The sequence below is a fragment of the Ochrobactrum soli genome, assembly GCF_003664555.1.
Lineage (GTDB): Bacteria > Pseudomonadota > Alphaproteobacteria > Rhizobiales > Rhizobiaceae > Brucella > Brucella teleogrylli.
Genome location: NZ_RCHH01000004.1, coordinates 115,343 through 230,685, shown reverse-complemented (window position 1 = coordinate 230,685; position 115,343 = coordinate 115,343). Strand labels below are relative to the sequence as shown.

Below are 115,343 nucleotides of genomic sequence, written 5' to 3'. Positions count from 1 at the left end.
GTCTTTTCCGTCAACCCGATAGATCCGGAACTAATGACGCTGAAAGCAATACGCGGATTGCAAACCGCCGATGTGGTTTTTTTTGATAAAGGCATTGCGCCGGAAATACTGCAATTTGGGCGGCGCGAAGCAATACGCATTCAAGTTGAGGATAGGTCCCAGCAGGGCTCGTGGCCCCAAAACTGCCGTGTTGTATATCTGGTGTCAGATGGCGATGGGTCTACCAAAACGAACATAAGCCACTAAAGCAAAAGCTGACAAAGTGAGCATCATCATTGGACGAATAAGACCTTTCGCCGACGATGAAACCATCCAGCCTGAAGTTACAATGGCACTGCTCCAAAGCCATCCAAAGTCAGAGACAGAAAGCGCCATTGCGGTGATGCAAACGGGGCTTGCCGTCATAATCAATGTCAGTTCGCTATTTTCATCGTCACGGTGTGACGAAAAGAACGAAGTAAATGTACTCCAGCTAAAGCCAACTGACATACTGAGCAGGGCTGGCATCAAGATCGAATAAAACATGCGTGGCACCCCATAGAGCGATACCTTACACATGCAGTTTTTATGCCACTTTTGGGGGAATAATCGTTTTGAAGTATATAATAATAGTAGGAGCGCGGCTAAGCAAAATTGAAGCGTATCGTGGCCTTAAAATAATCGAATAATCAAGCCAAGCCACATAACTTTTCTTTCAGGCAAAGCGAGCCTGATCAAAAACTAGCCAGATGACAAATTTTCGAGCCCACCCTGTGCACTCTGATCTTAAAACGACCAGAGCGCATCAGGTACTGACCTGCTTAATTGTTACCGATCGGTGCATCGGCAGAAAGGACGCCTTTGTCCTTCAGGCGAGCCCAGAAGGTGGCGGGAATTTCCTGCTCGAACCAATCGACATTTGCCTTCATCTGCTCGCCATTGCGGGCACCCGAAACAACCGTGACCACAGCTGGATGCAGTGTCGGGAAGGCTAACGCCGCGGCTTGCATGGTAACACCCTCGGATTCGCATGCCGCCTGGATTGCATCGACACGCGTCAGAAGATCGGTCGGCGCCTCGGCGTAGTTGAACTTCCGATTGCCCGCCAGAAGGCCGGAATTGAAAGCACCGGCCACGACGATACCAACGCCGTCGCGGTGGCAACGGTCGAGAAGCGCAAGGCTGTCCTGCTCCAGCAAGGTGTAGCGGCCAGCAAGCATCGAAACGTCGATGTCGAATTCCTGCATCGCGTCGGAAACGACCTGCCATTCGTTGACGCCCAGACCAACGGCCTTTACCAAGCCCGCAGAACGCAGTTCTCCAAGCGCCTTGAACCCGCCGCCCTTGGTCAGCTGGTTCCAATAGTGCTGATGACGATCGCCGTGGGTGGCGCGGCCAATATCGTGAATATACAGCACGTCAGGAGCGAACACGCCAATGCGCTGGCGGCTTGCTTCGAAGGAACGCATGATTGCATCGTAGCTGTAATCATAATTCGGTCGGAAAGGCAGCGGCTCGACGTAAGCGTCTTCTTCCAGCCCGACCGTCTCATCCGGCACCATGATGCGCCCAACTTTGGTGCTAAGCACATACTCGTTGCGCTTGTGCTCCGTCACCATCGTGCCAAGGCGGCGCTCTGAACGCGTATAGCCATAAAAGGGCGCCGTATCGAAATAACGGATACCAGCATTCCAAGCTGCATCGAAAGCACTCAGAGATTCCTGATAACTCGTCACCCGATAGAGATTGCCCATCTGGGCACAGCCGAGACCCATTAGCGTGAACGAGACGTCACGATTGCGCAATTTGCGTCTGTCTGAAACCTTCATGATGTGCTGAATTCCCAATCTGACCGATAAAGAGCGCGCGGATATGCTCCGCGCGCTGGCTTTGACTTAGTAAAGAACGTTCTTCGCTTCCGGCTTGTCGACATTGTCCTTTGTGACAACAACGACGCCAGTATCTATCGTCTTTTCGACCTTTTCCTTGTTGAGCAGCTTTAGCAGCGTTGCAACGCCGATATCACCCATCTGGTAGGAACCCTGGACAACGGTTGCCGCCAGCGTGCCGTCCTTGACGAATTCCTGCAAATCCTGGTTTCCGTCGAAACCGATTGCAGTAACCTTGCCCGCCTTGCCGGCCTGCTTGATCGCCCGGCCCATGCCGATTGCGGTCGGCTCGTTTGCGCCAAAAATACCCTTCAGGTCACTGTTGGCAGCAAGAACATCGGTCGTCTGATTAAGCGCGGTAGCCATCTGCGACTGCGAATAGTATGGGCCGACGATTTCCAGCTTCGAATTGGCCTTGATGTAGTCGGTAAAGCCGCCCACACGGTTGATTTCCGATCCGGCGCCAGCAACATAGGACATGACGGCGATCTTGCCCGTCGTTCCGACCTTATCGATCAGAGCCTTCGCGGCGAGTTCGCCAGCCTTCTTATTATCCGTCGCCAAGAAGGACTGATAGTATTTCTCGGCACCGCTGGCGAGCTGGCTGTCGATGATGACAACCGGGATACGCGCTTCCCAAGCCTTCTTCACGGCTGGTACGAGCGCATCGGGATCAGACGGTGCAAGGAGAATGGCGTCGACTTTGCGGTTGACGGCATTTTCGACCATGTTGACCTGATCAGCAATAGCGGATTCCGATGCAGGTCCCTGGAACGTCATTGTGTGCTCGCCCTTTGCCTCGGCAATGGCGGCATCGGCGCCCTTCTGAACGTTCTGCCAGAAGGTCGAATTGACCGTTTTGACGATAACCGCAATTTCACCGGCTGAAGCAGTGGACAAACCGCCGAAGACCATGACCGAAGCGAGAAGCGCAGTTTTAAATTTACCCATAATTTCCTCCAACTAACCGAACCCGACCGGAGTTCGAAACGGGGGAAGGCCCTACCCTTCCCGTCCTCCTCTTCAGCGACGATTGCGCAATTGGTCGATCCAGACGGTGACCAGAATGACAAGGCCGATGATGATCTGCTGCGTGAAGGCGGAGACGCCATTCATGTTCAAACCGTTACGCAAAATGCCGATGACGAAGGCGCCGATGAAGGTTCCGGAGATCGTACCGACCCCGCCGATCAATGATGTCCCGCCAATAACTGCGCTGGCGATGGCGTCAAGTTCGTACATGACGCCTTCATTCGGCTGCGCGGTGACAAGTCTCGACATCAGTACACAACCGGTCAGCCCGGCCAATGTGCCGGAAATCAGGTAGGTGTAGATCGTGATCCGGGAAACGTTGACGCCCGACAGACGCGCTGCAACGGCATTGGACCCAATGGCATAGATATGACGGCCAAAGACGGTCCGATTGAGAACAAACGCGGCGATGATGGCGATCACAATCATCAGGACAACGGGATACGGGATGCCCGGAAAAGTGACGACCGGAAACCCCTGTTCATCGATCGACTCCATCCGAAACAGCGAACCGTTACCCAGAACACCGAAGCTTTCTCCCAGTCCCGACACGGCGCGGGCGCCTGTGATCTGCAAGGCAACACCACGGGCAATCAACATCATGCCAAGAGTGGCAATAAAGGGAGGCAGTCGCAACTTGGTGACAGCGAGACCATTGATCAGGCCGCAAAGCGACCCGGTCAAAATGCCGAGCAGCATCGAAATCCAGATGGGAAGCTGGAGTTCCTTGACGGCAAGTGCAGCCACAACGCCAGCGAGCGCGAGCACCGAGCCAACGGAAAGATCGATACCCCCCGTAATGATCACATAGGTCGCACCAATACCGAGCAAAGCAATCGACGTGACCTGAAGCGCAATTGTCATGCCATTGCCGACGGAGAAAAAGGCGCTGCTCGTCGCGGAGAAGATTGCGGCAAGCACGACAAGACTGCCAAGTGCTGCAAATTTCTGGATGATATCCTTCTGCCGCTCGCTAAGGCGTCGTCCCTTATCTGCCGAAACTTGGCCCTGCTCTACCGGTTTACCGTTGGTTACTTCCGTCATGCTGATTATCCTTATTCGCCGCGTCGACCACTGCCGGACGCGTAATGCATGATCTCTTCCTGATTGGTGTCGCGTGTTTTGAGAGTCGCAGCGATACGCCCGCCATGGAAGACAGCGATGCGATCAGACATCCCAAGCACTTCCGGCAATTCGGAACTTATCAAAACGACAGCGATACCGCGCGCCGCAAGCTCATCCATGATCTGATAGATCGCAAATTTCGCTCCAACGTCGATGCCACGTGTCGGCTCGTCGAAAAACATGACCCGCGGCTCACGAAACAGCCATTTGCCAATGATGATTTTCTGCTGATTGCCACCCGACAAAAGACGAACCGGCTGATGGAGGCTCGGTGTCTTGATGCTCAGGAGATCGACGTAATGCTGGCTCGCATCCCGCTCTTGCTTGCGGTCGATGACACCGAGACTGTTACTAACCGCCTGCATGCGTGCCATGACCAGATTGGCATCGACAGGCATCGCGATGGCCAAACCTTGAGCTTTGCGATCTTCAGACAGGTAAGCGATGCCGGCATCGATACCACTGCGTGGATCTGTGATTTTCAATTCACTGCCGTCGAGCATGATGGTGCCCGCATCAAGCGGATCCGCGCCGAAAATTGCGCGCGCCACTTCGGTTCGCCCTGCGCCCATCAACCCTGCAAAGCCGAGAATCTCGCCACGACGAATATCAAAGCTGATATCCTCAAAAACATCGCGTCTTGTGAGGCCTTTTACGGAGAATATGACTTCATCAGCGGGCTGACGGGTCGGCTCCGGAAACTTGTCCTCCAGCGAGCGCCCAACCATGCGCGCAACGATTTCGTCGACGGTGAGGTCGGCAAAATCGTCCGTTGAAACATATCGCCCATCGCGCAAAACTGTAACGCGATCAACGATCTCCTGCATCTCATCCAGCCGGTGAGAGATATAGATAATGCCGGTGCCCTGGCTTTTCAGGTCACGGATCACCTTGAAGAGAAGCTGCGCTTCCTGTTCGGTCAAAGACGAGGTGGGTTCGTCCATAATCAGTACATTCGCGTCGAGCGAAAGCGCTTTCGCGATTTCGACCATCTGACACTGGGCAACCGACAGCGTCCGCACCTGCACGTTCGGATCGATATTAACCCCAAGCCGATCCAGACAGCGCTTGGCATCTGCGATCAACTTCTTTCGATCAACCAGGAAGCCCCGCCGGGGTTCACGTGCGAGATAGATATTCTCCGCAACGCTCAAATGCGGCACGAGGTTGAGTTCCTGATGGATGATAGCGATGCCAGCTGCTTCCGACTCCAGCGTCGAAGCGAACTGAACCGGCGATCCCTTATAGGTGATCGAACCTGAATTTGGTTGGTATACGCCGCTGATGATTTTCATCAGCGTCGATTTGCCAGCGCCATTTTCACCGCAGACAGCGTGAACCTCTCCGGCGCGCAGATCGAAGCTAACGCCCGAAAGAGCCTTTACGCCTGGAAATTCTTTCGACACATCTTCGAGCGTGAGCAGCACGCGAGCCGTTTCAGATGGCTTCTTTGCAGAATGACCTCTCATCGCGCTCCTCCTCCTGGTGCTCTGAAAAAGTTGTCATTTGATAGGGGGAAAAGAGAAATCTGGTCAAGCCACTTTATCGAAATTTCTTGAGAATAGCGCTAAAATAAGGAAAATAGTGGTGAAACTATCCGTTCATAACAAATTTGGTCTTACCGCATGCTTGAAACGAGACGTGTCTATCAACAGATCGCCGACCAAATCCGCGCGCTTATCGACGACGGCTCACTCACGGCGGGATCAAGGCTACCGGCTGAGCGGGAACTTGCGCAGCAATTGGGAATCTCACGCCCGTCGCTTCGCGAAGCGCTTATTGCGCTCGAAATCGAGGGGGTCATCGACATTCGATCAGGATCAGGCATCTATGTCCTGAACCCCACCGGGTCGGAACTGAATGAACAATCGTTGGGCGAAAGCCCTGCTGAATTGATGCAGGCGCGCGTTTTGATAGAATGTGGCTTGATCGCGCAATGTGCGGCACGCATCAGCGAGCCGGCATTGTCGGAATTGGAGAGTATCCTTGAAGCCATGTTGCGGGATATCGATATCAATCGAAAGCCTTTGGAACATGATCGAAGGTTTCACATCAGCCTTGCATCGGCAGTGGGAAACAGCGTTCTGACCAATCTGGTGATCAAGCTCTTCGATGAGAGACACAGCCCAATCTCTGAACGCATGCAAAGGCATACGGAGACGCCAAATACCTGGCGGTTGGCGGTTGAAGAACATCGCGCGATTTTGACTGCCCTCAGGGCAAAAGACCCGTTTGCAGCGCAAGCCGCCATGCATGCCCATCTCGCGGCATCCGAACGCCGGTGGGTCGAAGATTAACGGCGCGCAACATTGAACAATTCTGCTGACCAGGCAACGCGCGAGCGACAGGATTGCCCTCGCGCCGATAGATTTCACGCAGAAGCCGCCACCAGCAAGGCCGCGTTCAGCCGTTGACTACCCCTTAGCAGAAATCCGACCGCTGTTTTTGCGCGCGGCCTTGCATTATTTGCTGCCCGCACGCACGGCTAACGGACGGCTTATCGACCCGGTCGCCCGCTTACACCTTGGCAATGGCGCCCGACTGGAGCGCCTCAATTATATGGAGATGTTTCCGCCAAAACTATGCCAGAATCCCATGGATTGATGGTCAATTATCTTTAAAAGTTTGATTACATCGAGCGCAATTACGAAGCTCATGCCGAAAGAGGAGAGGTCGGCACCTCTGCGAACATCCACAAATCACCATCGGTACAGCCTCCTCTAAAAGCATCCAAAAATTTCCCGGGAACAACATATGCCTAATCACCTGTTTGATGCCATTCGCAGCGCAATTTCCACCACCGACGCGACCTTCATAGAAACACAAGCGGGAAAGATCTGGACATATGGGGATATGCTGGCGCTATCCGCACGTCTTGCCAATGTGCTGGTCGAGCAAGGCGTTAAACCCGGCGACCGTATCGCCGTTCAGGTTGAAAAAAGTGCCGAAGCCTTAATGCTTTATCTGGCCTGCTTGCGGTGTGGCGCTGTCTATCTGCCGCTAAACACGGGCTATACGGTCGCCGAACTTGATTACTTTTTTAACGACGCCAAGCCAGCCGTTGTGGTCGTCTCACCGCAAAATGCGGAAAAGCTTGCCGAAACGGTCCGCGCCTGCGGCGCAGTTCTTGAAACGCTGGACGAAACGGGCAGTGGTTCTTTGATGGGCCAAGCACAAGACGCCGAGCCACAATTTAACGATGTCGATCGCGGACCGGACGATCTTGCCGCCATTCTTTACACGTCAGGCACGACTGGGCGCTCAAAGGGCGCGATGCTCAGTCATGGCAATCTGCTCTCCAACGCATTGACGCTGCGCGATAGCTGGCACTTTACCTCGGCAGACCGGCTCATCCACGCGTTGCCGATTTTTCACACGCACGGCCTGTTTGTCGCAAGCAATGTAACCTTGATCTCAGGCGCATCAATGTTTCTGTTGCCAAAATTCGACCCGGACCAAATCGTCGCTCGCCTACCCAAAACAACCGTGTTGATGGGGGTTCCGACGTTCTATGTGCGCTTGTCGCAGGATGCGCGCATAAACCGTGAAAGCACCGCACGTATGCGGCTCTTCATCTCGGGGTCCGCTCCTCTTCTGAACGAGACCCACCAGACTTTTTTCGAAAATACAGGGCATGCCATTCTCGAACGCTATGGCATGACGGAAACCAACATGAACACCTCCAATCCCTATCGCGGAGATCGAGTAGCAGGAACCGTGGGCCTTCCCCTGCCCGGTGTGAATATTCGCGTGGTAGACATGGAAAGTGGCACGGCACTCCCGGACGGAGAGACCGGGATGCTGGAGATCAAAGGGCCGAATGTATTCAAAGGCTATTGGAATATGCCGGAAAAGACCAAGGCGGAATTCCGTGACGATGGCTTCTTCATCACAGGCGATCTCGGTCTTATCGATGAGAGAGGATATATTCACATTGTGGGTCGAGGCAAGGACCTCGTGATATCGGGTGGCTATAATATCTATCCAAAAGAAATCGAGAGCGAAATCGATCTGTTGGATGGCGTGTTTGAGAGCGCAGTTATTGGCCTGCCACATAAGGATTTTGGCGAAGGCACCACAGCTGTTGTTGTTAAAAAAACTGGCTCTTCGTTAGAGGAAAACCAAGTGCTGGCGGCTTTGAGCGAACGACTGGCGCGCTACAAACTGCCGAAGCGAATTCTGTTTGTAGACGAGCTGCCTCGAAACACTATGGGTAAGGTGCAAAAGAATATCCTGCGGGAGCGCTACCGCCAGCTCTATGAATAAGCGCGCGCCTTCTCGCGGCGCTAAGAGCCTGAATCAAAAAAGCGGCATGTGTGTGCGAAAATGGTGATTTTCGAGTACCGGAGCGGAGCGTACTCAAGGTACGTGAGCACCGGAACGCAGAAAATTGCCATTTGCAGCTACACAGGGCGACTTTTGGAACAGGCTCTAAGGTCGAACGTTTTCAACATAGCAAATCCGTTCTTGTTTGATTGACGACAAGAACAGAAATAATTTTGCGCGCGGGGGCGTTCATCCAAAGCTTCGGGCATGCTCCCGTTAGAGGCCTTCGCCTCCCTTACAGGAAGCTGCATAGTGAAATACCTGGGCAGGCGCGATGCACTCCGGGGGTGCTTCCCCGATCAACGCGTTAAAGATAGTCTGAATCCAAGACAGGCTACTTATTATATAAAAACGATTGCTGTTATTTTTTAAATGTAGTTATACTTTAATTATCCATAGCAGAATGGAGGGTCACAGATGTATGCATTTGCTTCTGTATCGAAAGCCGCAATCCTTCTGGCAGCGTTATCTACGTTTTTTTTCTCCATTGACGCGAACGCGCGTCCTATTCCCAGAAGCGTCGTTGTCGGTACGGAGTTGAACAACGGGCGATCTTTGACTTGCAGAGAAGCTACCCGGCGTCTTGCAATGCGTGGCCTTACCAATGTCCGGGAAATCGATTGCCGGAGACCAAACTACGTTATCCGGGGCGTGCGTAATCAACAGGCCTTGCGGGTTGAGGTTCGGGCGCGTGATGGACGCGTTGTGCGCGTTGATCGGTGGCACAGACCCCACCGCAGATAGTATTTTCGTCGCCTGCCCCAGATTCAAAAGCAGAATTTGGATCTCTGAAATTAAGCATGGTGGGTTAATTAGCCGTGGGTTTTGGCCCGTTGCTCATCGCTTTCGTTTTCTGACTTTGTCTTGCTTAACTTGCAATTATTTCTGACGCTTACTGCTTCAGATGGAGGATATCATGAACCGATATATGTTCAGCTTGTTGGTTGTTACCGCTGTCAGCTTGGGAACGAGCGCTTGTACGTCGTCTGAACAGAGAACTGCCGGATATGGTGTCGGCGGCGCTGCAGTCGGTGGGCTCGCCGGTGCTGCGATTGGCGGCAATACGCGCGGACCGCTCACCGGCGCTGCAATCGGTGCTGCGGCCGGAACCTTGGTTGGTGTCGCCCAGACCCGAAACGGCGTTCAATATTGTCGCTATCGCGATCAGCACGGTCGCGTCTTTGAAGCGCCTTGTCGATGAGGCTTGCATCAATAGCGAGTTGAGAACGTCTCAATAAAGGCTTCGGAAGGAAAAGACATGTTTCGATCCATTGCCGCTATCCTTGCATTGCTAGCCTTAACCATCGTGGGTTCTATTGCCGAGCCGGTTCCGGCATTCAGCCAGAACCAATCCGCTCTGGTCGGCACCAGAATAAATAACGGCCACAGAATCCGCTGTTCGGAGGGCGCCAGGCTCTTGAGAATACGGGGCTTCCGAAATGTTCGCGCAATAGACTGCAGGGGAAGTCATTTCCTCTATCGTGGAGATCGTTTCAGACGAACTTACGATGTAACGGTGCGCGCGCGTGATGGACGCATAACCAACGTCCGCACTGTGAGATGGCGTCGCTGATAACACAGTCATAGCCGGGGATGCGCTTGGAATTACTTCGTGAAGAGAAAGGCTTACGCATGAAAGTTCACGAATTAAGTCATCTGGAGCGCAAAGCAATTGAACAGAAGAAATGGAAGGGGTTTCTTGGCATTGGCATCCTCCTGTTAGCTGGAGGCGCGCTCTGTCTGTTTCTACCGGTTTTTTCGGAATTTGCGGCAAGCACCGTCTTCGGTGTGGTCCTTATGGCAATTGGTCTCGTGAAGATCATCCAGTCGCTTAGGGTAAAAAGCTGGGCGGGGTTTGTCTGGCAAGAATTGACGGGTGTGGTGGAACTGGTCGGCGGAATTATGATCTATCTCAATCCACTCAAAGGCGCGCTTGCGATAACGCTGTTGATCGCGATTGTGGTTTTTGTGCATGGATTTCTGCAGATTGCCTTGTCGTTCAAAATCCATCCAACAAAAGGCTGGTACTGGTTCGCAGTCTCCGGGTTCATCGCCTGGATAGCCAGCGCCGCACTCTTCCTGAAATGGCCTTTGACGCGTGAACTCGCATCGGGATCAATCGCTGGAATTGCCCTGCTGATTGCCGGTTTTGCCTATGTCGCAATAGCTCTGAGTACTCGAAATGCATGAATGACAGGTCATTGCATGACCGCAGGGAGGACCCGACATTGATTAAGACCCTCGGTTATTACTCCGCGAATGTCGCCCTTTCCGGGTTGCTTTTGCTGTCGTTCATGCCTCCTGCCGCCGCCCAACAAAGCACAACAACCCAGCCCGCGCCATCGGTGGTCGTCAGAAAGGCGGGCTCGGCGCCTTCCACGGCCCCGCTCCAATTCAACGGACAAGTCGAAGCAATAGAAGCCGTTGACATTCAGGCCCGGATTACAGGTTTTCTCAAAGTGAAGAGCTTTGAACAGGGAAGCGCAGTCAAGACAGGCGATCTCCTCTTTGAGATCGAACCAGACCAAATGCGGGCGGCGGAGACTTCAGCAGAAGCGCAGGTCGCTCGCGCACAGGCGGCCCAGAATGCTGCCCGACAGACCCTGACGCGAACACGCACACTGGCGAACCGGAACACCGCTTCACAAGCCTCTCTGGATGATGCTCAGGCAGCGTTCGATATCGCTTCGGCAGACGTTCAAAGTGCAGAGGCTGCGCTGAATACAGCCCGACTGAACCTTTCTTACACGCAGATCCGTTCACCGATCAACGGCACAATCGGCCGGTCTTTGTTTACGGTTGGAAATCTGGTCGGCCCCAGCGCCGGGTCCCTGGCGCGTATTGTTCAGCTCGATCCTGTCCGCGTTGTTTTTTCCATTACCGATCGAACGCTCATCGCCATTCGCCAGAAAGAGGCGCGCGGTGGAACCGTTGATCTGAACAGATTCCAACTAACGCTTACCCTCGCCAACGGCAAGCAGTATGGCTCCAAAGGTAACATCCAGTTCATCGACAACGAGGTCAATCCGCAAACGGGCACAATTGCTGTACGCGCGCTGTTTGCAAACCCGGACCATATTCTGGTTCCGGGCCAGACCGTCGCTGTCAGCCTGCTGGATGAAACGGCAAAAACATTGCCGATTGTTCCAATGGCGTCTGTTCTGCAGGACCGCGAGGGCAAGTTTGTTTTTGTGTTGAACGACAATAACACTGTCACTCGGCGGCAGATTGTGACCGGCATACGCATCGGCAACGATTGGTCCGTCAAAGACGGGATCAGCGCGGGAGAAACGATCGTCATCGAAGGCTTGCAAAGAATTGCGGATGGGCAGTCCGTATCACCTCAGGAATCGTCACCGGATGAACCGGGGGCTGCTCAATGATTTCAGAAACCTTCATCCGACGAACGCGCCTCGCAATCGTTATCTCGCTTCTCATCTCCATTGCTGGCGCCATCGCCGTTTTCTCATTGCCCATCCAGCAATATCCGCAGATCACCCCTCCAACGGTTTCTGTTTCGGCGATATATCCCGGCGCGAGTGCGGAAGTGATTGCCGACGTTGTGGGTGGTCCACTGGAAACAGCCATCAATGGCGTGGATGATATGATGTATATGTCATCCACGAGCTCGAATGCCGGTCAATATTCATTATCAGTCACCTTTGAAGTGGGGACTGATCCGGAACTTGCGCAGATCAATGTGCAAAACCGTGCGCAGCTGGCAATCTCGCGACTGCCTGCCGCTGTCGCGCAACAGGGCGTTTCTGTTCGGTCACGCTCACCCGATTTTGTGCTGGGCATCGCTTTCTATTCTCCCGATGACAGTTTGAGCGCGCTTGAGATCACCAACTTCACCACGACGACCATTGTCGACGCGATTTCACGCGTGGCAGGTGTCGGTGAGGCTAGTGTCACCGGCGCGTCTGAATATTCGATGCGCGTCTGGCTCAATCCTCAAAGAATGGATGCGCTCGGAATAACCATTGATGAGGTTTCCGCGGCAATCCAACGCCAGAATATCCAGGCTACCCTCGGGCAGTCTGGTGCACCGCCCATGCGGGTTGGAACGGAACTGCAATATACGCTGGTTGCACAGGGGAGGTTGCGAGATGCCGACGAATTTGGAGCTATCGTCATTCGCACCGGCGCCGACGGAGCCAAGGTATTTCTCCGCGACATAGCCCGTCTTGAACTTGGTGCACGCAATTATGCTTCAAGAGCCAGTTTTGCTGGTCATGAATCGGCGATGCTGCAGATTAATCAGTCGCCCGGCGCCAATGCGATACAGACTGCGACAGCCGTTCAGGCCGAACTGAAGCGGCTCTCCGCCAGATTTCCGGCAGGCCTGCAATATCACGTGGTTTATGACGCAACGCGGTTTGTGGACGCTAGCTTGCAATTGACGACGCGCACATTGTTTGAAGCCTTTGCAATCGTGCTCGCGGTGACATTTATCTTCCTGCAAGACTGGCGCGCGACACTGATCTCGGCCCTTGCCATACCGGTTTCCATGCTTGGTGCGGTCGCGGTTCTATTGGCGGTAGGCTATTCGTTGAATATGATTTCGTTGCTGGCCTTGGTTCTCGCTATCGGGCTTGTCGTCGATGACGCTATTCTCGTCGTGGAAAACGTCAAACACGTTCTGGACGACACGCCCGACATCACCGTTGTCGATGCGACGCGCAAGGCGATGTCTCAGATCACCGGACCGATCATCTCAACGACGCTCGTGCTTCTCGCCGTGGTCACACCCACAGCGTTTCTCGCGGGTATTGGCGGACAGCTCTACCGCCAGTTCGCAGTGACAATCTCATCGGCGCTGGTCATTTCGTCGTTCGTTGGCCTCACGCTAAGTCCGGCATTGGCGGCGTTGCTGCTCAAGCGCGGGCAAAGCGGTTTCAAGAGAGGACCACTGGCGTGGTTTACTAACTTCATGGAACGAAGCCGTGATGCTTACGGCAGGGGCGTGGGCATTCTCGTCAAATATTGGTATGTGCCACTTGCAGCCATTGTGGCCTGCTTTGCCGGTGCCTATCTCATTTTTGTCAATCTACCCGCCACTTTCCTGCCTGACGAGGATCAGGGAGCTTTGTTCGTTGATATCCAGCTGCCAAGTGCGGCTTCGCTCGACCGCACCAATCGCATCGTTGAGAATGTCAGAAAGGTGCTAAACGAGACCGCCGGGGTTCAGGATGTGATCACGGTTGCGGGCTTCAGTATTCTGCAATCGACGAGCACGCCCAATGGCGCCATGGCGGTTGCCGCATTGCTACCCTGGGAAGACCGGGAAAAAGAAGAGCTGCGGCTTAATAATATTATCGGCACTCTCCGGTCTCAATTCGCGCAGATTCCCGGTGCCATTGTCTCAGTTTTTGCGCCACCGGCGATAGCCGGTATTGGGTCCGTTGGCGGGCTCGATTTCCGCCTCCAGGCATTGCAAGGACAGTCTACGGAGGAAATGGCACAGGTTACAAATGCATTGCTTGGCTACTTTAACCAGAACGGCGAGATCGGCGGGGCAGCAACGACTTTCAATGCGAATGTACCGCAAATCTATGTCGACGTTGACCGTTCCCGTGCGGAAGCGCTGGGGCTCAGTGTGTCTGATATTTACGCGGTGATCGGCGCCAATTTTGGCTCACGCTATGTCAATGACTTTACGCTTAATGGGCGTGTCTTTCAGGTGAATCTGCAAGCGGATTCCGATTTTCGCGCGCATAGCGAAGACATTTTGAAGCTCCACGTGAGAAACCGAAACGGAACAATGGTCCCGTTGAGCAGTGTCGTGTCCTTGACCACCGTTCTGGCCCCTTTCGTCATTACGCGTTATAACCTTTCGGTCTCAGCACAGGTCAATGCGGTTCCGGCTCCCGGTGCGAGCAGTGGCCAGGCGATGGCGGCAATGGAGACCGTGGCATCCCAAAAACTACCTGATGGCTATGGTTATGAGTGGTCGGGCCTATCCTTTCAGGAAAGCAGAAGCAGCGGTCAGGAAGGCATCGTCTTTGTCCTTGCTTTTCTTTTCGCCTATCTCTTTCTGGTCGCTCAGTATGAAAGTTGGGCCTTGCCTGCGGTGGTGATTGTTTCATTGGGCGCAGCATTGCTTGGAGCAGTCACAGCCCTGAAAATCTTCGGGCTGCAAAATAGCCTCTATGTGCAGATTGCGATGGTGTTGTTGATCGGCCTTGCCGCCAAGAATGCAATTCTGATTGTGGAGTTTGCAAAAGAAAAGCGGGAAGCAGGTCTGTCGGCGAGTGAAGCGGCACGGACGGGAGCTGAGCAACGCTTCCGTGCCGTGATGATGACAGCTGTATCTTTCATTCTGGGCATCATCCCTTTGATCGTTTCTTCCGGCGCGGGTGCGGGCGCTCGTCAGGCCGTGGGTGTGACAATCTTTGGAGGGATGGTCGCAGCAACGACGATTGGTCTGTTACTTACACCGGGTTTGTATTTCATTGTGCAACGAATAACCGAGCGTTTGGGAAACCGCCGTGATCAATGACGGAACTGTATCGCAAGCGTCACGGCGCAGCAGTTGTTTTCATTCCGGCAAGCATACGGTGAAAAGCTCGATCATCGCCATGAGGAGGTTGAACCCATGAACTCTGTAAAACAGCGCTTTCATCAGTTGGCACTCTTATTGAGCCTTTTCTTGTTAGGCTCTGGCAGCGTTTCATACGCTCAGTTTCTGGATTCCGTCAAAGCCGGTAATGGAATAACCGCCAGTGTTGTAAGCAGAACTCCCATCGGAACTCGCGTTGTGCTCACCGGTTCGATCAAGGGCAATATGAGAAGAGCTCATTATATTTTTCAAGATCAAACTGGAACGACAAGAGTCCGCATCGAACGAGAAATTTGGCGAGGCAGAAAAATAGGTCGAAAAGATCAAATCGAAATCCGAGGACGTGTCGATAACGATGTGAGAGGAAGGTTCATAGACGTCTACTATTTTAAAATACTCAAGTAGAATTAGAAAACTTAGACCCGTCGAATTTTTAAGAATTCGATATAAGCATTATTTTCTTGATATATTCCGTCTAAAGTAGTTTCATTCAATAATTCCGAATGCATTCTCTCCAACATCGGCTGAGGGGTCAGATAGCATGGGGTTGCTTGGAATACTGCTGGGACTAGCGCTACTCATGTGGTTTGCCTATCGCGGCTGGAGTGTGCTTCTGCTTTCTCCTGTAGCTGCTCTTCTCGCCGCGCTCATTTCCGGGGAGCCTCTTCTGGCAAACTGGACATCGACCTTCATGGGCGGGACTGCCAGTTTCGTGGGACGGTGGTTTCCACTTTTTCTCCTGGGTGGTATTTTTGGAAAGCTGATGGATGATAGCGGCTCCATCACCTCGATTGCACGATATCTGACGGAAAAACTCGGCGTAAAACGCACGATGCTATCCGTCGTGCTGGCATCGGCAGTCGTCACCTATGGCGGCGTCAGCGTATTCGTTGCCTTCTTCGTTCTCGTGCCCATGGCGCGGGAAATGTTCAAGGCAGCCAATATACCAGCCCGTCTGATGCCTGCGGCCATTGGGCTTGGTGCCTTTACCTTCACCATGTCGGCAATGCCGGGCACGCCTTCCACAAACAATGCCATTCCGATGCCCTATTTCGAAACCACGACCTTTGCAGCGCCGGGACTGGGGATCATTGCATCAATCATAACACTGGTCTTCGGCATGTGGTGGCTGCAACGCGCGGAAGCCAAGGCGCGGGCTGCAGGTGAAAATTATGTCGATGACACCGGCGAACTGGAGATAACGGAAAAGGTCAGGGAACAATCGACGCTTTCAGGTGATTTCGACCCCGCAGAACTCGAACACGGCGCACGCGCCGACAACCAGCCGCCTTTTTTCTTCGCGGTCCTGCCCCTGCTTGTCGTCATCGTCGTCAATTTCCTGATGGCGCTCATCATCCTGCCCCGTATTGATTTCTCATTTCTGGAGCAGGAGCCTTGGGGAATCGATGTCGGATCATCAATAGGTTTGTGGGCGGTGCTTATTGCACTAGCGGCCGCCATTTTGACCCTTATAGCGGTCAATTTTCGCCGCCTTCGGGCGATCCGCGAAAGCCTCGACGCAGGCGCCAACTCCTCTGTTCTGCCCATTCTCACCATAGCGAGCCTCGTCGGGTTCGGTGCAGTTGTGGCAGCGATGCCTGCTTTTGCCGTGGTTCGCGATGCGGTGCTTGAGGTGCCGGGCGGTCCGCTTGTCTCTCTGGTTGTCGCCATGAATGCGCTGGCGGCCCTCACCGGAACAGCATCCGGCGGCATGGCCATCGCACTCAATGCGCTGGGCGACGAATATATGCGATTGGCGATCCAGTACGGGATCAATCCTGATCTCATGCACCGTTTGACGGTCATCAGCGCTGGTACACTGGATGCGCTGCCGCACAATGGTACGGTGCTTCTGCTCCTTCAGATCAGCAAACAAACCCATGCATCAAGCTATTTTGACATGGTCATGACTGTGATTGTCGGCGTGATTATCTCGCTCGCGGCGGTTTTCGTGCTGGGTTCAATGTTTGGCTCCTTCTGAGCATGGCCATTGTTGTTGAAAGGAAGTTGAAATGAAAAGGACATCTCTCCTGATTGCCGTCCTGCTCTCCTTGATGGCGAGCCCCGCATTCGCACATCTCAACCCAGCCGAGCATGGTTCTTTCGCCGCTGGGTTTTCTCACCCTCTTTCGGGCGCCGACCACATCCTTGCAATGGTTGCCGTTGGCCTTTGGGCTTCGATGCTCGGTGGGCGCGCGCTTGTCGTCGTTCCGCTAAGCTTTGTCGGCGTCATGCTGCTGGGATTTATGACGGCACTCAGTGGGATAACTCTTCCCTATGTCGAACCAGTCATCCTTACATCGGTAATTGTGCTTGGCCTCATTGTCGCCATGGCGTTCCACGCATCGACCCTGACTGCAGCGCTCGTCGTCGGCTTCTTCGCATTCTTCCATGGCTATGCCCATGGTGGGGAAATCGGCATCGCGGCGTTTCTTTCCTATGGTGTTGGGTTTGCGCTTGCAACGGCATTGCTCCACGCAGCAGGTATTGGTGCGGGCCTTGCAGCAGGACGCATCCTGCAAGGTCGGACGGGGCAGATGATAATGCGGGCGGCGGGCGGCTTTGCCGCGCTCAGCGGGCTTTACCTGATGGCTGGATGATGTGAGCCGCATCTTGCTGGATCATTCGAAGAGACACGCTGAAGTTGATGGTAATAATGCTGGACCGGAACCGGACTTGCCCGTGCACTCTCCGGCTCTGCCTATGCTGCACCTCATGCGACTTGTCAGTCCCAGCCAGCCGGTTGGCGCTTTTTCCTATTCGCGTGGTCTTGAATGGGCTGTCCACACTGGCACCGTCACGAATGAAGAAAACTGTGCAGCGTGGGTTTTTGGTCTTCTGGAACACAGCTACGCTGCGCTTGACGGGGCAATTTTCTGGCGAATGTTTTCGGCACTGACGCGAAGCGACGATGCCGAATTCTGCCGCTTGAACGACTGGCTTGGGGCAAGTCGAGAAAGCAGCGAACTCGAGCTTGAGGATCGCCGCATGGGCGAAAGCTTGCTTACTCTGCTATCGGAACTCGGTGTCGAGCGGGCGCGTAACTTCGCTTCGGAACAACGTGCCACCTACCCCGCAGCCTTCGCCATCGCAGCGCTTAACTGGAATATAGAGCCGGTCGATGCGCTGCGCGGCCTTATGTGGAGCGTGGTGGAAAGCCAGATCATGGCGGCAATCCGGCTCGTTCCGCTCGGCCACATGGCAGGCCAGAGGATACTTATTGCTGGAGCAGCAAGAATTGAGCGGGCCGTCGAGAAAGCATGCACGCTCGAAGACGACAAAATCGGCAATACAGCGCCCGCACTGGCTATGGCCAGTGCCTGGCACGAGACGCAATACAGCCGACTATTCCGGTCGTAAGCGTTGCGTTTCACGATATCGCTCGAGATTTTCCTCTGCCGAACTTGCATCAGCCGGAGCGACGGGCACCAATGCCTTGAAAGCATACTGACCGATCAGCATAACCCAGGTGACGAGGACGAATGTCGAAGTCAGCACCGGCATTCCAATCGGTTTCAGGAAGATGGCTACCGAAGCCCAAAGCCATGTGGCCACGACAGCGCCGAAGATCGCGTAAAGAAAACTGCTCCAGCTGAAAACAAGGAAGAAGCCGCCAAGCGCAATTGCCGTTAACGCGGCATTGTAACCGAAAAGCCCATCGCGAATGGCCCCTTCCGGTCCGCCGAATGCGGCAGCTATCAAAGCTCCGGTTATCGCTCCCAAAAGGCCCATCAGGGCGCTTATCCGGGAATGGATCGCGATAGCAGCAAGGATAATGTAGCCTGTGATCCAATTATCCTGAAAGAATATCTGTCCGATGGCGGTGCCGATCCCCATATACCAGGTTGGGAGTACATAAGGGACAGCGTAGGAAAACTGTTCCGGTGACACCGGTTTCGCCATTGGCCCCGCATCGATGGCATCAAATTTGAGAATTGCGTACAGAAACAGCCAACCGACAAGCACGAATGGCATTGTTAGAGGCGCAACCTTGTGCGGGCCCAGAAGCGCTCCGATACTCGCGAAAGCCATTGTGGAAAAAGCTGCGCCAAAGATGAGATAGATCGTCATGGCCGGTGACGGCAGCGCGCCGCTGCGAAAATCGGCACTGGTAAATGCGATCAGCGCAAGCGCGACCAAAGCTCCATTGAATCCGAACAGGCCATCACGAATAAGCCCCCTGTCGGCCTTCAGTATGATTGCCGTCAGTGTGCTGGCGACCACACCCACCACACAAATAAGGGCATAAATCCAGGAATTGACCAGAATGGCGAACAAAATGACCAGCCCGGAAAGCGGGTTGTTCTGGAACACCACTTGTCCGATACCGCGCAGCGTCCAATCGATAAACCCCAGAGAAGGATGATCCCGCATCGCATTGAACTGCATATTTTGTTCCTTCATGTACCGGTAAACATCCCCGTTTCTAAAGAATGAGGAAATGCTCTATCGCTTTGGTTTCGCTAACCCCCGTCAGTCGCTTAAAACAGGAAATAGCGTTGCGCCATCGGCAGAACATCGGCTGGTTCACAGGTGATCAATTCGCCATCCACCCGCACCTGATAGGTTTGCGGATCGACCTCCAATTTGGGCGTAAGACCGTTGTGGATCATGTCCTTCTTGCGGACCGTTCTAATCCCTTTGACCGCAACCAATTGCTTGCTGAGTTTCAGCTTTTCGCCGATACCATCATCAAGCGCTGATTTGGAAACAAATGTGACGCCTGTGGAGCCAAGCGCCCGCCCCAACACACCATACATTGGACGGTAATGGACCGGTTGGGGCGTCGAGATCGATGCGTTGGGATCGCCCATCGGCGCAATCGCAATCATACCGCCGATCATCACAAGGCTGGGTTTCACGCCGAAGAATTCCGGCTTCCACAATACAAGATCAGCCCGCTTTCCAACTTCGACAGACCCAATCTCATGAGCGAATCCATGCGTAATCGCCGGGTTAATCGTATACTTCGCGACGTACCGCTTGGCGCGGAAATTATCGTTCCGGCCGCTATCCTGACTCAGGGGGCCGCGCTGCACCTTCATTTTATGGGCGGTTTGCCAACAGCGAAGCGTTGTCTCTCCAATGCGACCCATGGCTTGAGAATCCGATGACATCATCGAAAACACACCCAGATCATGGAGTATGTCTTCTGCTGCAATCGTTTCGCGCCGAATGCGGGATTCCGCAAATGCCACATCCTCCGGAATTTTCGGGCTGAGATGGTGGCAGACCATCAGCATATCGAGGTGCTCATCGACCGTATTGATGGTGTAGGGACGGGTCGGATTGGTGGAGGACGGCAGGATATTTTCTTCGCCCGCCGCCGTAATGATGTCGGGAGCATGCCCGCCGCCGGCACCTTCCGTATGGAAACTGTGAATGGTCCTGCCCTTCATGGCAGCAAAAGTATCCTTGACGAACCCGCTCTCGTTCAGCGTGTCTGTATGAATGGCCACCTGAATATCTTCTTCGTCGGCGACGTTAAGACAATTATCGATGGCGGCCGGGGTGGTTCCCCAATCCTCGTGCAGCTTCAGGCCAACAGCACCGGCTCTGATCTGTTCACGCAGAGGTTCAGGCTTGCTTGCATTGCCTTTGCCCAATAAACCCACATTGATCGGAAGCGCTTCCACAGCCTCCAGCATACGATGGATAGCCCATGGACCAGGCGTAACCGTGGTTGCAAGCGTGCCAACCGTTGGTCCCGTTCCACCGCCAACCAAAGTGGTGGTGCCGCTGGCCAGCGCTTCTTCCGCCTGCTGTGGCGCAATGAAGTGAATATGTGTATCGATGCCGCCTGCGGTGAGAATCTTGCCCTCGCCCGCAATTACGTCGGTTGCAGGTCCAACGATGATGTTGACACCGGGTTGGATATCGGGATTACCTGCCTTACCGATCCCTGAGATACGACCATTCTTGATACCTACATCGGCTTTGATGATGCCCCAATAGTCGAGAATAATGACATTGGTGATCACCAAATCGGCGGTTTCGGCTGAAGGCCGCTGGCCCTGCCCCATGCCATCGCGAATAACCTTGCCGCCGCCGAAGGTTACTTCCTCGCCATAGATACAACGGTCATCCTCGACCTCGATGATGAGTTCGGTATCTGCCAGACGCACACGGTCGCCCTTTGTCGGGCCATAGAGTTCGGCATAGGCCTGCCTTGATATCCTCCCCATCTGTCCCTCCTAAAGTTTCCCGTTGATTTTTGCGTTGAAGCCATAGACTTCCCGGTCGCCATCAAGCGCAACCAGTTCGACTTCACGATCCTGTCCCGGCTCAAACCGCACGGCAGTCCCGGCGGGAATATTGAGCCTGAAACCTCTCGTTCGCTCCCTATCAAAGACGAGCGCCTCATTGGTCTCATAGAAATGATAATGCGAGCCAACCTGTATCGGCCTGTCGCCGGTGTTCTCGACAGCAATGGTGCAGGTTTCGCGACCGTCGTTGAGGTCGATCGACCCGTCTTCGATGAAATATTCACCCGGTATCATGATCGTCTCCTGAAGCGCGTACCGAAAAGCGCCAAGCGTTTTCGGTACAAGATGCGGGCAGAACCAAAAGCAAGAGCAATTTCGGTCATTCAGAAACGCACTAAGGAATCGGGTTGTGAACGGTCACAAGTTTGGTGCCGTCTGGAAAAGTGGCTTCCACCTGAATGTCGTGGATCATTTCAGGCACGCCCTCCATCACCTCATCCCGGCTGAGAAGCGTGGCCCCGTAGGACATGAGTTCCGCGACCGTTTTACCGTCGCGGGCACCCTCCAGAATTTCAGCGGAGATGTAAGCCACAACCTCTGGATAGTTCAGTTTCAACCCTCTGGCTCGGCGTCGCTCCGCAACCAATGCTGCAGTGAAAATCAGAAGTTTGTCCTTTTCACGTGGCAATAGTTCCATCGGTAGACCCTCTCCAAAGTCAGTTATGTGGCCCAGATGCGCGGTGCAGTGGCCGGTTTTCCTAATCCCATTTCGCGTAGAACCTCCCACGCCCTGCGAAATAGCGCCTTGGCTTCCGACATCCGCCCGCCGAGATAGCGGCAGACAATCACCCTTTCGAGCCGCGACGCCGAAAACAGATTTCTGGCTGTGTCACCCACCGCTTCGCGAATGGCCTGAAGTGCGTTTTCCGCAGCCGGACCGGCATAAACCATCGTGGCAACAATTGGTTTGGCGCAAAATGCATAGGCCGCATTCACCGCTGGTGCAGCACCACGAAGGCGAAATTGTTCGAACCAGATTGGCTTTCCGTCCCTGAATATTTCGACCCGTTGCCGGACTTCGCCCCTGTCGAAGCTTTCCTGACAGGCAGGACGCCCCAGACTGAAAATGTCCCACCCCAGATAGACTGCATCACCGCTCAGGGAGACATGCGTGCTTATGGATGCTCTGGCGCCGTCAAAAACGATTGTTTCCTGCGGGAGATACTCGCATATGCCACCTTCACTCACATCGATCCTAGTCGTCTGTGCGCTCTGGCCTCGCTCACTGCGATAGAATTTCGTGGCGCCCGGTGTTGTCAGAACAGCTCTGGCCTTGCGACCCAAAAAGCACGAAATATCAAGAATATCATCCCCTGCAACTCCACCCGGCGGATGAAGGAGATAGACATGCGCGCTGCCGTCTTTCTCAGGATAAAAAGGCTGTTGAACCGCAAGGGGACCCACATGGCGCCGCCGCATCAGCCGCGTCACTTCACAATTATGCTCAAACCGAAGTTCAAGCTCTGCATGCCAACCCTTGTTCATCTACAAAAGCCACCTCTGTGCTATTGGAGAACTTAATTGCGCTGTTGACGCATGAGGTAAAAACTGGGCAAGGCAGTAAAGTAAGTCGATAATAACAAGGCGCCATGACTGCTACAAGTTTAAAGTTATCGACACTCATGGCGACCGCCAATTTAAATATCAGTGTGTGAAAATTGAGTTCGCAGCTGCAATTCATATCAATTTCAAGAGCGTATAAAAGCTCTGGCGGCGTCCCTCGAAATTCTTCTATCGATTGGCGAGGCGCTTGATCATCCTGGCTGGCAGATAAAGCACCAGCGAAGCTTGTTCCAGTGTGCCCTGCCCCGCCACGGCAAATGCATCGTCCATACTTGCATATTCATCAGTCAAGAACTGACGCAAGAAGTTACCCGATCCCAGAAGCTTGATCAGTGTGTCAGAACTGGCGAACAGGGTGTGCCCACCACGATCCACCTGCGAGACATCAAGAACCTGAATGTCCTTGTTTTGCAGGAACGCTATATCAGCGCCGCTCCCAACACGAGGCTCGCCTCCAGTCAATCGGCGCGAAATATCGAGGGCGCGGTCCCGACGCGAAACAACGATAGTGAAAGGTCGCGGCAAATGACTAATATCATTCACCTGGCTTCTGAAGAGATCGGGGTCGAGGTCTGGCGCAGCAAGAAGCACCCCCTTGATCCGCTCAAGCACCTTTCTCTGATCGCGGATGGAAAGGGTTCTCAGCGCTTCCATCACGACAACCGCCCCCATTGAATGACCGACGACAATGATCCCGGTCGCCTTTGAGCGCGCCACAAGTTGAAGCGTCTCAGCCAGTCCATCTCTGGCAATGAGCGCGCTGTCACGATCATACAGATAACGTGTCAGTGCACCGGCTGAAGCCCATGAAAAATAAACGGGTAAAGACCCAACGTCATAGTCATGCACGATCTGAGCGTTGCGAAAAAGCCCCTCTGCGAAATTGTTATTATAGCCGTGAACGAAGATAAACACTTCGCGCTGCGATGCAGGCCGCTCGGATAATCGCCGGTTGATTTCACGAACCATGGCCTCTCCATTTGGAAGGCTCAAATAGTTGGTTGCGCTGAACTGCCGTCGGGGATCTGGCCTGGACGCAGACGTTTCCACCGATCCGGGCCGGTGATTGTGTGGAATGCGAACATCTATGGTGGAGAACTTCAGCGCATCCGAACGCGCGCGTGTATAGGCGATTTCTGGGTCGTCTGAACGATCCCGAACCGTAGCAACCATGAGAGGAACCACATCGCCTGACCGCGAATAAGACTGCTCAGCCGTACCCAATCCAGTGACAGCGCGAGGCCCGGCACATCCCACAACCACCGAAAATACCAGTACAACTGCGCGAAACGGCCTCATAAAACTCCCCCGCAACGCTGCATTCAATGATGAAGTAAAAGCTTTTCAATAGTTTAGTCCGCTGGCCATTTGACAAATGCTTTTCAGCGTTTGGCTTAGGCGTTCCTACTCATCTAACAAAGAAGTTTTTCAGAACGCGGCTGGCTCACTCGATAGTAACTTACGAAAGGGATTTAACAAAGCCAGCTTATTCCACGATACAATCATCGTCCGCCAGCGGATTAAACTATTATCAACTCCGCGACAGCCAAATGAACAGAGCGATGTTTCGGACCGCCAGCATCGCGCCAAAACCTTCTTTCAATTAGTGCATATTCTGGTTGCGGCTACGCTCCTGCGTCAGTTCTGCGGTGGTCTGGCCGAGCCGCTTCGCCAATTCCCGCATGATCGTGATGGCCATTTCCGGATAGTCACCGAGGATTTTCGTAAAATGCTCCTTGCTGATGCGCAAGGTCTCCAAAGGCGTCGCTGCTCTCACCGTCGCGGTGCGCCCCATATCGCACAAAATGCCAATTTCTCCGACGATGGAATTGGGCTGTGCATCGGCAACCTTAATGGGGCCGCCCGGTGAATCGACCAGAATATCCGCACCACCCAGAAGGATCACATAGGCGGCATCGGATATGTCGCCCTGATGGAACAGCGTCTCACCGGGCTTGAAAGTCACGCGCTCAGAGGTGAAGGCGAGAAGCTTTAGCTTCGCCGGTTCTATACCAGCAAAGAACGGCATGCGCCGCAGCATTTCGACTTCATCCTTCAACAACATCGATCTTCCCTTTCATCCCGCCTTACGACAGCAAATCCTTAAGCGGTCCATCCTCCTGCATCAGCGCCTCATAGGTGCCATCCTGAACCACCCGTCCATGATCAAACACGATAACGCGGTCGAAATCTCTGGCGAGAGAAAAATTACTCAATGCCCATATTATTGCGGGTTTATGACCTTCTTTATGCAGCGTATGCATAATATTTCCAGCGATCTGATACTGGATACGCTGATCCAGTGATGGCAGCGGCCGGTTGAACACGACATAATCAGCATGTTTAAGCAGCGCTCGCGCCATATTGATTTTCTGGCGCTGCACACTGGTCAGTCGCTTGCCGCCCGAGCCGACATCAAAATCAAGCCCGATGATCAGGATTGTGCGCTGCTGGCCCGTTTCCTCGAAGAGATCGATGAGGATCGACCGGATTTTGTCCGACGCATTCATCTGTCCATAGCTGGTCTTGCCAAACAGCAGATTGTCGAGCAGCGTGGCGTGCTTGATGAAGCGGTCCGGTTCGTAAGGCTCGATCACGGCGCGCAGGTCGTCCGGCGTATCGCGCAGAAAACGTGTTCTTGCCTTGAGAATCTTGGCCTTCAACGCGTCGGTCAGAAGGCCGAAACGATGCCGTGGCTCAATATAGGAGAAGCTGAGACGTACGATGTTGACGCGGTCTTCGTCCGAAACCGCATCAACACTGAGCCCCTTCACCCGCTGCAAAAGCGTCTCATATTCGGGAATGTCTTCCGGACGCATGAATGTCAGTTGCTGGAAGAACGGGTGGTCGGGCGGCAGATCGCGGAAAAGCTCGATAGCGTTTTCAGCGATTTCGAGGCTCATGGCGTAAAGATCGGCGAGAAGATCGTCCTCGCCGATTACCTCGCGGAAAAACGGATGCGCCGCCAGTTGCCGGATGGTCATGGAGGAGCGGTCGAGCACGCCGAACAGCAGATTTTCACCCACCGTCGCCTGCGCGTTATAGACATCCGGCTCAAAGGGAATGACCAACGCCGCCATATCACCGCCGTCAAGCCGCTTACGTAACGCCTGCCGGAGTTCCACGATGCGGGAGATGAATTCCGGATGCGCAACCGTATCGACCTTCGACAGAAGCGCTATATCGAAAATGTCATGGGTGACCATCACTGCGTCGAGGATGGGGCGCACGACGGCGTAGAGCCCGTCCCGTCCCGAAATGCCCATCGCCGCGTAATCCACCCAGTCGCTATTAAGATCGAAATCGGGATTTCGCGCCCGGCGCGCCTCGGCAATTTGCCATTGCCGTTTTTTCGCGTCATCGCCTTCATAGGCAACCTTGGTCAGGGGCGCATGTCTGAGCCCGTAAAGCAGATTGTCGCGTAGGGAACCGCTGAAGAAATAGCCATCACCCGACGCATAGGCGATGCGCCGCCCGGTGACCGATTCAGGCATTTCGAGTAGATCATGACCGTCGATGGCGACCCGCCCGTTTGCAGGCCAGACGAGTCGGCCCAACAGTTCGGCAAATACATCGCTGCCACTGCCCGCAGGCCCGATCAGCGCGACGGTCTCGGTCGGCTTCAGCTCCAGGCTGACATGTTCCAGAATCGGCGCGCCGCTGTCGTCTTGCACCGTGACATTGCTGATGACGACCGGCTGATCGAGCGCAGGAACAGTGTCATAGTGGACCGATTGCACCTTCGGGGCGATGAGATTATCGACGCTGAACTGCTCGACCACTTGTGCATACTTGACCTGCACATCCTGGCGGTTCTGGTCCCAGTCGATCAGTTCCTTGAGTGGACCCGGTAGGTCCTTATAGGCATTGATGACGGCAACAAGCTGGCCGATATCGAGCCTACCCTGAAGCGCCAGAATACCGCCGATCATGTAGAACAGAAACGGTGTGACCTGAGCCAGAAAATTGTTGATGAACTTGACCAGAAATTTCCACTGATAAAGATCATAGCGGATAGAGAAGATGTGCCCCAGCCGGTTGGCGATATCGGCCCGCTCGAAATTCGACGTATCGTTGCTGTGAATGGCGCTGATGCCGTCAACGATCTCGCCGACGCGGCCCGAAAGTTCCCGCGCCGACAATTGACGCTGGCGCCCCAGTTCCAGAAGCCGCTTTCGCATCCGCGGAATGATAATGCCCTGCGCGGCAACAATGATCGCCGCGATCATGCCGAGCCAGAAATTCTGCATCAGAATGAAGACGAGCGCCGTGAGGGCCTGCCCGCCGAGAAGCGCTGGCTGCACAAAGGCGTCGCCGGTAAAGCCTCCAAGCGGCTCGACTTCGTCCTTGATCATGGTGGCGATTTCCGCCGAGCGGACGCGTTTGAAATGGAATGGCGGGAAACGCAGCACCCGGTCCACCAGCTCGAAACGGATGCGGCGTAGCATCCGTTCGCCAAGCCTGCCCTTATAGGTATTGATATAGAGCTTAAAGAGCCCGTTGATTACGACCAGCAGCAGGAAAACCATGCTGAGGCCGATCAGCATCTGGATGCGGGTAAGCTGCAGCCCGTTGAAGAACACCACCTCGCCCAGGATCGGGAAATCATAGGTGATGCGCATGAAAGTCTGTGTGGCGCCAGGCTTCTCGAACCCTATGCCCTGAATGGGGCCGTTGATGATCTGCTTAGGCAGATCGAACGAGAGAAAATAGGGGATCATCGACACGGCGACGACAAAGAGGATCCAGGCTTGCTGGGCGCGTGTCGTGGACCAGATATAGCGAGCGAGGTTCTTTTCCATGAAGTCCCGTTTTGAGATCGATGGCCCGCCGGGCCGTGCTGCTATCGCGCCAACGCGGTCAATCGCTCTGTCTATACCTATGCATTCGCGAAACCTCCTCCGCTTTTGCCAGTATATTTGTAGTGCGTTCGCAGCAAAATGGAAGTATCTCGCCTCACTTAAAAGCGGGATAACAATGGTTGAGAGAACTTAGTGCCGCAAACTGCACAGCTTTAATGTTGCTAACGACGGCGATAAAGAAAATAGCGGTTCGCGGCGACGCTCTGCGGTAGAGGCATGGGCGTCAATTCAGGATGTTCGAGCGGCAATCCGCAGGCGGCTATGCCGCCACGTTTCAGGAGCGAGGCCACAGCGTCGGGGAGCCATGTAAGTGTCAGTGCATCCAGATCTTCATGGCCAGTGCCGATATCCGCATGCACGAGCGCTGCCTCGATGCCGAGATAATCGCCAATCGTGTCCTTGATCTCACCGACGACCAGATTGTCGCCCTGAGGTGTCGAACTTTCGAAAGAACGGGCCACGCGATCGAAAGCGATAATCCGGCGATCCGGAAACAGCTCCCTGATATGATCATATGTGCGGCCATTGCCGAGACCAAGCTCCATGATCGTTCCGGGAATTGCGCGGACATCGTCCGCAATGCTGTTCAGGATATCACGCTGGGCGCAAAGACGGCGGATGAAACTGTCGAGACGACTCATGATCTGTTCTTCAATCTGCAAATGTCCGAGACGTCCGCTTATACAACGGCGGACATAAAGTCGACCGCGACCGATGATGCACGGTTGCGACCCGACCTGAGGGTGACTATGCCTTGACGATATTATCGCCGCTGATGGCGCGGCGTCCGAACGCATTTCTGGTATCAACGATCAACGGCGCCCATTTGGCCAGCGCCTGATAGTCGATCTGATCGTGATCGGTGGCGATCAGCACAGCGTCAAAATTTCTGACAACCTCTTCGGTCAGCTCGACCGAGGCGCGACCGCGAAGTTCGATATAGTCGCGCGTGGGCGGGATCGTTGAGACGAAGGGATCGTGATAATCGGTCGTTCCGCCACGGGCCTCAATCAGTTCGATCAGTTTAAGCGACGGGCTTTCGCGGATATCGGGAACATTTTTCTTGTAGGCGAGGCCGATTATCAACACGCTCGAGCGGCTGACGGCTTTTCCGTGGCGGCGATCAAGCGCTTCGGCAAGACGGTCGACGACATGACGCGGCATAGCCGAATTGATCTCACCGGCAAGTTCGATGAAACGCGTCGGCAATTCATATTCGCGCGATTTCCAGGTCAGGTAGAACGGATCGATGGGAATGCAATGACCGCCAAGTCCCGGCCCCGGATAAAACGGCATGTAGCCAAACGGCTTAGTCTTTGCGGCTTCGATCACTTCCCAAATATCGATGCCCATGGCCTCGTAGACGACCTTCAATTCGTTGACGAGAGCGATATTGACTGCCCGGAAGATATTTTCCGTCAGCTTTACCGCCTCGGCGGTGGCATTGGATGAGACCGGAACGACAGTCTTGACCGCAGCTCCGTAAAAGGCGGTCATAAGTTGCGAGGCCTCTGGGCCATCACCGGCGACAATCTTCGGGATACTTGAGGTCTCGAAATCGCGGTTGCCGGGATCCTCGCGTTCTGGCGAAAAGCCGAGGAAGAAATCCACGCCGGAACGCAGGCCCGTGTTTTCCAGAACAGGCCGTACCACCTCATTGGTGGTGCCGGGATAGGTGGTGGATTCCAGCACGATCAGCTGACCGGCTTTCAACGTTCTGGCAATCGCGTCACAGGTTTTGACGACGAATGACAGATCGGGGTCCCGCTGTTTGGTCAGCGGCGTCGGAACACAAATGATGATGACATTGCAATCGCCGAGACTTGAAAAGTCAGTCGTCGCACTGAAACGGCCTTCACCAACATGACGCCCCAGCACCGTATCGGACACGGCTTCGATATAGGATTTGCCATCGTCTATCATGACGATCTTGCCGGGGTCGATATCGAACCCTATGACGCTGAAACCGCTGTTGGCGATGGTCATCGCCAGAGGCAAGCCAACATAGCCGAGGCCGATAACCCCCACGCGCGCCGAGCGATTGGCGATAGCTGAAAACAGGTTCCCATGAAGCGGGGCAGAGTCGGTCAAGATCATAGCTCTCCGGCAATTGATATCCTTCAGTGGCGGATTTACGGGCCAGCTGTCAAGGACGCCGCCGAGGGGTAACTATATGTTCACCGGAAACCGAGCGATTTTACTTTAGTGAAACTGGCTTTGCCACGATAACACGCTATATTGGTCGCAATGATTTGCTGACGACCGGCCATGACATGGCTGACGGCTAGAAAGAATAACAAGCGATGGATGTCCCCCGGATTCCTATTTCCGAAACATTGCTCAGCCCGGTTTTACACTGGCTACAACAATCTGCGCTCAATGGCGCAAGCCTCGAAACTCTGGCCGAAGGATTTTGTGAAAGGTTGGCGGCGGCTGGCGTGCCGCTGATGCGCGTCCATTTAAGTTTTTCGATGTTGCATCCGCTTTACGACGCGCTCGGCTTCACCTGGATACGCGGCAAGGGCATGGAAATCGAGGGTTTTCGTGCTTCCACCAGCGAGAAGGATGCAGAGCGGTTTCTCACGAGCCCCTATTTCCATCTGCTTAGCAACAACCTGCAATATCTGCGTCGTCAGATCGACCCATCTGCGCCATCGGAGTTCCCGGTTTTCGATGAATTGAAGGAAATCGGAGCCACCGATTATCTCGCCTTCGTGCAATCCTTCGGCGATGGCAACAGTCAGGGTATGGTCGGCTCTTGGACCACAGATATCCCCGGCGGCTTCGGTGACGACGTGGTGGAGACATTGCTGAATATCCAGAACAGCCTGGCAATCGCCGCAAAGATGGCGGTGCTCGGCAAGCTCGCAGACAATATGGTCACCACCTATCTTGGCGGCAATGCTGGCAAGCGCGTGTTATCCGGCCAGATTCGTCGCGGGGATGGAGAGACCATTCGCGCTGTGCTCGTCATGGGCGACATGCGACAATCGACGGACCTTGCCGAAAAGGCGGGCAGGCAGGTCTATATCGACACGCTCAACGAGTTTTTCGATGCAATCGCCGCGCCGTTCAACAAGAATGGCGGCGAGATTACGAGTTTTGTCGGAGACGGGTTCCTCGCAGTCTATCCCTGCGGACGTCACCGGGAGCCGTCGCAGATCGCCGCGCGCGCGGCAATGGCGGCAGTTCGGCAGGCAACGGCAGCCATGGCCGACATGAACAACGAGCGGAAGAAGAAGGGCCTCGACGAGGTTCGCTATGGAATGGGCCTGCATGTCGGCAACGTGATGTTCGGCAATGTCGGCCTTAAGGACCGACTGACGTTCTCCACATTCGGCAGCGCCGTCAATGAAGTGTCGCGATTGCAGGGGCTAACTAGGCTCTATCCCGACCATCCGATTATCGCCAGCGAGGCGTTCACCAACTATTGCGGTGGCGACTGGGTGACGCTGGGTGCGAAGAAACTGCGCGGCGTACAGGACAAGGTGACGATATTGGCGCCGGGTGGGGAAAACCTGAAGATGAGCAGTATTGAGGCAACCGGAAGGAACAAGCCGGATGCAGGCTCCGAAGCCGAGCAAGTGATGCTGCTTTTCCGCAACTCCCGCGACCGGAAGCCCCCGAAGCTTGAGGGGAACCTTCTTCAATGATCAAGACATGTGCTGTGGCACTGCTTCTATCCACCTTGTTTGTCCAAGTCTCAGCGATTGCCGATCCATTGAACACACCCCTTTTCGATACTTTCGATGGTGAAGATTTTTCACCCACCGGCGGGCTTTATTACCGCGATAATGATGAACAGAAAGCGGGAACGGTCGAGTTCCAGAGTGCGGTCACCCGCACCGGACCGCGCGCTTTGAAACTGAGCGTGCGATCCGGTTGCAAGGCAACAACGGAAAACTGCAGCGAAAGGGCGGAGATCTGGGAAAAAACCGAGCTTCGCGTTCCTTACGACCAAGCCGTCTGGTATGGTTTTGCAGTCAAGTTCGCCGAACCCATCCCACAAGACGACCATCGCTATGTGATTGCGCAGTGGAAGCGTGAGATCGGCCCCGGAACAAAAGGCGACTTCAGCCCGTTTCTGGCGGTGCGGCTCAACAAGGGCAAGCTCTTCATCACTGTAGAAACGAATTATCACCCGCCAGTCTCCACCGGGACCAAGGGCACAGCCGCGACATGCGATAAAGGGTCAACCCCGGTTTGGTTGCGGCCAGAAACCAACCAGATGCGGGCGCTTGTCGCGACCGACGACAACTGGGTCGCGGAAGATGGCGGCCTCTTCTCGGCATGCACCGACAAAATCACTATCACGCCCCGCGGCAACAGCCTCCCCTCTCCCGACTCCGGATGGATCGACTTTGCGTTCATGACGAAACCCGGCCCGGACGGAACCGGCCATATCGAGATTTTCGCCAACTGCCTCTGGATCTCGACAATCAAAGGCTATATCGGCCACAACGATCCCGGATTGGGCAAGAACCAGTACTTTAAGTTCGGTCCATATCGCGCGGCCGGAACCGGCGAATGGTCGCTGTTTTATGATGATTTCCGCAGGTCAGCCAACTGCAGGGACGTTCTTCGCGACAGCAACGCATGTGATCTCATCAAGTAATCCTTCCGGGCTGGAAGCATTGTCCCGCGCGTATCTTCGCGCAGGGCCGTGACAACTACTGGATGCGTGAAATCTAGTCATGGACTCATAGGCATTCGTGCGCTAGCGTTCACGTCGGGGGTGCCCGCACCGGGGACACGCAACAGTGAAGGCCTGCAAGCATGATCTCAGGGACAGATCTCTTGAGGATCGAAAATCTGAGCATTTCCTTCACCTTGCTTGGTGGGAAGATCATGGCCGTGAAAAAAGCCGATCTCCGTGTCCTGCCAGGCAAAGTCACCGCCCTTGTCGGCGAATCTGGTTCTGGAAAGTCTGTTATAAGTCAATCGGTTATGGGAATTCTGCCGCGCACTGCTTCCGCGAGTGGCAAAATCCTTTTCCAAGACCCCGACATGCCCGGCCAGCCGCCTATCGACATTCTCAGCCTGCCTACTGACGGTCCGGAGATACGGGCGCTCCGTGGCAATCGCATCGGCAAGATTTTTCAGGAGCCGCTCACATCGCTGTCGCCGCTCCACACGATCGGCAACCAGATTTCGGAAGTACTGTCGATCCATACCAGGGATATAAAAGCCGAGCGGCGTGAGCAGACGGAGGAGATGCTTGGCCTTGTCGGTTTCAAGAACCCGACCCAGGCCTATGACAAATATCCGTTCGAACTGTCCGGTGGTATGCGCCAACGCGCCATGATCGCCATGGCGCTCATATGCAAGCCATCCCTGCTGATCGCCGACGAACCGACCACGGCGCTTGATGTAACCATTCAGGCGCAAATTCTCGAACTGCTCGGCGAGCTTCGAGCCAAGCTCAACATGGCAATGCTGCTCATCACGCACGATCTGGGCGTTGTCGCCAATGTCGCCGACGAGGTGGTCGTCATCTATCACGGCGAGATCATGGAATCGGGACCAGTTGAAACGATCTTCCGCAAACCAGCCCATCCCTATCTCAAGGGTTTGATGGCCGCCGTGCCGCATTTCGACATGAAGCCGGGCGAACGTCTGAAATCCTTACGCGACGTGCCAGTCGATGTCGCCAAGTTGATGGGCAAGAGCAAAGCCGTCCATACGGATCGCAACAATGTGCTGCTCTCCGTGCGCGATGTCTCCAAGACCTTCGCAGCCCGCAAAACCCTTTTCGCAAAAGATGGCGGGCCGCCGACGCGGGCAGTCAATGACGTCAGTTTCGACGTATTGCGCGGCGAATGTTTCGGCCTCGTCGGCGAGAGCGGCTGCGGCAAGACCACACTGAGCAAAATCCTGATGCGCGCCGTCACGCCGGACGCAGGCTCCGTAATTTTCAACGGCGACACAGGCCCGATTGACATCCTAGACGCCAGCGGCAACGACCTGCAGGCGTTACGCACCAAAATCCAGATGGTGTTTCAGGACCCGGTATCGTCGCTGTCGCCGCGCATGACCATCCAGAATATTCTCAGCGAACCGCTGGAAATTCACGGGCGCGGAAACGCCAAATCCCGACTGGACAAGGTAGCAGACCTGATGGACGTGGTCGGCCTGAACCGCCGCTATCTCAATCGCTACCCGCACGGTCTCTCGGGCGGCCAGCGCCAGCGCGTCGGCATCGCGCGGTCTCTGGCGCTCGGTCCGGAACTTATCTTGTGCGATGAACCCGTATCGGCGCTCGATGTATCCGTACAGGCGCAAATCCTCAACCTTCTCAAAGATTTGCAGAAGGAACTCGGGCTTACTTACATCTTCATTTCGCACAATCTGGCGGTAGTGGATTATATGGCCGACCGGATCGCCGTGATGTGTGGCGGGCGGATTGTCGAAATCGCTCCACGCCGCACCTTGATGCGGGCGCCTGTCCATCCCTATACGAAATCGCTGCTTGCCGCCGTTCCATTTCCCGATCTCGACCGTCCACTTGACTTCGGCAAGCTCAGTGCCAGCGGTGCATCCGACAAACGCAACTGGGGTATCCAGTTCCGCAACGACGGACCGGACGACATGCTGACACCAATAGATCTGGGCGACGGGCACCTTGTGCTTGCACGCAAGACCGCAGACATGCGGGAGTTGAAGCCTTGATCAATCGGCGAACGACACTGGGCATGCTTGCTTCCTGCTTTCTACCTGGTGTTTCGCGGGCGGATCCGCCTTTGCCGAACTATTCACTGCCGCAGCCGGGCGCGCTACCCGATCGGGCTGACCGCCTCCCCAAAACACCAAGGATCGTCAATATGGCGGCGCTTGGTCGCAAACCCGGTGTCAACGGAGGTGTCATCCGCACCCTGATCGGCAACCAGAAAGACATCCGGTTGATGACGCTTTACGGCTATTCCCGTCTGGTTGGCTATGACGAAAAGCTCAACATGCATGCGGATATTCTCGAAAGCTTCGAGACAGTCGAGGACAGGGCTTTTACCTTCAAAATCCGCCCGGGGCACCGCTGGTCGGATGGTTCCTATCTGACATCGGAGGATTTCCGCTATTGCTGGGAAGACGTGATGCTCAACACGGAGCTGAAGCGAGGGGGTCCGCCGAGGGTCTTGTTGGTCAATGGAAGGCCGCCGCGTTTCGAAGTCATTGACGAGTTGACGGTCAGATATAGCTGGGACGCGCCTAATCCGGATTTCCTGCCACAACTGGCGGCGCCGCAGGCGCTAACGATTGTTCTGCCGTCGCAGTATTTGAAACAATTTCACAAGACCTATCAGGACAATTTCCGGCTCTCGGCCCTGATGAAGCAATACCGCGTCAAGAAATGGACTGACCTTCATTTCAATATGGCGCGCAGCTATCGGCCCGAAAACCCGGAACTGCCGACCCTCGATCCATGGCGAAACACAACCGCGTCGCCTGCCGAGCAGTTTGTTTTCGAGCGCAACCCGTATTTCCACCGCGTCGATGAAAACGGGGTGCAATTGCCCTATGTCGACAAAGTGATCCTGAATATCAGCTCCCCGACAATCATTGCCGCCAAGACCGGCGCTGGTGAAAGCGATCTGCAGGCACACGGCATCGACTTTTCCGACTACGCCTTTCTGAAGGATTCCGAAAAGCGTTTTCCGGTCAGGGTCAGCTTGTGGAAGCGGACGGAAGGTGCGAGGGTGAGCCTTATGCCCAACCTCAATGCTGGGGACGCCATTTGGCGGGCGCTCTTCTGGGATGTGCGCGTGCGCCGCGCCCTATCGCTCGCAATCGACCGGACCGAAATCAACAAGGCGGTGTTCTACGGTCTTGCCGTTGACAGCGCCAACTCCATCCTGCCCGAAAGCCCGCTCTACAAACCAGGATATAAAACGGCGTGGAGCGCCCATGATCCTGAACAAGCGAACGTCCTGCTGGACGCGGCTGGCCTGCAACGGCGGGACGAGAACGGGATTCGCCTGCTGCCAGACGGTCGCTCCGCAAAGATCGTGGTGGAAACCGCGGGCGAAAGCACCTTGGAAACAGATATCCTTGAGCTTGTCACAGATCACTGGGCGAAGGTCGGCATCTCGCTGTTCATCCGGACATCCCAGCGTGACGTTTTCCGTAGCCGGGCCATGGGTGGCGAAATCATGATGTCCATGTGGTCGGGGCTCGATAACGGCATACCGACCGCCGATATGAACCCGGGCGAGCTCGCCCCAACCTCGGACGACCAATTGCAATGGCCGGTCTGGGGCATGTATTACATGTCGAACGGAATGAAGGGCCATCCTCCGGAAATTCCCGAAGTAAAGCAGCTGATCGAGCTTCTCAGCCAATGGCGGGACTCCAGCGACATAGCCGAGCGGGCCACTATCTGGACGCAGATGCTGGATATCTATTCGCAGCAGGTGTTTTCCATCGGTATCGTCAACAGCACCCCCCAGCCCGTCTTGCGCGCGGCCAGCCTCCAGAATGTACCGGAGAAAGGGCTCTACGGCTTCGACCCGACCAGCTTTCTCGGCGTTTTTATGCCGGATGCGTTCTGGTATGGAAAGGACGCCTGACCATGCTGCGATATATTCTCTGGCGCATCGCAGCAATGATCCCCACGCTCATCATCATTTCCGCTCTGGTTTTCACCATTATTGAACTACCGCCGGGCGACTATTTCGAAAGCTATGTGTCGGAGCTTCGCGCGCAGGGCGAAGCCGTGGACATGCAAGAAATCGAGGAGCTACGCGTCCAGTACGGCTTCGATAAACCACCGGTGCTGCGTTACTTCCACTGGGTTGCCGGGATGTTGCAGGGGGATTTCGGCTATTCGTTCGAGTATCAGCTGCCCGTCAGTGACGTTGTGGGCGACCGGCTTTGGCTGACAGTGATGGTGTCGTTCTTCACGATCATCTTCACATGGCTGATTGCTTTCCCGATCGGCATCTATTCGGCGACGCATCAATATAGCTGGGCGGATTATGGGCTGACGCTTATCGGTCTGCTTGGCATAGCGATCCCGAACTTCATGTTCGCGCTGATCCTGATGTATTTTGCCAATATTTGGTTCGGCACTTCGATTGGACATCTCATGGACCAGAAATATCTGGCCGAACCAATGAGCTGGGCCAAGGCGTCCTCAATCCTGTCCCATCTCTGGATACCCGTGCTGATCGTTGGCACCGCAGGCACTGCCGGGATGATCCGGCGTTTGCGCGCCAATCTTCTCGACGAACTCCAAAAGCAGTATGTGGTAACGGCGCGCGCCAAGGGTCTGCATCCTTTTCGCACGCTGGTGAAATATCCCCTGCGCATGGCGCTCAATTTTTTCATCTCGGACATCGGTTCGATCCTGCCAGCGATCATTTCCGGTGCTGAAATCACCGCAATCGTTCTTTCGCTGGAAACGACAGGGCCAATGCTCATAAAGGCCTTGCAGAGCCAGGATATGTATCTTGCAGGTTCGTTCCTGATGTTTCTCGCAACGCTGACGGTCATAGGCGTGTTGATCTCCGATATTGCGCTCGCCTTTCTTGATCCGCGTATCAGATTGCAGGGTGGGAGCACAAAGTGACATCATCACCCCTCCCCGAACCGGGCGCACGCCTGCCTCACTTTGTTTCGACAGAGCCTTTTGATCCGCATTCGGTCGATGTCATGACCGAAGAGCAGAGCCGCTTTTATCGGGCGTCTCAGCTCCAGCTGATGTGGTGGAAATTCAAAAAGCATAAGCTGGCGCTTGCCTCCGCCATCTTCCTCGGCGCGCTTTATGTGATGATCGCCTTCGTTGAATTCCTCGCGCCTTATAATCTTCATACACGCAATGTCGATTTCATCTATGCACCGCCGCAGGCGGTCCGCCTTTTTGACAACGGCAATTTCATCGGGCCGTTCGTCTATGGCCGCAAGATGACGCTCGATATGGACACGCTGCGACGGGTCTATGTGGATCAGAAAGACCAGATCGAACCGCTGCGTTTTTTCTGCTCGGGCGATCCCTATAAATTCTGGGGCATATTCTCGACTGATTTACATCTGGTCTGCCCCGCAAAGGGCGGCGAGCTGTTTCTTCTCGGGACAGACCGACTCGGGCGAGACGTGCTATCCCGCATCCTCTATGGCGCTCGAATCTCGCTGACAATTGGGCTGATCGGCATTGTCATCAGCTTTACTCTCGGAATTGTTATCGGTGGCCTTGCCGGTTACCATGGTGGCGTTTTCGACCTCATCGTCCAGCGAATCATAGAGGTGCTGCAGTCTATTCCAAGCATTCCCCTGTGGATGGCCCTTGCCGCCATCATGCCGATTACATGGAGCCCGATGCTGATTTACCTCGGTATTACCGCCATCCTTGGACTGCTTGACTGGACTGGGCTGGCGCGCGCCGTGCGTTCCAAGTTGCTTTCACTGCGCGAGGAAGACTACGTGCTAGCGGCCCAGCTGATGGGCGCAAAGAGCCCCCGCATTATCGGACGGCATCTCATTCCCGGCTTCATGTCGCACTTGATCGCAACTGCAACCATGTCTATTCCCGGTATGATCCTGGGTGAAACTGCGCTGAGCTTTCTCGGCCTGGGGTTACGGGCACCAATAACCAGTTGGGGCATCCTTTTGACGGAAGCCCGAAGTGTAAGTGTCATTGTCTTCTACCCCTGGCTGCTGTTTCCGATCATTCCGGTCATTCTGGTGGTTCTGGCCTTCAATTTTCTAGGTGACGGTCTTCGCGATGTCGCTGATCCGTATAGTTGAGATGGATGTTCGCATGCTGAAAAATTTCCCATATCACGGGTTGCGTCACCTAGAGCGGTTCCCGTTAAAGCGGAAACGTGGAACCGCTATATCTATTTGTTTTTGCGCATTATCCTACGCATCGAAGCGGGATAAGAAATCAGTCCAGCGAATTGATTTCCCCGCGGAGACGCTACGCACTTTTGCTGGAAATGCTGTAGTTGCGGCGGGGTTCGCATCATGACGCGCCGCCTGGAGCATGTCCGCATCCTGATGTACAGCCACGACACGTTTGGGCTCGGCCATCTGCGCCGCTGCCGAACGATCGCCCATTCGCTTGTCGAGGACTATCGCGGTCTCAATATTATCATCATATCGGGCGCCACGATCGCTGGCGCCTTTGACTACCGCGCGCGCGTCGATTTCGTCAAAATTCCAAGCGTAATCAAGCTGCGCAATGGCGAATACCAGTCGATGGAACGGCACACCGATCTCCATGACACGCTGAAGATGCGCCAATCGATTATCCGCCATACCGCCGAAACGTTCCAACCCGATATTTTTATCGTCGATAAGGAACCGATGGGCATGAAGGGCGAAGTCGAGGAGACGCTCACCTATCTCAAGACCCGTGGAGCAACACTGATTCTGGGCCTGCGCGAAGTCATGGATGCGCCGCATTTGCTCGATGCCGAGTGGAAGCGCAAAAACGTGATGGATAAGATCGACAGGTTCTATGACTCGATCTGGGTCTATGGGCCGCCGGATTTCTACGATCCGCTCGTGGGTCTCGACGTCCCGAAGGGTGTCCGCGACAAGATGAATTTCGTCGGCTTCCTGCAGCGCAGCGTTTCCAATCAGGAAGTCCCGGACCATCGCCCCAAGGGCGACTATATTCTTGTCACCACCGGCGGAGGCGGCGATGGCGCCGATCTCGTCAACGATGTCGTGCGGGCCTACCAGCACGATCACACGCTCCAGCACAAGGCGCTGGTCGTGCTCGGACCTTACATGCCCGCGAAGAAGCGCCGCAAGATGATAAGCAAGAGCCAGGCGATCCCTCATATCGAGGTCATCGAGTTCGATAACAGGATGGAAGAACTGGTGGCGGGCGCGAAGGCTGTCGTTGCCATGGGCGGCTACAACACCTATTGCGAGATTCTCTCCTTCGACAAACCGGCATTGATCGTTCCCCGCATCCTTCCACGTGAGGAACAGCTGATCCGCGCCCGGCGCGCTGCGGAACTCGGGCTGATTGACATGCTGCTTCCCAGCGAATCCGAAGATCCTGTCCGCATGGCCAGTGCACTCAAGGCCTTGCCCAGCAGGCCAGCGCCCTCGAAGAGCGCGCCCAAAGGTTTCAGGCTCGAAGGCTTACCGCATATCTCGCAAATTGTCGGGGATCTGATGGATCGACGTCAGCCGAACCACCTGTCGCTCGTCAAGGGATAATCAATTGTCATATCGCCGGAAAATTGTGGTGGTGCTGAAGGGATATCCGCGCCTGTCCGAAACATTCATTGCTCAGGAATTGCTTGGGCTGGAACAATCGGGTTTTGATCTGGTTCTCGTGGCATTGCGGCGACCGACGGACAAGAAAACGCATCCGGTGCACGACGAAATACGTGCGCCAGTCCATTACCTGCCTGAATATCTGCGCGAAGAACCGCGCCGTGTTCTATCGGCCTTGATCGCCTGTATGCCGCGCCCCGGTTTCTGGCGAGGCTTGGTAACTGTGCTCAAGGACTTTCGGAAAGACCCGACGCGCAATCGTATCAGGCGTTTCGGACAGGCCGCAGTTCTGGCAGCGGAATGGCCCGATGACGCGGGATGGATTCACGCGCATTTTATCCACACGCCCGCATCCGTTGCCGCTTATGCCAGCCAGATCACCGGCATTGGATGGACGTGCTCCGCTCACGCCAAGGATATCTGGACTTCGCCAGACTGGGAACTGCAGGGCAAGCTCACCAGCACGCGATGGACGGTGACCTGCACACATTCGGGCTTCGATCATCTCCGTCAGCTTGGAGGGCCCTCGTCCAGCGTACATCTAAGCTATCACGGCCTCGATCTTGACCGGTTCGGGCCTTTTGAGGGCAACCGTTCACTGCGCAACGGCAGCGACGCGGACGATCCGGTCAGAATCCTGAGCGTCGGTCGTGCCGTTGAGAAAAAGGGCTATGACATCGTGCTGAGAGCACTCAGCCTGCTGCCCAAAGACCTCCAATGGCGGTTTGAGCACATCGGTGATGGCGACAGGATCGCCAGCTTGAAAGCGCTTGCAGACAAGCTCGGCATTGCCGACAAAATCGTATGGAAGGGCGCGCTCGACCAAAAGGAAGTCCTTGCTGGCTATCAAGCCGCCGATATTTTCGTACTCGCCTGCAGGATCACTACGGATGGCGACAGGGATGGCTTGCCCAACGTATTGGTGGAAGCATCAAGCCAGGGCCTGATATCGGTTTCCACCAACATCTCTGGCGTACCCGAACTCTTGGTGGATGGAGAAAATGGCCTGCTCGTTGCACCTGAGGACCCGGAGGCGCTAGCGATTGCTATGGAAACTGCGATCCGCGATGCGGATTTCCGCCATCGTCTGGGACGCGCTGCCGAAAAGCGGGTGCGAACAGAGTTCAACTTCCACAACAGTATCCGTCAATTGAGGTCCTTGTTCGAAACGGAATGGCAGCGAAGCAAATGAGGCAGTCGACGACAAGTCCGCGGGTGTTGTTCTATGTCCAGCATCTGCTCGGCATCGGTCATCTTGCGCGCGCCAGCCGCATTGCCCGTGCGCTGACCCAAGATGGCTTTGACGTCACCGTGGTCACCGGCGGCATGCCTGTTTCCGGATTTCCGGGACCGGAAGTCAACCATGTGGCGCTACCGGCGATTGCTTCCGGCGACGCCGGTTTTTCGGGCCTTGCCGACGCCTTCGGCAATCCGGTGACCGATAAGTTCAAGGCGGAACGCCGGGACAAACTGCTTGCCACCTTTCGCGATGTCAGACCCGATATCGTCATCATCGAGGCGTTTCCCTTCGGGCGTCGGCAGGTTCGTTTCGAACTGATCCCCCTGCTCGATGAAATCAGCAGGATGACACAAAAGCCATTGGTGCTGACCTCATTGCGCGACATCCTGCAAGAGCGCGCCAAGCCCGGTCGCGACGAGGAAAGCGTCGCCCTCGTACAGCGCTATTTCGATCACGTGCTGGTTCATGGCGATCCGCAGTTTGCGCGTCTGGAGGACAGTTTTCCGCTGCACGCGGATATTGCCGACAAGGTGATCTATACCGGTCTCGTTGCCGCGCCCGCGCCCTCGCCACCATCGGAAACCTTCAATATCGTGGTATCGGCTGGAGGTGGGGCTGTAGGCGCCTTGCTCATCCGCGCAGCGCTTGGGGCTGCAAAGCGCCTGTCACCCGAACTTTCGTGGTGCATTGTGACCGGTCCCAATCTGCAGCAATCAGATTTTGACGAAATCACTGCTGAAGCACCGAATAATGCCCACATCTTCCGCTTCCTGCAGAATTTTCCGAGCCTGTTGCTCGATGCTCGCCTGTCCGTCTCGCAGGCCGGATATAATACGGTTTGCGACATTCTTCGTGCGGACTGCAAAGCGCTGCTCATTCCATTTACGGCGGGTGGCGAAACCGAACAGACCGCACGCGCACACAATCTGCAAAAGCTGGGCCTCGCATCGGTTCTCACAGAAGACGAGCTATCCGTCGATAGCATGACCGACGCCATCGCCAAGGCGCTTGCCGCACCTCGTTTGCCCGCTCACAAACTTGATCTCGATGGCGCGCATCGCACGGCAGAGATTCTGCATGGACTTCTGGCGGGGCGCTAGCTTTTTGTTTTCACGCACATCTTGTCCGAAAACCGTTTCACACTTTTCGGGATGTGCGTTAGACAGTACCGATCAGCATGAATCTGGTATATTTCTTCATCGGCAGCGCGCCAGCAAACGCTGTTGTTTCCAACGCCGCCTGAGCGACGAATTCATCGAGCGAAGCTACGCAATTCACATGGGTGGGCTCGCTGAAATAGTCGTTCGACTGTATGAGAACGCGGGTCCCCTTGGGCAATAGCGACAGCCAGGCGGGCAAATCCGCAATATGTTCGCAACTAGTGTTGATAACCAGATCGGCTCCGAGTTCCGGATAGGCAAGCTGATACATATCCGCTGTCAATGCCCGAAACCGATCCTTCCATGCATTGTTCAAAGTTTCAGCGACAGCGCCGACATCGGGATCAATATCAAAACTGTCTATCGCTTCGATATCAAAGCGCTGGTCTTCGAAAAACATCGCCGCCAGAACACCATACCAGCCGCCCAGTATAGCGATGCGATTGAATCTCCCGCCAAAGGTCTCGAACAGCGACTGCCGCGCCCATATCTTGCAACCCACCTGCTTGTGGTTGAAGGCATTGCCGAGGTCCGCCTCCGGGTGGTCGGCAAGGACCTTCGACAAACCCTTGATCAACGGGCTTGAAGTGTATGCGGCAACGCCACGCAGAATATCAAATGCGCTTTCATGCCAGTCGGTGGTAGTCGCGTTAGCGCCAAGTGTATCCATCATCAATATGTTGTAGGCCAGACATTTATTGCTGGTCAATTCCTATGGCTGGTTTGCATACAGAAATGCGCTGGTCATCACGGCTGTATCTCGCCTGTTGTGAGATCAATGGCAAAGTTTCGTGACGGCAAACCGGAGATGAAACAATCAAACATCCGAAAAAGCCTACCGAGGGATTCCTGTATCGATCCAACTGCCATTGTATCGATACGGCGGGCATAAATGCCCGATACCCATTTATAAGCGGCAAGACGTGGCGCTGTTATGGCGTGAAGCCCAAGCTCACTCCCCATCCGGACGCGATACCAGTCGCCCAGAAAAGTCATGACGTCAATCCGCGACAACGAGACAGGATCAAGTCCATGTCCCGTGGCGGAAATCGCCAGCTGTTGCTGGATATCACAATCAGCAATGACTGCCTTAATATCGGCAAGCGCACCGGCGGAGATGGGGCGTTCGACCCGCGCCAGAGCTGCCAGATCCAATAGTCCAAGGGTCTTCACGGCTTCCGCGAGCGCCTCCGGCCATTCCCGGCGCAAAAATCGCCTGCCGACAAGATGCGCCAGATGCTTCGACAGGAAATCTCCGTAATTGACGGCACTAAGCAACGCGCCGGGATTAACCTTATCTCTTTCCACTTCGTCCGCATATTGACGGAGAATGCCAGCGTCCAGCGCCATATCGTCAATGCTAATCGTCTCTATGTGCAGCCGATTGGGCTCAATGCGAACGATCTTGTAGGCGCCGGGGAAAGCGACCAGCGAGGGAACGGACACATTGAACAGAAAGCCGTCGGCATTTCGAAGGCGAGCAGTGTCGTTGACATGCAAATGCCCACTGAAATGCAGGCGGACACCGGCATTAATCAGGGCATGGCCGACCTCCAGTTCCGGGATGCGTCCCATAAGGCTCGTCTGCCCGAGCACGGCCAGTTCGTCGTTCCGCGTGCCGTCCAGTGGATCAAGTACCGGATAATGGGAAAATGCGATGACCGTCTTTCCCATTGTCCGGGCCCGATCCGTGACCGATCGTATCCAGTCCAGAATAAAGCGTTTGTGTACCAGCATGGCATTCCAACCGGCATCGGTGCTGTCCGCGAACGCCCCCTCATCATCGCCGGTTTCTCCATCCACCGGCACAAACACATTGGCGTCGATCATCAGCATCCAGACACCGTCGAATGGCTCGACGAGATAGGAAGCGTCCATCAGCCTGCGAACCGTCGCGCCATCAGGCGAGCGGATTTCGAACTCTCTCGCCGATGGATGATCGTCAATGCCAAAAGGGGTCTCCCAATGCAGATAGTCCGGTTTTCGGAAAAACCCGACATCGCCCAGCGAACGCAGCCCCTCTGGATAGCCCGCGCAATACATGCTCTCGCTGATAATCACCGCATCGTCATCAGGAGCGGCCCTGCGCGCCGGATTGCTGGTCACCAAGTCATGGCCGCCGCGAGCATTCAAAAAGCGTTTTGACCGATGCCTCCCGCCGGGGCCAAAAATATCGTGATTGCCGGGCGCTGCGTAGAACTGCATACCGAAGCGCCTTGCGTAATCGTCAAGAAGTTTCTGCAGCGTTGCCATCGTCATCAGCTGGCCGTCATCCGAATAGTCGCCCAGAAGGACAACGTGGCGGATTCCTCGGGCAGCTATATCATCCAACGCGTAGGGCAATGCTGCGGAACTCTCGTTGAACACTCGTGTCGAACGCACCATGTTGGCGAATGGGCGCAACGCCATAGCCCGTTCGCTCACTGTGACCCCAGCATTGCCATAGTCGCCAAAAATATCGTGAAAATGCGCGTCGGCAATCACGGCGATAGACGGGAGTTCGGATGCCATCCTCTAGAAATTTCCTTTCCATCGTCTCACGCTTCATATCACTGACAAGAGTGCTAGATATTTCGTAGTAACGTAGATTCGGTACTCGCATATGCTTCGCCGCATGGCTAACATGCCATGAATTGCACGACGGCGGAAAGAAGAGGGATACAGTGTTTCGGGTGCGTTTTTGGGGAGTGCGGGGCAGCCTTCCGGTTTCCGGACCGGATTTCCAGCGATATGGCGGCAATACTGTCTGCATAGAAATGCAATGCGGTGAACACAGATTGTTGTTCGATGCCGGATCTGGCCTGCTACCCGCAGGAAAATCATTGCTCGCGGACGGCATTTCCAATTTCAACCTGTTCTTTTCACATTGTCATTATGACCACATTATCGGTCTGCCCTATTTCGCTCCACTCTTTGATGCCGGCTCTGCGGTGGAACTCTGGTCCGGGCATATGTATGGCAAGATGAGCACAAGCGAGATTGTCTCGGAATTTATTCGCCCCCCCTGGTTTCCCGTTGAAATAGATGTCTGTCCCGCGAAAATGATCTGCCGGGATTTTAAACCCGGCGACATTCTGCAGCCCCATCCCGGTGTTGAGATTAAGACCGGAAGGCTCAATCATCCCGGCGGTGCCATCGGTTATCGGGTGCAATGGGGAGGTCGTTCGGTAGCGCTGATCACCGATACAGAGCATGAACCCGGCATTCTTGATCCCGCCGTTTTGGATCTGATCCAGAGCGCAGACCTTTTCCTCTACGACACCACCTATACCGACGCGGAAATGCCGCGGCATGTTGGCTATGGGCACTCTTCCTGGCAGCATGCCATCCGGCTCGCCAAAGCAGCGGGCGCAAAAAACGTTGCTTTCATCCACCATTCGCCGCTGCGTACAGACGCGGAACTCGAGGCGATTGATCGACAGGCCGCGAGTGAGTTTGCTGGCGCCTTCTCGGCCCGGGAAGGCCAGGCTTTCGACGTCTAAGCCTGAAGCTGAATGTGCATATCCCGTAGTGCAATCCAGCGGCTGGCAGGATGAGATGCTGTTTGTGCGAATAACGCCTCGATAAACTGCCAAGCGGACTCATCGTGGACCAGATGATGGGTTAGAAAGCCCATGCTCCCGCCACCGTCGAACATCACCTGCAGACGACGAACGATATCGTCAATCAGCGCCGCGTGATCACGGGCGCCCCGTGTTCCATGCCAGTCCATCAGATCGACATGGGTGTTGATCATCGGCAGTGAACCTTCTTTCTCCGCTCCGAAAACCGACAGGGCGCAATATCCAAGACCGGAAAGTATGTCCACCAAGGACGGCGCAATGCGGTTCCATGGCGGCACCAGAACGGGGACAAAGCGTCCAGCATGGAGTGCCTCAAGACGGGTTAAACCAGCCGTCAATTCCGCTGTGACCACTTCAATTGGCCTGTGTGGGCCAAGTTCCTGCTTCTTCTCACCGTCGCCCGCAAAATTGCTGTGCGACCAGCCGTGAACAACCACCGTCACCAGCGGCCGGTTGCCAAGATACTCTGCAAGCGGCTGTCCAGTGGTTTCGGGGATCACGGCCAGCGCGACCGGAACCGAATGGCGTGCGCTCAGATCAAGCAGTTGCGTCAAGGCCGGTGTGGGAGCGACGGCATCGTCATCACGCAGCCAAAAGTCTGCGACTTTGCCAGCTTCATACCATCGATCCAATTCGCGGTTCAGCGGCTCCCAGATGTCAGTCACCATTATAAAATGCCCACATGCTGTTTGAGAATATCGTCAAGACGTCGGGACGCCACTTCCAGCGACCGCTCGTCCCGCACGAACTGTAGCGCTGCAAAAGCCATATCATTGCGCATCGCGGCATTCGCCAGCACTAAGCGTATCGCGTCAGCATAGGCGTCAATGTCGCCCGGTGGCGTGAGAATGCCGGTGCGCCCATCGCGCACGACTTCAGGCACCCCGGCAATAGCCTGAGCGATAACGGGCAAGCCAGCCGCCTGTGCTTCCAGATAAGCAAGCCCATAAGCTTCGCCGCATCCCGGCCACACGTACAGAGCGCTCTGCGCGAACAATGTTGCAATGTCAGACGGTTCCAGTTTCCCGTGCCACTGGATTCTTTCCGGCGCGAAATGAGCAAACAACGTCTCGACCTCTGCCCGACAGGCGCCATCGCCGACAATGGAGAGTGACCACGGAATATCATCAAGCAGTGACAGCGACCTTGCCAGCATCCGATAGCTCTCCATTTTGTCGCCGCTGCGCATCATCGCCACCGTTACCAGCCTATCCGGCTTTGGACAGAGCACCGTTTCTGTAAACATCGCGCAATCGATGAATGGCGCCAGCATCGCGAAGCGGGCTCCGGGCAACACCTCTTGCAATCCCCTCCGGTCGCGGTTGGTCAGGCAGATATTGACTGCGGCCTGTTCAAGAGTTTTCAGCAGCCCTTGCTGTATCTCGGTCCAGAGCCCCGTGTTACGCCTTGCCGAGTACGATGCTTCTCCCGTCACATAAGGTATGCTGAAAGACGCTGAAAGAGTCGGTCCGAGCAAATCGGGAGCCTTGTAGTAAGGATGATATGTGAGCCATAAATCAGGCAAAGAACCACGTTGCCAAAGTGCTGAAATCCTTGCGATCTCCCGCTCGGCCTGTTTTTCCAACTCCGCAAGGACCTCAAGTGACGGGGCCGCCATGAAGCTGCGGAGTTCCGATATAACTTCAACTACATGTCCTGCATGCTCCAGAGCCGCGATTAACAGCCTGGCCATCAGCCGGTCCCCGGAAGGAACAGGATGGTACGGCGATTTCAACGGCGAATGGAAAGCGATCTTCATTGCGTGATCAATCTGGTCGGAGGAACTCACTCAATAGACGTTCGGCGCGCTGAAATCCACTGTCCCACGAGATAATGTTTTTTCGCTCGTGACACAACACAACTCTACAGTCTTAGCAACTTGGCAATGGCTTTTCAGTAATGATAAGGTTAGCTGATTTAGTCGTCTCGGATGGAAAAGCGCTGTTTGCCCACTAACAGTTTCGACGACTGGGTCGGATAGCCAGATCCTGTACTGGTATTTCACTTGATTCCCGGCTACGCGGAGGGAAGTCCATGCTTCATACTGAATTGTCAGAGGTAACGGGCTCCTACAGGATACACGTAAAGCCTGATCTTGCGCGTAGTGCAACTCTGGACTGGCCTTACCTTTGCGGCATGAGCCTGCTCAAATATCCCGTCAACGACGCCATATCCGAGCAACTCGCCCTGATGGGCAATGCATCGAACGCCGACCGCGCCTGGATGATCGAATATCGGCCCGACCTGCTCCGCTTCTGCAACACCCATGAATGGTGCCGGGGCCAGACAAAAGCCTATATTTCTGAACTTCAGGAAACACCGACCACCCTCATTGCCTGGCTGCACAAATATCTGATGCTGGGACATGCAGTTGCCGTCCACGATGTTACCGACCTGCCCCGGACCGCCCGGGCGATTCAGGTTGAATTCCTGCGCCAGAGCAACAAAAGCGTACTCAGCGTGCCGGTTTTTTACGATGATAAACTGCGGGGCATCATCGGCTTCGATACGACCGTCGCAAACAAGATATGGTCGGCAAGCGAAGTCAACGCCCTCTTTCAGTGCGCCAATCTGATTGGGCAAGCCAAATATTCGACCAATCGAGCGCCCGAAAAATCAATCGCTGCGGAAAGCACAGCGCCCCTCGTCTATCTCAGCAATCGCGGCGTCGTGCGCGGCGTTCAGCCGGAAATCATCGTCGGGGTGCGCTCGGCGGGCAATTACAGCGAAATATGGCTCGAAGACGGATCAATGCTGCTTGATTCACGCTCGCTCGGCATGTGGTCCAGCCTGCTGCCGTCGAAAATCTTTCTTCGCATACACAGAACCGCCTTCGTCAACACGTTGCATGTTGTCGATGTGGATCGCAGAAAAATCGACAAGTGGCAGATCAGGATGCGCGCTGTCGATCAGGCATGGCCCGTCTCGCGCTCCTACCGAAGACAACTGCGCGAACGCATGGGAATATAACGCCTAGCGCTTTGTGTCCGTTACGCTTTTGGCGACATGTCATTCGTCAAACCGGCACGTCGTTTCATCCTTGGAATATTGTCATTCCCGCAATTTCTTGGATGGTGCATGCATCAGAACGTCCTCCCCTACGGTTCTATGAGGGTTCCCGCATGTCGTCACGGATGCTAGCCTATTTCACAACTGTCTCGCTGGTCGCCACCAGTCTTATCTTCACCGACAGCAGCAAGGCGAAGGCAGAAGACCTCGCCCTGAAAGATGCCGTCTCCATGGCGGGCATGCAGCTTTTTCTGAACTCTGGTGCACCGGGCCTTATCATTGCGGTCGTACAGGGCGACGACAGCGTCATTCAGGCCTATGGTGAAACTGCACCGGGCAACGATTCTGAACCGGACGCGCGTTCGATCTTCCGCATTGCATCCCTCTCCAAGGTTTTCGCGGGCGATCTGCTGGCCGCGCTTGCCGCCAAGGGCAAACTCAAGCTGACCGACCCGCTGCAAAAATATGCACCTGAGGGCGCCAAGGTCGGAGTCAATGGCCGTCCGATCACGCTGCTGGACCTTGCCACGCATTCGGCAGGTTTGCCGCGCGAACTGCCGAATCCGGACACCAAAATCACAGATAACCCGTTCGCCGCTTTCGATCGCGATTATTACTGGAAGTGGATGGGCAGCAATCAGCCTGCCTATGCGCCGGGAACCACGACGATTTATTCGAATCTCGGATACGGCCTTCTGGGCGACGCACTCGCTAAGGCTGGCGGTGCGGATTATTCCACGGTTCTCGCCAACGAAGTGCTGAAACCGGCTGGCCTTACCGACACAACCAATGTGCTGAGCGACGAGCAGAAGAAACGCCTGATGACGGGGCTTGATCCGCTCGACAAGCCGGACGTGAACAGCCCTGTTCCCGACATCATGTATGCAAGCGCCGGTATCTACACGTCCGCCGAAGACATGGTGCGCTGGATGCGCTGGCATCTCGATGGCGCCAGTCAGTTGCGAGAAGACGCCCTGCTCGATCATACACTGTGGCTTCCCTATGACGGGTTGAAGCATGTGGTGGGCACCGAAGTCACCGCTGGCGATGGCATGGGGCTTGGCTGGGTCGCCACCCTGCCTAGCAACCAAACTCCGTTCCTGCTTGGCAAAAGTGGCGGTCTCGGCGGCTTCATGAGCTATGTGGTTCTGTCGCCGAACCGCAAGCTCGGCATATTTGTTGTGGCCAGCCGCGTGAACTTCGCCATGTTCGAGAATATCCATTCGCAAGTACGCGAACTGGCAGCCGAACTGGCGCGATGATGAACGCGCGCTGCGCGCTGCTCGGCGCTGCATTTGCTCTCGGCATTGGATCGCCGGGGGCTTTTGCTCAAGAGAAACGGGATATCTTCAAGACAGAGATATTTCTCACGCCCTATAGCAAATTGGGCGATGCGGATGCTGCGGGTGATTATCCGAAGCTTAACGGTCAGTTATTGTTCATGACTGGCTATACCGGCTATTTTGGCATCAAGGACGAGAACGGCCAGATTCCGCGTTCGCACTGGAACAGTGTTCAGCCGACAGCGGAAGCCGCACTCGTTTGGCAATTGTCACAGCGGTTTTCCGTTCTGTCGAAAATCACCTTCGATTCCTCCGTCGAGGCGACGGAGGACAACGCTTTCTCCGATCTTGGCTTCACGCTGAAAAACCTGTTTGCGTCCTATACGTCCGATAATTTTGCGCTCTATGGCGGCAAGATGGATATGGGTTTTGGTGACGGCTGGCATGCGATTGACGGACTCTACAACGGTTATACCGACGACTTTCAATATAACGGCTCGATCGGGCTTGGCGCGCGCTACACGTTCAACACAGAGAATATGGGCGCGCATTCCTTCGCCGGTCTGGTGTTCAAACGGGACGATTCGGCTCTTAGCCGCCGCCTCACCTTCGATGACGGTTTTATCTCGCCCACGCGCGGACAATCGCCAGCGTTCAGTAACGATCTGAACTCGTTCATCCTGTCCTATGACTTCCGCAATCTCCCCGGCCTGAAGAAAATATCCGGCGGTGTCGATATCGGACGCCTGGAGGCTGAACCGGGCTATGGCGCAAGCGCCAATACGATTTCAGCCCGGCTGCGCTATGACACGGCGCTCACCGATAAGTGGAACCTGAGCTGGTTTAACGAGGCGACCTTTTCAAGCGCCTTTCGTGGCGCGCCGGTTTCCAACGGCAATGGCGTGACATCTCTCTCGCTGTCTTATGACCGCTGGCAGTTCACGGCGACAACCGCGCTGCGCAAATTATCCGGCGAAGATGAAAAACTGGCGCAATACGGGCTTCAATCCGATTGGGACTGGGGCGCAGCCGGCACGGTCACTTATGTCACGCCCATCGGCATCATTCTGCAATCAGGACTGATTCATCAGCGCGACCAGTCGCTGAATATCAATCAGGGCGTTTTCCGCATCGCTTATCAAACGGGGTTTTAAGGCAGTCATGAGAACCAGAACATCGTCCATCATCCTTGCCTTCCTGCTTGCACTTGGCTGCTCGACAGCAGCTCTCTCGCAGTCGGTTTCCATACAGAACCAGCCAAATCCGGCTGCCGACGCGATACAGATTCCAAAGGGCAGCACAGAGAAAGCCCTCAAGGCCCTGCCACAGATTGTTGCCGACATCATGAAACGCAGCCACGTTCCCGGCATGGCGGTTGCTGTCGTGAGCGGCGGCAAGACCGTTTTCGCCAAGGGTTATGGCAAACGCGAGGTCGGCAAAGAGGCCGCGGTCGATGCCGAGACTGTTTTCCAGATTGCCTCTATTTCCAAGTCGCTTTCTGCGACGGTCGCCGCCATTGAAGTGTCAAAGGGCACGGTTGCATGGGACGACCCGGTGGCAAAACACCTGTCCGGCTTCAAGCTCGCCAATGACTATGTTTCTGAAAACGGAACAATCGGGGATTTCTTTGCACACCGCAGTGGCCTGCCGGGTACGGCGGGTGACGATCTGGAAGACCTGGGCTTCAAGCGCAACGATGTCATTGCCCGCTTGCAGCAATTGCCGCTCGATCCGTTCCGCACCTCTTATCACTATGCGAATTTCAGTACGACCATCGGCGCGGAAGCCGTTGCCGCAGCGGCGCGTGAACCGTGGGAAAAACTCGCCAATGAGCAGCTGCTGAAGCCGCTGGGCATGAAATCGACCAGCTATCGCTATGCCGATTATACGACGCATGACAACCGCGCCGCATTGCATGTTTATCATAATGGCGCTTTTCTGCCGCTCGGACAACGCAATGCGGATGAACAGGCGCCAGCTGGCGGTGTTTCATCCAATGTCATCGACCTGGCGGAGTGGATGAAGCTGCTGCTCGCCAATGGCGAATACGAGGGCAAGCGAATGATCGCCGAAGACGCGCTCCTGCCAGCACTTTCGCCGCAGTCGTTCAGCGCGCGGGCACATGACACCAGCGCGCGTTCCGGTTTTTACGGCTATGGATTCAACGTCAATACGGAACTGGGCGGACGGCCATCCATGGGACACTCCGGTGCTTTCCTGCTCGGCGCAGGCACCGCCTTCAAGATCGTGCCGTCCGCCGATATTGGTATTATCGTCCTGACGAATGGCGCACCGGTGGGCGCTGCGGAATCTGTCGTGGCGCAGTTTACCGACACTGCCCTTTATGGCAAATCTTCCCGTGACTGGTTTGCCGCCTATAATGGCGTCATGAAAGGCTTTTTCCAACCGCAAGGCGACCTGTCCTTCAAGAAAAAGCCGGCCCAACCAGTCCCCGCCAAAACCTTACAGGATTATACCGGCAGCTTCGACAACGCCTATTTCGGCAAGACGGAAATCAGGGAGATCAACGGAACGCTGACGCTGGTCCTCGGTCCGAAGGAAATGCAGTTCCCACTGCAACATTGGGACGGCGACACTTTTGCCTTTGTCCCGGTCGGAGAGGCCGAACTCGTCGGTTCGCTGGCATCCATCGTCTTTAAACTCGATCAGGGTCAGGTGCAGGGCTTCGACATTGATTTCTACGATGGCGGTGGCGCGGGCCACTGGACCAGGGTTCCGCGTTCATAAACCTTCCTGACCGTCGGCGCTACCAATGGTAGCGCAGCATACCTTTTCCGGCATAGTTACTGCTATTGCCGGAAAATTCGGCATCGAATGCAGCGCCCAATGACAGCCCGTTGTTCCAGAGCATTTCCGCTGAAACACTGGCGAGCCCGGTGTCGCGGGGCATGGTTGCGCCATTCACGACAAAACCGGCTCCCGGCAATCCTGCAAATACTGCCGTCATGGCACGGTCGTTATTGAAGTTTCTCAGCCACGCAGCCCTGCCTGCAAGGGTGAGAACCCCGTCAGGGAGCACAAAGGATTTATCCGCTCTTAAACCCAGTTCGCTGCGACCGGCTGTTTCGTGTTTCGATGCATAATCCAGCGCATAGCTATCCCGACCGCCGTCGAGCTTTTCGGCATAGGACGGCAGGTTGAAGTTGACGAATTGCCCAGCGGCATAGGGCGTAATCCCGATCCATGGCGTATCGAAACGATAGCCAGTTTCCAAACGGCCTGACCATGTATTGGCATTATAGTCGGCCTGCAATGTATCCACGCCATTCAATGCGACGGCGCGTTCCGTCTCTATATCCTGCCAGCCATAGGCAAGCGCCGCGCTGAAATAAGCGTTTCCGACAGTCTGACGACCATAAAGGCCAAGCTGGAACAGATCGGAATCACCGCTGCCCAGACCATCGGAGAGACTGAAACTGCCATGTCCGCCAGCCACGGCAAAGCCGAGCAAGGTGTTGGGTGACAGCCGGTAGTCCGCACCCACGGCCACGCCGTTGATCTTGCTGCGCAGATCATGCGAACCGATGATGTTGTCGCCATCCAGCGAGCGCGACGCGCCATAACCCGCGCCCCACAGATTCCATCGTCCCATAAACGGGTCGTACGTATCGCGCGTAGCTGAAGTCGCTCGACCCGCCACCAACGGATCGGTCAGCGTCGTCATGAACTGGCTCATCGCATCCACGGTTGTCTGTTGTACGGCGGTCGCCAGTTCGCCCGATGCGACTGTCAGGCCTTCCGCATCCAACCCACCATAAGCCAGCGGAATTTGACCTTCCCGATTGAAATAGTCGACCAGCGCCGCAGAGACATTGCGCTGGTTCACGTTGAGGCCCGTCAGGTTCAAGGTCAGATCAAGATAGGCATTATCGGCATCGTAGCTCAGGTTAGAGCTAAAACTTTGAGGCAGATCCGTCGTCAATTCCGTGCCGAACCGGCTGTCGCCAATTCCGCCTTCCGCGTTCAGAATCGTATAGCGACGCATGACATATTTATCGGGCGCGAAAGTCGCGGCCACCGTCGCCCCGCCCAGATCGGCTTGACCGCTGACATTGACCCGGTCGGCGTCCGATGCAGAAACCTCCACGGCATAGGTCGATGCGCCGGTGAAGCTCAAGTCGCCGTTGACCGTCAGCGTGCCGATGGAATTGCCGGGCGCAAGCGTGCCACCGTCAATATGCGTGGTGGAAACCATGCCGTTTCCGCCAAGTTCACCGCCTTCATGGACGGTGACCAGCGATGAAGACGCAATCGAGCCGTTGACCGCAAGACGACCGGCATAAACCTCCGTCGCGCCTGAATAGCTGTTGTTACCGCTCAGAACACTTGTGCCTTCACCGATTTGCCAGAACGCGCCAGACCCGGAAATGGCTCCCGAAAAGGCATAATTGTCGGAGCGATTGAAGGCGAGCGTGCCATTGTTGACGATATTACCGGCAATGCTTCCCGTTTCGCCAAGTCCGACCACCAGCGTACCGGCCACTACCGTCGTGCCGCCGCCATAGCTGTTATTGCCGGCTAGCACCGTCACGCCGCTGCCGATCTGCTCAAACGAACCCGAGCCGGAAATATCGCCTTTCAGCACAACCGTTCCCGAACGATTAACGACGAACTGCCCGTTATTCTCGACATTTGCCGCAAGCGTGCCGTTTTCACCGCCATCGCCCAGTTGCAGCGTGCCGGAGGATACGGTGACGCCGCCGCCATACTGGTTGCGGCCCGTCAAAACGAGAGCGCCGCTGCCCACCTGCTCCAGTTTGCCGTCACCCCACACCATTCCGTCGAATGTCACGGTGTCGGACCGATCAAACGCCAGTGTTCCGTTATTGATGACGTGACCCGTGATCGACCCGGACGTAACCCCATCACCGATCTGCAAACGTCCGGCGGTAATCGTCGTCGCACCGGTATAGGTGTTGCTGCCAGTCAGAACGGTTGTGCCTGTGCCGATCTGCTGCACGCTACCCGTACCCCTGATCGCACCTGCATAGGTCATTGTGTCGGAGCGGTTGAAGCCCAGAATGCCGTTATTGCTGATATTGCCCATAAGGGAGCCGGTTGTGCCGCCATTGCCGATAACCAGCGCACCCAAGGTGATAGAGGTGCCGCCCGTATAGCTGTTGTAACCTGACAGGATTGTGGCGCCTGACCCGATCTGGTTTACCCCACCACTACCGCTGATATCGCCGGAGAAAAGCACCGCATCCGAACGGTTAAAGACAAGTGCGCCATTATTCACGACACTGCCTTCGATCCAGCCGGAATTGCCGCCTGTGCCGAGTTGCAGGACACCATTGGCGATGGTCGTTCCGCCATAATAGGCGTTGTCGGCTGCAAGGATGGTCGTACCGGACCCGGCCTGCACGAACGAACCAGTTCCGACGATTAGGCCTTCGATACTGTAACTGTCCGACCGGGCGACTGTCAGAACCCCTTCGTTCAAAATCCCACCGATGATGGAGCCTGTCGTTCCGCCGTCACCGATCTGCAATGTGCCATCAGAAATGAACGTATTGCCGGTATAGCTGTTGTCGCCGGTCAGAACCGTCGTGCCCACGCCTGCCTGAAACAGCGCGCCTGCACCCGAAACCATCCCCGAATAGGCGTAGCTGTTCTGCCGGTTGAATACGAGACCGCCATTATTGACGATATTTCCCGCAATCGAACCCGTTGCGCCACCATTGCCAATCTGGAGGAAACCATTGGCAATGGTCGTGCCTCCACCATGGGTGGCCTCGCCACTGAGAATGAGCGAACCCGCCCCCTCCTTGTACAAGGCTCCGCTGCCCGAGACATCGGACGACAAGTCGAGCGCTGTTCCCAGCAATGTGTCGATCGTGGCCGTGCCGGACAGTTCCACATCCCGCGTGAGAGTGATATTGCCGAGCGTCGCCAGCGCCGCGTCACTGATCTGAATGGTCGCCGAACCGGTGCCGATATTCTGCGCTTCATAGATCGCAAGCGTGCCGCCGAGAATATTGGCCTCGCCCTGAAAACTGTTATTGCCTGTCAGGACCAGAATACCGTCGCCATCCTTGGTCAGTCTGCTATTGACGCCCGCGCCGGTGATGTCGCCCGCAAAAACCGTATCACCGCCCTGATTGACGGTGAGACTCGCATTGTCGATGGCGATGGTGCCGCCGCTTCCCCACAAGGAACGTATGGTGAGCGCATTGCCGTTGAGATCTAGCGTGCCGCCTGTCATCAGATAATCGGTCATGTTCGGCAGCGCGCCGGGTGTATTGGCCGCCATACGGAGCGTGCCAGCCTCGATCAGCGTGCCGCCGGACCAGCTATTCGCCGCATTTCCGACGAGCAATGTTCCATCGCCCTGCTTGGTCAGCGAACCCGCGCCGGAAATACTTCCGCTCAGTTGCAGTTGGGTCCCTGACGCCACGTCGAATGCCGCTTCACCGCCCAATGACACGAAGCTGGCGAGCGAGAGTGCGCCAGTCGTCTGCAGCGTGCCATTGTTGATCGTCAGACCATTGGTGGCCTGTCCCAGATTATTCGCGGCAGAAACTTGTAATATTCCCGCACTGATGATCGTATCACCGGAATAGCTGTTGGAACCCGACAGAACAAGCAGGCCGTCGCCGGTTTTCTCCAGCCCGTCGCTGCCTGTAATCGTCGATGCGATAGTTGCGGTTTCACCGGCCAGCACACGCAATTCCGGCACGGCTATGGTTATGACATTGTCCGAATAGCCGGTGAGATTGAGGGCCGCGCCACCCGTGATCGTATAGTCACCGCCTGCGAACTGGAGCCCGACGGCTGTTTGCGTTCCATCCAGCGTGACCGTGCCCCCAGCACCGCGGAAAACCGCGTAGCCGCTTCCCCATTGGGAAAGAAGCGAAGGATTACCGCCGACAGGATCGTACCAGTTCTGTTCTGTTGCGGACCATGTGCCGGTATCGCCCCAGGTCTGAAGAATATTGAGGCCGTTGGCTGAGACCAGAAGGTCCACGGCGTTCGGCGCGTTTTCAATGCTATAATTATACGCGATGGGACCGGTAGCCGGCGTCTCGCCGACTATCAAACCGCCATTGGATTCCGTCAGGCTGCCGCTATAGGAAATCATGCGATGATAGCCGAGCAGCGAACTGGTCGAACTTCCATCGACCTTCAGCGTCGCGCCGTTCAACGCCAGATCGCCGTTAACCTGAATGGACGCCGCCTTCTCCCCATTGGAGGCGCCGAACCCATAGACAAATGTGCCACCGCTTTGAAGCGTCAAGTCGCCATCAACCGTCAACGGTGATTGCAAGCTCGGTGCGATCTTGCCACCATTGTTGATCGTGGTGTTGCCCAATGTGCCGGAACCGCTGATCGCCCCGCCTGCATTAACTGTGATCGTGCCTCCGACAACAGCCGAACTTGTCAGCACGACACTGCTGTTGGAAACGGTCGACTGACCGGCGAACTGGGCCAATCGCGGACCAATGATTGTGGTTTCACCGCCCAGAAAATTGATTGTGCCAGTGCCCTGCACCGTCGTATCAAAGCGGTAGCCAGCGGTATCATGATTGAGGTTGAGCGTTCCCTGACTACCGAGCACTATGGTGCTGTAGATCGTTCCGGCTGCGACCGCTGTCTCGCCCGCAGCTGCGCCAATATTCACTGTACCCTGCGCTCCGTTCTGTCCAACATGCACGATGCTGCCGCCTGCCGCCAGGCCAATGCGTGCACCATTGGAAACGGTCAGTGTTCCAATACCGGCATAGCCCACATTGACTTCGGCGATATTCAGAAGCGAACCGGCCCCGTCCACCAGGACCCGCGCTGTGTTGCTGCCGGGATCGCCCGTCCCAAGCATCAACTGACCGCCATGCGCCACGCCGCCCTCAGTGATGGAAAGCAGATCACCGATATTGACGGCGCCACCGACATGAAGGCTTGATCCTGCTCCGCTGACAGTCAATGAGTTTTCTGGGCCGGCAACAACGGATGGCGTGTCGCCCACAACGACGTCTCCACCAACATTCACCCTGCCGCCATTCGCTATGCCAAGTGAGTCGTTGCCATAGCCCGTCACCGACAAAGTTCCGCTGACATTAAGACTAGTGCCGATGCCGCTTACTTGCCCGGATGCCGTTTCGCCCTGAGCAGACCCTACAACAACATTCTCGGCATTCAGTTGCGCGCCCGAAATCAGGGCCAGCGTGCCGCCATGTATGCCGAGGTTACCGTTGAATGTTTCGGGCGACCCGGTCAAAGTCCACGTACTGGTATCACGCTTTTCGAGCGCATCGAATCCTTGAAACCTTTTTTCAAAACCGGTCAGGTCGAACTGGGCCGCACCAGCCCCACCAAAAACCAAAGTGTTCTGGCCGTTCTTATCCGCGACGACCTTGCCGCTGAAGGCATAACCGGGCCCCAGAACCAGCGTATTATTGCTACCGCTGAATTGCACGGCGGCGGCACGCGAACCGTCCTGATTGACGCCGCCGGAAATCGTTCCGGCATTGAAAAGGGTTGCGTCGCCCGAAGAGAAATAGACCCCCACACCGGCAGCACCAGATTGTCCGTCGGAGCCATTATACCACCAGGAAGGTGGCGACGACGGCGTCGAAGGCGCTTTTCCGCCCGCCCCTGCATTGCCGCCCGTAATATTTGCACCGGCACTGTTGGTCAGTGTGCCCCCCGCGGCCATGGAAACGCCAATGCCACCATCACCGCCACGGCCGCCATTGCCACCAGTGTCTGCACCACCGCCGCCGCGACCGCCATCACCACCGTTTCCACCTGTAATCGTGCCCGCATTCGAAACCGCAGCAGCCGTTGCCGTCGCGGTAACACCATTTCCACCACGACCGCCATCGCCACCATCAGAAGCTGTATTGCCACCCGGAAGGCTCGCTCCGCCGTTTCCGCCATCGCCGCCTTTTACGGTAACACCTGTTTCGATCGCGATCGTAGACTGGCCGAAGGAGCTGATAGCGTCACCGCCTCCGCCGCCATTACCGCTACGTCCGCCACCTGTTGTCAGGGTATCGTAGGGAGCAGATGGGAGCGATATGGGGCTTGAACATTCAATTTCGCCCTCATCGTCCTCGCAAACCATCACGCTGCCACTAGTGTTTTCGTCGGCGTGCATACCAGAAATTCCGCCTGCACCACCTGCCCCACCATTGCCGCCCATAATGGTGCTGCCGTTGCTGACTGTGAGGTCGGACGATGTGGAAATGCCGATACCACCACCACCACCGCCGCCACCGCCACCGCCACTGCCACCCTCGCCGGGCGTAACGGTGAAAACGTTCCATACCGTCACGCCATCGCCACCCTGCCCGCCACCACCACCAGCCCCACCCGCGCCGCCGATGAAGGTCTGGCCGGAAAGCGTCGTCACGGAATCGGTGAAGATCGCGCCGTTCCCACCACCCCCACCGCCACCACCGCCGCCGCCCGAAGCGCCATTGCCGGTGGCGAAAGCGCCTTGCCCCTTTTTCCCACCCTCGCCGGGCTTGCCGCTATCGCCATCGAAGCCGTGCACCACGAGAACATCGGGCGCTGAAACTCCTGAATATCCGAAAATACCGTTGATGCCCGCAGCGCCGCCATAAGCTTTTCTTGCACCCTCGCCACCGGCGCCGCCACTTGTCGAGGAAGCATGATTGCCATTATGGACACCGCCCGCGGCGCCACCGGCACCTCCTCCTCCGCCGCCACCGCCCGATGTAGCGGAAGCGCCCAATCCCTGCCCACCCGGGTTGCCTTTCGCATCGTAATGCGACGGCGGCGTACCTTCAGCTCCACCTGCCCCACCAGTCCCGGATTGCTGTTGTGCATCAGCATTTCTGACCATCAAGGGCGAACCGATAACTGTCGCAGAAACCATGAGCGCGCAGAAAATCCGACCGAGCGCGGTTGTACTCGCCAACCGACGTTTGCCACAGTCGATTTTGGTTGACGCCGTCTCTGCACCGAAAACGCATTGTCTGAGAAAACCGAACTTCAGCTGTCTCAAATCGCCCATTCGACATTGCCCCGACAAATTGACTTATCTGCCTGAAAGGATTTGCCATAGGCTTCGGATTTATCAAGAGATTCCGGACGAACAGCCATTCTGGTTTGCTGAATTAACACAGATGGACAATCGGAGTTATCGCTCAGCCGGATAATCGACGACAAATTGTGGGATACGTTATAGATAGCGGGTCAGCAGATCAGCCTGCTCTCGCAAAATAGCGGCAGCTTCATGGGGCGTTTCAGTGTCCAACAGAGCCGCAATCGCTGCTTCCAGAATGAGAAGATTGCGAGCTTTTAGATAGCGAACACGCGCTTTCTCAGCAATTATATCCAGTTCTTCGTGGCTCAATCCTATATGCCTCAATCTCGCATGTACCGCAGACGTTACGTCAAAGCGGCTCAAAGCCGCTCTTCCCAACCGCAAGCGATTGCCTTTGTTCCTGCATGTTCATGGCATCACAAGCGATCCGGCATTGGAACAAATTTGCCCGCCAATTGTTCGACCCAGCGAAAATCATAGGATTCCTATGGTGTCCATGGATTAGGATATGGTCGTGCCCAAAGACGCAAGTGATGATTCATCTTCGGACATCAATCAAACACTCCCACGCTGGCGTCGCGCAGCGCTTTTCAAGCAGCTGGGTCCTGGCCTTATTACCGGCGCAGCGGATGACGACCCGAGCGGCATAGCAACCTATTCGCAAGCAGGTGCCCAGTTTGGATACAACATGCTGTGGAGCATGTTGTTTACGTTTCCGCTTATGACAGCGATCCAACTGGTCAGCGGCCGGATTGGTAGAGTTACCGGTAAGGGGCTCGCTGCAAATTTGTGCGAAATCATTCCCCGCTGGGCGCTGCTTTCGCTTGTTGGGCTGCTACTGATCGCCAACACCATCAATATGGGTGCCAATCTATCCGCCATGGGCGCAGCCGCCAGTCTGGTGACAAACGGCTCTCCCGTCGTGTTCACGTTAGCTTTTGGGGTTTTATCGCTCGGATTGCAACTCTTCATAACCTACGAAACATATGCTCGCTATCTCAAGTGGCTTACACTCGTTTTACTTGCATATGTAGCAGTATTGTTCGTGGCGAATGTCGACTGGTGGGCAGCTTTAAAAGGCTTTTTCTGGCCAAACTTTCCGCTCCAAGGCGAAAGCCTCACGATGATCGTTGCCATTTTCGGAACGACCATAAGCCCATATCTCCTGTTTTGGCAAAGCTCTCAGGAGGTAGAAGAAATCGACAATTCAGAAGATGAGCAGCCGCTTCGTAAAAATCCCGCAGAAGCAAAGAAGGAACTGAAACGTATTCGTATCGATACTTTCGCTGGCATGGCTGTTTCTAATATTGTGGCTATCGCAATCATCATGAGCACAGCAGCAACCCTGCATGCGGCGGGAAAGACCGAGGTCAATTCCGCAGCCGAGGTCGCCGAAGCCCTCAAGCCATTGGCAGGCGATTTTGCTTTCCTCATCTTCAGTTTGGGGATTATTGGAACTGGGCTTTTGTCGTTACCTGTGCTTGCGGGCTCGGTCGCCTACGCCTTTGGCGAATCCCAAGGTTGGAAATGCGGTCTGGCGAACAAGCCCTGGGAAGCGATTGGATTCTACGGCGTAATCGCACTGGCTTTCCTAGTGGGAGTTGCGATTGCGATTTCGTCCATCGACCCTATTGCCGCATTATTTTGGAGCGCGGTTGTCAACGGTATCGTCGCGGTTCCAATAATGGCGGCCATGATGATCGTAGCGAGCAGGCGCGATGAAATGGGCAAATTCACGATAGGTTTTGCAACAAGATTGTTCGGATGGATTGCGACCGTCGCGATGGCGGCAGCTGCCGTCGCAATGTTTGTATTCTGGTAGTACTCCAAATCAAATGATTGCGGTTAGTCTAGGACACGATGTGCCTCTCTTCGATGTAGCTTTCCCCCCATTCCTTCATTGCAAGCATATGCCTGACCCCACTGGGGCGTTCACTACAGGCACCCTTCGCGAGCCTCTATCACTGGACGGTTGAGCATATGGATACGATCCGGCATCTCCAGGCAGAGTTCGACAGCCGTCAGGCGTGATATTGCGTTATCCTTCCGCCGAGCTTTCAGCTTCGAGACGTTATGATAGCGTCTCCAGTGCTTTCGCGAGTTCGCTGATGAGCGGTGAAGGGGCATCGACTGTGTATATGCCAAATTCGGCGATCGGCGCTATGGGCAGGTTGTATCTTCCATTGATAGTCTGGCAATCTGATGGGACTGCTTCGGAAAACAGCACCCCAACGCCCAACCCTCCCCGCAAAGCCGTTAACATGGCGGGTAAACTTTTCACGCGACAGCCAACGGTCCATGCAATGCCTGCTTCTGCGAGGGACGCGATCATCCGGTCCTGCCACGAACAGGATGTTTCAAAAAGAACGACGGGAAGCGGGTTCTTTTCGTCCACGTCGAGCAATCGGCTTGCGCACCAGACCAGTTGATAGGATATGAAACTGAGCGGCGGTAGAGCGAACCGAGCGGGATCGGCGACAACAATGTCGGTCTGCCCTTCATGAAAGGAGCGCGCAAGCTGCGCCGAATTGGATGAACTGAGCTCAATGTCAACCGAAGGATGTTTCTGCCGGAACTGAGCAATCGCGCCTGGCAGACGCGTGACGGCGAGATCTTCGAAGAGCCCCAGCCGAATACGACCCACCAGTTTCTTATCGAGCAATCCACGCTGCATATCCTCGGTGAGCGCAATGACCCTCCGCGCATAAGTCAGAAAGGCCTCTCCAGCTTCAGTCAGAGAAACCCCGCGCGAGGATCGCGTGAACAGTTCCCTGTCCAGCTCCTTTTCTATCCGCTGCAATTGCATGCTGACGGCAGCCTGTGTGCGCGCAAGACGATCCGCTGCCTTACTCAAGGCGCCCGTTTCGGCAACGGCGATGAACATCCTGAGAAGTCTGAGATCGTAACTCGCGTCCATAATGAATCCTTATACCTCACTAATAATTATAAGGGTACACGAGGGGCGAGGCCTTTGGCAATATCACACCAGAAACCAGGAAATGGAGCATCACATGTCCCACTATAAAGATAAATTGGCTGCTTGCGGTATCGACTGGCCCAATCTAGCCCGGCCTGATTTGCCCTTCTCGCCAACAACGAAAGTCGATAATTTTCTCTATGTTTCAGGCCAGATACCCGAAAAGGGCAGCGACATTGCTTATGTCGGGCAGGTCGGTCGCGATATTGATATAGAAACCGCACTCGAGAGCGCGAAACTTTGCGCCGCGAATGTCATATTCTGGGCGAATGCAGCTCTCGATGGCGATCTTGATCGCGTCGTCCGGCTGGCCAAGCTTACGGTCTTCGTCAATGCCGTGCCCGGGTTCACCGCCTATTCGCAGATCGGCAATGGCGCCTCGCAGGTCATGAACGCGGTTTTCGGCGAACGCGGCGAGCATGCGCGTTGTGCCATTGGCGTGGCGGGGCTGCCAGCCAACGTGCCAGTCGAAGTTGAAGCCGTTTTTCACATTCGTTGATCAAGGGACCTGCAAATGTCCGTCGTGCATTTCAATCATAGCGGCGCGGGGCTGCCATCCGCCGAAACGGTTCAAGCGGTCGTTGATCATCTGCGCGTCGAAGCGGAACGCGGTCCGATGGAGGCTGGTGCGTTTGCATCCGATGCCATCCAGAACACCTATCAGGCGGCAGCACAACTGCTGGGCTGCTCGCCACAGGATGTCGCCTTCGGAACCAGCCATGGCCAGCTTTATGGCAACCTGATTGCTTCGATACCGCTATCTGCCGGCGACAAGATTGTTGTCAGCCGTCAGGAATGGATTGGCAATGTTTTATGCCTGCAACGCTCCGCAGATTTGAGCGGCGCTTCGCTCTCCTTGATGGCTTCGGATGATACGAGCGCTGTGGACCCCGTTGCGCTCCTTGAAAACCTCTCATCGGAGGTGCGCATTGTCGCTCTTACCTGGATTGGAGCAGGAAGCGCATTGATCAATCCTGCGGCCGCGATTGGCGCCGCCATTCGTGAGGCCGGTTCATCAGCGTTTTTTATCATCGATGCCAGTCAGGCAATTGGACAGGTGCCGATCAATGTTGCCGAATTAGGCTGTGATGCTCTGATCGCGTGCGGGCGGAAATTTCTACGCGGGCCGCGCGGAACGGCATTGGCCTATATTTCTCCCCGCCTTGCAGCAGAAATCGTGCCGCGTAGCATCGACAACCTGTCCTCAACCTTGAGCACCGGAAACGTTTTGGTGGCAAACAGCGCTCGGGCTTTTGAGTTTGGTGAGGAATCGGTGGCCCTCAAACTCGGTCTCGGGAAAGCAATAGAACAAACCCTCGCTTTGGGTGTGGACCGCATCCGACTGGATCTGGATCACAAAGCGAGCGTTCTTCGTCGGGCACTTGGTGAAATACCGGGCGTCCATTTACTTGATCTTGGAGACAGTAAAGGCGCTGCCGTCACCTTTGTAATTGATAGCTTTCCTTGCGCGCCTGTAAAACAACATCTCGCTGATATGGGCATCAACATCGGCATGAACGGAACGGGCTACACGCCTTACGACATGTCGATACGCGGGATTTCGGAACTACTTCGAGCCTCCGTACATTTGAGCACTACCGATGAACATATCGCCGTGATCGTCAATGCAGTCAGATCAATCACCAGTTCCAGAGTTCGAGTATCAAAATGAATCACAGAAAGCAGACTGCACTTCTTCTGGGTGGAAACAAAGGACTTGGCTTGGGCGTTGCAGAGGCTCTTTCAAGGCGCGGCGTGAATGTTGCACTCGTCGGTAGGGACAAGGTCGCCATGCGCGCAGCGGAAGAGCGCCTTGGCACACATGCTGGTTCGGTGAAGTCGTTCACCTGCGATCTAACCGATGCTGCCAGTGTCACCAGAATGATGGAAAATGTGGACAATGCCATTGGCAGCATCGATATCCTGCTTCTGAATGGCGGCGGCCCCGCCCCAATCGCAGCGTCACGATATGACGAAGCCTACTGGAACACGCAGATCAGAAGCATGTTCCTCAGCCAAATCGAGATCGCCGCTCACTATCTGCCAGCCATGCGGAAACGTCATTTCGGTCGGATCATCGCTGTATCCTCGACAAGCATCCGGGAACCCATTCCCAATCTGGCTGCATCCAATGCCTTAAGATCTGCCCTCGCGGGATGGGCCAAGACGCTTGCCACTGAAGTGGCTGGAGATGGCGTAACTGTCAATGTCGTCATGCCGGGCCGTTTTGCGACCGAGCGTACAACCCGTCTGGACGAGTTGGATGCCGCCGAGCGAGGTGTAGATCCAGCGGTCATTGCTGCCGAGAGCCAGCGAGAAATTCCCGTCGGACGCTATGGCACACCGGAGGAATTCGGCGAGGTTGTGGCGTTCCTTGCCAGCGAGGCGGCAAGCTATGTCAACGGTGTGGCATTGCCAATCGACGGAGGCCTCAGTCGTTCGATGATCTGACACGCGCTTTATCAGACAAAAATCAGCACTTCCCCATCTCGATGGCTGCGACAACGCATGAAACGGGATGAGCAAGCCGCCAAACTGAAAGGCCTTGCACTTTTCCAAAACCAAAATAATCAACCTCAATATTTTTCTATTAGAAAATTTCTGTTGACTCCGCACGTCATTTTGAAATATCTATGCCTCAACAAAATAAGAGGGGCGTTAAGTAAATGCGTGCATTGCTGGACAAAATCGATCGGAAGCTCGTCAAGCTTCTGTCAGACGACGCACGCGATGGCGCCAACCAGATCGCCGAGCGGCTTGAGCTCAGCCCACCCACAATTAGGGCGCGACTGAAAAACCTTATCGAGAATAAGCTTTTCAAGATTTCCGGCGTTGTGAACGTTTCGGAGCGTCCCGAGCTTGTCGTCGCGATGATGGGCATTCACGCTAATGGACAGGGCCGTCTCGACGAAATCGCGCGAAAGATGTCCGAGCTGCCTTTCGTCACTTCCGTAAGTATCGTCACCGGCAGATACGACATTCTTTGCGAAGTGATGTTCGAGGGAGATATGGAAGAATTATACCGGGTGACGAGTGAGTTGCTGCCCGGACTGGCAGAGCCAGGAACAATTCAAGGCAGCGAAACCTTCGTTGTCATGAAATCCCATAATAAGTGGCTGAGCCTGCCGCGCGGTGTATGGGAAGACGAAGAGAGCGACAAGCAGGCTCAATAATCCGCCACCAAAATGACCGTTCTATTTGGCCGCCTTGCGCGGAGACGACCGACTATTGCCTAACGAGGGAGAACTGAAACAAAATGTTGAAGAAAATCAATGCACTCATGGCGTCTGCAATGTTTGTTGCGCTCATGGGAGCAGCTGCGCAGACCACGACAGCGCACGCTGGAACACTTGACGATATCCTCGCCCGCGGCGAACTGCGCGTTGCGGTTCAAACCCAGGGCCCACCCTATTCCTTCATGGACAGGAACGGTAAGCGGACAGGAAGCGCCATTGAATTGACCGAACTGATGGCCAAGGAAATGGGCGTTAAGGTAACATATCTCGATTTCGATTGGGATGGACTCATCCCGGCGCTCCTTTCCGGTAAGGCTGACATATTGGCAGCAGATATGACCGCCACGATGAGCCGTGCGACCAAGGTTGCGTTCACCAAGCCATGGATTCACGTCGGCACTGTTGCTTTCACCGCTGCAGGCGGCGACTTCAAGAGTGTGGAAGACTGCAAAAAGCCCGGAACGACGGTCGCTGTCATTCTCGGATCGACTGCGGAAAAGAACATGTCGAAATACTTCCCAGAAGCGACCGTGAAGGCGTTCAAAGGCGGCGGTACGGTGGTTCTTGACGCGGTTGCATCCGGCCAAGCCCAATGCGGTGTAAACGACAACACGGCGGTCGCGGCCCAGGTGCAGAACTATCCTGAAGGCACATTTGAAGTCTTTCCGGAAATGCTTAGCGCAGAACCGCTTGCCTATGCAGTGCGCTACGACTCTCAGGACCTGATGATCTGGACGAACCTGTTTCTTGACAACGTGACGCTCGATGGCCGTTTGAAAGAAAACATGGATTATTGGGTCAATTCAAACAAGTGGCAAGCTGACCACTGATACCGACAGAGGTGCGGAACCATTCCGTTCCGCACCTTTGATCAAAAATTGAATCCAACCGGTGAGACATGTTTGGCAATCTGAACATACGGGTCATTTCGGAATATCTCCCAGATCTCTGGCAGGGTTTTCTGAATACAATGATGTTGTCGGCAGCCGGGTTCACCGGCGCAATGATCATAGGCATTGTTGCTTGTGCGCTCAGCATCCAGCCCACCCGCTGGCTGCGTACGATCGGCATTGCCTATATCGATCTTATCCGGGCAACCCCGCTGCTCGCGCAACTCTATTTTCTCTATTTCGGGCTGCCGCGTCTCGGCGTCATCCTGCCGGAAATGGTCATCGGCATCATAGCCCTGTCAATCAATTCCGGTGCCTATGTTGCTGAGATTATTCGCTCGGGCATCCTTTCCATTCCGCGCGGCCAGTTCGAAGCGGCTTTAAGTTCTGGCTTCACCTATATGCAGCGTATGCGCCTTATCGTTCTGCCGCAGGCGGTGCGACCGACAATTTCGCCGATGATCGGACAGGCAATCGTACTTGTGAAGGATTCGTCCCTTCTTTCTCTGATTTCCGTCGTTGAGCTTACCCGCGTCGGGCAACAGATCGCGCTTGATCGCTTCATGCCCGTTGAAGGGCTTGCAGCGACAGCTGCGGGCTTCCTGCTGATCTATTATCTGCTCAAGGCAATGGCTGGCACCTGGTCGCGTTTCAATCGCATGCCGGAACGCTAACAGGAGGCGCATATGTTTTGGTTTCAAGTCGAACGTTTGTTGAACTTCTGGCCCGTTCTGCTGAAGGGCCTTGGGATGACCGTTGCGCTGTCACTCCTGTCCCTCGTCATCGGGATGGTGATTGGACTGATCTTTGGAGTGCTTCGCGGCAGCGGAAATCGATGGCTATCAGCGATAACCGGGTTCTATATCGATCTGTTTCGCGGCACGCCCTTTCTGGTTCAGGTTTTCATCTGCTTCTTCATTCTGCCAACGATTGGGATTGAACTCACTGCATTCAATGCGGGCGTGATAGCACTTTCGAATCTGTCAGCGTGCTTTATTGGTGAAATCGTTGCTTCCGGCATCAAGGCGGTTCCGCGCGGGCAGACCGAGGCGGCAATTGCGTCGGGCTTCACCTATGCTCAACAGCTTCGGTTGATCGTCATGCCGCAGGCTTTGCGTATTGTTCGCCCTTCTCTGGTTGGACAATTCATCCTGCTCGTCAAGGATTCCTCTGTTGTTTCCGCGATCGGTATCATGGACCTCACCCGCTCCGGCTGGATGATCGTACAGAATATTCCTAACGGTCTGCTGGTCTTTGGCGTCGTCGGTATCGGTTACTTTATCGTCTGCTATCCGATGATCTATCTTTCACGTCGCATCGAACGCGGCACGCAATCTCCTATTTTGTAATTGGACAGGTCTAATGATTGAGTTTCAGGGTCTGAACAAATGGTTCGGCAGCGCGCTTCATGTGCTCAACAATATCGATCTGAAAGTCAGCAAGGGCGAAGTCGTCGTGGTTTGCGGACCTTCCGGCTCCGGCAAGAGCACGCTGATTCGATGTGTCAATGGACTGGAAGCCTTTCAGTCTGGAAAGCTTGTCGTAGACAGCATTGATTTGAGTTCCAAGGCAGCTGCCTTGCGTGAGTTGCGCATGGAAGTCGGGTTTGTCTTCCAGCAGTTCAATCTGTATCCGCACAAGACAGCACTTGAGAATGTAACCCTCGCTCCCATTCATGTGCGTGGATTATCAAAAGCCGAAGCCGAGAAACGCGGCAGGGAACTGCTTGCCAAAGTAGGCCTCGCCGACCGCATGAATAATTATCCGAACCAGCTGTCGGGTGGTCAACAGCAGCGTGTCGCCATTGCGCGCTCACTTTGCATGCAGCCCCGGATAATGCTGTTCGATGAACCTACGTCAGCGCTTGATCCTGAAATGATCAACGAGGTGCTGGATGTCATGGTCAGCCTTGCCAAAGAAGGCATGACAATGATGGTTGTCACCCACGAAATGGGTTTCGCCCGAAGCGTTGCTGATCGTGTCGTATTCATGGATCGTGGTTCGATTATTGAAAGCGGCGAACCGGAAAACTTCTTCAAGAACCCGCAAAATGAGCGCACGCGCGATTTCCTGAGCAAAGTCCTCCACCACTGACGCGACCTTCGTCGCATAATTGAGATAGATCGATCCTCATGCAGCATCGTCAGCAAAACGGTGAACGACTTTCTGTTGCCATCATCGGCGCGGGAATTGTCGGATGTAGCGCCGCACTCACTCTTGCCAAAGAAGGTCACAGCGTCACGGTTTTTGGTGATGAGGAGCCGGGGGCCGGGACTTCCTATGGAAACGCGGGCGCTATTGTCACGGGTTCGATTACGCCTACCGCAACACCCGCGGTGGTCCGCTCTCTGCCAACCTATATGTTTAACTGCAACTCTCCGGCAGTCTTGCGCCTTCATCATACCGCGAAAGCGCTGCCTTGGATAAAGCGCTTCATCGCGGCGGGCACCACAACAGCGGTTGATCGCATTGCTGCAGCGATGCATCCTCTCGTTTCCCAAGCTCTGGTCGCGCATCAGGAACTGACGGCGATTGCTGCAGTCAAGGATCTGATCACGCAAGAAGGTTGGCTGAAAGTCTATGACAGCGCCAAGGATTTCCAAAGCTCTGCACTTGAACGCCAACTTATGGAACGTCACGACGTCTGCCACAAAATCCTTAGCCAATCCTCGCTTCTGGATCTTGAACCGGCGCTCAATCCCGCTTCGTGTTTTAAGGGCCTCTATCAGCCGAAAGCAGGAAATGTCCGCTTTCCGAAGAAACTCGCAAGCGTCTATCTGGAAACAGCACATACTTTTGGTGCGGCCTTCGTTCGCGAGCACGTCAGCTCAGTTCGACCTTCAGAACGGGGCGGCGTCGCGCTCCGGGTTTTCTCCGGAGAGCAGCACTTTGATCGTGTGGTCATTGCAGCGGGTGCATGGTCCTCCATTTTAACAAGGCAACTTGGAGACAAGGTTTCGCTTGAGAGCGAACGCGGATACCACATCAGCTTCGGTGAAGGGTCCCAGTCATTGTTACGTGGTCCGGTCGTCATTCCCGGCAAAGGCTTTGTTTTGTCTCCAATGCATGACGGGTTGCGCCTGATAAGCGGCGATGAACTGGCGGGACTGAAAGCACCACCAAACTACAAGCGCATTCGCGCGCTACTGCCGGAGGCTATGATGGCCGTACCAGCCCTCAAGGACTGGCGCCCGGCATCTGAATGGATGGGCCATAGACCCTCAACGCCCGACACATTACCGGTGATCGGCCGAGCCCATAAATGCCGCGACGTGATCTATGCGTTCGGACACGGGCATCTGGGAGTGACTCTCTCCGCTATAACCGCCCAGCTTGTTGCTGATCTGGTCGGCGAACGTACGCCTGCTATCGATATTACACCATACAGCCCCACGAGATTCTGAAATCCGATGTCTGCATTTCCTATTAATCTTGATAACACTCCGCAATTCGATGGCCCCCTTCCTGATGTTGTTGACGTAACAATCATCGGCGGTGGCATCATCGGAGTTATGGCGGCCTGGGAACTGCGGAAACGTGGATTGAAGGTCCTTCTCTGCGAGAAAGGTCGCATCGCTGGCGAGCAATCCAGCCGAAACTGGGGCTGGATCCGTCAACAGGGTCGTGATTACGCAGAACTGCCCATCATGATGGACACGATCCCTCTCTGGAAAAGCTTAAACGAGAAGATCCTCGAGCAGATCGGCTTTCGCCAGAAAGGCATCACTTATCTCGCACGCAGCAAAGCCAAGCTCGCAAAATTCGAGCAATGGCTCGACGGTGCGCGCCAATACGGCGTCGATACGCGCATGTTATCCCAACGCGAAGTTGGCGCGATGATATCCGAAGGTAGAGGCTGGATTGGCGGCATGACCACACCGTCCGATGCTATGGCTGAACCGTTCGTTGCGGTCCCGACATTGGCTCAGGCAGCCGCTGAAGACGGTGTCATCATTCGCGAAAATTGCGCCATTCGCACATTGGACATTACAGGCAATCACATTCAAGGTGTCGCCACTGAGAGCGGCTATGTAAAATGTGAGAGAGTGGTAGTTGCGGCTGGCGCGTGGAGCGCCCTGTTTTTGAAACGGCACGGCATTCATCTCCCCCAACTGTCCGTCCTATCTTCTGCCTTGCAGATAGAACTGGCGACAGCGCCGCACGATGCCGCTGCCGCCGATGACCGCATCGCGTTCCGGCGTCGCACTGACGGGAGCTACACATTAACACCTTGGTCCACACATGATTTCTTCATCGGTCCGGATGCCTTCAGAAACTTTTCAGCTTACATTCCACAGTTGCGCGAGGACTTTACAAGCACGCGGTTCCGGCTTTCCGCTCCGCAGAATTATCCAGATGCATGGCGAACGCCCCGACGCTGGTCGAAAATAGACGAAACGCCGTTTGAGCGGTGCCGTGTACTGGATCCGAAGCCCAACCAGAAAGAGCTCAGCCGGGTTCTCAAGCAATTCGCTGCGGCATTTCCGAAGATCGGGACACCGCGCATTATACGAAGTTGGGCTGGCATGATCGACACCATGCCAGACGTGTTGCCCGTCGTGGATCAAGCCAGTATAAGCGGGCTTACGATTGCCACAGGAATGAGCGGCCACGGTTTCGGCATAGGTCCGGGCATGGCTCGTATTATCGCGGATCTGGTAGAATTGCGCCAACCGTCCTGGTCAATAGAACAGTTCGCGTTGGCGCGATATTCAACATAGTCGGATTGGGAGTCAGAACCTGACCCCGCCACCCATCAGTTTCCGGCAAGCATCTTTGCAAGTATGAAGCCAGAGCCGGCGCCGGTGCCAGCACCGGGCCAGGTGGAGGCGCCGCACATATAAAGTGAGCGGACGGGCGTTTTGTAGCGCGAGTATCCTGCTATGGGGCGGAACAGGAAATTCTGATCGAGATGGTGTGAGCCGCTCAAATTGTCACCGCCGATAAGATTGGCGTTCTCACGTTCAAGGTCTGCGGGTGAAAAGACCGAGCGCGCCCGGATCATGCCGCTGATCCCGGGCGCATAGCGCTCAAGGATTCCGATGACCCGATCGGCATAGGCGTCCTTCGCACTGTTCCAATCCGCAACAGCGATCTCTCCCATCGCATCGCCCTTGATCTCCGCCGGGAGGACACGGACCTGCACCCAGAGAACATGCTTGCCTTCCGGTGCACGCGATGGATCAATGGCCGTGGGCTGGCCAACCACAAGGGCCGGTTCTCCAGGCAGCAATCCATCCATAGCTTCCGCGTAAACCCGCGCCATCATGGCAAGGTCCGGGGCAATATGAACATAAGCGAAGCGCTTGAGTTCAGCGCCCGCAGTCCAGTTTGGCAACTCGTCCATGGCGAGGTGGATCATCATCGTGCCGGGTCCGGCCCGAAAAGCATTCGTCGCCTTGTTAACTTTTTGGGGGACCGCCGACCGGGGCAACATGTCACTGCCAAACAGCACCTTGGGATTGAGGTTGGCGATCACCGCCCGCTTCGCACTCAACGTGCGTCCGTCGGACAACACCACGCCCGTCGCTCTTCCGGCCTTGTCGAGACTGATCTTTTCGACACGCTGACCGAGAATGAGTTGTCCACCCTTCTCCTGCAGGAGACCCGCCATCGCGCGAATGATCGTATCTGCGCCTCCCTTGCCAATAACCATGCCGAACGCCTGATTTGCCATTGACTCGAGATAGGGAAATAGTGCTCCGCCTGCAACGTCGGGCGCGAAATCAAGATGCAGACCCCAAGCGGCCATCATGGCCTTAAGTTTGGGACTTTCGAAATTCGCGTCAAGAAAATCACGTGGCGTCGCCAGCAGAAGCTGCGCGATACGCCAGAGATTATCCATGCCGAGCGACCTGTAGGCCTTCCAGACTGTCCTTACCGCGGCTAGAGAAGGCATCGGCGAGCCGAGTAGGCCGAAAATATGCGGCGCATTGCGCTCGAAATCAGAAAGCATAGTCGCCCACGCCTCGGCGTCGACGGGCGACAGTTCCGCAATCCTTGCATTCGTTACCGTCACATCGCTGGAAACGCCAAGATGAGTACCGTCGCGAAAGACACTGGCAAAGCAATTTTGCGCCGGTACGAATTCGAGACCCTGTGCAGCAAGATCCGCGGCATAGGTTGCGTGAAAAGCTGAGCCAGCGAACATCGAAAGGTTCATGGCAGCCCAGTCGTGACGGAAGCCCGGCTCTGTCAACTCCAGGGTCTTCACCGCCCCGCCAGGAGAAGCTGCCGCTTCGACAACAGCAACACGCCAACCCTTTGCCGCCAGATGCACCGCCGCAGCGAGGCCATTATGCCCCGCGCCTACGACCACCGCATCGAACTCAACGTCATGTCCACTCATTCAGGCCCCCATTATTTTCAAATGCATATAATAGTGTAGATCGATCTCGGCAGGCTTCTGACCTCGCAGATTTAAATCATCAGGTCATCGCGGATATTGAAGGCCCGATATGTTGTAAAGTTCACCTTTGAGAGCAGGCATTTCGTTGCATTCACATATGATATCTTTTAAGCTTCAAGAAAATTCATATCAAGCTTTTTTAAAAAGCGAATGAGGGGCGCCATGTCGCAAAATTCTCAGTTGGACTCGAGTGAACAGGCTCGCCGATACGCGCGCTAACACGGGTAATAAAGTAATCGGAATCGAGCCAGCGCGAGGCTATTTTTCGGGGAGCGACGACACTATGACAGCACATGACTATATCGTGGTCGGCAGCGGCATAAACGCACTGGTAGCGGCAGCCATGCTTGGCAAAAAGGGCAAAAAGGTTCTGCTGCTCGAGCGCAATGACCGGCTCGGCGGCTGCCTGCGCACGGAAGAGATCACTGCACCGGGCTTCCGTCACGACGTCATGGCAACAACCATGGTGCTATTCCTGACCTCGCCCGCCTATGCTGCGCTTGGCAAGGATCTGGAGGCGCGAGGCCTCGAATTCGCCCACGCAGACCTCCCCACCGGCGTCGTACTGGCGGATGGGCGACATGCAATCCTGTCCAAAGACCGTAAAGCCAACATCGCTGCCTTCGACGCGCTCGCCGAGGGCGACGGCAAGTCCTTTGCCCGTGAGATGGACCGGATGGGTGCCGACGCACCCTTCATGTTCTCGCTGCTAGGCGGCTCGCTCTGGTCCGGCGGCATATTCAAGACCGTGCTGAAGGAAGCCTGGAAACGCGGGCCCCGCAATCTCGCCGCGTGGTTCGGCGAGGCGCTCGTCAATGGCCGCCATCATCTTGAAACCACCTATCGGTCGGATGTGATGCGCGGGCTCTTTGCCCCTTGGGTCCTCCATTGCGGGCTCAATCCCGAAAGCACTTATTCTGCGGCAATGCTCCGGGTCATCGGTTTTGCCATCGAACTGGCGGGTTGTCCGATTGTCAAAGGCGGCGCCGAAAATCTCGTCAAGGCGTTCACGCAACTCATTACGGATCAGGGCGGCACCATTCGCACCGGCGCGGATGTGGATGCAATACTGGAGGACCACAAAGGACAGGCCACGGGTGTTAAGCTTGCCGATGGCGAGGTGCTGGAGGCAGGCAAGGGTGTCATTGCATCGGTCACGCCCAACCAGCTTTATGGACACCTGCTGAAGGGCTCCAGCAGGCCGCTGCCCTCAGATATTGCGGATGGGCTGCGGGCTTATCGCTATGGCAAGGGCGACATGCAGATACACTACGCGCTCAAGTCGCCGCCGCGCTGGAAGGGCGGCGAGGACTTGTCGAAAGTTGCGCTCTTGCATCTTACACCGGGCCTCAACGGTGTGTCTCGTGCGGCGAATGAATGTGACCGTGGCATGCTGCCAGCGGTGCCAACCATCTGCGTCGGCCAGCCGACCGCGCTCGACCCATCCCGCGCGCCGGAAGGCCAGGCGATCCTCTGGCTACAATTGCCTGAAGCCCCGCGACACATCGAAGGCGATGCTGCCGGAGAACTCGCCACGCCTGCCGATGGCCGCTGGACCGACGAACTGCGCGAACACTATGCCGACCGTGTCGAGCGCATCCTCGCCCAGCACATCGAAGGCTTCGCCGAGACGATCATCGCCCGCAAGGCGTATTCACCAGCCGATCTTGAATCCATGAATATGAACCTCGTGGGCGGCGACCCCTACGGGGGCTTCTGCGGCGTCGATCAGTTTTTCATCTGGCGTCCGTTCAAGTCATCGGTCAACCACCGCACCCACGTTCCCGGTCTTTATCATATCGGCGCATCGACCCATCCCGGCCCGGGGCTGGGAGGCGGCTCGGGAATGCTGCTCGCGGCCTCGCTGAAATAGGATTGTCGTAAGACGGGTGCGCTCGCATCTGCGACTGCATCTTTGAACCCATGCAGAATCATATTTCTGGCTCTTCGAGTCCGCAAAACTGCAAATTAGGGCTGTTTGAGCTTGTACTTACTTAGGTCAAAGGGCGAAATTGATAAAGAAGTAATATGCGTAAGCATATAGTGCGACCTAAAATTGTTTCCTGACCGTACAATTCGCTTGCCAGTCAAACGCCGCTATTTTAAGATTAAAATATTCCGACCAATAAATAACCTTGGCGAGCGCGGGAACGCTCAAAAAAGCCGGGATCAGGGGAACGCGGAGCAAAACATGACTGAATTCACCCGTCGCCAGACGTTGGGTATGGGCGCTGCTGCCTTTTTGACGAGCATTCTGGCAGGGCGTCTGCCGGTGCAGGCGGCAGAAACCGACACGCTTACCATCGCTTTCAACGTCAATCTTCCGTCCTTCGATCCGACCGTCGGTCCGTCAGCGGTCAATCCGACGATTCAGGCAATCTACCGCTCGATTTTCGACCAGTATATCGGCCAGGACCCCGACCTCAAATTCGTTCCGGGCCTGCTGACAGGCTGGGGCTGGAACGACGACAAGACCAAGGTCTGGATGGATGTTCGCGAGGGTGTGACCTGGCATGACGGCTCGCCGTTCACCCCGGAAGATGTGGTCTGGGCGCTGGAGCGCGCCGCCGACGAAAAGACCGGCAACCCGATCCAGTTTGTCTGGTCCACTGTCGGCAACTACAAGATCGAAGGCAACAAGATCACTGGCGATGTGCTGCGCTTCGAACCCACCTATTTCATGTGGATGGCCTTCCTCACAGGCTACATCCTGCCCAAAGCCTATTATGAGAAAGTGGGCGCGGAGGGCTTCGAGAAGAAGCCTGTCGGCACAGGCCCCTATATGGTTGACGCCTATGAAGGCAATGCCTTCCTGCGCCTGAAGGCCAACCCAAATTATTGGGGCGGCAAGCCAGCTTTCGAAACTGTGATCTTCAAGTTCGTGCCGGATGGCACCAGCCGGGTTGCCGAGATCGAATCCGGCTCGTCCGACGTCACGCTTGAAATCCCGTATGAAGAATTCGACCGCCTGAAGGAAAAGAACGGTCTGGCAGGCGTCGCGACTCCGATCTCAGATATCGGCATGATCTTCCTTAACAATATCGAAGTCATGAACGACAAGAACGTGCGCCTGGCCGCCTGTCACGCCGTTGACAAGCAAGCTATCGTCAAGCGCCTGCTGCGTGGCTACGGCGTACCAATCGACACGCTCGAAGCGCCGGAATATTCGGCCTATGATCCATCAATCAAGGTTCCTTACGATCCCGAACTCGCCAAAAAACTGCTGGCCGACTCCGGCTATTCGACCGACAAACCCGTGAAGTTCAAGATTCAGACCACCCGTGGCCTGAAGCCGAAGGACTACGAAATGGTTCAGGCCATTGTGGGCATGTGGCGCAAGGTCGGCATCGAAGCCGAAATCGAGGTCTACGAGATAGCCAAGCACTATGAGCTGCGCGCCGCCGACCAGCTTGCACCAGCTGCCTTCTACAACTGGGGCAATGCGATCGGCGACCCGACCACCTCAACAGGCTTCGCCATGTTCGGCCCTTCGCCCCACTCGGTATGGAACACCGACGATCTGGATGGCATGATCGCTCCGCTTTGGGGTGAGAAAGACGAGGCCAAGCGCATCGCTGGCTGGAAAGCCGTCTGCAAGTATATTGCGGAGCAAGGTTACGTGCTGCCGTTGCTGCAATACGCACAGCCTATTGTCTATAAATCAACGCTGAAGGTCACCCCGAATGTTTCGGGCGCGCTGCAACCAACCTTGGTATCAAAGGCTTGATAGCATGTTGGCCGGGCACGCGCTGTGCCAGCCTTCCATTGCTTGATTGATGTCCGGCCTGCTTGGCCGGACACACCAGTATAGTGTCTACGTCTGCCTGCGCGAGACTCCATAACCATGCAATTGCTTGCTCTTTCTATCCTGAACCGTCTGGTTCTCGCGGCGGTGACCCTGTTTGGGGTTGCAGTTGTGGTTTTTGTCCTGTTGCGCGTCGTTCCCGGCGACCCTATCGCCATGATGATCTCGCCGGGCGCTACACCGGAACAGATCGCGCAGCTTCGCGCGAACTATGGACTCGATGGCAGTATCTTCAGCCAGTTCAGTATCTGGCTGACGTCACTGCTTTCAGGAGATTTCGGCACCTCCATCTCGCTGCGCCGCAATGTTCTGGAACTGTTGTCCGAACGCCTGCCAGCAACCCTTGAGCTCGCCTTCATCGCACTGATCTTCGCTATTCTGCTCGGCGCTGCCGTGGCGATTGCTGGCACGCTCGTGCGCCGCACCCCTGCCGAACCCGTCATCGATACCGTCAACGGCGTGGTGCTGGCTGTGCCCGACTTCGTCTGGGCACTGGCACTTGTGTTGGTGTTGGGTGTGTTCTTCCCCATATTACCTCTCTCCGGGCGGATCGATCCGAGCGTGCAGAGCAATTTTGCAACCCCCTTCTATCTGTTCGAAAGCCTGCTACGCCTGCGCTTCGCGCAGTTCGCCGACATCGCCGCCCATATGACCATGCCAGTACTGGCGCTCGGTTTGCCACTCGCGGCGATTATCGCCCGCGTGCTGAAGGAGGCGCTGCTCGAAGCCATGGTGCAGGACTATGTGCTGCTCGCCAAGCTCAAGGGCATGTCCTCGTTACGGCTGGTGTTGCAAGAGGCACTGCGCAATGCCGTTGGCCCCACCATCGCGCTGACCGGAGTGCAGTTCACCTTCCTGATCGGCGGCACAGTCATCGTTGAGCGTATCTTCGCCTATCCCGGCATCGGCAATATGGCAATCGACGCTGTCATCAACCGCGACCTGCCACTCATTCAGGGCCTTGTCCTCGTCTTCGGCGCCCTGTTCATCGTTATCAATATTATGGTTGACGTCCTCGTCGCCGCATTCAATCCGAGGCTGCGCCATGGTTAAGTCACTGCGCGCGGCGCTTTCTGAACCCAAGGTAATTCTCGGCGGCGGCTTTATCCTCTGCCTTATATTGGTCGCGATCTTTGCGCCGTGGCTCGCGCCCAAGGATCCGCTCGAACAGGACCTGATGCTCGCCACGCTGCCGCCAGCAGGCTATTCTGGCACCGAGCCCGGTTACTGGTTCGGCACCGACGATCTTGGTCGCGACGTGCTTTCGCGCCTGATCCACGGCACGCGCGTCGCCTTGCTGGTCGCCTTCATCGCCGCAGGTCTTGCGGCGCTGGTTGGCACCGCGCTCGGGCTGCTCGCAGGCTGGTATCGCGGCTGGGTCGACTCCGTCATCTCGCGTCTCGTCGACATCTGGATGGCGTTCCCGCCGGTACTGTTATCGATCCTGCTGGTGGCAGTCTTCGGCGCGGGCGTGCATTCGGTCATCGCAGCCATCGTCATCATCGACTGGACGCGTTTCTGTCGTGTCGTCCGTTCGGAAACGATGGCGCAGGCGCGGATGGACTATGTAACGGCAGCGCAAGTTTTGGGCTTCTCCCGCTTCAAGATCCTGATCGGCCAGATCCTGCCGAATGTCGCCCCGGTCCTGATCGCGCTCATCAGCCTGGAAATGGGTATCGCCGTCATCGTCGAGGCTATTCTCTCATTCGTCGGTCTTTCCGTCTCGTCCGACACGCCAACCTGGGGCGGCATGATCGCGCAGGGCCGACAGATCATCTATCAGGGATGGTGGGTATTGGTGGCGCCTCTCGTGATGCTTTTCCTGACCGTTCTTGCCTTCAACCAGCTCGGCGACGGCCTGCGCCGCGCCCTTGACCCGATGATGCGCCGATGACCGAACCCCTTCTCTCCATCAACAGCCTGTCGGCGGTCTCGGATCGGGATGGCGGCTCGCCCGTTCTTCGTGATGTCGCATTGACACTCGGGCGCGGCGAGGTCCGCGGCCTCGTCGGTGAGAGCGGCGCCGGCAAATCGACCATCGCCAAGGCGCTGCTTGGTATCCTGCCGCACACGGTCCGCATTACCCGCGGCACCATCAATTTCGAGGGCCGCGACCTCCTGACCATACCGGCTCCCCAATTACGCCAGATTATGGGCAGTGAAATCTCGCTCATCCCGCAGGACCCGCAGACGGCGCTTAATCCAGGCCGTCGTATCGAGGCCCAACTGACCGACGGCTTGCGCCTCAAGCGCGGCCTGTCAAGCAAGGCGGCCCGTGAACGCGCGCTGACCCTGCTGGAGGAAGTGCATATCCGCGATCCGGAGCGGGTTTTGCGCGCTTATCCGCATGAGCTATCGGGCGGCATGCGCCAGCGCGTGCTGATTGCCTCGGCATTTGCGCTCGAACCCAAGCTCGTGATTGCCGACGAACCGACAACCGCGCTCGACGTGACCGTGCAAAAGCAGATCCTTCGCCTCATTCGCGGCATGCAGCGCACTCATGGCACGGGCGTCATATTCGTGACGCATGATCTGGGCGTCGTTGCCCAAATCTGTGACAGCGTAACGCTGCTCTACTCCGGTAAGGTGATCGAGCAGGGCAGCACCGCCGATGTCCTGCAGCGACCCAAGCACATCTACACTAAGGCGCTGATGGCCGCTGGCCCGCGTTACGACCGCCCCAATAGCGGCTTGGAACCGGTGCCACAATCGGTGTTCGAGCAACTGCGCGCCGAGATCGGAAAAAGCTGATGACCAACATGCTTCTCACAGCTCGCGGCATAGAAGTCGCTTACGGTGCGGGTGGCCTTTTCGGCAGGTCTGCTGGCCACAAGGTGCTGCATGGCATCGACATCGACATCGCGCGCGGAGAAACGATCGGCATCGTCGGCGAGTCCGGCTCGGGTAAGACAACGCTTGGCCGGGCGCTGCTGCGCCTCGTCGACATCTCCGCCGGCGAAATCCGGTTCGACGGTCAGGATATTACCAGTCTGCCCGATAACAGGATGCGACCACTGCGCCGACGTATGCAGATGATCTTCCAGGACCCGATGGCATCGCTCAATCCGCGCCATTCCATTCGCCGCATTCTGGTGGAGCCAATGCTGTTGCACAGATTGGCGGCCAACGCCGCTGAGGCCGAGGCGAAGGTTCTCAAAATTCTCGACCGCTTCACCCTGCCCGAGGTCGTGCTTGACCGCAATGCCCACGAACTCTCGGGCGGTCAGCGCCAGCGAGTGGGCATCGCCCGCGCCGCCCTTCTCGAACCGGACTTCGTTCTAGCTGACGAAATCGTCTCCGGCCTTGACGTTTCGACGCAGGCGCAGGTACTCAACTTGATGAAAGACCTGTCGCGTGATATGGGCCTTTCCATGGCCTTCATCAGTCACGATCTTAGCGTCATTCGGGCCATCTGCGACCGCGTCTATGTGCTTCGTTTCGGCAAGGTCGTCGAGGCGGGAGCGTGCGAACAAGTCTTCGCTGATCCGAAGTCAGCCTATACCCGCGCGCTGCTCGACGCGATCCCACTGCCGGAAATCGACCCGGAATGGCTCGAGCGCGAAGCACTGCCCGAACCCCACTGACGATCAGCGCCCGAGCAGCGTTTCGAGATTAATCGACTCGGCCATTGTCAGATTGCCCTTATCGCCGGGGTGAAGATGATCGCCGGAATCGAAAGCTGGCGCGATGCGGGCGTTATTGTCTGGATCGCGAAGAAGCGCATCAAAATCGACCACCGCGTCGAACGCACCGCTCTTGCGAATCCACTGATTGATCTCGTTGCGAAGCGCGTCCTTGTCGGCGTTGTAGTAGCCCTCGAGTGGGGTCCCAGAAAGCGCACCCTCGAATGGTGTCAGTGTTGCGCCAATGACACGGATGTTGTGCGCGTGTGCCAACGCGATGAGCTGCCCGTAGCTCTCGATCATAGCCTCAACGCTCGGTCGCTTGGAGTTCGGAGCAAAGGCAGTGCCTGGCCACGAAATATCGTTGATGCCGATGAATACGATGAGCGCCTTCACGTTGGGCTTGGACAGTACATCGCTCTCCAAACGGGCAACTGCGTTAACACCCATTTTGTCCTCGAGCAGGCGGGCGCCGGAAATACCCGCGTTAAGGACGGCGATGCGTCGGGGCGCAAGCCGCTTTGCAAGAAAATCGGGCCAGCGCGAGTCTGCATCCACTGTCGCTCCGTTACCATCGGTAATGGAATCGCCGATGATGGCGACTGCACCTTCGTTAGGGGTATCGACCAGAACGTCTGTTAAAAGAATGCGTGCATCGGTCGTGTCAAATGCCGTGAAGTCGCCCGCCGCAGTAAGGTTACCATGGCCGAACCATGCTGTCTGACGGCCATCCCAATGAAAGGTGTCCAGAGCCGTTTCATCCGGCAGAAAAATGGAAACCGCGAGCCGCGATTGCGCATCGGTTTGCAAATCCACCGGATCACTAACCACCGGTGCGCCGGGCAGCATGACGACGCTCGATTTACCGCCAAAAGTGAGCTTTCGGATAGTCGACGGGGCTACTGCCGCCTGCTGACCAGCGGGGGCAACGCTGGCTGCGCCAATTTTCAAAGGCTGTTTTCCATAGATGTTTGAGAAAACGAACCTCAGTCTCATGCCTCCAAGACTAATTCGAACAATCTGGCGGAAAGTACGATCTTTCACCCTTGCAGGGATTTTTGTCGGGAAGGCGAAATCCCCTCCCCAGACCGGTTGTGGACTGGCCGTCCACGTGCCGACCCACTGCCCATCATCGGCGATCGCGGGCGCTGGGCCGAGAAGGATGGCTCCCATAGCCAGGGCGCTTGCAATCCAGCCAGTAAATAGGAATTTCCGACCAGCTCGACGGCCAGTGCGCGCGCTGTTTAGTCGAAGCGACATTATCTTCTTATCCTCTCGTTACGAGCGCATCGCTTGGGCGATGCATTTTGCTCGCGATGTTTCGTTCGCGAGAGAATAGATCGTGTTACGATAGTGATATAGATTGCTCATTGTAATATCATTTGTGAATTCAAAGACCAATTCCAGCACCACCGTCGTCGCGCTTCCCTCATCAGCTAGTCGACGTATCTAAGGAAAGAAAATGGCGCGCGCTGAAATCAATCGCTCGGGTGAAATGGAAGTGTTTGTCTGCGTGGTCGAGCGGGGCGGATTTTCGGCGGCGGCACGCGCCTGTCGCATGACACCGTCCGCAGTCAGCAAGTTGATAACACGGTTAGAGACCCGCCTTGGCGCACGATTGGTGAACCGCTCCACACGAGCGTTCCAACTCACCCCGGAGGGATGCGTGTTCTACGAACGCGCCATGCGAATTCTCGCAGATATCGCCGACGCCGAGAGGGGCGCAGGCACAGGCGAAGAGCCCGTCGGTCGCATCCGCCTCAACACCAGCGCATCCTATGCCACCCATATCCTCGCTCCTATTCTTCCGGAGTTTCTGGCGCAATTTCCCGGCGTCTCGCTTGATCTTATACAAACTGATACCGTCGTGGATTTGCTTGCCGAAAGAACGGATGTAGCGGTGCGTGCGGGACCGCTGAAGAGTTCCAGCCTTGTTGCGCGAAAACTGGGCGACTCCGCCATGCTGATTGTTGCCGCCCCAGCCTATCTCGACCAATTGGGCGAACCGAAAACAATCGAAGACCTTGAAGGCTACAACAGGCTCGGCTTTGGCTATGTGCGCTCTGGAGATGGCTGGCCGCTCATGAGGAATGGCGAGACCGTCGTGGTGCCGGTCGTTGGACGTGTTCAAGCCAGCGACGGCGAAGCTCTGCGGCGACTGGCGCTGAGCGGCGTGGGCCTTGTCCGCGCGCCGAACTTCACCGTACGGGAGGACATTGCAAGTGGACGTCTCGTACCGGTTTTGGAGGAATTTAATCCCGGGGATCGGGAATCCTTCCACGCCATACATATCGGTCAGGGCGGCCCAGTGCCCTCCCGCGTGAGGGCACTTCTCGACTTTCTGGCCCTCCGAGGAAGAGTTTCGTAGCATCAACGCGCCTGAACACCTTATTTAGTGATGCTGGACCAATATGTCTTGTTACAGCTTCTCAGCAGTCATCATTCGAGCGAGAAAACCGCGGATGATCGGCAGCGCTTCGTCAAAATAGGTTTCCAACAACCAGTGGCCTGCTTGTTCCAGAAAATTAACCTCAGTGTCCGGCAGATCGCTTCGATAGGCGCGCGCAGAGTCTGCAGGCATATAGCCATCCTGCGGCCCCCACAAGATCAGGGTCGACGGCTGATCTGCACCAAACACCGCCCCCTCACATGCAGCAACAGAGAACTTTCCTCGATTCACGCTTCACGTTGATGCATTTCATCTTCCATACTAGTCTACCATCTGCTAGTTAAAGGATAAACTATGGAGGCAAAACGTGCGACAGACTTGGAGATGGTTCGGTCCAAAGGATCTGACGTCAATTGACGATATGCGGCAGGCCGGCGTGGAAGGTGTCGTTTCGGCCCTGCACCACATGCCGACCGGCGAGGTATGGACTGCGGACGAAATTGCGCTGCGGCAGGCTCAGATCGGACGCATGAATGACGGCGCACCCTCCCGCCTGGCATGGGAAGTGGTGGAAAGCCTGCCCGTATCTGAAGATATCAAACGGCAGACTGGTGACTGGAAGACCCATATCGCCAACTGGAAAACCAGCATGACCAATCTCAGCCGCGCTGGCATAGAGGTCATCTGCTATAATTTCATGCCAGTGCTGGACTGGACGCGCACGGATCTCGCCTTCCGTCTGGACAGCGGCGCGACATGCATGCGCTTCGATCTCGTCGATTTTGCCGCTTTCGACATTTACATATTGCAACGCAAAGGCGCAGCGGAAAGCTTCCCTGCCGATGTGGCGCTTGCCGCAAAAGAGCGCTTTACAACGATGAGCGATGCGCGGCGCGAGGAACTCGCCGCCAATACCGTTTACGGTCTGCCGGGTGCAGCCGAAAACTTTACCCTTGCCGATGTGCGCGACCAACTGGAAAAATATGACAATATCAGCGCGGACAGGCTGCGTCGTCATCTTATTGATTTTCTATCGGAAGTGTCTCCGCTTGCCGAGGAACTCGGTATGCGTCTGTGCTGCCACCCGGACGACCCCCCTTTCCCACTGTTGGGCCTGCCCCGCATCATGTCCACCGAGGACGACTACCGTCAGATCATCGAGGCAGTCGATGTTCCAGCCAACGGCATCACGCTTTGCACCGGCTCGCTTGGCACACGGCGCGATAACGACCTGCCCGGAATGATGCAGCGTCTGGGCGACCGCGTCCATTTCCTGCATCTGCGCAATGTCACTATTGAAGATGCGGGCCAGTATGGCTCTTTCCACGAGGCAGGACATCTGGAAGGCGGCACCGATATGGTCGCCATGGTCGCGGCCATTCTGGCCGAAGAACGCCGCCGCAAGGCAGCAGGTCGCAAAGACTGGCAAATTCCGTTCCGCCCCGACCATGGGCAGGATATTCTGGATGATCTTGGACGACGCGGACAACCGGGTTATCCGTCCATCGGTCGCCTGAAAGGTCTGGCGGAACTGCGGGGAATCATGACCGCGCTGGAGCATCCGTTGACGACAGGAAACGCGTGATGAGACTGTCGGCCAAAAGCAGCCCAACGGATGGAGCCACATGGCCCGCTTATGATCCACAGGCTCTTGATGCAGGTATCCTGCATCTGGGTCTGGGCGCTTTTGCCCGTGCTCATCTGGCCGCCTATACCGACGCAGCCCTGACACAAACACCGTCTGACTGGCGGATCGTCGGCGTCTCGCTGCGTGGAACCGACGTGGCCGAGGCGCTTAATCCGCAGGATGGCTATTACACACTGATCGTGCGTGACGAGGAAAGCCGCGCCCACGTCATCGGCTCAGTAAGACAGGCGCTTGCCGGGCCGACGGCTGGCGCTGAAGCGCTGTCTTTTATGACAGAACCCAACTGCCGGATTGTCAGCATCACCGTGACGGAAAAAGGCTATGGCCTTTTGCGCAGCGGTGGTTGCGATCCCGCACATCCCGCGGTCATGGCCGATTTGCAAACGCCGGACCAGCCACGAGGCGTACTCGGCCTCATCGCATTGGGTCTCAAACGACGCTTCGAATTGGGCTTGCCTGCATTTACCGTCTTAAGCTGCGATAACCTGCCGGACAATGGCGCGTTGTTACGCGCTGCGGTCATCGATTTTGCGGCGCGCGCGCATGGCCCTGAACTGGCGAAACGCATCGCGCAAGAGGTCGCGTTTCCGGCAACCATGGTGGACCGGATCACACCGCAACCAACCGACCAGACCCGCGCCGACGCCGCGCGCGTTATCGGCTGCGAAGACGAAGCTGCAATCGAGACAGAACCGTTTTCGCAATGGGTGATCGAGGATCACTTTCCTGCCGGGCGTCCGGCATGGGAGGCGATGCGTGCCACCTTTACGAAAGACGTCCGCCCCTTTGAAAAAATGAAACTGCGCATGCTCAATGGCAGTCATTCAATGCTGGCCTATGCCGGGTTTCTCTCGAGCAAGACCTATGTACGCGATGTAATGGCGGACGCGGCGCTCAACAGGCTGGTGCAGCGCCATTTGCACGCCGCAGCACAGACCTTGACCGCGATGGAAACCGATCTCGACGCTTATGCGCAGGCACTGGCCATTCGTTTTGCGAATCCGGCCATTGCGCACGAAACCCGCCAGATTGCCATGGACGGCACCGAAAAAATGCCACAGCGCATCTTTGCGCCAGCCGTCGAATTGATTGAACAAGGCGGTGACACGAAAGCCTTCGCCTTCGCCACAGCGGCGTGGATGCGTTATGGTCTGGGCCAGCATGAGAACGGCCAGCCATATCCGCTGAATGATCCCCGTGATGAGGAAATCACCGCAGCACTGGCCAATACAAAGTCCGCATCGGATATATTTGCCGCTTTTGCCGCGTTGCCGGGTCTTATGCCGCCCAAGCTGAAAGAAGGGCCATTTGCCGAACAGGTGGTTTCACGTCTCAATCGAATGCTTGCCGATAGCATAGTCGCAGCCATACATCATGAAGCGGAGAGCTGTTGATCGAGCCGTTCAAAGATCGTTGACGATGAGATCGGAATAACGCTGGGCCAGATGTTCGGTGACTTTCAAAACTTCCGAAAGGTGAACATGCACGGCGGCTTCCGCCGCAATCGGATCGCGACGCTTAACCGCTGATAGCATGGCCTTGTGCTGCTCGATGAGCAATTCGACGGGGGTAACATTGGGCAGGCTCAGAAAGCGCAAGCGATCAAACTGGGCTTTTTCCCGTTCCAACAGGCTCCATATGTCGCCCATCCGGATTCCATTGGCGACAGTGCGATGAAAGGCATCGTCGGCGATGGTAAAATTCTCAGGAGAGTCCTTTGAGCCTTCCTGCATCGCGATAATGGCGTCGAGTTCATCCGATATAGACGCAGCAAGCCCTTCTTCGGCGGCACGTTTGAAAACCGCAACTTCCACCGCATTGCGCACGAAACGCGCGCGCTGTACTGCGGCCAGTGAAATCGGCATGATGAAGGTGCCGCGCTGCGGCCAGACCTCGACAAGCCCCTGATCGACCAGCCGCAACAGGGCCTCACGCACCGGCGTGCGGCTCGTACCGAAATGTCGGGCGAGTTCGTTTTCCGAAACCCGTTTGCCCGGCATGAGACGCAGGGTGATGATATCGTTACGAATGGCGTCGAGAATGCTCCCTACTGTGGGAGGAGCGCCCGCGCCAGGCACCGGCTTTTCGGGATTATGGGTCGATCCGGGAAGCACTGCCATGCGTCAGCCGTCCCAGCCGAGATGGCTCAGGAAATCCTTCGTGCGCGCAGTTTTCGGATTTTCGAAAATCTGCTCCGGCGGCCCCTGTTCGATGATCTGCCCATCGGCAAAGACCACGACCTGATCGGCAACGCGCCGGGCGAAGGTCATTTCGTGGGTCACGACAATCATGGTCATTCCGTCATCCGCCAGCCGTTTCATGACATTGAGCACCTCGCCGATGGTTTCGGGATCGAGCGCCGATGTCGGTTCGTCAAAGAGCATGACTTCCGGTTCCATTGCAAGGGCTCTGGCGATGGCGACCCGCTGCTGCTGCCCACCGGACAGGTTGGACGGGAAATTTTCCGCCTTGTCCGAAAGCCCCACCTTGGCAAGCAAAGCCAGAGCGCGTTCCTTTGCCTGACGTTCCGAGAGGCCCAAAACGGTGGTCGGCCCCATCATGATGTTGCCGAGCGCATTCTTATGCGGAAACAGCTCGAAATTCTGAAACACCATGCCCATGCGCTGGCGCATGGCACGAACCTGTTTGGGGTCATGCGTTAGCACGGTGCCATCGATCCTGATCTCGCCGCTATTGATTGCTTCCAGACCATTGGTGCAGCGAAGCAGTGTGGATTTACCGGAGCCGGACGGGCCGATGAGACACACGACCTGTCCGCGATGCACTTTCAGGCTGACATTCTTGAGAGCTTCAAATGTGCCATAGGATTTGCAGACATTGCGATATTCAATGACGACATCGCCGGTCTTTACGGGTGCTGTGTTGGAAGATGTCATTCGGTAACCCCGTATTTGCGGTGAATCCAGTCAACAATTTTGGCCTGCGGATAGCCCAGCAGCCAGTAAATCGCGGCCATTGCGGTCAGAAGTTCGATTACGCGGAAAGTCTGCGAGCGGATTTGCAGCGCCGTATGCGCCAGATCACCAACCGCAATCACCGACACCAGCGAGGTGTCCTTGAACAGCGTGACCCATGTGGTTGCCAGCACCGGTAAAACACGGCGCGAAGCCTGCGGCAGCACGATCTTGCGGAAAGCCGTCCATTCGCTCATTCCGAGCGCCAGCCCTGCCTCGGTCTGTCCCTTGCGGATTGAACGGATGCCAGAGCGGAACGTTTCCGAATTATAGGCGGCATTGTTGGCCACCAGCGCGAGAAGCCCAGTCAGAAATGGCGAAAGTGCAAGACCGCTCATCATGGGCAGCACATAGAACGCCCAATAGACGACCAGTATGATCGGCAAATTGCGCAACAGTTCCACATAACAGGTCGCAATCAGCGCGACGATTTTGAAGCGCGATTCCCGCATGACCGCGATCAGGATACCCAGCGGCGTGGCAAACAGCATTGTCAGCACGGTCAGCGCGATGGTGATCAAAGCACCATGCCCCAATGCGGGCAGGCTTTTCCAGATGATAGACCAGTCGAAACTCATGAGCGCCCCAGGAAGGAAATGCGGCGATAGAGCATGTCGACGCCTCGGGTGAGCGGGAAGATGATGATGAAGTAGAGGATCATGACGGTGGTGTAGGCCTCGACAGGCGCATATTTCTGCCCGGCGATAGCTTCGGCGCGGCGCATGAGTTCTGGTACGGCGATCACGGTGGCAATAGCCGTGTCCTTTACCGCGAGCGACAGCAGCGAGCCGAAGGATGGCAGCATGCGCACGAAAGCCTGCGGCAGCACGATCTTGCGCAGAACCTGCGCCTGCGACATGCCGAGCGCCAGACCGGCGCGAATCTGACCGGGGCGCACGGACTGAATGCCAGCGCGCATCACTTCGGCAACATAGGCGGCGAGATGCAGCGACAGCGAGAACAGCGCCGACCAGAATGGCGGCAGATTGATCCCCGTTGCGATTGGCAGCGCAAAATAAACCCAGACAAGAACCACCAGAACCGGAATGGCGCGCATGGTATCGATATAGAAGATCGTGATGCGGCTCAGCCAGTTGGGACCATAAAGGCGGGCGACGGTGAGCAGCAGCCCCAGGAAGAAGCTCAACGCGCTCACACTGGCAGCCAGCAAAAGCGTCACCACCAAGCCGCTGAGCAGGAACTGCCAGCTATCAAAAATAGCGCTGAAATTGAATTCCATGTGTCAATATCCAGAGATCCGGGACCCTGAAAGTTCTGCCTGAACAGAACATGATCTGCGCGCGCCGGGATCCGGCGCGCGCAAAGTCCATAATGGCTTACATTTTGGAGACTTCGGCTTCTTCTTCCTTGAGAAGTTCTGGAAGCATTGGCTCAGCCACGGCTTTCAGCCATGCGAGATATTCAGGCTGGTTCTTGTCGATAGCCAGACCAATTTCGTTGACGGCCTCGGTGCTGTCCTGACAGTTATTTTCACGCGGCAACGCTTCAAGGCCCTTCACATTGCGGCTGAGAGCCACGAAGGGAATGCGATTGATCGGCGCCACGTCCGCGCGCCCCGCCATGATTTCTTCCATCGGAGCCGCCGTTCCAGCGCTCGTCACACCGCGCAGCGTGGCCTTGGGGAAACGTTCCTTGACCCAGTTTTCCTCGCCGCCACCCGTGAAATAGGCAATGGTCACTTCCGGCTTGTCGAAATCGTCAACCGACTTGGCACCCGAAACCTTGGGGTTGGACGCCTTTCCGAACACGCACAAAGCCGTGCGCGAATAGGTGACGAAATCAACAACTTCCTGCCGCTGCTTGGTCATGGAGAGTGGCGAAATCGTCATATCCACCTGATTGGCGGCCAGAACGGGCACTTTGGTTTCGTGGGAAACGAGCACCGGAACCAGTTTGACGCCAAGCTTTTCGGCATAGGTCTGCGCAAGCGTCCAGGCCGGTCCGCGCCATGGCTGGCCGGAACCGGTGGTATCTTCCACAAGCCATGGCGGATTGGCCAGAACACCGGCACGCAATTCACCCGACTTCTTGATGGCGTCGATACGCGCACTCTTACCGGGTGCTGGAACTTCCTGCGCCTGCGCCATGCCAGCCAGAGGCACCATATTCATAGCTGTGGCGGCCACCACTGCCCATAGCAACTTTTTCATTGAAATCACTCCTCCCATACAACGGCCAGCACTCCCTCCGGCCTGATATATTCTAGTATACAAGTTGCGATACACTTGCAAGGACTACGTGAAAATATCTCTGAGCCCCGTTGAGGGTTCGCCGCAATTCTTTGATTAGATGCCGGGAAGTCCGGTTATTGGCAGTCCGGCGAGAAGGTCGCAGAACTCAATTGACAATGACCACGATAAGAAACGGAGCAGGCGTTTGTGGCGTGTTTTAGCCGTCGCATTTCGACATCAAACGCATGGAGCGCCTCTAACCGCGTTCCATGCGTCGGGGTGAGTTATCAACTCCAGGCATGAAGCGGCGGCTTTTCGTCGTTCAGGAAATAATTGCCAAGTATCGCATATTTCCACCGCACCGGATCATGCAGCGTATGAGTCCGGGCATTGCGCCAATGGCGGTCGAGCTGATGTTCGGCGAGCGTCGAGCGCGTACCCGCAAGTTCGAACAGTTTGTTGGTCGCAGCGATCGCGATTTCCGTCGACAATATTTTCGCCTCAGCCGTCACAATCTGCGCTTCTGCTACGGTCTCTGCGTTGGGGTTCTCAATGGCGCGATCGATGGCATAACCCGCCTTTTCGAGCAGCGCCTGAGCCGCATGAAGGCGAAGCGTGAGATCGCCGATAGCGTGGATCGTATAAGGATCGTCCGAAGCGCGTTCGAGACCGCTATCCACCCATGCACGGCTTTTGGTTCGCACGAAAGAGATCGTTTCGGCGATAGCCGCACTGGCGATACCCGTATCCACGGCGACCTGAATGATCTGGAAAATGGCCCCATCGGCAGTCGGCACTTCATAACCCTTATAACCCGGCACCAGATGGGTTTTCGGGACCTTCACATCATTGAGGATGACGGTTCCCGACAGGGTTGTGCGCTGGCCGAAGGATGACCAATCGTCGATGACAGTGAGACCTGGAGCGTCCCGCTCGGCAATTGCATACCAGGCTCGGCCCTGTTCATCGAGCGCGACGATAGGCACCAGATGCGCCAGCAAAGCACCAGACGAATAGAACTTCTGGCCGTTGACCACAACATGATCCCCGGCATCGACGAATTTCGTTTCAAAATCGGCGGCACGCTTGGACCCGAACTCGGAAAACGCGTTGCCAAAGCGGGTGCCGCGCAGTGCTTCGCCGAAGAGCAATTTCTGCTGCGCCTCGTCAGAAACCGTACGCACGGCTGCGAGAACACCAAGATGGTTTTGCGCAATCTGCCCGATGGAGGAATCGGCAGCGGAGACGATTTCGATCACCTTGGCGAGCGTCGCGTAAGAGACTTCCGGACCGCCAAATTTCTTCGGCACGTTAATCGACCACAGACCGCTTTGCGAAAAGGAATCCAGTTCCTTGACCGGCCATATGCGGTCGCGGTCGCGGATGGCTGCACCCGGAGCGATTTCTGCCGCGAGTTTCTTCGCAACCTCAATTGCCTCCGCATCGCTTTTAATGACATAGGCGGGTTTGCCCGGTCGTGGTACAGCGGGCACGCCCCGGCTCACGTCCTTCGTATTCACATTGGAAATGGTCATCGCATGTCTCCTCGTTTTCGTTGAATTTCAATGGGCGAGCGCCACAGAACCCGAGACCGGTTTCTGTCCGAGATAAAAAGCCTTCACGTCGTCACGCGCTTTGAGATCGGCGGCACTGCCGGAGAGTACGCTGACACCGTTTTCAAGAATGACGGCCTTGTCGGCGTAGGTAAGCGCCACTGCCGAATTCTGTTCCGCGACAAGAATGGAAAGCCCGTCTTCGCGATTAAGCTTGCGCAATGTGCGGAAAATATCCTGTACGACAAGCGGCGCCAGCCCCATCGACGGCTCGTCGAGCACCAGCAATCGGGGGCGTGACATCAAGGCGCGTCCGATGGCGGTCATCTGCTGTTCCCCGCCGGAAGTGAGACCGGAAAGCGCCCGGCGCTTATCACGCAGCCGTGGAAAATAGGTATAGACTCTCTCAAGGTCCGTCGCGATTTCAGACCGGGAACCGCTGCGCCCGATCCCGCCGGTGACAAGGTTTTCCTCGACGCTCAAGCTTTTGAAGCAATGGCGCCCTTCGAGCACCTGCACCAGACCGAGCCGTACGAGACCTGCCGGCGTTTCGCGGGTGACGTCCCGCCCCTCGAAGAAAATGCGCCCCGCGTTAACCTGCCCTCGTTCCGCCGGAAGTAGGTTAGAGATGGCTTTCAATGTGGTCGTCTTGCCCGCGCCGTTGGCGCCGAGAATGGCGAGGATTTCCCCCCGACCTATCGAAAGATCGACCCCATGCAGCGCCGTGATAGAATGATTATAGGTCGCGTGGAGGCCCTCAACGGACAGAAGCCCGTTTTCTCCCGAGTTTGCTTTGAGCCTGTGGGTTTCCAATGTCATGCCAAACTCCTCTGGCGGGCCAACCCCGCATAGCCGTCACTGGGCGGGCGACATCGTTGCCGCCCGCTCCACCCATGGCTTCAGTTGGTCGCAACATCCGCATCGGCAGCGGTGCGAAGCTTGATACCTTTTTCTTTCGCATAGGCTTCCGAAGACTTTTCGATGATCGGGCGTAGCAAGGCCCAGTCAGGCGCGATCCAATCAGAAACGACTTTCCACTTCTTGCCGTCCCACTGCTGGAAGGTCACGTAGCCGTTGCCCTCGTGGTTATCCCAAGTGACATTGATAGAGTGGAACAGGTCTTTAGCACCCAAAGCTTCGACACGCGCTGGATCGAGTCGCAGATGTTCAAAACCCCAGCGCACTTCATCGCCGGTCAACGTTCTCTTTCCGAATTTCTCCTGCGCAATGCGTATAGCTTCGACGTTTAAGATGCCATTGACAATGCCAAGATTGTGGTAGACGGAACCGATACGGTTCTTGTCTTCCAGATTACCCTTACCCGCATCATAGACGGTCTTGACGATTTCCTTGACCACTGGGTAGTCTGCGCCCGATGCCTGTGTGGTGATGGCGGTATAACCCTTGGCCGCATCGCCTGCAGGAATGACGTCTTCTTCCGAGTTGGACCACACATTGCCGATGATGCGATCGACCGGAAAACCTGTTTTCGCTGCTGTTTTCAGAGCCACGGGATTCATCACACCCCAGCCGCGCAGCACGACATAATCCGGCTTGGCGCGGCGGATCGTAAGCCATTGTGATTGCTGCTCGTTACCCGGATGAGGAACCTCGATCTGCTGCAACTCGAAACCATATTTCTCCGCAAGCAGTTCATAAATCGGGATGGTTTCCTTGCCATAAGGCGAGCCGTGGTAGAGTACCACAATCTTTTTACCTTTGAGACTATCAAGACCACCTTCCTTGGAGGCGATGTAGTTCACGATACCGGACGTTTCAGAATAGGGATTGAGCAATAGTGAAAAGACATAAGGGAACACACGTCCATCGGTGGAATCCGTGCGCCCGTGATTAATGGTGATCAATGGCACCTTGTCCTGCGTGATACGGTCGATCATCGCATAGGCGATGCCCACAGAAAGCGGGTTCCACGCGGCAATGCCGGGATTGCTTTTCAGACGCTCATAGGCTTCCACACCACGTTCAACCTCATATTGCGTTTCGGCTTCCGACCACGTCAACTTGACCCCATTAACTCCACCATCGCGGGTGTTGATCAGATTGAGGTAATCGATGAAACCACCAAAGAATCCGGTGCCTCCTGCAGCGTAAGGGCCGACGCGATAGCTCTGAAGCGGGAAATACTGCTCGTCTGCCTGCGCCGGAAGCGCAAAAGTAGCAAGGCCTATACCAGCAGCGAGAGCCGCGGTTTTGATTTTCGTATATAGGGTCATTTCTGGACGCACTCCATCTATCGGATGGAATAATCACCACCCGGTTTCGTTCAGGATTTATGGACTTTGTTGGAAGCCTTCTGAGGCGCTTCCGGATATCACGACCGTCGGATAACTGCCGTAAAGTTCGCTTTCAGTCGGTCCCAGAGCGACACAAGCCCGTCGGGCTCAAGGACCAGAAACAGGATGATGAAGACGCCGACGACAATGCGCTGCGTCATATCCAGCACGCCGGAATCGAACACGTCGCCGAGCAACAGTCCCCCAACCCTCGACAAGATCAGCGGGAAAACGACGATCAGTGCTGCGCCAAAAAAGGCGCCCCGTATCGATGCGAGGCCACCAATGATGATGATGAACAATATCTGGAACGAGCGGTCGAGATTGAAACCCGCCGGTTCCACCGTGCGCAGATAGGCAAAGGCCCATAGCACACCCGCCACCCCGATGATGAAAGAGGAAACCGCAAAGGCAAGCAGCTTGGTCCGCAACACCGGCACACCGATGATCCGCGCTGCCGTTTCATTGTCGCGCACGGCAATGAAATTCCGTCCGGTCTGCGACGACACCAGGCGATAGGCGAGGAACGTGACCGCCACCACAATTGTCAGTGCGAATAGATAGCGTCCGACTGCTCCCTCAAAGGCAATACCGCCGATGGACAACGCCGGAGCATCGATGACGCCGGAGGCGGAATTGTTGGAAAACCATCCGAACTTGGTCAGCGCCCATTGCACGAAGAACTGCGCGGCGAGCGTCGAAACCGCAAGGTAAAAGCCGCGCAGACGCAGGCTCGGCAGGCCGAAGACAACGCCAATCGCCGCTGCCGAAAGCCCCGCCAGCACGATGGAAGCCAGCAACGGCAAACCATCGACGCGCAGATTGAAATTATAGGCGGCGAAGGCCCCCACAGCCATGAAGGCCGCCGACCCCAGCGACACCTGCCCGGCATAGCCCGTGAGAAGATTGAGCCCGACGCCTGCAAGGCTCAAGGCCAAAAACGGCAGAAGAATGGCCTCAAAGAGATAGCTCGTGCCGATAAACGGTATAATGAGATAGGCAACCACCAGCACCGCAAGCGGAGCGGCGTAACGCGGCGGTGCAACAGGACTGGAGGAACTGGCTGCTATGACGGACATGGTCAGACCCTTTCCACAAGCTTCTGGCCGAACAGGCCTGACGGGCGAATGAGCAGGAAAGCGAGTGCCACCACATAGGCAAACCAGCTCTCAATGCCTCCACCGAGATATTCTCCGATATAAACCTCCGCTAACTTCTCCGATGCGCCCACCAGTAATCCGCCGACAATCGCACCAAGAATGGAATCGAAGCCACCGAGTACCAGAACCGGTAAAGCCTTCAGCACGACCAGCGACAGCGAGAATTGCACGCCAAGGCGCGCACCCCATAGCAGGCCTGCGACCAGCGCGACCAGACCGGCAGCGGCCCATACGCTGGCCCATATCCATGGCAGTTTGAGCCCAATGGCCAAGGCTGCGAACTGGTCGTCAGCAACAGCACGGAAGCCGAGGCCGATCCGCGTATAGCGAAAGAATGCTGATAGTAGCGCCACCATGCCAGCCGCGACCACGGCGGCAAAAATATCAAACTGGCTGATGAAAATGCCTCCAACATCGAAGGGCACATCTTCGATCCCGAGGTCAAGAGCGTGAACCTGCGTGCCCCATAGGAGCTGGGCTGCGCCCTCAATGATGTAGGACAGGCCGAGTGTCGCCATAAAGAGCGTGATCGGCGGCTTGTTGGTAAGAGGCCGCAGTACGCTGCGTTCAATGGCGATACCGATGATCACCATGGCGGCAAACATAACGACAAAGGCTGCCCAGAACGGCACGCCCCGCTCCGTGAGGCTGACGAAAGTCAGCGCCGCGAAAAGCAGCAGCGCCCCTTGCGAGAAATTCAGCACACCGGACGTTTTATAAATCAGCACAAACCCGATGGCGACAAGGGAATACATGACTCCGGACAACAGCCCGCCAATCAGCACTTCCGTGAAGAACATCCAATCAAAATCAGCCATCAAATACCCTCCCCATCTTCATTTTCCGGCGCCACACCAAGATATGCATCAATGACATGCTGATCGGATGCGATCTCCTGCGGCGTGCCATCGGCAATCTTGCGCCCGTAATCGAGTACTGCAATGCGGTCTGAGAGGCCCATCACAACGCCGATGTCATGCTCGATCAGCACGACGGTAATGTCATATTCGTCCCTCGCCAGGCGGATATAATCGGCAAGCTCGTTCTTTTCGGTGGCGGTCATACCGGCCATCGGCTCATCAAGAAGCAGGATACGCGGCGCGGCGGTCAAAGCACGGGCAAGTTCAACCCGCTTTTGCAGACCATAGGGCAAAGTGCCTGCCAGCCGGTCGGCATAGGACGACAGATGCAGAAAATCGATGACGCGACTTGCCCGTTCGCAGGCATCCGCCTGCGCGCGGCGAGCCTGTGGCAACCCCACGATCTGGCTCAGAAAATTCGAACGATTGGCAAAGGCGCGTCCCGACGCGACATTGTCGAGAACACTCAGGCCCTTGAACAAAGCGAGGTTTTGAAAGGTACGCGCAACGCCAAGATGCGCCAGCTTCTGGATCGGCACCGGATCATAGCTCTTACCACCAATGGCGATCTGCCCACGACTGGGCCGGTAGACGCCTGAAATGACATTGATGAGCGAACTTTTTCCAGCACCGTTCGGTCCGATGATCGCACGAATTTCTCCCTGTCGGACCTTGAGGTCAACATCTTGCAAGGCAACAACGCCCCCGAACGACAGGCCGATGCCGCGCAGCTCCAGTGCAAGATCGCGTCGCAGCGATGCGGGGGCAGCTTCAGCCGCCGCCCGCGTTTCTGCGCTCGCTTCCGCATCAGTATCTGCAATCAGGAAATGCAATGCCGACATTGTTCGTTCCGTGTTTTACTCGAATTCAATCAGGGCATTCTGGCGGATAAACGGACGTAACCGTCCGTTCGCGAACACGATTGCGTCCGCGTTAAGCTGGAGCGACGGCGATAACCGTCGCCTCCATCATTCGGTTTGGTCTATTCGGCGGCGAGGGCCGCGTTGTCTTCCGCTTCTTCCAGCGCGCGCACCAGCGGAATGACGTGCTTGCCGAAATATTCGACTTCTTCCTGGAAATGCAGGAAACCGAGCAGGATAAGATCGGCACCGGCGCGTTTCAGCTTGACCACGCGTTCAGCCACCTGCTGCGGCGTGCCGATCAGGTTGGAGCGGAAACCGTCATTATACTGGACAAGATCATCAAAGCTGGACTTTGCCCAATTGCCTTCGCCTTCGGGCGAGGACTTGCCAGCATTCTTGACCTCGTGACCGAAAGCATTGACCGCTTCGGGATTGGCCTTTTCAATGATCTCGGCGAGAACGGCCTTTGCCTCTTCCTCCGTGTCACGAACGATGGCAAAGGCATTGACGCCGACGCGAACCGAATGGTTGTTTTCCGCCGCCTTGGTTTGAATGTCATCGACCTGCTTGGCGATTTCCTCCGGCGTATTGCCATTGGTAAAATACCAGTCGGAAACCCGTGATGCCATATCGCGCGCAGCACGCGACGAGCCGCCCTGAAAGATCTCAGGTTGTGGATCAATGGGCTTTGGCTTCAGCGAATAGTTGTTGAAGCGATAGAAATCACCATGGAATGAATAGCTGTCTTCGGTCCAGATGCCGCGCAGCGCTCGAATGAATTCCTCCGAGCGGCGGTAACGCTCATCGTGGTCATACCATGGCTCGCCAATGGCGTGGAACTCGCCACGGAACCAACCGCTGACGACATTCACCGCAACGCGACCATTGGTGAGGTGGTTGATCGTCGCGATCTGCTTGGCAGCAAGCGCCGGATTCCATGGTCCGGGCAGAATGGCTGCAATCACCTTCAGCGTTTTGGTGGATTCAAGAAGTGCGTGGCTGAATGATACGGATTCATGCTGGAATTCCGCACCATAGCCCGCCGTGAAGCGAATCTGGCTCAACGCATATTCGAAGCCATTTGCTTCGGCGATCTGCGCCAGCTTGCGGTTATAATCAATCGTCCAGCTGGTGCGCTGTTCAATATTCGAAATGACAAGGCCGCCAGAGACATTCGGCACCCAATAGGCAAATTTCACGGGATTTCTGCTGCGTTCTGTCATGGTTTAACTCCTTAGGTGATCATCAATTCGCAATGGCTTCGCCCGGCACGACGCGAAGCGTCCGGTCGCCCGTTTCCGACGACGCAACGGTGCGGGGTATGGCAGGTGAAAGATCGAATAGTTCCGAAACAGCCCGCTCAATGCGCGCTTCAACGGCTGGATTGGAAAGAGTATATTCAGTGAAATCCGCTTCGACGGCATAGACCGTTGTTGGAATGGTGACGGCACCGAAAAACCCAAACAACGGGCGAAACTGATGTTCCAACATCAGCCCGTGCAGCGGTGAGCCGCCCGTCGCGGCAAGAACAACGCGCCGTCCCTGCAAGGCACGAAAATCAACAAGATCAAAGAGATGCTTCAGCGCACCGGTATAGGATGCGCGATAGACGGGCGAGCCGACCACAAGCACATCCGCAGCCTCGACAGCGTCGATGATAGCACGGCCAGCAGCATCCAGCTGATCGGCGCGCAATGCACGGAACAGAACCGGCGCGGCGTCGACCAGATCAATTCTGTCTATCTCGACACTCGCGCCGCGGGCGATGCCCGCGAGAATATCGTCAACCAGTCGTGCCGTCCGCGACGGTCGCTTGACGCTGCCATAGATGCCTAAAACCTTCATACAATCACTCCTTGGAGAGCCTATTGTCTATGGATTTAGTAAAGTATCAAAGGCAGCTATTCCAAAGTCACGGGCGTCCGTGGAATGGAATCCCTCTATATGTGAGAAGATGAACAACGGAAATGGCCCGCGGCCAACCTCATCTATACTGATGCGTTCATGATGTTTCGGGCTCTGCGGCTCTGAATGCCACCGCAAATACGCGGTGGCGCACGAACGTCTTCCGCAACAGACCTCGCAACCGGATTAGCTTTCATACGCGTCTTATAACGGCCGAGACCACGGCAAGTAAAAAATCATGGCCAGCGTATGATAGGTGACCACGGAACCGCCTAGGCTCCGGCGGTCTATCGTGGCGAGCCAATCGCCTTTATTAGATCAGCATTGAAGCGTTCTGGATCCTGCATCTGTGGGGTATGCCCATAATCAGGATAGGTGATCAGTTGCGAATTGGGTATGCGCGCCTGAGCCTCCTCTGCCAATACCGGATAATTGCCAAGCGTCGCTGCAAGCTTCGCATCCGCGCGGTTCTTGCCCATGGCCGTATTGTCTTTCAGGCCGATCATCAGCACTGTCGGCACACGCAGCTTGTCGAATTCATGGACAACAGGCTGGTTGAACACCATGTCAGCAGTCAAAGCCTGATGCCAGGCTACGATATTTCCGCCCGGCCCTTCATACATGGACGCCAGCATATCGACGGGCCGGTCGAATTCGGGTTTCCACGTGCCAGCATAATAAGTCGATTGCTGATAGGCCTTGATGCTTGCCCGCGTCACCTTCAGTTCAGTGGCGTATAGTTGATCGATGGTCGCATTCGGAACGCCCTTGGCACGCCAATCTTCCATCCCCAACGGATTGACCACGACCAGCTTCTGGAGTTCATCCGGATATTGCAGCGCGTAGCGTATGGCCAGCATACCGCCCATCGAATGCCCGACCAGAACTGGCTTTTCGATGTTAAGTGCAGTCAGAAGCTGGTGCGTGTTGTCAGCAAGCGCGTGCAGACCATATTGATAACGCGCTGGCTTCGTTGATTTGCAGAACCCAATCTGATCGGGGACAATCACTCGGTACCCCTCACCGGTCAGGGCTTTGATGGTTGTTTCCCATGTGCCGCCGCAGAAGTTCTTGCCATGCAGAAGAACGGCCGTCTGGCCGTTGGCATTTTCCGGGCGGGCGTCGATATAGGCCATCGTCATGGCCTCGTTCTGACTGAGAATGGTTTGGTGCTGGACCGGCCAACCATAATCGAAATCACCAAGCAAAGGGTCCGCCATGGCAGGTGTTGCAATTCCCAATGCGATTGCCATCATCATCGGGATTGTGGGTGATACAGTCATTTGGGTCTCCAATTGCTCGTTTCAACAGCCAAAGTCACGATATTCGCCATTTGCAATACCAACATGGTTTCGTGACCGCTGCATGGGCTGCCGCAATCACGAAACCGTTGGTGAGGATTACCTTGGCTTACTGGTCGATAAAGTCGGCAAGCAGCGCGTTGACTTCAGTTGCCGATTCTTCAAGCAGCCAATGGCCGGTGTCTGGGAGAATGGTCGAACCAAGCTTGCTGGGGTCCTTTACGAAGCGGGCTGCCAGTTGCTTCGGCAGAACGTCGTTTACGCCCTTGGCACCGCTGATCGAATAGACCGGGATGGTCAGTTGTTTGCCGGCGGCAAGCAGCGCTTCGTTCTGGCGGGCGCTGTCCGAATGTGACTGATAATAGCCAAAGGCGGCGCGCAGATTGGCGCGGGTCGAATAGGGTTCGATCAGCTCATCCAGTAGTTCCGGTGTGAAGACGTCCCTCTTGCCCGCATATTCCTTGATGAAGTAGCTCATGAACAGCACCGGATCTGTGGAGACCATTTTCTCGGCAATATCGCCGAACGAGAAATAGCCGAAATGCCAGCCGAGGCCCGGACCATTTGGCGTCAAACCTGGATAGGTCCACATCGCCTTGTCGGGGATCGGCGAATCCATGAACACGACCTTCTTGATGATATCCTGATTGTTAGCGACCATCGGATAGGATGCCGAGTTACACAGGTCGTGGCAGACATAGGTGAAAGGTTGATTGTCGGTCAGGCTTTTGATCGCGCCCAGAAGATAGGCGCTCATCTGCTCTGCGTCATATCGCTTGGCCGATGGCTCCGACTGACCTAAACCCGGCAGGTCGATCGCGATAACCTGATGGTTGGCAGAGAATTTCTCCAGAGCCGGTTGCCACATTTTCCAGGTAGAGCCGAAGCCGTGCACGAAGATGATTGGATCGCCCTTGCCTTCGCCGCCGCGCACATAGTGGAGGCGGATACCGTCGGTTTCCACCATGCCGCTTTCGAACCCCTCAGGAACGGCATATTGACCGCGCTTTTCGGCTTTGACTTTGGCCAGGTTCGCCTTGGAAACTTCCGGCGGCGTGTTGATGGAAGGCAATACGTTTTCTTGCGCCAGAACTGGCGATGAAAATAGCATCGTGGCGCTCAGCAAAGCACCAGCAGACAGGATTTTTGAAAACACGGTTTCGTCCTTTCTTGAAAAAGCCCGACACGAATGATCTCGGGCAGGATGACCCGGTGCGCCTACAGTTGCTTCATGAGTGCGACGCCGAAGCCAAAGGGAGGGAACCTGACGATCAGGCGACCAGCGAACGTCCAGCATAGGGCGGATAATCGACATAGCCCGCGCGTCCGCCACCGTAATATGTTGCGCGATCAGGCTCTGCCAGAGGCCAGTTGTTGCGCAGCCGCTCGACCAGATCAGGATTGGCGATGAATGGCTGGCCGAACGCCGCAAGGTCAATCAATCCGGCATCAAGCAGACGCTGAGCACGCGCCTGATCCAGACCGCCAGCCAGGATGAGCGCCGTATTCGGCAACAACGGACGCCATTGTTCCATCAAGCCGTGAATGGCATCACTGACAGGGCGTTCGCCATAAGGCAGCTTGACCTGCCCAGATTGATCCATGACATGAACATAGGCCACGCCGCGCTTGCCCAGTTCCGCTGCCAGTGCGACATAAGTCTCTTCGAGGTCCGGGAACAGTGGATTGTCGTGAATGGTGCCATATGGCGACAGGCGAATGGCGACGCGGCTGGCGCCAATGGCTTCCGATACCGCATCGACGGTTTCGAGCACAAAGCGCAGGCGCCCTTCGATGGTTTTGGCGGAATAGATATCGTCGCGGTCATTGACCAGAGGGTTAATGAACTGTTCCAGCAGATAGCCATTGGCACCATGCAGTTCCACGCCGTCGAAGCCCGCATCGACTGCATTGCGTGCTGCCTGCACAAAGTCGCCGATCACCCGTTTCACTTCTTCAGTCGTCAGAGCGCGCGGCTCCGAGACCGGCACGAAATCGGGCTCACCATTCGCATTACGAACAAAAGACATCGCGCCTGACGCCACTCGGCCTGTTGAACTGACGGGTGCCTTGCCGTCTTCCTGAATGGACCGGTTGGAAATGCGGCCAACATGCCAGAGCTGGGCAAAAATACGACCGCCTGCGCTGTGAACAGACTGGGTAACCAGACGCCAGCCCTTGATTTGTTCTTCGCTGAAAATTCCAGGATTGAAAAGATATCCCTGCCCTTCACGCGAAATCGGCGTACCTTCGGTGACGATCAGCCCCGCTGTCGCGCGCTGGCTGTAATAGAGCGCAACCAGCTCGTCAGCCGCGCCACTAAAACTCCGCGAGCGAGTCATCGGCGCCATGACAATGCGATTGGGTAGTGCAAGACCCGAAAGGTTAAACGGCTTGAAAAGGCTGCTCATGTTCTGGTTCTCCTGAACTGGCATTCATCAATTTTCTGACAGCCTTTGTATCGGCGTTGACGAGATAGCTTAATAGCGCTTGAATTCGGATCATTGTGGAAGGATTTTCCGGAATGAAATTGAAATTGGATAATATCGGCGCACTCCAGACATTCGTACATGCTGCCGAAAAGAGAAGTTTTCGTGAGGCGGGCCAAATTGTAGGCCTGTCGGCTTCTGCTGTTGGTAAATCGGTGCAAAAGCTTGAAGAGCAACTCGGTGTGCGACTGTTTCATCGCTCGACGCGCTCAATCGCACTTACCACCGAAGGAAAACTGTTTCTTGAACGGTGCCGCCGCGTTCTAGGCGAACTGGAAGTGGCGCAGGCAGAGTTATCCCAGTCATCTCAGGGCATCCGCGGACGCCTGAAAATCGGCTTGCCCATTTCATCCACGCTGCTGGTGTCAGCCGTCAGCGCTTTTATGAAGGCCTATCCGGAAGTTGATCTCGAGTTGGATATCAGCGACCGCTTTGCCGATGTCATTGACGAAGGGTTCGATGTGGTGATCCGCACCGGAAAACCGAAGGATAGTCGCCTGCTTTACCGGAAGGTCGGGGAGTTTTCGTGGTGCCTCGTCGCCTCACCGGATTATATCGCACGATGCGGCGCGCCTAAGTCCGTTGCAGATCTCCAAAACCATCGCTGCCTCAGGCACCGTTATTCGGAAACCGGTAAGATTGCTCCCTGGGAACTGGCCGGTCAGGACGACGAGAACTCGAGGGCGCCGGAAACATTCACTGTAACCACCGTCGATTCCATTATACAATTGGTTTTGGACGGAAACGGCATCGCCATGCTGCCAAGCTTTTCCGCTAAAAGCAGAATACGAGATGGCTCATTTGTCGATGTTCTACCGGGCGCGACCAACAATACCGGGATATTTTATCTTCTTTGGCCTGCAAGCCGCTATCCACTGGCGCGAGTACGGGCGTTTGTGGATTTCGTTTCAAAATACCTTACAGAGCAACTCGCCTGACAGCCAATTTCTGGCACCACCGCTCATTAGGGGCGAGAGCGAGCGCCGCATCGGCGCGAGCCGACGCGCGCTGCACAAAGCCATCGAACGGGACAAATTCGACACTAAATCCCGGCGCGCTCAAATATCCGCCCACCATCGTTTACGCTCTGCTCGGTATCTCCTGCGAATATTTGGCCCTGCCCATCACAAGAGTGTAGACCACAGGCACCACGAAGAGGGTCAACAAGGTGCCGAAGGACATACCACCAACAATCACCCAGCCGATGGCCTGACGGCTTTGCGCACCGGCCCCGGTCGCGATGGCAAGCGGGATAGCGCCAAGCACCATTGCCCCTGTGGTCATGAGGATCGGGCGCAGACGCATCACCGCCGCTTCCACCACCGCTTCGGCAGCGTTGCGTCCCTGGTCACGCATATGATTTGCGAACTCGACAATCAGAATACCATGTTTGGTAATCAGTCCGACGAGTGTGACCAGACCAATCTGACTATAGACGTTCATACTCGCGCCTGCGAGCCACAGCGCCAGCAAAGCGCCCGCAATCGACAGCGGAACCGTGAGCAGAATGATGAATGGGCTGACAAAGCTTTCAAACTGCGCTGCCAGAACCAGATAGATAAACAGGATAGCCAGGCCGAACACGAACAGAATGCTTGAATTGGAGCTGGTGAATTCACGAGACTCCCCTTCCAGATCGTACTGCGCATAGGTTGGAAAGGTCTCATTCGCGGTATTTTGCAGATAAGTCAGCGCCTCGCCCAGTGAATAATCGGGAGCCAGACCCGCACTGATCGTTGCCGAGCGCAGCCGGTTGAAACGATAGAGATTAGCTGGTTCGACGCTTTCCTTGACGGTCACGAGATTGGACAACGGAATAAGCTGGCCGGACGAGCCACGCACATTGACGATATTGATGGAATCCGGTGTAGCACGGTCGCTGGCGTCAAGCTGGACAAGAACATCCGATTGCTCGCCATCCCGGTCGATGCGTGTTACCTGACGGCTGCCGAACATCGTTTCCAGCGTACGCCCGACATCGGAAACCTGTAGACCCGCCTCGCGGATTTTCTCGCGGTTCATGTTGATTTCCATACGAGGCTTGTTGAGATCGAGGTTCGATTCAACGTTCACCAGTCCTGGATTCTCCTTGATCCTATCGACAAATGCGTTCGCAAGCGTATTGAGATCCTCGTAGCTTGAGGAAGACTGGATCACAAACTGGACCGGATTATTGGCGCCTGCCCCGCTGCCACGTGCGGTCGAAAGCGATGGCATATTAAAGGCAAAGCCACGAACGCCCGGGATCGCCGTCATTTGCGGACCGATGGACTGAATGATTTCCTGCTGACTGCGATCACGCTCGTCCCAGTCCTTCAGCAGCCCAAAGGCGCTGAAATTGGTCACCTGCGGAAAACCGTAAATGGCAAAATAGGTACTGATCTCGGGTATGTTGGAAAGGATCTCCTCGCTGACCTGACCATAACGCTGCGTAAACTGAAGCGTTGAACCTTCCGGAGCAGTGCCCGCCATGCGGATGACACCTCTATCCTCCACCGGAGCAAGTTCGCTTGGCAGATTGACATAAAGGAAACCCGCCAAGGCAGCCGTTGCCGCAGCGCTCGTGAGCACAATTAGCTTGTGTCGCATGGCAAGGCCGAGCGCGCGCCGATAATACTCGTTGAGACGGTCGAGAAACCCCTCCAAGGCGCGTGAAATCCGACCCTGATTTTCATTGTGACGCAACAGCTTGCCGCACATCATGGGTGTCAGCGTCAGAGCCACGAAACCGGAGACCAGCACTGCACCCGCGAGTGTCAGGGCAAACTCGATGAACAATTGCCCGGTCCGGCCCTCCGTGAACGCAATCGGCACATAGACAGCAGCCAGTGTAAGCGTCATCGCGATGACCGCGAAGGCGATTTCTCCCGTACCGGCAATGGCTGCCTGTACCGGGGTTTCCCCTTCTTCGATACGCCTGTGCACGTTTTCCAGAACGACGATAGCGTCATCCACCACCAGACCAATAGCCAGTACCATGGCGAGCAAGGTCAGTGTGTTGATACTGAAGCCGAAGGCAAACATGATTGCCAGCGTCGTTATGAGCGAAACCGGTATTGTCACGATGGGAATAAGGCTCGCGCGCACTGAACGCAGGAAGAAGAAGATCACCATGATGACGAGGACTATCGCCTCCCCAATCGTAGTGAACACTGCTGCAATGGAACGGTCGATAAAGATCGACGTATCATAGGTAATTTCGGCTTGCATCCCATCCGGCAGACTCTCCTGGATGCCGGGGAGAACAGCGCGCAGGCTATTCGCGACATCAAGCGGGTTCGCTGTCGCCTGCTTGACAACGCCGATGGATATCGCCGTTTGCCCCTGTTTGGTGGTGGCGCGCCGTTCGTCGGCGGCGCCCAATTCGGTCCTTCCGACATCACGCAGACGCACCGGATAACCATTCACGACATTGATGATGATATCCGCGAATTCTTCAGGCGTCGTCAGCGCCGTATTGGCGAGAAGCGTGAACTCCCGGTCCTTGCTTTCAATACGCCCGGCGGGCACTTCGACATTCTGGTTTTCAAGAGCCGTTTCGACATCCTGAACCGTCAAGCCATAACCCGCCAGCTTGCGAGCATCGATCCAGACGCGCATCGCATATTCGCGCGCGCCCAAAACACGGGCTTCCGAGACGCCGGGCAAATTTTGGATGCGATCAACAATCGAGCGGTTGAGAAGATCGGTGATTTCAAGACCGGAATGGCGGTCGCTTGTAAAAGCTACATAGACGATGGGCTGGGCATCCGCCTCCACCTTAGCCACGATAGGCTCGTCAATCTCATCCGGGAGATTGCGCCTTGCGCGGGACACGCGGTCGCGGACTTCTGCAGCAGCGACTTCGGGGTCGGTCCCCAGGGTAAAGCGCACCGTGATAGCGCTGGTTTCGGCGCGACTTGTCGATGACACCACGTCGATACCGGCAATGCCGGAAAGCTGCGTTTCCAGAACCTGCGTCACCTGACTTTCCACGATTTCGGCATTGGCGCCGGAATAGGTCGTGGAAACCGAAACCGTCGGTTCTTCAACATCGGGGTATTCGCGGGTGCTCAACCGCTCATAGGATACGATGCCGAGCAGCACGAGAACAAGGCTCAGAACAGTCGCGAAGACTGGCCGGCGGACACACATTTCCCATATGGACATTAGACCGAGCCCTCCGCCAGCGCTTCCTGAACGCTGACCTTGCTGCCATTCTGCAGTTTTTGCTGCCCAGCCGTGATCACCCGCGCCGTGTTATCAAGCCCGGATACAATCTCCACTTTCCCATCCAGACGCTGGCCCAAAGTTACCGTAACGATCTCGATCGTATCGTCATCCTTGATCCGATAGACGGTCTGTGTTTCGCCGCTTGGCACAATGGCGCTTTCCGGCACCAGCATGGCATCTGCCTTGGTGCCAGTCGTGACATTGACGCGCACGAAAAGGCCCGGTCGCAACTTCAGATCAGGATTGGCGATAAGCGCACGCATACGAATGGAACGACCGGTTTCGTCGATGGACGGTTCGATGGCATAGACCTGACCTTGAAACCGCTGGTCTGGCAGCGCGTCCGCAACCACCGAAACCTGCTGCTGGGGCGTAATATCCGCCAGCGCCACTTCCGGTAGGGTGAACTCAGCCACCAGCGGATCGATCTGATCCAGCTTGGCCAGATTGGTGGATCCAGCCGTAACATAAGCGCCAACGCTGACGGAGCGCAGACCGACCACGCCATCGAAGGGCGCCTTGATCGAAGTCTGCGCTAGCTGCGCTTCGGCCAGTGCCAGAGCAGCTTCGGTGTTGCGCAGATTTGCCTGCGCTTCCTCCAGAGCCTGCGTCGCGCTGATACCGCGCTTCGATAGGGCTTCCGTCCTGTCAAAGGTGGATTTGGCAAGCACATTTGCCGCCCGGGCTGACTGTACGGAAGCGCTCAGGATCGAGGTATCTAGCTGGAAGAGGACGCTGCCCGCTTGAACACGCTGGCCTTCTTCGAACAGAATCTTGTCCACGCGCCCGCCGATTTCCGATGCCAGCGTAACGGATTCTTTGGCGCGAAGGCTGCCGACTGCCGAGATGATGCTGTCCAGATCCCGTGTTTCCACGGTTGCAGCTTCGACAGCTGTCGCTCTTGCTGGAGTTGGTGCAGCCGCTGCCGTTGTCGCCTCAGCTGAGGTCTTTTGCATGCCCTGCCATGCGAAATAAGCTCCGACGAGGAACAGCCCCAATATAAATAGCAGTAAACCGCGTTTCCCAGATTTCATATGTCGGTGCCTTTTCATCCGTCGAGGCCGTAAGATCCGACCCCGACTTGATAGGGGACGATAGCCAAATATACGCTTCCAACATATTTTACTTTACTGTAAAGTAAAATTAATCTTCCGTAATGTCCGCTCGTTTCCGCTCAGCGACCTTGAGGCAAACCTCTCCTCCAGCCCGACGCGCCGCGCTTTTGAATGGCCAATTGGCAACGTTGTGGAAAATCTTTGATCACGCGTAGTTGAACAACGATCCGGGATGCTTATTTCTGTGCGACCGAGTTTTTCGCAAAGGGTCGTCTACATGGAATTGCTTACTGAGCATCTGGCGTTTCTATCCAGCCCGGGCGGCTGGGCTGCACTGATAACGCTGGTGACGATGGAAATCGTCCTCGGCATCGACAATCTGATATTCATTTCGATCCTTACGAACAAACTCCCCGCTCATTTACAATCAAAAGCAAGACGGATCGGCATTGGTGCCGCGCTTATATTGCGTCTGGCGCTACTTTTCACGATCTCGATCATCGTGCAGCTCAAAGAACCGATCTTCGAAGCGTTTGGCCACGGCTTTTCGTGGCGCGACATCATCCTCATTGCGGGTGGTCTTTTCCTTGTCTGGAAGGCGACCAAGGAAATCCATCACACGGTCGATCCGAATGACGGTAAGGAAAATATCGGTGGTAAAGTCGCGGAACTGACGATGGGCGCTGCCGTCGTGCAGATACTCATTCTCGATCTGGTTTTCTCAGTCGACTCGATTATTACCGCCGTTGGCATGACCGACGAAATCGCCATCATGGTCATCGCCGTTCTCTCCGCTGTGGCGGTAATGCTGCTGGCTGCCGATCCGCTATCGCGCTTCATCGCCGCCAATCCGACCATTGTAATGTTGGCGCTGAGCTTCCTGCTGATGATCGGCATGACGCTGATCGCCGACGGTTTTGGCTTCCATGTGCCGAAAGGCTACATCTATGCCGCCATGGGTTTCTCGGCGCTCGTCGAGGCACTCAACATGCTCGCACGGCGAAAGCGATTAGATAAATAACGCATAATCAATCGAAAAGGCCGCCGTTGAATGAAGGCGGCGGCCTTACAGTGCTTATCACCGTCGCGGGATCAGACGCACCAGATTCCCAACCACTTTATACAGAGGCGGATTTCAATCCCGAATTGATGCCAGCACCCTGTCGAAATGTGCGATCTCTTCCACCGTATTGTAGTGCACCAGGGTTGCCCGGAGCGCACCGCTTTCCATGCTGAGCCCCAGCCGTGCCATCAGCCGCGGCGCAAACAGGTGACCATCGCGGATCATGATACCCGTATCCGCCATGGCCTGAGCAATATCGGCTGGCTGCTTGCCCGGAAGGTTGAAGCAGAAAGTGGGTACACGTTCGGCAATGCGCGCTTCGTCCGCAATGCCGTAGACGATGGCGTCATGTGATTTCAGAACCTTCAGGACAGAAAGCGACAGCGTCGTTTCATAGGCCCTGATAGCCGCCATGCCAGCCACCAGATTGGCGCGGCGCGATTTTTCAGACGACGCCTCGAAGTTGCGGCCAAGCGATTCCAGATAATCAACTGCAGCGCCCATGCCGACAGCATTTTCATAGGTGAAGGTGCCGACTTCGATCTTGTGTGGAGGCACGTCGGGGATGAAGTCTTCCTTGAATGTCGGCAAGGCCTTGAGAAGGTCGAACCGGCCCCAGAGAAAGCCCATATGCGGTGAGAAATTCTTGTACCCCGAGCAGACCAAATAGTCGCAATCCCAAGCCTGAACGTCGATCAGACCATGCGGTCCATAATGGACGGCATCCAGAAAAACTTCCGCACCCGCAGCGTGCGCCAGTTCCGCGACGCTGCGAACATCGACAAGCGAGCCGATGGAATGTGAGGCGACCGTGACGGCCACCAAACGTGTACGCCTGTTGAGCAGCGGCTTCAGATCATCGACATGCAGGTTACCGTCCTCGCGCATCCGCCACCAGACGCATTTCACCCCCTGGCTTTCGAGCGCCAGCCAGGTCAAGATATTGGCGTCATGATCCATGTCGGTAACGACAATCTCGTTGCGTTCATCGATCATCCTGGCGATGCCGAGGCTGACGAGCCGGATAAAGGAGGTCGCATTCATACCGAAGGAAATTTCAGCCGGATCATAGGCATTGACGAGAATGGCAACACTTTGGCGCGCCTCGTCTATCGCCTGATCCACCGCCCGGCTCGATGCATAGCGCCCTCCGCGCTGCACCATGCGGTGCAGCATGTGGTGGCTAACAGCGTCGATAACGCCCTGAGGCACCTGCGCACCAGCACCATTGTCGAAGAAGACCGGATTGCCCGGCAGGGATAAAGCCGGAAAATGGGCGCGCACGCGGTCCACCGGAAACGCTCCGGCGCTTTCAAAAGCTGTGGGCATCGAGATACTCCCAAACGAATGTCTGTACCGCTTTCGCGGCAAGAGCACATCCCGAAAAGTGCAAAGCGGTTTTCGGATAAGATGTGCATATAAACAAAAGGTCAGAGCGGTTACAACGACTCAACTTTCACTGAAACCGCTCTAGTGCATGATCTGTCGAAGGAAGGCGGCGGCCCGCTCGCTCTTCGGCGCGGTGAAGAAATCTTGCGGCTTGGCTTCCTCGCAAATCGCGCCGTGATCCATGAAGATCACCCGGTCGGCAACCCGACGGGCAAAGCCCATTTCATGGGTCACGACCAGCATTGTCATACCGTCTTCGGCCAGCGAGATCATTGTATCGAGCACTTCGCCCACGGTTTCGGGGTCGAGCGCCGAGGTCGGCTCGTCGAACAGCATCACCTTAGGCTGCATGCAAAGCGACCGCGAAATTGCTGCGCGCTGCTGTTGTCCTCCCGAAAGCTGCGAAGGATAGCGATCCGCCAGATGGCCAATGCGTACGCGCTCAAGATACTTGCGGGCGAGGTCTTCGGCTTCCTTTTGTTGAATCTTCTTCACCGTCATCGGGGCGATGGTGCAGTTCTCAAGGATCGTCAGATGCGGAAATAGGTTGAAATGCTGGAACACCATGCCGACCTCGCGGCGGATGGCATCCAGCTGCGGACCCTTTCCGTTAAGCTCTATGCCGTCGACGACGATCGAGCCGCTTTCATGCTTTTCCAGTTGATTGATGCAGCGGATGGTTGTCGATTTTCCCGAGCCCGATGGCCCGCAGATCACGATGCGCTCGCCTTTCGCAACGGAGAGGGTGACATCGCGTAGCGCGTGATAATTACCGTACCACTTGTTGATGCCACGCATAATGATGGCCGGGCGGTCGGACGTGTTTACGGAGATACTATCGGTCATCGGGGGAAACCAGTTCTGGCGAGGTCAGCGGGCGGTCTTTGCGGTGGCGCTGCGCTTTTCGAGATAGCCTACCAGACGAACCATCGGCCAGAGGAACGCGAAATAGATGATTGCGGCGCCAATCAAAGGCGTGGGATTGGCCATCAGCGCTTGCGTGTCGTTGGCCTGCTTGAGCAGATCTGGCATGGCAACTACCGAGGCGAGCGCTGTATCCTTGAACGTCGAGATACAATTGGAGGTCAGTGGGGGCACCATGACCTTGAGTGCCTGCGGCAGAATGATTTTGCGCATCGCTTGCCAGAAAGGCAGGCCCAGCGAGACCGCTGCTTCGAACTGCCCCTTAGGCACATTCTCGATGCCCGCGCGGCAAACTTCAGCCGTAAAAGCGGCGAGCACCATGGAAAGCGCCAGCGTCGCCGAGGTGAAAGAGGAAAACGAAATGCCGACGAAAGGCAGTGCGTAATAGATCAGGATCAGCACCACCAGAACCGGCAACGCCCGAAAGATATCGATGTAGCCGATGGCGATATACTGAAACGGTTTGGGCGCATAGAGGCGCACAAAGCAAAGAAGCAGACCGAAAAGACTGCCGAAGAAAATGGCGGTCACGCCCAGAAGCAGGGTATTCCCGAGCCCGAGCAGCAGAATTGGAAAGGACCGGACGAGAATGTCCCAATTGAAAAACGTTTCGATCAGACCCATGGCATCAATCCGGAAATCCTGAGATGGTTTGAGAGGCGGCTGCGTCAGACACTCCGACGCAGCTGCTCGCGTTTACTGCGCGGATGGAACCGGCATCGGTTTGACGGTCGAAGTACCGGCATCCGGTTCAACACCGAACCACTTCTTGTGGATGGCGGCGAGAGTGCCATCTTCCTTCATCTTGGAAATCGCATCATTGACCTTCGGCAGGATTTCGAGATCCTTCTTGGCCATCATGGCAAAGCGTTCACCAGTCGGGATACGAACGAGAACCTTCAAGGCCGGCATTTTCTGGATCGCGTACTGGAAGCCGGCCAGTTCACCGGCGCCACCGACAATTCGACCCGTCTGCACGTCGAGCAGCAGATCCTGTTGAGCCGCATAGCTCTTGACCTCGGCAACGCCAAGCTTCTCGGCGTTTTCCTTTGCCCAGCTCTCGCCGGTGGTGCCAGCGACGACGCCGATCACCTTGCCCTTGAGGTCTTCCAGCGTCTTGACCGGGGCATCGGCCTTGCCGACGATTGTGCCGTCGCTGTCGTAATAAGGCTGCGTGAAAGACTGCGTCTTCAGGCGTTCGTTCGTGACCGAAATGGACGAAATGGCGAAATCGATACGGCCCGAACTGGTGGCGGCAAACAGCGCCTGGAAACCGAGAGGCTGGAATTCAACGTCCATGCCGAGCCGCTTTGCGGCTTCGGTCGCGACATCGACTTCAAAGCCCTCGAAGACACCCTTCTCGTTCTTGAATTCCCATGGCGGGTTGGCCGCATAGGAGCCGACAACAATCTTGCCGTCCGCAAAGGCGGACGAAACCATAAACGACAGCGCTGCAGCTGTCAGAATAGCGACTTTTTTAAACATGGTTCCTCTCTGGACTTCGTGTCTCTGATTATGATCGATAATTTATCGTGCCTGTAATCTGCATCAGGCATTTCGTTTCGGCACAATGCGTTCAAGCGCGGTGAATAGGTGGTCGACCGCATCGGTGGACGTGACGTAACCTGGCGATAGCCGCATCGTGCTGCCGCGCGCATCGCAATAGATTTTCTGCTCGCGCAGCGCCGATACAACCGCTGCCGGAACGACATCGGATGGCAGGGTCAGCATCACGCTGCCGCCGCGCCGTGCATCGTCGACCGGGGAAACAAGTTTCCAACCCAGATTCTGTGCGCGCGCAATGATTGCATGGGCGCTAGCGAGATTGTTCGCGCGGATATTGTCGACACCCTGCTCCATCGCCCATTGGATACCTGGCAGAGACGCGACCGAAGCCAGAATCGCTGGCGTACCATGATCCATGCGCCGCGCATCACCTGCAAAGGAAAACCCGTCGAGATCCCAGGAAAAGGGGTTTTCCTGACTGAACCAACCCCGAAGCTCGGGCCGCAAATCGGCCAACAACGATGGTGTGACCTGTATGATCCCGGCGCCTGAAGCGCCGCACAGCCATTTCAGCGAGGTGGAAACGACGAAATCAGCCCCGGTCGCCTTGACAGAGAATGGCAGAACGCCGACGCCCTGCGTGATATCGACACCAACGAGTGTTCCCATCGCTCGGCCATGGGCACAAAGGGCTTCAACATCCACCTTATGCGAGGTGGTGGATGAAACGAATGTCAGCAGTGCCACGCCCACATCGTCCTGCCAGCGCGCAATGAAATCCTCATCACGCACCCATGCCTCGCCGGGACGCATCGGCACAGTGTCCAGCGTAAAACCAAAGCGCTGCGCGATGCCTGCCAGCATGAAATGCAGGCTCGGGAAACAATCGGCGGCCACAAGCAGCCGCTTACCGCGCAGACGCTCTGCTGGCAGGCCGCCTATGATGCTGTAAAGCGCGGTTGTAACATTCTCGGCTGTCGTCAGCGAACCCGCTGGCGCATCAATCACATTCCGCCAGGCATCGATGAAAGTCTGACGTGCAGCGAGTGCGGCTGGCCATTGACCATCATCCTCAGCAGACCAAACGGCTGAGAAAGCGGACAAAGCTTCCGCCATCTTTTCCGCCTTACCGGGGAAAGTGCCGATCGAATGATAGAGGAAATAGTCAGACATTTCAGACCTCGAATATTTTGATCAAAAGATCACAGTATTCGGATAACGTCAATCCGGTGAGCGGGCAGACCGCACAATTGTATGCGGCTCAGCACTGAAAACCTATCAAGCCATTGATTTAAATTAATTTTTTTTAGACGCAGAATGGAGATAACGCTCATGCGGAAGCAGCGGGTGGTTACTATTCCACGATCAGCGTGCGCAAAAGATCCTGCGTATCGCGTATATCGGACACCATGGCTTCGCGGGCACGGCCAGCGTCACGGGACTTCATCGCCGCGACGATGCGGCGGTGATTCCGCGTATAGGCCTTGTCGCCTTCCGCCTTCATGCGCGGCTGCACATAGGCCGATAACATTCGCATATATGGACCATACCGCAACCACAGCGTGTCTATCAGCTGCATAAGAACTTCGGAATGGGAAGCTTTATAGATCAGATAGTGAAATTCGCGATTGCGATCGAGCATGGCGTAAACCTGCTCCTCGCCAGCGCAAGCTTCATGCAGCACGATATTGGCTTCGAGTGCGTCGATTTCATCCGCAGTAATCGCCTGCGCCGCCAATTCCGTTGCAAGACCCTCAACAGTGGCCCTTGCCTGGCACAAATCATCCAGCCGCGCGACACTGACGGGCGGCACTCGCGCCGAACCGTTGCGCGCCACCTCCAGCGCGTTCTCCGCCGCAAGCCGCCGCAACGCCTCGCGCACGGGCATATGGCTGGTATCGAATGTCTGCGACAAAGACGCGATGGTCAGCACCTGACCGGGATCGAAACGGCCGATCAGCAGCGCCTCACGCAACTGCAGGTAGACGGCATCCTGTACGGTCACTCGGCCGGAAACGGGACCAAATCCTTCATCGAGTGACAACAATCGGACTCCTTGCTTGGTTGGCGAACAATACTCCACTCAACTTTTGCATTTCGCAAGACCGAAAACAAGCCGATATATCATTTGATCAAACGCTCAAAATTCAGTAAAGAATCTGCATCACGGCCCTGAAACGATAATCCGGGCTTATAGAGACCAGCACAGGAATGATCAGATGGCACGTTTTGCGCGGCGGATTACGCAAACCTCTCCCAAGAGCTTCGGCATGTTCCAGAAGGCCGCGGCACTGGCTTCCTCCGGCGTTGACCTCATTCATCTCGAACTCGGTCGGCCCTTCCACGACACGCCAGCGCATATTAAGGACGCCACGATCAAGGCCTTGCGTGACGGTCACGTGCATTACAGCGACATGCGCGGCGAAGCGGAACTACGCCAAGCCCTGAAGACAAAACTCGCCGACTACAACAAGATCGACGTGAGCGCCGACGAAATTCTCATGG

Annotated in this window: 98 protein-coding genes (2 of these 98 running past the window's edge); 49 read left to right on the top strand and 49 right to left on the bottom strand. The window is 55.9% G+C overall.

Going from position 1 to position 115,343, the window contains the following annotated elements; genetic code table 11:
• A protein-coding gene (locus D8666_RS10575) for an NAD(P)-dependent oxidoreductase (RefSeq protein ID WP_121537739.1) crosses the window boundary here: on the top strand, nt 1–246 show its 3' end. Its footprint begins 762 nt before the window's first position; 246 of the gene's 1,008 nt are visible here — the last part of the coding sequence; the start codon falls outside the window, past its left edge; it ends in the stop codon at nt 244–246.
• Here the strand turns inward: D8666_RS10575 and D8666_RS23970 are convergent.
• The 5 genes from D8666_RS23970 to D8666_RS10550 all read right to left on the bottom strand — a co-directional run bounded on the left by D8666_RS23970 (nt 205) and on the right by D8666_RS10550 (nt 5,494).
• Nucleotides 205–525 carry a hypothetical protein gene (locus D8666_RS23970; protein ID WP_147437993.1) on the bottom strand — a complete coding sequence of 107 codons (321 nt, stop codon included), beginning with the start codon at nt 523–525 and terminating at the stop codon, nt 205–207. The two genes, D8666_RS10575 and D8666_RS23970, sit on opposite strands and share 42 nt — an antisense overlap.
• Nucleotides 526–800: 275 nt before the next feature.
• Nucleotides 801–1,808, bottom strand: coding sequence for an aldo/keto reductase (locus D8666_RS10565; protein ID WP_121537729.1), 1,008 nt, complete (start codon nt 1,806–1,808; stop codon nt 801–803).
• A 66-nt stretch (nt 1,809–1,874) separates the two neighbouring features.
• Nucleotides 1,875–2,819 (bottom strand): ABC transporter substrate-binding protein, encoded by a 945-nt coding sequence (locus D8666_RS10560; protein WP_121537727.1) that lies wholly within the window; start codon nt 2,817–2,819, stop codon nt 1,875–1,877.
• A 72-nt stretch (nt 2,820–2,891) separates the two neighbouring features.
• Nucleotides 2,892–3,944 carry an ABC transporter permease gene (locus D8666_RS10555; RefSeq protein ID WP_109366112.1) on the bottom strand — a complete coding sequence of 351 codons (1,053 nt, stop codon included), beginning with the start codon at nt 3,942–3,944 and terminating at the stop codon, nt 2,892–2,894.
• A gap of 11 nt (nt 3,945–3,955) precedes the next feature.
• Complete coding sequence (locus tag D8666_RS10550) at nt 3,956–5,494, bottom strand: sugar ABC transporter ATP-binding protein (protein WP_109366113.1); 1,539 nt, start codon at nt 5,492–5,494, stop codon at nt 3,956–3,958.
• A 156-nt stretch (nt 5,495–5,650) separates the two neighbouring features.
• Between D8666_RS10550 and D8666_RS10545 the strand changes: the two genes are divergently transcribed.
• The 11 genes from D8666_RS10545 (at nt 5,651) to D8666_RS10485 (ending at nt 18,273) form a co-directional block, all read left to right on the top strand.
• A complete protein-coding gene (locus D8666_RS10545) occupies nt 5,651–6,322 on the top strand; it encodes a FadR/GntR family transcriptional regulator (protein WP_121537725.1) in 672 nt (223 codons plus the stop codon).
• Between the two features lie 19 nt (nt 6,323–6,341).
• Entirely contained in the window at nt 6,342–6,629 is a 288-nt protein-coding gene (locus D8666_RS24645; RefSeq protein WP_371830812.1) for a malonyl-CoA decarboxylase domain-containing protein, read from the top strand.
• A 150-nt stretch (nt 6,630–6,779) separates the two neighbouring features.
• Nucleotides 6,780–8,291 carry a malonate--CoA ligase gene (locus D8666_RS10535; RefSeq protein ID WP_121537723.1) on the top strand — a complete coding sequence of 504 codons (1,512 nt, stop codon included), beginning with the start codon at nt 6,780–6,782 and terminating at the stop codon, nt 8,289–8,291.
• A gap of 976 nt (nt 8,292–9,267) precedes the next feature.
• On the top strand, nt 9,268–9,552 hold the full coding sequence (locus D8666_RS10525) for a YMGG-like glycine zipper-containing protein (protein WP_121537721.1): 285 nt from the start codon (nt 9,268–9,270) through the stop codon (nt 9,550–9,552).
• 392 nt (nt 9,553–9,944) lie between these two features.
• Nucleotides 9,945–10,541: an HdeD family acid-resistance protein gene (locus tag D8666_RS10515; protein WP_371830805.1), complete on the top strand. Its 597-nt coding sequence runs from the start codon at nt 9,945–9,947 to the stop codon at nt 10,539–10,541.
• A gap of 38 nt (nt 10,542–10,579) precedes the next feature.
• Nucleotides 10,580–11,734 carry an efflux RND transporter periplasmic adaptor subunit gene (locus D8666_RS10510; RefSeq protein ID WP_235858932.1) on the top strand — a complete coding sequence of 385 codons (1,155 nt, stop codon included), beginning with the start codon at nt 10,580–10,582 and terminating at the stop codon, nt 11,732–11,734.
• A complete protein-coding gene (locus D8666_RS10505) occupies nt 11,731–14,853 on the top strand; it encodes an efflux RND transporter permease subunit (RefSeq protein ID WP_121537715.1) in 3,123 nt (1,040 codons plus the stop codon). Before D8666_RS10510 ends, D8666_RS10505 begins: the two co-directional genes overlap by 4 nt.
• A gap of 96 nt (nt 14,854–14,949) precedes the next feature.
• Nucleotides 14,950–15,318 carry a NirD/YgiW/YdeI family stress tolerance protein gene (locus D8666_RS10500; RefSeq protein WP_121537713.1) on the top strand — a complete coding sequence of 123 codons (369 nt, stop codon included), beginning with the start codon at nt 14,950–14,952 and terminating at the stop codon, nt 15,316–15,318.
• A 136-nt stretch (nt 15,319–15,454) separates the two neighbouring features.
• On the top strand, nt 15,455–16,894 hold the full coding sequence (locus D8666_RS10495) for a GntP family permease (RefSeq protein ID WP_121537711.1): 1,440 nt from the start codon (nt 15,455–15,457) through the stop codon (nt 16,892–16,894).
• 31 nt (nt 16,895–16,925) lie between these two features.
• Nucleotides 16,926–17,513, top strand: a complete 588-nt coding sequence (locus tag D8666_RS10490) for a HupE/UreJ family protein (RefSeq protein WP_121537710.1) — start codon at nt 16,926–16,928, stop codon at nt 17,511–17,513.
• Nucleotides 17,514–17,589: 76 nt separating this feature from the next.
• Nucleotides 17,590–18,273 (top strand): urease accessory protein UreF, encoded by a 684-nt coding sequence (locus tag D8666_RS10485; RefSeq protein ID WP_210261427.1) that lies wholly within the window; start codon nt 17,590–17,592, stop codon nt 18,271–18,273.
• Here D8666_RS10485 and D8666_RS10480 read toward each other — a convergent pair.
• The 10 genes from D8666_RS10480 to D8666_RS10435 form a co-directional block, all read right to left on the bottom strand.
• A complete protein-coding gene (locus D8666_RS10480; protein ID WP_121537706.1) occupies nt 18,259–19,302 on the bottom strand; it encodes an urea transporter in 1,044 nt (347 codons plus the stop codon). The genes D8666_RS10485 and D8666_RS10480 overlap by 15 nt on opposite strands.
• Before the next feature lie 92 nt (nt 19,303–19,394).
• The gene (ureC, locus tag D8666_RS10475) at nt 19,395–21,098 is read right to left on the bottom strand and encodes an urease subunit alpha (RefSeq protein WP_121537704.1); all 1,704 of its coding nucleotides are present in this window, start codon (nt 21,096–21,098) and stop codon (nt 19,395–19,397) included.
• 9 nt (nt 21,099–21,107) lie between these two features.
• Nucleotides 21,108–21,413, bottom strand: a complete 306-nt coding sequence (locus D8666_RS10470; protein ID WP_109366127.1) for an urease subunit beta — start codon at nt 21,411–21,413, stop codon at nt 21,108–21,110.
• Between the two features lie 100 nt (nt 21,414–21,513).
• On the bottom strand, nt 21,514–21,816 hold the full coding sequence (gene ureA, locus D8666_RS10465; RefSeq protein ID WP_109366128.1) for an urease subunit gamma: 303 nt from the start codon (nt 21,814–21,816) through the stop codon (nt 21,514–21,516).
• A 23-nt stretch (nt 21,817–21,839) separates the two neighbouring features.
• Nucleotides 21,840–22,664 (bottom strand): urease accessory protein UreD, encoded by an 825-nt coding sequence (locus D8666_RS10460; protein ID WP_109366129.1) that lies wholly within the window; start codon nt 22,662–22,664, stop codon nt 21,840–21,842.
• A 246-nt stretch (nt 22,665–22,910) separates the two neighbouring features.
• Entirely contained in the window at nt 22,911–23,711 is an 801-nt protein-coding gene (locus D8666_RS10455; protein ID WP_235858931.1) for an alpha/beta hydrolase, read from the bottom strand.
• A 634-nt stretch (nt 23,712–24,345) separates the two neighbouring features.
• A complete protein-coding gene (locus tag D8666_RS10450) occupies nt 24,346–24,807 on the bottom strand; it encodes a cyclic nucleotide-binding domain-containing protein (RefSeq protein ID WP_121537700.1) in 462 nt (153 codons plus the stop codon).
• A 22-nt stretch (nt 24,808–24,829) separates the two neighbouring features.
• Nucleotides 24,830–27,544, bottom strand: coding sequence for an ABC transporter transmembrane domain-containing protein (locus D8666_RS10445; protein ID WP_121537698.1), 2,715 nt, complete (start codon nt 27,542–27,544; stop codon nt 24,830–24,832).
• Nucleotides 27,545–27,765: 221 nt separating this feature from the next.
• Nucleotides 27,766–28,245: a class I SAM-dependent methyltransferase gene (locus D8666_RS10440; RefSeq protein ID WP_109366133.1), complete on the bottom strand. Its 480-nt coding sequence runs from the start codon at nt 28,243–28,245 to the stop codon at nt 27,766–27,768.
• Nucleotides 28,246–28,351: 106 nt separating this feature from the next.
• A complete protein-coding gene (locus D8666_RS10435) occupies nt 28,352–29,695 on the bottom strand; it encodes a nucleotide sugar dehydrogenase (RefSeq protein ID WP_371830804.1) in 1,344 nt (447 codons plus the stop codon).
• Nucleotides 29,696–29,907: 212 nt separating this feature from the next.
• On the opposite strand from D8666_RS10435, the gene D8666_RS10430 reads away from it, so the two are divergent.
• The 9 genes from D8666_RS10430 (at nt 29,908) to D8666_RS10390 (ending at nt 42,172) form a co-directional block, all read left to right on the top strand.
• Nucleotides 29,908–31,257, top strand: a complete 1,350-nt coding sequence (locus tag D8666_RS10430) for an adenylate/guanylate cyclase domain-containing protein (protein WP_109366135.1) — start codon at nt 29,908–29,910, stop codon at nt 31,255–31,257.
• The gene (locus D8666_RS10425) at nt 31,254–32,219 is read left to right on the top strand and encodes a polysaccharide lyase family 20 protein (RefSeq protein WP_121537694.1); all 966 of its coding nucleotides are present in this window, start codon (nt 31,254–31,256) and stop codon (nt 32,217–32,219) included. Before D8666_RS10430 ends, D8666_RS10425 begins: the two co-directional genes overlap by 4 nt.
• Before the next feature lie 161 nt (nt 32,220–32,380).
• The gene (locus tag D8666_RS10420) at nt 32,381–34,273 is read left to right on the top strand and encodes an ABC transporter ATP-binding protein (RefSeq protein WP_121537692.1); all 1,893 of its coding nucleotides are present in this window, start codon (nt 32,381–32,383) and stop codon (nt 34,271–34,273) included.
• Nucleotides 34,270–36,165 carry an ABC transporter substrate-binding protein gene (locus tag D8666_RS10415; RefSeq protein WP_235858930.1) on the top strand — a complete coding sequence of 632 codons (1,896 nt, stop codon included), beginning with the start codon at nt 34,270–34,272 and terminating at the stop codon, nt 36,163–36,165. Before D8666_RS10420 ends, D8666_RS10415 begins: the two co-directional genes overlap by 4 nt.
• A gap of 2 nt (nt 36,166–36,167) precedes the next feature.
• Nucleotides 36,168–37,166 carry an ABC transporter permease gene (locus D8666_RS10410; RefSeq protein ID WP_109366139.1) on the top strand — a complete coding sequence of 333 codons (999 nt, stop codon included), beginning with the start codon at nt 36,168–36,170 and terminating at the stop codon, nt 37,164–37,166.
• A complete protein-coding gene (locus tag D8666_RS10405) occupies nt 37,163–38,341 on the top strand; it encodes an ABC transporter permease (protein WP_109366140.1) in 1,179 nt (392 codons plus the stop codon). The genes D8666_RS10410 and D8666_RS10405 overlap by 4 nt, the downstream gene beginning before the upstream one ends.
• A gap of 219 nt (nt 38,342–38,560) precedes the next feature.
• The gene (locus D8666_RS10400) at nt 38,561–39,772 is read left to right on the top strand and encodes a glycosyltransferase family protein (protein WP_121537688.1); all 1,212 of its coding nucleotides are present in this window, start codon (nt 38,561–38,563) and stop codon (nt 39,770–39,772) included.
• 4 nt (nt 39,773–39,776) lie between these two features.
• A complete protein-coding gene (locus D8666_RS10395) occupies nt 39,777–41,024 on the top strand; it encodes a glycosyltransferase family 4 protein (RefSeq protein WP_121537686.1) in 1,248 nt (415 codons plus the stop codon).
• Nucleotides 41,006–42,172 (top strand): glycosyltransferase family protein, encoded by a 1,167-nt coding sequence (locus D8666_RS10390; RefSeq protein ID WP_235858929.1) that lies wholly within the window; start codon nt 41,006–41,008, stop codon nt 42,170–42,172. Before D8666_RS10395 ends, D8666_RS10390 begins: the two co-directional genes overlap by 19 nt.
• Nucleotides 42,173–42,230: 58 nt before the next feature.
• On the opposite strand, the gene D8666_RS10385 is transcribed toward D8666_RS10390, so the two are convergent.
• Both D8666_RS10385 and D8666_RS10380 read right to left on the bottom strand, forming a co-directional pair.
• Complete coding sequence (locus tag D8666_RS10385) at nt 42,231–42,905, bottom strand: class I SAM-dependent methyltransferase (protein WP_235858928.1); 675 nt, start codon at nt 42,903–42,905, stop codon at nt 42,231–42,233.
• 74 nt (nt 42,906–42,979) lie between these two features.
• Complete coding sequence (locus D8666_RS10380) at nt 42,980–44,743, bottom strand: metallophosphoesterase family protein (RefSeq protein ID WP_121537682.1); 1,764 nt, start codon at nt 44,741–44,743, stop codon at nt 42,980–42,982.
• 152 nt (nt 44,744–44,895) lie between these two features.
• Between D8666_RS10380 and D8666_RS10375 the strand changes: the two genes are divergently transcribed.
• Complete coding sequence (locus D8666_RS10375; protein ID WP_235858927.1) at nt 44,896–45,714, top strand: MBL fold metallo-hydrolase; 819 nt, start codon at nt 44,896–44,898, stop codon at nt 45,712–45,714.
• On the opposite strand, the gene D8666_RS10370 is transcribed toward D8666_RS10375, so the two are convergent.
• Together D8666_RS10370 and D8666_RS10365 are read right to left on the bottom strand one after the other, a co-directional pair.
• The gene (locus D8666_RS10370) at nt 45,711–46,463 is read right to left on the bottom strand and encodes a polysaccharide deacetylase family protein (RefSeq protein ID WP_371830803.1); all 753 of its coding nucleotides are present in this window, start codon (nt 46,461–46,463) and stop codon (nt 45,711–45,713) included. The genes D8666_RS10375 and D8666_RS10370 overlap by 4 nt on opposite strands.
• Nucleotides 46,463–47,554 (bottom strand): glycosyltransferase family 4 protein, encoded by a 1,092-nt coding sequence (locus D8666_RS10365; protein ID WP_121537680.1) that lies wholly within the window; start codon nt 47,552–47,554, stop codon nt 46,463–46,465. The genes D8666_RS10370 and D8666_RS10365 overlap by 1 nt, the downstream gene beginning before the upstream one ends.
• Before the next feature lie 275 nt (nt 47,555–47,829).
• Here D8666_RS10365 and D8666_RS10360 point away from each other — a divergent pair, with 275 nt between their 5' ends.
• The 4 genes from D8666_RS10360 (at nt 47,830) to D8666_RS10345 (ending at nt 52,835) form a co-directional block, all read left to right on the top strand.
• A complete protein-coding gene (locus D8666_RS10360) occupies nt 47,830–48,765 on the top strand; it encodes a LytTR family transcriptional regulator DNA-binding domain-containing protein (protein WP_209445975.1) in 936 nt (311 codons plus the stop codon).
• 152 nt (nt 48,766–48,917) lie between these two features.
• Nucleotides 48,918–50,066, top strand: a complete 1,149-nt coding sequence (ampH, locus tag D8666_RS10355) for a D-alanyl-D-alanine-carboxypeptidase/endopeptidase AmpH (RefSeq protein ID WP_235858926.1) — start codon at nt 48,918–48,920, stop codon at nt 50,064–50,066.
• A complete protein-coding gene (locus D8666_RS10350) occupies nt 50,063–51,241 on the top strand; it encodes a hypothetical protein (RefSeq protein ID WP_235858925.1) in 1,179 nt (392 codons plus the stop codon). The genes ampH and D8666_RS10350 overlap by 4 nt, the downstream gene beginning before the upstream one ends.
• 7 nt (nt 51,242–51,248) lie before the next feature.
• Nucleotides 51,249–52,835 (top strand): serine hydrolase, encoded by a 1,587-nt coding sequence (locus tag D8666_RS10345; RefSeq protein WP_121537674.1) that lies wholly within the window; start codon nt 51,249–51,251, stop codon nt 52,833–52,835.
• Between the two features lie 19 nt (nt 52,836–52,854).
• Here D8666_RS10345 and D8666_RS10340 read toward each other — a convergent pair whose 3' ends face one another.
• Both D8666_RS10340 and D8666_RS24200 read right to left on the bottom strand, forming a co-directional pair.
• On the bottom strand, nt 52,855–59,949 hold the full coding sequence (locus tag D8666_RS10340) for an autotransporter-associated beta strand repeat-containing protein (protein ID WP_167836063.1): 7,095 nt from the start codon (nt 59,947–59,949) through the stop codon (nt 52,855–52,857).
• A gap of 306 nt (nt 59,950–60,255) precedes the next feature.
• A complete protein-coding gene (locus D8666_RS24200) occupies nt 60,256–60,429 on the bottom strand; it encodes a hypothetical protein (protein WP_167836062.1) in 174 nt (57 codons plus the stop codon).
• Nucleotides 60,430–60,628: 199 nt separating this feature from the next.
• Between D8666_RS24200 and D8666_RS10325 the strand changes: the two genes are divergently transcribed.
• Nucleotides 60,629–61,942 (top strand): Nramp family divalent metal transporter, encoded by a 1,314-nt coding sequence (locus D8666_RS10325; protein WP_121537670.1) that lies wholly within the window; start codon nt 60,629–60,631, stop codon nt 61,940–61,942.
• A 249-nt stretch (nt 61,943–62,191) separates the two neighbouring features.
• Here D8666_RS10325 and D8666_RS10320 read toward each other — a convergent pair whose 3' ends face one another.
• Complete coding sequence (locus D8666_RS10320) at nt 62,192–63,037, bottom strand: LysR family transcriptional regulator (RefSeq protein ID WP_109366152.1); 846 nt, start codon at nt 63,035–63,037, stop codon at nt 62,192–62,194.
• A 94-nt stretch (nt 63,038–63,131) separates the two neighbouring features.
• Here D8666_RS10320 and D8666_RS10315 point away from each other — a divergent pair, with 94 nt between their 5' ends.
• The 10 genes from D8666_RS10315 to D8666_RS10270 all read left to right on the top strand — a co-directional run bounded on the left by D8666_RS10315 (nt 63,132) and on the right by D8666_RS10270 (nt 71,944).
• On the top strand, nt 63,132–63,596 hold the full coding sequence (locus D8666_RS10315) for a RidA family protein (RefSeq protein ID WP_167836061.1): 465 nt from the start codon (nt 63,132–63,134) through the stop codon (nt 63,594–63,596).
• A 15-nt stretch (nt 63,597–63,611) separates the two neighbouring features.
• Complete coding sequence (locus tag D8666_RS10310; protein WP_121537666.1) at nt 63,612–64,769, top strand: aminotransferase class V-fold PLP-dependent enzyme; 1,158 nt, start codon at nt 63,612–63,614, stop codon at nt 64,767–64,769.
• Complete coding sequence (locus D8666_RS10305; RefSeq protein WP_121537664.1) at nt 64,766–65,548, top strand: SDR family oxidoreductase; 783 nt, start codon at nt 64,766–64,768, stop codon at nt 65,546–65,548. The genes D8666_RS10310 and D8666_RS10305 overlap by 4 nt, the downstream gene beginning before the upstream one ends.
• A gap of 215 nt (nt 65,549–65,763) precedes the next feature.
• Nucleotides 65,764–66,270: an Lrp/AsnC family transcriptional regulator gene (locus D8666_RS10300; protein WP_109366156.1), complete on the top strand. Its 507-nt coding sequence runs from the start codon at nt 65,764–65,766 to the stop codon at nt 66,268–66,270.
• A gap of 83 nt (nt 66,271–66,353) precedes the next feature.
• A complete protein-coding gene (locus D8666_RS10295) occupies nt 66,354–67,163 on the top strand; it encodes an ABC transporter substrate-binding protein (RefSeq protein ID WP_167836060.1) in 810 nt (269 codons plus the stop codon).
• Between the two features lie 68 nt (nt 67,164–67,231).
• Nucleotides 67,232–67,897 carry an amino acid ABC transporter permease gene (locus D8666_RS10290; protein WP_109366157.1) on the top strand — a complete coding sequence of 222 codons (666 nt, stop codon included), beginning with the start codon at nt 67,232–67,234 and terminating at the stop codon, nt 67,895–67,897.
• A gap of 12 nt (nt 67,898–67,909) precedes the next feature.
• Nucleotides 67,910–68,572 (top strand): amino acid ABC transporter permease, encoded by a 663-nt coding sequence (locus tag D8666_RS10285; RefSeq protein WP_121537662.1) that lies wholly within the window; start codon nt 67,910–67,912, stop codon nt 68,570–68,572.
• 13 nt (nt 68,573–68,585) lie between these two features.
• The gene (locus D8666_RS10280; RefSeq protein WP_109366159.1) at nt 68,586–69,317 is read left to right on the top strand and encodes an amino acid ABC transporter ATP-binding protein; all 732 of its coding nucleotides are present in this window, start codon (nt 68,586–68,588) and stop codon (nt 69,315–69,317) included.
• Between the two features lie 38 nt (nt 69,318–69,355).
• Complete coding sequence (locus tag D8666_RS10275; RefSeq protein WP_121537660.1) at nt 69,356–70,627, top strand: NAD(P)/FAD-dependent oxidoreductase; 1,272 nt, start codon at nt 69,356–69,358, stop codon at nt 70,625–70,627.
• Between the two features lie 6 nt (nt 70,628–70,633).
• Nucleotides 70,634–71,944, top strand: a complete 1,311-nt coding sequence (locus tag D8666_RS10270) for an NAD(P)/FAD-dependent oxidoreductase (RefSeq protein WP_109366161.1) — start codon at nt 70,634–70,636, stop codon at nt 71,942–71,944.
• Between the two features lie 35 nt (nt 71,945–71,979).
• Here D8666_RS10270 and D8666_RS10265 read toward each other — a convergent pair whose 3' ends face one another.
• Nucleotides 71,980–73,572 (bottom strand): phytoene desaturase family protein, encoded by a 1,593-nt coding sequence (locus D8666_RS10265; protein ID WP_121537658.1) that lies wholly within the window; start codon nt 73,570–73,572, stop codon nt 71,980–71,982.
• Between the two features lie 343 nt (nt 73,573–73,915).
• Between D8666_RS10265 and D8666_RS10260 the strand changes: the two genes are divergently transcribed.
• From D8666_RS10260 to D8666_RS10235, 6 genes are all read left to right on the top strand, one after another.
• Nucleotides 73,916–75,505, top strand: a complete 1,590-nt coding sequence (locus tag D8666_RS10260) for a phytoene desaturase family protein (protein ID WP_121537656.1) — start codon at nt 73,916–73,918, stop codon at nt 75,503–75,505.
• Between the two features lie 318 nt (nt 75,506–75,823).
• Complete coding sequence (locus D8666_RS10255) at nt 75,824–77,359, top strand: ABC transporter substrate-binding protein (RefSeq protein ID WP_109366164.1); 1,536 nt, start codon at nt 75,824–75,826, stop codon at nt 77,357–77,359.
• A gap of 123 nt (nt 77,360–77,482) precedes the next feature.
• Entirely contained in the window at nt 77,483–78,490 is a 1,008-nt protein-coding gene (locus D8666_RS10250; RefSeq protein ID WP_371830811.1) for an ABC transporter permease, read from the top strand.
• A complete protein-coding gene (locus D8666_RS10245) occupies nt 78,483–79,331 on the top strand; it encodes an ABC transporter permease (protein WP_109366166.1) in 849 nt (282 codons plus the stop codon). Before D8666_RS10250 ends, D8666_RS10245 begins: the two co-directional genes overlap by 8 nt.
• Nucleotides 79,328–80,188, top strand: coding sequence for an ABC transporter ATP-binding protein (locus D8666_RS10240; protein WP_121537654.1), 861 nt, complete (start codon nt 79,328–79,330; stop codon nt 80,186–80,188). The genes D8666_RS10245 and D8666_RS10240 overlap by 4 nt, the downstream gene beginning before the upstream one ends.
• Complete coding sequence (locus D8666_RS10235; RefSeq protein WP_109366168.1) at nt 80,188–81,021, top strand: ATP-binding cassette domain-containing protein; 834 nt, start codon at nt 80,188–80,190, stop codon at nt 81,019–81,021. The genes D8666_RS10240 and D8666_RS10235 overlap by 1 nt, the downstream gene beginning before the upstream one ends.
• 3 nt (nt 81,022–81,024) lie before the next feature.
• Here the strand turns inward: D8666_RS10235 and D8666_RS10230 are convergent, their stop codons facing one another.
• Entirely contained in the window at nt 81,025–82,320 is a 1,296-nt protein-coding gene (locus D8666_RS10230; protein ID WP_109366169.1) for an SGNH/GDSL hydrolase family protein, read from the bottom strand.
• 202 nt (nt 82,321–82,522) lie between these two features.
• Here D8666_RS10230 and D8666_RS10225 point away from each other — a divergent pair, with 202 nt between their 5' ends.
• A complete protein-coding gene (locus D8666_RS10225) occupies nt 82,523–83,428 on the top strand; it encodes a LysR family transcriptional regulator (protein WP_121537652.1) in 906 nt (301 codons plus the stop codon).
• 51 nt (nt 83,429–83,479) lie between these two features.
• Here the strand turns inward: D8666_RS10225 and D8666_RS10220 are convergent, their stop codons facing one another.
• Complete coding sequence (locus D8666_RS10220) at nt 83,480–83,698, bottom strand: alpha/beta fold hydrolase (RefSeq protein ID WP_209445974.1); 219 nt, start codon at nt 83,696–83,698, stop codon at nt 83,480–83,482.
• A 118-nt stretch (nt 83,699–83,816) separates the two neighbouring features.
• On the opposite strand from D8666_RS10220, the gene uxuA reads away from it, so the two are divergent.
• Together uxuA and D8666_RS10210 are read left to right on the top strand one after the other, a co-directional pair.
• Complete coding sequence (gene uxuA, locus D8666_RS10215; protein WP_121537650.1) at nt 83,817–85,034, top strand: mannonate dehydratase; 1,218 nt, start codon at nt 83,817–83,819, stop codon at nt 85,032–85,034.
• Nucleotides 85,034–86,491: a mannitol dehydrogenase family protein gene (locus D8666_RS10210; RefSeq protein ID WP_121537649.1), complete on the top strand. Its 1,458-nt coding sequence runs from the start codon at nt 85,034–85,036 to the stop codon at nt 86,489–86,491. The genes uxuA and D8666_RS10210 overlap by 1 nt, the downstream gene beginning before the upstream one ends.
• A 9-nt stretch (nt 86,492–86,500) precedes the next feature.
• Here D8666_RS10210 and D8666_RS10205 read toward each other — a convergent pair whose 3' ends face one another.
• The 16 genes from D8666_RS10205 to D8666_RS10130 form a co-directional block, all read right to left on the bottom strand.
• On the bottom strand, nt 86,501–87,217 hold the full coding sequence (locus D8666_RS10205; RefSeq protein ID WP_109366174.1) for a GntR family transcriptional regulator: 717 nt from the start codon (nt 87,215–87,217) through the stop codon (nt 86,501–86,503).
• 3 nt (nt 87,218–87,220) lie between these two features.
• Nucleotides 87,221–87,994, bottom strand: a complete 774-nt coding sequence (locus D8666_RS10200) for an amino acid ABC transporter ATP-binding protein (protein ID WP_121537647.1) — start codon at nt 87,992–87,994, stop codon at nt 87,221–87,223.
• Nucleotides 87,991–88,650, bottom strand: a complete 660-nt coding sequence (locus tag D8666_RS10195; protein WP_109366176.1) for an amino acid ABC transporter permease — start codon at nt 88,648–88,650, stop codon at nt 87,991–87,993. The genes D8666_RS10200 and D8666_RS10195 overlap by 4 nt, the downstream gene beginning before the upstream one ends.
• On the bottom strand, nt 88,647–89,312 hold the full coding sequence (locus tag D8666_RS10190) for an amino acid ABC transporter permease (protein ID WP_121537645.1): 666 nt from the start codon (nt 89,310–89,312) through the stop codon (nt 88,647–88,649). The genes D8666_RS10195 and D8666_RS10190 overlap by 4 nt, the downstream gene beginning before the upstream one ends.
• 97 nt (nt 89,313–89,409) lie before the next feature.
• Complete coding sequence (locus D8666_RS10185) at nt 89,410–90,243, bottom strand: substrate-binding periplasmic protein (RefSeq protein WP_121537643.1); 834 nt, start codon at nt 90,241–90,243, stop codon at nt 89,410–89,412.
• Nucleotides 90,244–90,551: 308 nt separating this feature from the next.
• Entirely contained in the window at nt 90,552–91,799 is a 1,248-nt protein-coding gene (locus D8666_RS10180) for an SfnB family sulfur acquisition oxidoreductase (protein ID WP_121537641.1), read from the bottom strand.
• A gap of 27 nt (nt 91,800–91,826) precedes the next feature.
• Complete coding sequence (locus D8666_RS10175) at nt 91,827–92,636, bottom strand: ABC transporter ATP-binding protein (protein ID WP_121537639.1); 810 nt, start codon at nt 92,634–92,636, stop codon at nt 91,827–91,829.
• Nucleotides 92,637–92,716: 80 nt separating this feature from the next.
• Entirely contained in the window at nt 92,717–94,051 is a 1,335-nt protein-coding gene (locus D8666_RS10170) for an ABC transporter substrate-binding protein (protein ID WP_121537637.1), read from the bottom strand.
• A 98-nt stretch (nt 94,052–94,149) separates the two neighbouring features.
• Nucleotides 94,150–95,190 (bottom strand): branched-chain amino acid ABC transporter permease, encoded by a 1,041-nt coding sequence (locus tag D8666_RS10165; RefSeq protein ID WP_121537635.1) that lies wholly within the window; start codon nt 95,188–95,190, stop codon nt 94,150–94,152.
• Nucleotides 95,191–95,192: 2 nt separating this feature from the next.
• On the bottom strand, nt 95,193–96,089 hold the full coding sequence (locus D8666_RS10160; protein WP_121537633.1) for a branched-chain amino acid ABC transporter permease: 897 nt from the start codon (nt 96,087–96,089) through the stop codon (nt 95,193–95,195).
• On the bottom strand, nt 96,089–96,973 hold the full coding sequence (locus D8666_RS10155) for an ABC transporter ATP-binding protein (RefSeq protein WP_121537631.1): 885 nt from the start codon (nt 96,971–96,973) through the stop codon (nt 96,089–96,091). Before D8666_RS10155 ends, D8666_RS10160 begins: the two co-directional genes overlap by 1 nt.
• A gap of 140 nt (nt 96,974–97,113) precedes the next feature.
• The gene (sfnG, locus tag D8666_RS10150; RefSeq protein WP_121537629.1) at nt 97,114–98,217 is read right to left on the bottom strand and encodes a dimethylsulfone monooxygenase SfnG; all 1,104 of its coding nucleotides are present in this window, start codon (nt 98,215–98,217) and stop codon (nt 97,114–97,116) included.
• Between the two features lie 22 nt (nt 98,218–98,239).
• The gene (gene msuE, locus D8666_RS10145; protein WP_121537627.1) at nt 98,240–98,839 is read right to left on the bottom strand and encodes an FMN reductase; all 600 of its coding nucleotides are present in this window, start codon (nt 98,837–98,839) and stop codon (nt 98,240–98,242) included.
• 347 nt (nt 98,840–99,186) lie between these two features.
• Nucleotides 99,187–100,182 carry an alpha/beta fold hydrolase gene (locus D8666_RS10140; RefSeq protein ID WP_121537625.1) on the bottom strand — a complete coding sequence of 332 codons (996 nt, stop codon included), beginning with the start codon at nt 100,180–100,182 and terminating at the stop codon, nt 99,187–99,189.
• 127 nt (nt 100,183–100,309) lie between these two features.
• Nucleotides 100,310–101,356, bottom strand: coding sequence for an alpha/beta fold hydrolase (locus tag D8666_RS10135; protein WP_209445973.1), 1,047 nt, complete (start codon nt 101,354–101,356; stop codon nt 100,310–100,312).
• A gap of 115 nt (nt 101,357–101,471) precedes the next feature.
• Complete coding sequence (locus D8666_RS10130; protein WP_121537623.1) at nt 101,472–102,611, bottom strand: alkene reductase; 1,140 nt, start codon at nt 102,609–102,611, stop codon at nt 101,472–101,474.
• 113 nt (nt 102,612–102,724) lie between these two features.
• On the opposite strand from D8666_RS10130, the gene D8666_RS10125 reads away from it, so the two are divergent.
• Nucleotides 102,725–103,627: a LysR family transcriptional regulator gene (locus D8666_RS10125; RefSeq protein WP_209445972.1), complete on the top strand. Its 903-nt coding sequence runs from the start codon at nt 102,725–102,727 to the stop codon at nt 103,625–103,627.
• Between the two features lie 142 nt (nt 103,628–103,769).
• Here D8666_RS10125 and D8666_RS10120 read toward each other — a convergent pair whose 3' ends face one another.
• Both D8666_RS10120 and D8666_RS10115 read right to left on the bottom strand, forming a co-directional pair.
• Nucleotides 103,770–106,838 (bottom strand): efflux RND transporter permease subunit, encoded by a 3,069-nt coding sequence (locus D8666_RS10120; protein WP_121537621.1) that lies wholly within the window; start codon nt 106,836–106,838, stop codon nt 103,770–103,772.
• Nucleotides 106,838–107,857 carry an efflux RND transporter periplasmic adaptor subunit gene (locus D8666_RS10115; protein WP_167836059.1) on the bottom strand — a complete coding sequence of 340 codons (1,020 nt, stop codon included), beginning with the start codon at nt 107,855–107,857 and terminating at the stop codon, nt 106,838–106,840. Before D8666_RS10115 ends, D8666_RS10120 begins: the two co-directional genes overlap by 1 nt.
• A gap of 376 nt (nt 107,858–108,233) precedes the next feature.
• On the opposite strand from D8666_RS10115, the gene D8666_RS10110 reads away from it, so the two are divergent.
• Complete coding sequence (locus D8666_RS10110) at nt 108,234–108,977, top strand: TerC family protein (RefSeq protein WP_109366446.1); 744 nt, start codon at nt 108,234–108,236, stop codon at nt 108,975–108,977.
• 114 nt (nt 108,978–109,091) lie between these two features.
• Here D8666_RS10110 and D8666_RS10105 read toward each other — a convergent pair whose 3' ends face one another.
• The 6 genes from D8666_RS10105 to D8666_RS10080 all read right to left on the bottom strand — a co-directional run bounded on the left by D8666_RS10105 (nt 109,092) and on the right by D8666_RS10080 (nt 114,882).
• Nucleotides 109,092–110,348: a cysteine desulfurase-like protein gene (locus tag D8666_RS10105; RefSeq protein ID WP_121537617.1), complete on the bottom strand. Its 1,257-nt coding sequence runs from the start codon at nt 110,346–110,348 to the stop codon at nt 109,092–109,094.
• Nucleotides 110,349–110,489: 141 nt separating this feature from the next.
• Nucleotides 110,490–111,254 carry an amino acid ABC transporter ATP-binding protein gene (locus D8666_RS10100; RefSeq protein ID WP_109366192.1) on the bottom strand — a complete coding sequence of 255 codons (765 nt, stop codon included), beginning with the start codon at nt 111,252–111,254 and terminating at the stop codon, nt 110,490–110,492.
• A gap of 24 nt (nt 111,255–111,278) precedes the next feature.
• On the bottom strand, nt 111,279–111,956 hold the full coding sequence (locus D8666_RS10095; RefSeq protein ID WP_109366193.1) for an amino acid ABC transporter permease: 678 nt from the start codon (nt 111,954–111,956) through the stop codon (nt 111,279–111,281).
• 72 nt (nt 111,957–112,028) lie between these two features.
• The gene (locus D8666_RS10090) at nt 112,029–112,817 is read right to left on the bottom strand and encodes an ABC transporter substrate-binding protein (protein WP_121537615.1); all 789 of its coding nucleotides are present in this window, start codon (nt 112,815–112,817) and stop codon (nt 112,029–112,031) included.
• Between the two features lie 63 nt (nt 112,818–112,880).
• Nucleotides 112,881–114,011 (bottom strand): aminotransferase class V-fold PLP-dependent enzyme, encoded by a 1,131-nt coding sequence (locus D8666_RS10085; protein ID WP_121537613.1) that lies wholly within the window; start codon nt 114,009–114,011, stop codon nt 112,881–112,883.
• Between the two features lie 181 nt (nt 114,012–114,192).
• Nucleotides 114,193–114,882, bottom strand: coding sequence for a GntR family transcriptional regulator (locus D8666_RS10080; RefSeq protein WP_121537611.1), 690 nt, complete (start codon nt 114,880–114,882; stop codon nt 114,193–114,195).
• Between the two features lie 175 nt (nt 114,883–115,057).
• Here D8666_RS10080 and D8666_RS10075 point away from each other — a divergent pair, with 175 nt between their 5' ends.
• On the top strand, nt 115,058–115,343 hold the beginning of the coding sequence (locus D8666_RS10075; RefSeq protein WP_121537609.1) for a pyridoxal phosphate-dependent aminotransferase. The gene runs 884 nt beyond the window's last position; only the first 286 of its 1,170 coding nucleotides appear in the window; the start codon lies at nt 115,058–115,060; its stop codon lies beyond the right edge, outside the window.

Excerpts from the sequence above, each read along its gene's own strand:
- D8666_RS23970 (WP_147437993.1), bottom strand. The coding sequence starts at position 525 with ATGTTTTATTCGATCTTGATGCCAGCCCTGCTCAGTATGTCAGTTGGC.
- D8666_RS10565 (WP_121537729.1), bottom strand. The coding sequence starts at position 1,808 with ATGAAGGTTTCAGACAGACGCAAATTGCGCAATCGTGACGTCTCGTTC.
- D8666_RS10560 (WP_121537727.1), bottom strand. The coding sequence starts at position 2,819 with ATGGGTAAATTTAAAACTGCGCTTCTCGCTTCGGTCATGGTCTTCGGC.
- D8666_RS10555 (WP_109366112.1), bottom strand. The coding sequence starts at position 3,944 with ATGACGGAAGTAACCAACGGTAAACCGGTAGAGCAGGGCCAAGTTTCG.
- D8666_RS10550 (WP_109366113.1), bottom strand. The coding sequence starts at position 5,494 with ATGAGAGGTCATTCTGCAAAGAAGCCATCTGAAACGGCTCGCGTGCTG.
- D8666_RS10545 (WP_121537725.1), top strand. The coding sequence starts at position 5,651 with ATGCTTGAAACGAGACGTGTCTATCAACAGATCGCCGACCAAATCCGC.
- D8666_RS10535 (WP_121537723.1), top strand. The coding sequence starts at position 6,780 with ATGCCTAATCACCTGTTTGATGCCATTCGCAGCGCAATTTCCACCACC.
- D8666_RS10525 (WP_121537721.1), top strand. The coding sequence starts at position 9,268 with ATGAACCGATATATGTTCAGCTTGTTGGTTGTTACCGCTGTCAGCTTG.
- D8666_RS10515 (WP_371830805.1), top strand. The coding sequence starts at position 9,945 with ATGCGCTTGGAATTACTTCGTGAAGAGAAAGGCTTACGCATGAAAGTT.
- D8666_RS10505 (WP_121537715.1), top strand. The coding sequence starts at position 11,731 with ATGATTTCAGAAACCTTCATCCGACGAACGCGCCTCGCAATCGTTATC.
- D8666_RS10500 (WP_121537713.1), top strand. The coding sequence starts at position 14,950 with ATGAACTCTGTAAAACAGCGCTTTCATCAGTTGGCACTCTTATTGAGC.
- D8666_RS10495 (WP_121537711.1), top strand. The coding sequence starts at position 15,455 with ATGGGGTTGCTTGGAATACTGCTGGGACTAGCGCTACTCATGTGGTTT.
- D8666_RS10490 (WP_121537710.1), top strand. The coding sequence starts at position 16,926 with ATGAAAAGGACATCTCTCCTGATTGCCGTCCTGCTCTCCTTGATGGCG.
- D8666_RS10480 (WP_121537706.1), bottom strand. The coding sequence starts at position 19,302 with ATGCAGTTCAATGCGATGCGGGATCATCCTTCTCTGGGGTTTATCGAT.
- ureC (WP_121537704.1), bottom strand. The coding sequence starts at position 21,098 with ATGGGGAGGATATCAAGGCAGGCCTATGCCGAACTCTATGGCCCGACA.
- D8666_RS10470 (WP_109366127.1), bottom strand. The coding sequence starts at position 21,413 with ATGATACCGGGTGAATATTTCATCGAAGACGGGTCGATCGACCTCAAC.
- ureA (WP_109366128.1), bottom strand. The coding sequence starts at position 21,816 with ATGGAACTATTGCCACGTGAAAAGGACAAACTTCTGATTTTCACTGCA.
- D8666_RS10460 (WP_109366129.1), bottom strand. The coding sequence starts at position 22,664 with ATGAACAAGGGTTGGCATGCAGAGCTTGAACTTCGGTTTGAGCATAAT.
- D8666_RS10455 (WP_235858931.1), bottom strand. The coding sequence starts at position 23,711 with ATGGTTCGTGAAATCAACCGGCGATTATCCGAGCGGCCTGCATCGCAG.
- D8666_RS10450 (WP_121537700.1), bottom strand. The coding sequence starts at position 24,807 with ATGTTGTTGAAGGATGAAGTCGAAATGCTGCGGCGCATGCCGTTCTTT.
- D8666_RS10445 (WP_121537698.1), bottom strand. The coding sequence starts at position 27,544 with ATGGAAAAGAACCTCGCTCGCTATATCTGGTCCACGACACGCGCCCAG.
- D8666_RS10440 (WP_109366133.1), bottom strand. The coding sequence starts at position 28,245 with ATGAGTCGTCTCGACAGTTTCATCCGCCGTCTTTGCGCCCAGCGTGAT.
- D8666_RS10430 (WP_109366135.1), top strand. The coding sequence starts at position 29,908 with ATGGATGTCCCCCGGATTCCTATTTCCGAAACATTGCTCAGCCCGGTT.
- D8666_RS10425 (WP_121537694.1), top strand. The coding sequence starts at position 31,254 with ATGATCAAGACATGTGCTGTGGCACTGCTTCTATCCACCTTGTTTGTC.
- D8666_RS10420 (WP_121537692.1), top strand. The coding sequence starts at position 32,381 with ATGATCTCAGGGACAGATCTCTTGAGGATCGAAAATCTGAGCATTTCC.
- D8666_RS10410 (WP_109366139.1), top strand. The coding sequence starts at position 36,168 with ATGCTGCGATATATTCTCTGGCGCATCGCAGCAATGATCCCCACGCTC.
- D8666_RS10400 (WP_121537688.1), top strand. The coding sequence starts at position 38,561 with ATGACGCGCCGCCTGGAGCATGTCCGCATCCTGATGTACAGCCACGAC.
- D8666_RS10390 (WP_235858929.1), top strand. The coding sequence starts at position 41,006 with ATGGCAGCGAAGCAAATGAGGCAGTCGACGACAAGTCCGCGGGTGTTG.
- D8666_RS10385 (WP_235858928.1), bottom strand. The coding sequence starts at position 42,905 with ATGATGGATACACTTGGCGCTAACGCGACTACCACCGACTGGCATGAA.
- D8666_RS10380 (WP_121537682.1), bottom strand. The coding sequence starts at position 44,743 with ATGGCATCCGAACTCCCGTCTATCGCCGTGATTGCCGACGCGCATTTT.
- D8666_RS10370 (WP_371830803.1), bottom strand. The coding sequence starts at position 46,463 with ATGGTGACTGACATCTGGGAGCCGCTGAACCGCGAATTGGATCGATGG.
- D8666_RS10365 (WP_121537680.1), bottom strand. The coding sequence starts at position 47,554 with ATGAAGATCGCTTTCCATTCGCCGTTGAAATCGCCGTACCATCCTGTT.
- D8666_RS10360 (WP_209445975.1), top strand. The coding sequence starts at position 47,830 with ATGCTTCATACTGAATTGTCAGAGGTAACGGGCTCCTACAGGATACAC.
- ampH (WP_235858926.1), top strand. The coding sequence starts at position 48,918 with ATGTCGTCACGGATGCTAGCCTATTTCACAACTGTCTCGCTGGTCGCC.
- D8666_RS10350 (WP_235858925.1), top strand. The coding sequence starts at position 50,063 with ATGATGAACGCGCGCTGCGCGCTGCTCGGCGCTGCATTTGCTCTCGGC.
- D8666_RS10345 (WP_121537674.1), top strand. The coding sequence starts at position 51,249 with ATGAGAACCAGAACATCGTCCATCATCCTTGCCTTCCTGCTTGCACTT.
- D8666_RS10340 (WP_167836063.1), bottom strand. The coding sequence starts at position 59,949 with ATGGTTTCTGCGACAGTTATCGGTTCGCCCTTGATGGTCAGAAATGCT.
- D8666_RS10325 (WP_121537670.1), top strand. The coding sequence starts at position 60,629 with ATGGTCGTGCCCAAAGACGCAAGTGATGATTCATCTTCGGACATCAAT.
- D8666_RS10320 (WP_109366152.1), bottom strand. The coding sequence starts at position 63,037 with ATGGACGCGAGTTACGATCTCAGACTTCTCAGGATGTTCATCGCCGTT.
- D8666_RS10315 (WP_167836061.1), top strand. The coding sequence starts at position 63,132 with ATGTCCCACTATAAAGATAAATTGGCTGCTTGCGGTATCGACTGGCCC.
- D8666_RS10310 (WP_121537666.1), top strand. The coding sequence starts at position 63,612 with ATGTCCGTCGTGCATTTCAATCATAGCGGCGCGGGGCTGCCATCCGCC.
- D8666_RS10305 (WP_121537664.1), top strand. The coding sequence starts at position 64,766 with ATGAATCACAGAAAGCAGACTGCACTTCTTCTGGGTGGAAACAAAGGA.
- D8666_RS10300 (WP_109366156.1), top strand. The coding sequence starts at position 65,764 with ATGCGTGCATTGCTGGACAAAATCGATCGGAAGCTCGTCAAGCTTCTG.
- D8666_RS10295 (WP_167836060.1), top strand. The coding sequence starts at position 66,354 with ATGTTGAAGAAAATCAATGCACTCATGGCGTCTGCAATGTTTGTTGCG.
- D8666_RS10290 (WP_109366157.1), top strand. The coding sequence starts at position 67,232 with ATGTTTGGCAATCTGAACATACGGGTCATTTCGGAATATCTCCCAGAT.
- D8666_RS10285 (WP_121537662.1), top strand. The coding sequence starts at position 67,910 with ATGTTTTGGTTTCAAGTCGAACGTTTGTTGAACTTCTGGCCCGTTCTG.
- D8666_RS10280 (WP_109366159.1), top strand. The coding sequence starts at position 68,586 with ATGATTGAGTTTCAGGGTCTGAACAAATGGTTCGGCAGCGCGCTTCAT.
- D8666_RS10275 (WP_121537660.1), top strand. The coding sequence starts at position 69,356 with ATGCAGCATCGTCAGCAAAACGGTGAACGACTTTCTGTTGCCATCATC.
- D8666_RS10270 (WP_109366161.1), top strand. The coding sequence starts at position 70,634 with ATGTCTGCATTTCCTATTAATCTTGATAACACTCCGCAATTCGATGGC.
- D8666_RS10265 (WP_121537658.1), bottom strand. The coding sequence starts at position 73,572 with ATGAGTGGACATGACGTTGAGTTCGATGCGGTGGTCGTAGGCGCGGGG.
- D8666_RS10260 (WP_121537656.1), top strand. The coding sequence starts at position 73,916 with ATGACAGCACATGACTATATCGTGGTCGGCAGCGGCATAAACGCACTG.
- D8666_RS10255 (WP_109366164.1), top strand. The coding sequence starts at position 75,824 with ATGACTGAATTCACCCGTCGCCAGACGTTGGGTATGGGCGCTGCTGCC.
- D8666_RS10245 (WP_109366166.1), top strand. The coding sequence starts at position 78,483 with ATGGTTAAGTCACTGCGCGCGGCGCTTTCTGAACCCAAGGTAATTCTC.
- D8666_RS10240 (WP_121537654.1), top strand. The coding sequence starts at position 79,328 with ATGACCGAACCCCTTCTCTCCATCAACAGCCTGTCGGCGGTCTCGGAT.
- D8666_RS10235 (WP_109366168.1), top strand. The coding sequence starts at position 80,188 with ATGACCAACATGCTTCTCACAGCTCGCGGCATAGAAGTCGCTTACGGT.
- D8666_RS10230 (WP_109366169.1), bottom strand. The coding sequence starts at position 82,320 with ATGTCGCTTCGACTAAACAGCGCGCGCACTGGCCGTCGAGCTGGTCGG.
- D8666_RS10225 (WP_121537652.1), top strand. The coding sequence starts at position 82,523 with ATGGCGCGCGCTGAAATCAATCGCTCGGGTGAAATGGAAGTGTTTGTC.
- D8666_RS10210 (WP_121537649.1), top strand. The coding sequence starts at position 85,034 with ATGAGACTGTCGGCCAAAAGCAGCCCAACGGATGGAGCCACATGGCCC.
- D8666_RS10205 (WP_109366174.1), bottom strand. The coding sequence starts at position 87,217 with ATGGCAGTGCTTCCCGGATCGACCCATAATCCCGAAAAGCCGGTGCCT.
- D8666_RS10200 (WP_121537647.1), bottom strand. The coding sequence starts at position 87,994 with ATGACATCTTCCAACACAGCACCCGTAAAGACCGGCGATGTCGTCATT.
- D8666_RS10195 (WP_109366176.1), bottom strand. The coding sequence starts at position 88,650 with ATGAGTTTCGACTGGTCTATCATCTGGAAAAGCCTGCCCGCATTGGGG.
- D8666_RS10190 (WP_121537645.1), bottom strand. The coding sequence starts at position 89,312 with ATGGAATTCAATTTCAGCGCTATTTTTGATAGCTGGCAGTTCCTGCTC.
- D8666_RS10185 (WP_121537643.1), bottom strand. The coding sequence starts at position 90,243 with ATGAAAAAGTTGCTATGGGCAGTGGTGGCCGCCACAGCTATGAATATG.
- D8666_RS10180 (WP_121537641.1), bottom strand. The coding sequence starts at position 91,799 with ATGACCATTTCCAATGTGAATACGAAGGACGTGAGCCGGGGCGTGCCC.
- D8666_RS10175 (WP_121537639.1), bottom strand. The coding sequence starts at position 92,636 with ATGACATTGGAAACCCACAGGCTCAAAGCAAACTCGGGAGAAAACGGG.
- D8666_RS10170 (WP_121537637.1), bottom strand. The coding sequence starts at position 94,051 with ATGACCCTATATACGAAAATCAAAACCGCGGCTCTCGCTGCTGGTATA.
- D8666_RS10165 (WP_121537635.1), bottom strand. The coding sequence starts at position 95,190 with ATGTCCGTCATAGCAGCCAGTTCCTCCAGTCCTGTTGCACCGCCGCGT.
- D8666_RS10160 (WP_121537633.1), bottom strand. The coding sequence starts at position 96,089 with ATGGCTGATTTTGATTGGATGTTCTTCACGGAAGTGCTGATTGGCGGG.
- D8666_RS10155 (WP_121537631.1), bottom strand. The coding sequence starts at position 96,973 with ATGTCGGCATTGCATTTCCTGATTGCAGATACTGATGCGGAAGCGAGC.
- sfnG (WP_121537629.1), bottom strand. The coding sequence starts at position 98,217 with ATGACAGAACGCAGCAGAAATCCCGTGAAATTTGCCTATTGGGTGCCG.
- msuE (WP_121537627.1), bottom strand. The coding sequence starts at position 98,839 with ATGAAGGTTTTAGGCATCTATGGCAGCGTCAAGCGACCGTCGCGGACG.
- D8666_RS10140 (WP_121537625.1), bottom strand. The coding sequence starts at position 100,182 with ATGACTGTATCACCCACAATCCCGATGATGATGGCAATCGCATTGGGA.
- D8666_RS10130 (WP_121537623.1), bottom strand. The coding sequence starts at position 102,611 with ATGAGCAGCCTTTTCAAGCCGTTTAACCTTTCGGGTCTTGCACTACCC.
- D8666_RS10125 (WP_209445972.1), top strand. The coding sequence starts at position 102,725 with ATGAAATTGAAATTGGATAATATCGGCGCACTCCAGACATTCGTACAT.
- D8666_RS10120 (WP_121537621.1), bottom strand. The coding sequence starts at position 106,838 with ATGTCCATATGGGAAATGTGTGTCCGCCGGCCAGTCTTCGCGACTGTT.
- D8666_RS10115 (WP_167836059.1), bottom strand. The coding sequence starts at position 107,857 with ATGCAAAAGACCTCAGCTGAGGCGACAACGGCAGCGGCTGCACCAACT.
- D8666_RS10110 (WP_109366446.1), top strand. The coding sequence starts at position 108,234 with ATGGAATTGCTTACTGAGCATCTGGCGTTTCTATCCAGCCCGGGCGGC.
- D8666_RS10105 (WP_121537617.1), bottom strand. The coding sequence starts at position 110,348 with ATGCCCACAGCTTTTGAAAGCGCCGGAGCGTTTCCGGTGGACCGCGTG.
- D8666_RS10100 (WP_109366192.1), bottom strand. The coding sequence starts at position 111,254 with ATGACCGATAGTATCTCCGTAAACACGTCCGACCGCCCGGCCATCATT.
- D8666_RS10095 (WP_109366193.1), bottom strand. The coding sequence starts at position 111,956 with ATGGGTCTGATCGAAACGTTTTTCAATTGGGACATTCTCGTCCGGTCC.
- D8666_RS10090 (WP_121537615.1), bottom strand. The coding sequence starts at position 112,817 with ATGTTTAAAAAAGTCGCTATTCTGACAGCTGCAGCGCTGTCGTTTATG.
- D8666_RS10085 (WP_121537613.1), bottom strand. The coding sequence starts at position 114,011 with ATGTCTGACTATTTCCTCTATCATTCGATCGGCACTTTCCCCGGTAAG.